The 80,877-nt window shown below is 50.8% G+C and carries 87 protein-coding genes and 1 tRNA gene; 69 read left to right on the top strand and 19 right to left on the bottom strand.

All coding sequences use genetic code 11. From position 1 onward, the window contains the following. Positions 1-292: 292 nt before the first annotated feature. Together ACFPQ4_RS09090 and gyrA are read right to left on the bottom strand one after the other, a co-directional pair. Positions 293-1,369 carry an HD-GYP domain-containing protein gene (locus ACFPQ4_RS09090; RefSeq protein WP_378111489.1) on the bottom strand — a complete coding sequence of 359 codons (1,077 nt, stop codon included), beginning with the start codon at positions 1,367-1,369 and terminating at the stop codon, positions 293-295. 41 nt (positions 1,370-1,410) lie between these two features. Next, positions 1,411-3,891 (bottom strand): DNA gyrase subunit A, encoded by a 2,481-nt coding sequence (gene gyrA, locus ACFPQ4_RS09085; RefSeq protein ID WP_378111487.1) that lies wholly within the window; start codon positions 3,889-3,891, stop codon positions 1,411-1,413. A 140-nt stretch (positions 3,892-4,031) separates the two neighbouring features. Between gyrA and ACFPQ4_RS09080 the strand changes: the two genes are divergently transcribed. Further along, positions 4,032-4,811, top strand: a complete 780-nt coding sequence (locus tag ACFPQ4_RS09080; protein WP_378111486.1) for a YheC/YheD family protein — start codon at positions 4,032-4,034, stop codon at positions 4,809-4,811. Positions 4,812-4,870: 59 nt separating this feature from the next. Here ACFPQ4_RS09080 and gyrB read toward each other — a convergent pair whose 3' ends face one another. The 6 genes from gyrB to dnaA form a co-directional block, all read right to left on the bottom strand. Beyond that, entirely contained in the window at positions 4,871-6,787 is a 1,917-nt protein-coding gene (gene gyrB, locus ACFPQ4_RS09075; protein ID WP_378111484.1) for a DNA topoisomerase (ATP-hydrolyzing) subunit B, read from the bottom strand. Positions 6,788-6,829: 42 nt separating this feature from the next. Continuing rightward, complete coding sequence (gene remB, locus ACFPQ4_RS09070; protein ID WP_378111483.1) at positions 6,830-7,075, bottom strand: extracellular matrix regulator RemB; 246 nt, start codon at positions 7,073-7,075, stop codon at positions 6,830-6,832. An 18-nt stretch (positions 7,076-7,093) separates the two neighbouring features. Continuing rightward, complete coding sequence (gene recF, locus ACFPQ4_RS09065) at positions 7,094-8,212, bottom strand: DNA replication/repair protein RecF (RefSeq protein ID WP_378111482.1); 1,119 nt, start codon at positions 8,210-8,212, stop codon at positions 7,094-7,096. Positions 8,213-8,229: 17 nt separating this feature from the next. Next, positions 8,230-8,445: a S4 domain-containing protein YaaA gene (gene yaaA / locus ACFPQ4_RS09060; RefSeq protein WP_378111497.1), complete on the bottom strand. Its 216-nt coding sequence runs from the start codon at positions 8,443-8,445 to the stop codon at positions 8,230-8,232. Between the two features lie 12 nt (positions 8,446-8,457). After that, entirely contained in the window at positions 8,458-9,597 is a 1,140-nt protein-coding gene (gene dnaN, locus ACFPQ4_RS09055; protein WP_378111481.1) for a DNA polymerase III subunit beta, read from the bottom strand. A 182-nt stretch (positions 9,598-9,779) separates the two neighbouring features. After that, the gene (gene dnaA, locus ACFPQ4_RS09050; protein ID WP_378111480.1) at positions 9,780-11,132 is read right to left on the bottom strand and encodes a chromosomal replication initiator protein DnaA; all 1,353 of its coding nucleotides are present in this window, start codon (positions 11,130-11,132) and stop codon (positions 9,780-9,782) included. A 473-nt stretch (positions 11,133-11,605) separates the two neighbouring features. Here dnaA and rpmH point away from each other — a divergent pair, with 473 nt between their 5' ends. The 12 genes from rpmH (at position 11,606) to ACFPQ4_RS08990 (ending at position 22,657) form a co-directional block, all read left to right on the top strand. After that, positions 11,606-11,740: a 50S ribosomal protein L34 gene (rpmH, locus tag ACFPQ4_RS09045; protein ID WP_378111479.1), complete on the top strand. Its 135-nt coding sequence runs from the start codon at positions 11,606-11,608 to the stop codon at positions 11,738-11,740. Positions 11,741-11,800: 60 nt separating this feature from the next. Continuing rightward, complete coding sequence (gene rnpA, locus ACFPQ4_RS09040; RefSeq protein WP_378111478.1) at positions 11,801-12,226, top strand: ribonuclease P protein component; 426 nt, start codon at positions 11,801-11,803, stop codon at positions 12,224-12,226. A 139-nt stretch (positions 12,227-12,365) separates the two neighbouring features. Continuing rightward, entirely contained in the window at positions 12,366-13,244 is an 879-nt protein-coding gene (locus ACFPQ4_RS09035) for a YidC/Oxa1 family membrane protein insertase (protein ID WP_378111477.1), read from the top strand. Further along, positions 13,241-13,858 carry an RNA-binding cell elongation regulator Jag/EloR gene (jag, locus tag ACFPQ4_RS09030; RefSeq protein WP_378111476.1) on the top strand — a complete coding sequence of 206 codons (618 nt, stop codon included), beginning with the start codon at positions 13,241-13,243 and terminating at the stop codon, positions 13,856-13,858. The genes ACFPQ4_RS09035 and jag overlap by 4 nt, the downstream gene beginning before the upstream one ends. 116 nt (positions 13,859-13,974) lie before the next feature. Then, a complete protein-coding gene (mnmE, locus tag ACFPQ4_RS09025; protein WP_378111496.1) occupies positions 13,975-15,351 on the top strand; it encodes a tRNA uridine-5-carboxymethylaminomethyl(34) synthesis GTPase MnmE in 1,377 nt (458 codons plus the stop codon). Between the two features lie 27 nt (positions 15,352-15,378). Continuing rightward, positions 15,379-17,277 carry a tRNA uridine-5-carboxymethylaminomethyl(34) synthesis enzyme MnmG gene (gene mnmG, locus ACFPQ4_RS09020; RefSeq protein WP_378111475.1) on the top strand — a complete coding sequence of 633 codons (1,899 nt, stop codon included), beginning with the start codon at positions 15,379-15,381 and terminating at the stop codon, positions 17,275-17,277. Positions 17,278-17,280: 3 nt separating this feature from the next. Continuing rightward, positions 17,281-18,042 carry a 16S rRNA (guanine(527)-N(7))-methyltransferase RsmG gene (gene rsmG / locus ACFPQ4_RS09015; protein ID WP_378111474.1) on the top strand — a complete coding sequence of 254 codons (762 nt, stop codon included), beginning with the start codon at positions 17,281-17,283 and terminating at the stop codon, positions 18,040-18,042. Positions 18,043-18,380: 338 nt separating this feature from the next. Further along, positions 18,381-19,202 carry a nucleoid occlusion protein gene (gene noc, locus ACFPQ4_RS09010; protein ID WP_378111473.1) on the top strand — a complete coding sequence of 274 codons (822 nt, stop codon included), beginning with the start codon at positions 18,381-18,383 and terminating at the stop codon, positions 19,200-19,202. A 32-nt stretch (positions 19,203-19,234) separates the two neighbouring features. Beyond that, entirely contained in the window at positions 19,235-20,008 is a 774-nt protein-coding gene (locus ACFPQ4_RS09005; protein WP_378111472.1) for a ParA family protein, read from the top strand. Beyond that, the gene (locus tag ACFPQ4_RS09000; RefSeq protein ID WP_378111470.1) at positions 19,989-20,840 is read left to right on the top strand and encodes a ParB/RepB/Spo0J family partition protein; all 852 of its coding nucleotides are present in this window, start codon (positions 19,989-19,991) and stop codon (positions 20,838-20,840) included. Before ACFPQ4_RS09005 ends, ACFPQ4_RS09000 begins: the two co-directional genes overlap by 20 nt. A gap of 113 nt (positions 20,841-20,953) precedes the next feature. Beyond that, a complete protein-coding gene (locus tag ACFPQ4_RS08995) occupies positions 20,954-22,123 on the top strand; it encodes an aminotransferase class V-fold PLP-dependent enzyme (protein WP_378111469.1) in 1,170 nt (389 codons plus the stop codon). Positions 22,124-22,165: 42 nt separating this feature from the next. Further along, entirely contained in the window at positions 22,166-22,657 is a 492-nt protein-coding gene (locus ACFPQ4_RS08990) for a DUF4446 family protein (protein WP_378111468.1), read from the top strand. Here the strand turns inward: ACFPQ4_RS08990 and yyaC are convergent. After that, positions 22,632-23,249 (bottom strand): spore protease YyaC, encoded by a 618-nt coding sequence (gene yyaC, locus ACFPQ4_RS08985; RefSeq protein WP_378111467.1) that lies wholly within the window; start codon positions 23,247-23,249, stop codon positions 22,632-22,634. The two genes, ACFPQ4_RS08990 and yyaC, sit on opposite strands and share 26 nt — an antisense overlap. A gap of 109 nt (positions 23,250-23,358) precedes the next feature. Between yyaC and ACFPQ4_RS08980 the strand changes: the two genes are divergently transcribed. The 5 genes from ACFPQ4_RS08980 to ACFPQ4_RS08960 all read left to right on the top strand — a co-directional run bounded on the left by ACFPQ4_RS08980 (position 23,359) and on the right by ACFPQ4_RS08960 (position 25,943). Then, a complete protein-coding gene (locus tag ACFPQ4_RS08980; RefSeq protein WP_378111466.1) occupies positions 23,359-23,598 on the top strand; it encodes a putative Se/S carrier protein in 240 nt (79 codons plus the stop codon). Between the two features lie 24 nt (positions 23,599-23,622). After that, on the top strand, positions 23,623-24,540 hold the full coding sequence (locus ACFPQ4_RS08975; RefSeq protein WP_378111465.1) for a mechanosensitive ion channel family protein: 918 nt from the start codon (positions 23,623-23,625) through the stop codon (positions 24,538-24,540). Position 24,541: 1 nt separating this feature from the next. After that, the gene (locus ACFPQ4_RS08970) at positions 24,542-24,778 is read left to right on the top strand and encodes a DUF951 domain-containing protein (protein ID WP_378111464.1); all 237 of its coding nucleotides are present in this window, start codon (positions 24,542-24,544) and stop codon (positions 24,776-24,778) included. Between the two features lie 68 nt (positions 24,779-24,846). Continuing rightward, positions 24,847-24,937, top strand: a tRNA-Ser gene (locus ACFPQ4_RS08965). A gap of 244 nt (positions 24,938-25,181) precedes the next feature. Continuing rightward, the gene (locus ACFPQ4_RS08960; RefSeq protein ID WP_378111463.1) at positions 25,182-25,943 is read left to right on the top strand and encodes an N-acetylmuramoyl-L-alanine amidase family protein; all 762 of its coding nucleotides are present in this window, start codon (positions 25,182-25,184) and stop codon (positions 25,941-25,943) included. 318 nt (positions 25,944-26,261) lie between these two features. Here ACFPQ4_RS08960 and ACFPQ4_RS08955 read toward each other — a convergent pair whose 3' ends face one another. Next, a complete protein-coding gene (locus ACFPQ4_RS08955) occupies positions 26,262-26,447 on the bottom strand; it encodes a YjzC family protein (protein ID WP_378111462.1) in 186 nt (61 codons plus the stop codon). Between the two features lie 184 nt (positions 26,448-26,631). Here ACFPQ4_RS08955 and rpsF point away from each other — a divergent pair, with 184 nt between their 5' ends. From rpsF to ACFPQ4_RS08870, 17 genes are all read left to right on the top strand, one after another. Further along, entirely contained in the window at positions 26,632-26,919 is a 288-nt protein-coding gene (rpsF, locus tag ACFPQ4_RS08950) for a 30S ribosomal protein S6 (protein ID WP_378111461.1), read from the top strand. Positions 26,920-26,982: 63 nt separating this feature from the next. Further along, positions 26,983-27,492, top strand: a complete 510-nt coding sequence (gene ssb, locus ACFPQ4_RS08945; RefSeq protein WP_378111460.1) for a single-stranded DNA-binding protein — start codon at positions 26,983-26,985, stop codon at positions 27,490-27,492. Between the two features lie 20 nt (positions 27,493-27,512). Then, on the top strand, positions 27,513-27,842 hold the full coding sequence (gene rpsR / locus ACFPQ4_RS08940; RefSeq protein WP_378111459.1) for a 30S ribosomal protein S18: 330 nt from the start codon (positions 27,513-27,515) through the stop codon (positions 27,840-27,842). A gap of 169 nt (positions 27,843-28,011) precedes the next feature. Then, entirely contained in the window at positions 28,012-29,049 is a 1,038-nt protein-coding gene (locus tag ACFPQ4_RS08935; protein WP_378111458.1) for an LCP family protein, read from the top strand. 42 nt (positions 29,050-29,091) lie between these two features. Further along, a complete protein-coding gene (locus ACFPQ4_RS08930; protein ID WP_378111457.1) occupies positions 29,092-29,535 on the top strand; it encodes a CBS domain-containing protein in 444 nt (147 codons plus the stop codon). Positions 29,536-29,649: 114 nt separating this feature from the next. After that, positions 29,650-30,633 (top strand): DUF2232 domain-containing protein, encoded by a 984-nt coding sequence (locus ACFPQ4_RS08925; RefSeq protein ID WP_378111456.1) that lies wholly within the window; start codon positions 29,650-29,652, stop codon positions 30,631-30,633. A gap of 53 nt (positions 30,634-30,686) precedes the next feature. Beyond that, positions 30,687-32,651: a DHH family phosphoesterase gene (locus tag ACFPQ4_RS08920; RefSeq protein ID WP_378111455.1), complete on the top strand. Its 1,965-nt coding sequence runs from the start codon at positions 30,687-30,689 to the stop codon at positions 32,649-32,651. Further along, entirely contained in the window at positions 32,648-33,094 is a 447-nt protein-coding gene (gene rplI, locus ACFPQ4_RS08915; protein ID WP_378111454.1) for a 50S ribosomal protein L9, read from the top strand. The genes ACFPQ4_RS08920 and rplI overlap by 4 nt, the downstream gene beginning before the upstream one ends. 3 nt (positions 33,095-33,097) lie before the next feature. After that, on the top strand, positions 33,098-34,471 hold the full coding sequence (dnaB, locus tag ACFPQ4_RS08910) for a replicative DNA helicase (protein ID WP_378111453.1): 1,374 nt from the start codon (positions 33,098-33,100) through the stop codon (positions 34,469-34,471). A gap of 257 nt (positions 34,472-34,728) precedes the next feature. Next, positions 34,729-36,021 carry an adenylosuccinate synthase gene (locus tag ACFPQ4_RS08905; RefSeq protein ID WP_378111452.1) on the top strand — a complete coding sequence of 431 codons (1,293 nt, stop codon included), beginning with the start codon at positions 34,729-34,731 and terminating at the stop codon, positions 36,019-36,021. Between the two features lie 155 nt (positions 36,022-36,176). Beyond that, complete coding sequence (locus tag ACFPQ4_RS08900; RefSeq protein ID WP_378111450.1) at positions 36,177-36,872, top strand: hypothetical protein; 696 nt, start codon at positions 36,177-36,179, stop codon at positions 36,870-36,872. 297 nt (positions 36,873-37,169) lie between these two features. Beyond that, on the top strand, positions 37,170-38,609 hold the full coding sequence (locus ACFPQ4_RS08895; RefSeq protein ID WP_378111449.1) for a peptidoglycan DD-metalloendopeptidase family protein: 1,440 nt from the start codon (positions 37,170-37,172) through the stop codon (positions 38,607-38,609). A gap of 158 nt (positions 38,610-38,767) precedes the next feature. After that, positions 38,768-39,508, top strand: coding sequence for a response regulator YycF (gene yycF / locus ACFPQ4_RS08890; protein WP_378111448.1), 741 nt, complete (start codon positions 38,768-38,770; stop codon positions 39,506-39,508). Continuing rightward, positions 39,505-41,343, top strand: a complete 1,839-nt coding sequence (gene walK, locus ACFPQ4_RS08885) for a cell wall metabolism sensor histidine kinase WalK (RefSeq protein ID WP_378111447.1) — start codon at positions 39,505-39,507, stop codon at positions 41,341-41,343. The genes yycF and walK overlap by 4 nt, the downstream gene beginning before the upstream one ends. After that, positions 41,340-42,653 (top strand): YycH family regulatory protein, encoded by a 1,314-nt coding sequence (locus tag ACFPQ4_RS08880; RefSeq protein ID WP_378111446.1) that lies wholly within the window; start codon positions 41,340-41,342, stop codon positions 42,651-42,653. Before walK ends, ACFPQ4_RS08880 begins: the two co-directional genes overlap by 4 nt. Positions 42,654-42,693: 40 nt before the next feature. After that, positions 42,694-43,458, top strand: coding sequence for a two-component system regulatory protein YycI (yycI, locus tag ACFPQ4_RS08875; protein ID WP_378111445.1), 765 nt, complete (start codon positions 42,694-42,696; stop codon positions 43,456-43,458). A 51-nt stretch (positions 43,459-43,509) separates the two neighbouring features. Then, a complete protein-coding gene (locus ACFPQ4_RS08870; RefSeq protein ID WP_378111444.1) occupies positions 43,510-44,319 on the top strand; it encodes an MBL fold metallo-hydrolase in 810 nt (269 codons plus the stop codon). 13 nt (positions 44,320-44,332) lie between these two features. Here the strand turns inward: ACFPQ4_RS08870 and ACFPQ4_RS08865 are convergent, their stop codons facing one another. Further along, the gene (locus ACFPQ4_RS08865; RefSeq protein WP_378111443.1) at positions 44,333-44,533 is read right to left on the bottom strand and encodes a hypothetical protein; all 201 of its coding nucleotides are present in this window, start codon (positions 44,531-44,533) and stop codon (positions 44,333-44,335) included. 175 nt (positions 44,534-44,708) lie between these two features. On the opposite strand from ACFPQ4_RS08865, the gene ACFPQ4_RS08860 reads away from it, so the two are divergent. From ACFPQ4_RS08860 to ACFPQ4_RS08845, 4 genes are all read left to right on the top strand, one after another. Further along, positions 44,709-46,016, top strand: a complete 1,308-nt coding sequence (locus ACFPQ4_RS08860; protein WP_378111442.1) for a S1C family serine protease — start codon at positions 44,709-44,711, stop codon at positions 46,014-46,016. Positions 46,017-46,067: 51 nt separating this feature from the next. Then, the gene (locus tag ACFPQ4_RS08855) at positions 46,068-46,235 is read left to right on the top strand and encodes a CxxH/CxxC protein (RefSeq protein WP_378111441.1); all 168 of its coding nucleotides are present in this window, start codon (positions 46,068-46,070) and stop codon (positions 46,233-46,235) included. A gap of 465 nt (positions 46,236-46,700) precedes the next feature. Next, positions 46,701-48,452, top strand: coding sequence for an ABC transporter ATP-binding protein (locus ACFPQ4_RS08850; protein WP_378111440.1), 1,752 nt, complete (start codon positions 46,701-46,703; stop codon positions 48,450-48,452). Between the two features lie 25 nt (positions 48,453-48,477). Beyond that, complete coding sequence (locus ACFPQ4_RS08845; protein ID WP_378111495.1) at positions 48,478-50,505, top strand: ABC transporter ATP-binding protein; 2,028 nt, start codon at positions 48,478-48,480, stop codon at positions 50,503-50,505. Positions 50,506-50,598: 93 nt separating this feature from the next. On the opposite strand, the gene ACFPQ4_RS08840 is transcribed toward ACFPQ4_RS08845, so the two are convergent. Next, the gene (locus ACFPQ4_RS08840; RefSeq protein WP_378111439.1) at positions 50,599-50,979 is read right to left on the bottom strand and encodes a DnaJ family domain-containing protein; all 381 of its coding nucleotides are present in this window, start codon (positions 50,977-50,979) and stop codon (positions 50,599-50,601) included. A gap of 75 nt (positions 50,980-51,054) precedes the next feature. Between ACFPQ4_RS08840 and ACFPQ4_RS08835 the strand changes: the two genes are divergently transcribed. After that, positions 51,055-52,617 (top strand): gluconokinase, encoded by a 1,563-nt coding sequence (locus ACFPQ4_RS08835; RefSeq protein WP_378111438.1) that lies wholly within the window; start codon positions 51,055-51,057, stop codon positions 52,615-52,617. A 2-nt stretch (positions 52,618-52,619) separates the two neighbouring features. Here ACFPQ4_RS08835 and ACFPQ4_RS08830 read toward each other — a convergent pair whose 3' ends face one another. Both ACFPQ4_RS08830 and ACFPQ4_RS08825 read right to left on the bottom strand, forming a co-directional pair. Further along, positions 52,620-53,165 (bottom strand): guanylate kinase, encoded by a 546-nt coding sequence (locus ACFPQ4_RS08830; RefSeq protein WP_378111437.1) that lies wholly within the window; start codon positions 53,163-53,165, stop codon positions 52,620-52,622. A gap of 187 nt (positions 53,166-53,352) precedes the next feature. Further along, a complete protein-coding gene (locus ACFPQ4_RS08825) occupies positions 53,353-53,508 on the bottom strand; it encodes a DUF1540 domain-containing protein (RefSeq protein WP_378111436.1) in 156 nt (51 codons plus the stop codon). 198 nt (positions 53,509-53,706) lie between these two features. Between ACFPQ4_RS08825 and ACFPQ4_RS08820 the strand changes: the two genes are divergently transcribed. The 6 genes from ACFPQ4_RS08820 (at position 53,707) to rlmH (ending at position 58,654) form a co-directional block, all read left to right on the top strand. After that, positions 53,707-55,722: a DEAD/DEAH box helicase gene (locus tag ACFPQ4_RS08820; RefSeq protein ID WP_378111435.1), complete on the top strand. Its 2,016-nt coding sequence runs from the start codon at positions 53,707-53,709 to the stop codon at positions 55,720-55,722. Positions 55,723-55,848: 126 nt separating this feature from the next. Next, on the top strand, positions 55,849-56,049 hold the full coding sequence (locus ACFPQ4_RS08815) for a YwbE family protein (protein ID WP_378111434.1): 201 nt from the start codon (positions 55,849-55,851) through the stop codon (positions 56,047-56,049). Positions 56,050-56,109: 60 nt separating this feature from the next. Beyond that, positions 56,110-56,778 carry a YdeI/OmpD-associated family protein gene (locus ACFPQ4_RS08810; protein WP_378111433.1) on the top strand — a complete coding sequence of 223 codons (669 nt, stop codon included), beginning with the start codon at positions 56,110-56,112 and terminating at the stop codon, positions 56,776-56,778. Positions 56,779-56,787: 9 nt separating this feature from the next. Next, on the top strand, positions 56,788-57,174 hold the full coding sequence (locus ACFPQ4_RS08805) for an MmcQ/YjbR family DNA-binding protein (RefSeq protein ID WP_378111432.1): 387 nt from the start codon (positions 56,788-56,790) through the stop codon (positions 57,172-57,174). Between the two features lie 214 nt (positions 57,175-57,388). Further along, the gene (locus ACFPQ4_RS08800) at positions 57,389-58,135 is read left to right on the top strand and encodes an HNH endonuclease (RefSeq protein WP_378111431.1); all 747 of its coding nucleotides are present in this window, start codon (positions 57,389-57,391) and stop codon (positions 58,133-58,135) included. A gap of 39 nt (positions 58,136-58,174) precedes the next feature. After that, positions 58,175-58,654: a 23S rRNA (pseudouridine(1915)-N(3))-methyltransferase RlmH gene (gene rlmH / locus ACFPQ4_RS08795; RefSeq protein WP_378111430.1), complete on the top strand. Its 480-nt coding sequence runs from the start codon at positions 58,175-58,177 to the stop codon at positions 58,652-58,654. Between the two features lie 23 nt (positions 58,655-58,677). Here rlmH and ACFPQ4_RS08790 read toward each other — a convergent pair whose 3' ends face one another. Continuing rightward, the gene (locus ACFPQ4_RS08790) at positions 58,678-59,229 is read right to left on the bottom strand and encodes a LysR family transcriptional regulator substrate-binding protein (protein WP_378111429.1); all 552 of its coding nucleotides are present in this window, start codon (positions 59,227-59,229) and stop codon (positions 58,678-58,680) included. Continuing rightward, positions 59,226-59,540: a LysR family transcriptional regulator gene (locus ACFPQ4_RS08785; protein ID WP_378111428.1), complete on the bottom strand. Its 315-nt coding sequence runs from the start codon at positions 59,538-59,540 to the stop codon at positions 59,226-59,228. The genes ACFPQ4_RS08790 and ACFPQ4_RS08785 overlap by 4 nt, the downstream gene beginning before the upstream one ends. 116 nt (positions 59,541-59,656) lie before the next feature. Between ACFPQ4_RS08785 and ACFPQ4_RS08780 the strand changes: the two genes are divergently transcribed. From ACFPQ4_RS08780 to ACFPQ4_RS08760, 5 genes are all read left to right on the top strand, one after another. Continuing rightward, positions 59,657-60,577, top strand: a complete 921-nt coding sequence (locus ACFPQ4_RS08780; RefSeq protein ID WP_378111427.1) for a PhzF family phenazine biosynthesis protein — start codon at positions 59,657-59,659, stop codon at positions 60,575-60,577. Continuing rightward, a complete protein-coding gene (locus ACFPQ4_RS08775) occupies positions 60,570-61,103 on the top strand; it encodes a DUF1572 family protein (RefSeq protein WP_378111425.1) in 534 nt (177 codons plus the stop codon). The genes ACFPQ4_RS08780 and ACFPQ4_RS08775 overlap by 8 nt, the downstream gene beginning before the upstream one ends. Before the next feature lie 16 nt (positions 61,104-61,119). After that, positions 61,120-61,632: a GNAT family N-acetyltransferase gene (locus ACFPQ4_RS08770; RefSeq protein ID WP_378111494.1), complete on the top strand. Its 513-nt coding sequence runs from the start codon at positions 61,120-61,122 to the stop codon at positions 61,630-61,632. A 173-nt stretch (positions 61,633-61,805) separates the two neighbouring features. Then, positions 61,806-62,129 (top strand): SRPBCC domain-containing protein, encoded by a 324-nt coding sequence (locus ACFPQ4_RS08765; RefSeq protein WP_378111424.1) that lies wholly within the window; start codon positions 61,806-61,808, stop codon positions 62,127-62,129. Then, a complete protein-coding gene (locus ACFPQ4_RS08760; protein ID WP_378111423.1) occupies positions 62,033-62,383 on the top strand; it encodes an SRPBCC family protein in 351 nt (116 codons plus the stop codon). Before ACFPQ4_RS08765 ends, ACFPQ4_RS08760 begins: the two co-directional genes overlap by 97 nt. Positions 62,384-62,553: 170 nt before the next feature. Here the strand turns inward: ACFPQ4_RS08760 and ACFPQ4_RS08755 are convergent, their stop codons facing one another. Both ACFPQ4_RS08755 and ACFPQ4_RS08750 read right to left on the bottom strand, forming a co-directional pair. Further along, positions 62,554-63,222: a response regulator transcription factor gene (locus tag ACFPQ4_RS08755; RefSeq protein WP_378111422.1), complete on the bottom strand. Its 669-nt coding sequence runs from the start codon at positions 63,220-63,222 to the stop codon at positions 62,554-62,556. Positions 63,223-63,225: 3 nt separating this feature from the next. Continuing rightward, complete coding sequence (locus ACFPQ4_RS08750) at positions 63,226-64,392, bottom strand: sensor histidine kinase (protein ID WP_378111421.1); 1,167 nt, start codon at positions 64,390-64,392, stop codon at positions 63,226-63,228. A gap of 195 nt (positions 64,393-64,587) precedes the next feature. On the opposite strand from ACFPQ4_RS08750, the gene ACFPQ4_RS08745 reads away from it, so the two are divergent. The 5 genes from ACFPQ4_RS08745 (at position 64,588) to ACFPQ4_RS08725 (ending at position 67,719) form a co-directional block, all read left to right on the top strand. After that, entirely contained in the window at positions 64,588-65,385 is a 798-nt protein-coding gene (locus ACFPQ4_RS08745; RefSeq protein WP_378111420.1) for a CPBP family intramembrane glutamic endopeptidase, read from the top strand. A 320-nt stretch (positions 65,386-65,705) separates the two neighbouring features. Continuing rightward, entirely contained in the window at positions 65,706-66,023 is a 318-nt protein-coding gene (locus tag ACFPQ4_RS08740; RefSeq protein ID WP_378111419.1) for a RidA family protein, read from the top strand. 328 nt (positions 66,024-66,351) lie between these two features. Beyond that, positions 66,352-66,798 (top strand): hypothetical protein, encoded by a 447-nt coding sequence (locus ACFPQ4_RS08735; protein ID WP_378111418.1) that lies wholly within the window; start codon positions 66,352-66,354, stop codon positions 66,796-66,798. 1 nt (position 66,799) lies between these two features. Further along, positions 66,800-67,027 (top strand): helix-turn-helix transcriptional regulator, encoded by a 228-nt coding sequence (locus ACFPQ4_RS08730; RefSeq protein WP_378111417.1) that lies wholly within the window; start codon positions 66,800-66,802, stop codon positions 67,025-67,027. 5 nt (positions 67,028-67,032) lie between these two features. Beyond that, entirely contained in the window at positions 67,033-67,719 is a 687-nt protein-coding gene (locus tag ACFPQ4_RS08725) for a DUF4386 domain-containing protein (protein ID WP_378111416.1), read from the top strand. A 72-nt stretch (positions 67,720-67,791) separates the two neighbouring features. Here the strand turns inward: ACFPQ4_RS08725 and ACFPQ4_RS08720 are convergent, their stop codons facing one another. Next, positions 67,792-68,898, bottom strand: a complete 1,107-nt coding sequence (locus ACFPQ4_RS08720) for a nucleoside-triphosphatase (RefSeq protein WP_378111492.1) — start codon at positions 68,896-68,898, stop codon at positions 67,792-67,794. A 415-nt stretch (positions 68,899-69,313) separates the two neighbouring features. Here ACFPQ4_RS08720 and ACFPQ4_RS08715 point away from each other — a divergent pair, with 415 nt between their 5' ends. The 13 genes from ACFPQ4_RS08715 to ACFPQ4_RS08655 all read left to right on the top strand — a co-directional run. Further along, positions 69,314-71,086, top strand: coding sequence for an S-layer homology domain-containing protein (locus ACFPQ4_RS08715; protein ID WP_378111415.1), 1,773 nt, complete (start codon positions 69,314-69,316; stop codon positions 71,084-71,086). A 79-nt stretch (positions 71,087-71,165) separates the two neighbouring features. Beyond that, positions 71,166-71,282, top strand: a complete 117-nt coding sequence (locus tag ACFPQ4_RS08710; RefSeq protein WP_378111414.1) for a YciI family protein — start codon at positions 71,166-71,168, stop codon at positions 71,280-71,282. Positions 71,283-71,479: 197 nt separating this feature from the next. Then, positions 71,480-72,361 (top strand): helix-turn-helix domain-containing protein, encoded by an 882-nt coding sequence (locus tag ACFPQ4_RS08705; protein ID WP_378111413.1) that lies wholly within the window; start codon positions 71,480-71,482, stop codon positions 72,359-72,361. A gap of 265 nt (positions 72,362-72,626) precedes the next feature. Then, positions 72,627-74,297 carry an alpha-amylase family glycosyl hydrolase gene (locus ACFPQ4_RS08700; RefSeq protein WP_378111411.1) on the top strand — a complete coding sequence of 557 codons (1,671 nt, stop codon included), beginning with the start codon at positions 72,627-72,629 and terminating at the stop codon, positions 74,295-74,297. Positions 74,298-74,342: 45 nt separating this feature from the next. Then, complete coding sequence (locus tag ACFPQ4_RS08695; RefSeq protein WP_378111410.1) at positions 74,343-74,894, top strand: SDR family NAD(P)-dependent oxidoreductase; 552 nt, start codon at positions 74,343-74,345, stop codon at positions 74,892-74,894. A 270-nt stretch (positions 74,895-75,164) separates the two neighbouring features. After that, positions 75,165-75,905, top strand: a complete 741-nt coding sequence (locus tag ACFPQ4_RS08690; RefSeq protein ID WP_378111409.1) for a hypothetical protein — start codon at positions 75,165-75,167, stop codon at positions 75,903-75,905. Positions 75,906-75,907: 2 nt separating this feature from the next. Continuing rightward, positions 75,908-76,285: a GntR family transcriptional regulator gene (locus tag ACFPQ4_RS08685; RefSeq protein WP_378111408.1), complete on the top strand. Its 378-nt coding sequence runs from the start codon at positions 75,908-75,910 to the stop codon at positions 76,283-76,285. A 10-nt stretch (positions 76,286-76,295) separates the two neighbouring features. After that, positions 76,296-76,976 (top strand): ATP-binding cassette domain-containing protein, encoded by a 681-nt coding sequence (locus ACFPQ4_RS08680; RefSeq protein ID WP_378111491.1) that lies wholly within the window; start codon positions 76,296-76,298, stop codon positions 76,974-76,976. A gap of 175 nt (positions 76,977-77,151) precedes the next feature. Continuing rightward, positions 77,152-77,424 (top strand): hypothetical protein, encoded by a 273-nt coding sequence (locus ACFPQ4_RS08675; protein ID WP_378111406.1) that lies wholly within the window; start codon positions 77,152-77,154, stop codon positions 77,422-77,424. A 265-nt stretch (positions 77,425-77,689) separates the two neighbouring features. Then, on the top strand, positions 77,690-78,346 hold the full coding sequence (locus ACFPQ4_RS08670) for a hypothetical protein (RefSeq protein ID WP_378111404.1): 657 nt from the start codon (positions 77,690-77,692) through the stop codon (positions 78,344-78,346). 150 nt (positions 78,347-78,496) lie between these two features. Then, a complete protein-coding gene (locus tag ACFPQ4_RS08665) occupies positions 78,497-79,282 on the top strand; it encodes an SDR family NAD(P)-dependent oxidoreductase (RefSeq protein WP_378111403.1) in 786 nt (261 codons plus the stop codon). Positions 79,283-79,462: 180 nt separating this feature from the next. Further along, entirely contained in the window at positions 79,463-80,179 is a 717-nt protein-coding gene (locus tag ACFPQ4_RS08660) for an SDR family oxidoreductase (protein WP_378111402.1), read from the top strand. A 275-nt stretch (positions 80,180-80,454) separates the two neighbouring features. Beyond that, positions 80,455-80,877 (top strand): alcohol dehydrogenase catalytic domain-containing protein (locus ACFPQ4_RS08655; RefSeq protein WP_378111490.1); only part of this gene is annotated, 423 nt, incomplete at its 3' end.

Here is an 80,877-nt window from a genome sequence, read left to right as displayed (position 1 = left end):
CTTTTAATGAAAAGCCTTTCGGCTCAATCTGTATTGCTGGTTTGTCTTCCTCGAACCGAAGTTCGTCTCAGACGATTTATTACCGTAAATTACGCTCGATGTTCAGTTTTCAAAGTGCAAGTTTCTTTTGTTTCTCGTTGTCGTCCGCGTTAACGGCGACTCAAATAATATATCACGATGGGCGAATGATTGCAAGCATAATTCTTGAAAAAGTTTGCAACCCTTACGTACCTGTAAAAAAAGACCGGAGATATGGCTCCAAAAGCCCCTCCGGTCTTCTATAGGTCAATGCCTAATTCGTAGCGAATACTTCGCAGATGAACAATTGACGTTGCTGAGCTAGGTTAATGATCTGGCCATTAACCGACACCATCGGTCGCGTCGGATTGTTGCGATCTGTAAACACGATCTCGGCTATGCGGCCATCGTTGAGTCGAATCATGACGCCGTTATGGAACTGCGTCGCTCTTTCAATGAATGTCTGCACATACATAGGCTCAAGCTTGCCGAATGATCCGGAGTAGAGCTCCTCTAACACTAGATAAGGGGATTCCGCTTTACGGTAGTGTCTATTAGAAGTCATTGCATGGTACATGTCGGCGATCATTACGATTTTAGCATACGGATGAATTTTCTCGCCCTTAACCTTCATCGGATAACCGCTGCCATCGATTCGCTCATGATGCTGAAGCACGGATAACCATACGCCTTGGTTAAGCCCGGATACGTTCTCAAGTAACCTGAAACCGTATATCGTATGCTGCCGCATCTCCTGAACCTCTTCATTCGATAGCTTTGACGGCTTACGAAGAATCGCTTCATCGACTTTAACGTTACCGATATCGTGCAACAGTCCCGCCATCGCGATCTGCAGCAGATCCTTTTCGGGGAACTTGCTCCACCTAGCCAGATGATAGGACGTTAATGCACACAGTACGCTATTGCGCACCATGATATCTCCCGCGCCTTCGAACGGAGGGAGCAAAAACGTCAACACGTTATATTCGTCCTTGTATTCCAATAACGCGTTCAGCCCATTGCGTAAATCGAGTACCGGGATCTTCTGTCCGGAAGCGACCATCGACATCGTCCTCTTCAGCAGTCTCTCCATTTCAAGAAATTGCTGCTGAAGCGAAGATAGCTTCACTTCTTGCGTAACCGCTACTTCGTCCGATTCGATATCCGCATCCGCATCGTCAAACCCTGATCTTCTAATATCGATCGACTGAATGAGGAACGCTTGAAGAATTTCAAGGTCTCGTTCCGATAGAGAGCGACCTTTCTCCATCAATACGCTTCCCAATGCGGTTTGAACATCGCCGGCAAGCCGATCACCCGATTGCACTTGCGAAGTTTGTACTATAGGCATGCTGCATCCCTCCCCTGGGAGCGGTAGCTGGCAGAGCAGACTTAGCTTTCGGTCTGCTCGCCTTCACCTTCGCCTTCCGTCTCATCCGAATCGTTATCTTCGCTGCGAGGCGCTCTGGCAACCGTAGCTACGGAATCTTCGTCTCGGATATTGATCAATTTAACGCCTTGCGTAATACGTCCCATCGTATTGATACCCGACATGCTAGTACGAATCAACGTGCCGGACGTCGTCATGATCATCAAATCTTCGTCGTTATTTACGACTTTGAGACCGACGATGACACCATTCTTATCCGTAACGTTGAGCGTCTTAATCCCTTTACCGCCGCGCGTCTGCGAGCGATATTCGGTCATTGGCGTACGTTTGCCGTAGCCTTTCGCCGTTACGATCAGAACTTCTTGCTCCGGATTAACGACATCCATGTCGATGACTTTATCGTCATCGTCAAGCTGAATGCCCTTGACGCCGGTAGCGGAACGTCCCATCGCTCTAACGTCTTCTTCGGAGAAGCGAATCGACATGCCTTGGCTCGTGCCCATGATGATTTCTCGCGCGCCATCCGTCAGCTTCACGCCGATCAGATCGTCGTCTTCACGTAAGGAAATCGCGATCAAACCGACTTTACGGATATTCGAGTAATCGTCGAGCGGCGTCTTCTTCACGATACCGTTACGTGTCGCGAAGAATAGGAACTTATTCGGTTCGAACGCTTCCACCGGTATAACCGCGTTAATCGTCTCGCCCTGTTCGATCTGAATGAGGTTAATGATCGGCGTACCGCGAGCGGTTCTGCTCAGATCTGGAATCTCATAGGCTTTAAGCCGGAAGACGCGTCCTTTGTTCGTAAAGAACAACAGGAAGTGGTGGGTGTTGGAGATGAACAGATTTTCTACGAAATCGTCATCCTTCGTACCCATCCCCATAATGCCGCGCCCGCCCCGCTTCTGACTGCGGTAGGTCGATACCGGAAGACGCTTGATGTATCCCGTATGAGACATCGTAATAACGACGTCGTCGCGCGGAATCAAGTCTTCGTCCAGAATCTCGTCGTCGCTAATCGTAATTTCCGTGCGGCGCTCGTCTCCGAAACGTTGCTTGATCTCTTCAAGCTCGGTATGGATAATGTCGCGTACGAGCGTTTCATCCGCGAGAATTGCTTTATATTCGGCGATTTTGACCATCAGCTCGTTATACTCTTGTTCGATCTTCTCGCGTTCGAGACCGGTCAAACGTTGCAGGCGCATATCGAGAATCGCTTGGGCTTGATCTTGGGAAAGTCCGAATCGCGTCATCAAGCCTTCGCGAGCTTCGTCCGTCGTCCGAGATGCGCGGATCAGCGCGATAACTTCATCGAGGTGATCGAGCGCGATGCGCAAGCCTTCGAGGATGTGTGCGCGCGCTTCCGCTTTCTTCAGATCAAATTCAGTCCGCCGGCGGATAACTTCTACTTGGTGCAAAATATAGTAATGCAGCATATCGCGAAGATTCAATACTTTCGGCTCGTTATTGACGAGCGCGAGCATATTGATCCCGAAGGTCGATTGCATCTGCGTTTGCTTGTACAAGTTATTCAAAACGACCGTCGGCGTAACGTCGCGGCGCAATTCAATTACGACACGCATTCCGTTGCGGTCCGATTCATCGCGTAGATCGGTAATGCCGTCAATCTTCTTCTCGCGAACGAGCTCGGCGATTTTCTCTACCAGTCTAGCCTTAATGACCTGGTAAGGAAGCTCATGCACGATAATGCGCGCTTTGCCGTTCACTTCTTCAATCTCAGCTTTCGCCCGCATCGTAACGGAGCCGCGACCCGTGGCATACGCTTGGCGAATACCGACTGTACCAAGAATATAACCAGCCGTCGGGAAGTCGGGACCTTTGATGAATTCCATCAAGTCATGCGAATTCAACTCCGGATTCCGAAGGAGCGCCTGCGTGCCATCGATTACTTCACGAAGATTGTGCGGCGGAATATTCGTAGCCATCCCGACGGCAATACCCGTATTGCCGTTAACGAGAAGGTTCGGATAACGCGCCGGCAATACGACGGGCTCATGCTCTTCGCCATCGTAGTTCGGCCGGTAGTCGATCGTTTCTTTGTTAATGTCGCGCAGCATTTCCATCGCGATCTTCGAAAGCCTTGCTTCCGTATACCGCATCGCCGCCGCCATATCGCCGTCAATGGAACCGAAGTTACCGTGGCCGTCGACGAGCATGTAGCGTAGCGAGAAGTCTTGCGCCATCCGTACCATCGCCTCGTAAATCGAGGAGTCACCGTGCGGATGATACTTACCGATAACTTCGCCGACGATTCTCGCCGATTTCTTATATGGCTTGTCCGGTGCCATACCTAGCTCGGACATGGCGAATAAAATTCGTCTATGAACCGGTTTGAGACCATCGCGTACGTCTGGCAGTGCCCGGCTGACGATAATACTCATCGCGTAATCCATGAACGATTCCCGCATCTCGACCCCGATATCCCGATCGATAATGTGAGAGCGTTGTTCTTCCGACATGAAGATAGATCCTCCTTAGTCCATGCGACTGATACCGTCATGCATGCGTTATAGATGCACACCGCTAAGCGTGTTTCGTCATAGATTATTAATAACTCCATTATACCATAATGCCGAAGGGAAAGGTTGGATGCACACACATGTCGATCCAGCGCGTCCATAGTAAAAAAGCAAAGACGGACGCCCTTCTTGCCGATCCCTATCTGCAAGAGTTCGTTCCCGATACGCGTAGCTTCAATGAGCAGACCGTTCGAGAAATGCTCGTTAAATACGGAATGATTTACGTGAAGCCGGTCAAAGGTACTTACGGCAAAGGCGTCATCCGCGTCGAGTATCGCGCAGGCGAAGAAGAACCGTACTTCTTCCAATCCGGAGAAAGCAAATATCGATTTGATTCCTTTGAACGTATGTATTCTAAGCTGGTATCCGTTAAGCGAGACAGAGCTTATTTATCCCAACAGGGGATCCATCTTCTCACCTACAAGAAGCGTCGGTTCGATCTACGGGTTATGGTCCAGAAAAATCCGGCCAACCGATGGGAGACGACTGGTATGATCGGACGGCTATCCCATCCGCGCAAAATCGTAACTAACTACCATAGCGGCGGAACTCCGCTTCCCGTCGAAAGCTTGCTATCGCCCTCGCTAGACTCCGAACAGGTCCAAGACTTGATGGAAAAGCTTCGCGAGCACGGCGTTAAGGTCGCCGGCGCGCTCGAACGCAAGTTTCCCCGTATTAAAGAAATCGGCGTCGACGTTGCTTTGGACGATAAGTTTAAACCTTGGATCCTTGAAGTTAATACGCTTCCGGACGTCTACTTGTTTCTCAAGTTGCCTAAGCGGTCGGTCTTTCGCCGCATGTATGCTTACGCGGTTGCTTACGGGCGATACGCCGCGCGTAAACGCAAACACAGAGCTTAATTGCAAGGGGTATCTCCTACAAGAGATACCCCTTTCTTTGTATACGGTATGAACGAAGCTTAAACGTCCAAGTTCTTAACGAACTTCGCGTACTGCTGAATGAATTCCCGCCGCGGCTCGACTTGATCGCCCATCAACGTATCGAACATCATATCCGCTTTAATGGCATCGTCGATTTTCACTTGAAGCATCGTACGGCTGCTAGGATCCATCGTCGTCTCCCACAGCTGCGATGCGTTCATCTCGCCCAATCCTTTGTAACGTTGGATGTTCAGCTTGGCGCCTTCGCCGAACTCCGCAATGATCGCGTCGCGCTGTCTTTCGTTCATCGCATAACGAACGACTTTGTTGCGTTCGATCTTGAAGAGCGGCGGCTGCGCGATATATACATATCCTTCTTCGATAAGCTGGCGCATATAGCGATAGAAGAACGTTAGCAGCAATGTCCGAATGTGCGCGCCGTCGACGTCGGCATCGGTCATGATGACGATCTTATGATAACGCGCTTTGGCGATATCGAAGTCGTCGCTAATGCCCGTGCCAAGCGCCGTAATGATCGCGCGAATTTCCAAGTTGGACAAAATCTTGTCTAAGCGGGATTTCTCTACGTTCAGAATTTTACCCCGAAGCGGCAAGATGGCTTGGAAGTGACGGTCGCGTCCTTGCTTAGCGGATCCGCCCGCGGAGTCGCCTTCGACGATGTAAATCTCGGAGATCGATGCGTCCTTCGAAGAGCAGTCCGCCAGCTTACCCGGCAGAGAGCTTACTTCTAGCGCGCTCTTACGACGCGTAAGTTCGCGTGCTTTGCGCGCGGCCTCGCGCGCTCTAGCAGCTTGAAGCGACTTCTCCATCACCTTGCGAGCAACCGTAGGATTCTCGTCCATGAACTGCAGCAACTTCTCGCTGAAGAGAGATTCCACGATTCCGCGAACCTCGCTATTGCCAAGCTTCGTCTTCGTCTGTCCTTCGAACTGCGGCTCGGGAATTTTCACGGAAATAATCGCCGTCAATCCTTCCCTTACGTCATCCCCGGAGAGATTCGACTCGCTCTCTTTCACGAAGCCCATCTTGCGCGCGTAATCGTTAATGATCCGCGTCAACGCGCTCTTAAAGCCGGACTCGTGCGTACCGCCTTCATGCGTATTGATGTTGTTCGCGAAGGAGTACAAGTTCTCCGAATAGCTGTCGTTGTACTGCATCGCGATCTCGCAATGGATCTGATCTCTGGAGCCTTCTACATAGATCGGCGTCTCGTTGAGCGCCTCGCGATTGCGGTTCAAATACTGGACGAACTCGATGATGCCGCCGTCGTATTTGAACGAATCGCTCATGCCCGTTCTTTCGTCGGTCAAGTTGATCTCGATGCCTTTATTGAGGAACGCCAGCTCGCGGATGCGGCCGACGAGCGTATCGTAATCAAAAACGGTCGTCTCGGTGAAAATCTCCGGATCCGGCTTGAACCGGGTCTGCGTGCCGGTCTCTTCCGTATCGCCGATCACCTTCACGTCATACTGCGGCGTTCCGCGACGATACTCCTGCTGATGAATATGACCGTCTCGCTTGACCGTTACGACGACGAGCTCGGACAGCGCATTCACGACGGATACGCCTACCCCGTGCAAACCGCCGGATACTTTATAACCTTCGCCGCCGAATTTACCGCCCGCGTGAAGCACGGTCAGTACGACTTCAAGCGTCGACTTCTGAAGCTTCGAATTCAAACCGACCGGAATTCCCCGGCCATTATCGATTACGGTAATGCTGTTATCCTCATGTACGAACACATCGATTCGCGTACAATATCCGGCGAGCGCTTCGTCGATACTATTGTCTACGACTTCCCAAACGAGATGATGCAGGCCTTTGCCGCTCGTAGAGCCGATGTACATCCCCGGACGTTTGCGTACCGCTTCTAAACCTTCAAGAACTTGGATCTGACTCTCGTCATACGTATTGTGCTGCGAATTCACGGACAAACCTTCCACCGCCTTCTTTACGTTGCCGATGCTGTTGAATGACTAACTATCCAAATAATGCGCTCTCTTCTTGAGCGTGGACGTTGAAATCGGCGAATAATACACCTTGCCCTGAGTAACGACGATCGATTTCGGATCTTCTTCGCCGATCGTCTCTACTTCCTTGTTCTTCTGAGCCTGGGCAACGAACTGCCGCGATAGCTTGGAGGACTGCTCGATGGAAATATCAAAGATCGCAACGACCTGCGACGTTCGAATGATCTTCTCTCCGCCCAAATGAATGTACATGCGAATCTCTCCTTGGCATTACCGCAGCAATTGTCCGTTTCTCACGTGAAAAACGGATGCATCCTTCAACCGACTCATGTTGACGCTCTCGAGCCCAGTCGTCGTTATAAAAGTTTGTACTTTGCTTTGGAACGTCTCGATCAACTGCGTCTGTCGCGTTTGATCCAGTTCGGATAACACGTCATCAAGCAACAAGAGCGGATACTCCCCCAGCTCCTCGTGCATGAGCTCGAGCTCCGCTAGTTTTAGCGATAACGCAGCCGTGCGCTGCTGTCCCTGGGATCCGAACGATTGAACGTCTTTGCCGTTAATGGCGAACGTCAGATCGTCCCGATGTGGACCGGTTAACGTCAATCCCCGCCTAAATTCTTGTTCCTTGCCTTGTGTTAACTTTAACATAAATTGTTGGAATAAAGAAGGATCAACTTGGCTATCAATCCCAACCGACTCTCCAAAAGAGGGCTTATATTCTACGGTCAGATGTTCCAACCCGCCCGTAATTCCGGCATGAATTTTCTCGGCCCATTTTTGTAGATTTACAATAAAGTTTTTCCTTTTTTGCATCATTTTAACACCGTAGGTTGCTAGCTGCTCATTCCACACTTCGAGCATTTCCGGCGATGCTTTCCGGCTGTCGGTCATCTTCAAGTAGTTGTTTCGTTGCTGCAATATTTTCTGATATTGCTGCATGTCGTACAAATAACCGGGATGCACCTGGCCGATTTCCATGTCCATGAATCGGCGGCGCACGCCCGGTGCTCCTTTGACGATATCCAAATCCTCCGGCGCGAACAACACGACGTTCAGCGTTCCTACGAATCCGCTGAGCTTTCGTTGCTCAAGACCGTTAATCTTCGCTTTCTTCCCTTGTGCCGACACCTGCAGCTCAAGCCGAACGTCGCCGTGGCGTTTTTCCATCTCCGCTCGGATGATGGCCGTTGATTGATTCCATCCGATCAGCTCCTTGTCCTTGGAAGTCCGATGGGACTTCGTAAGCGACAATACGTGAATGGCTTCGATCAGGTTCGTCTTTCCTTGCGCGTTAGGACCGATGAAAATGTTAACTCCGGCTTCAGTGGCCAGCTTCAGCGTATCGTAATTCCGGTAGCCGTGAAGCTCCAAGCTCTTTAACTGCATGAGGTTCCCCTTCCCAGTTACCGGGTGCTTACGGTGAACGTGCCGCAGCCTTCTACTTCGATCTGATCGCCGACGATAAGCTTGCGCCCTCTGCGATTGTCCGGTTCTCCGTTAATGAGCACTTTCGCCTCTTGCAGGAAAAACTTCGCCTCGCCGCCCGTACTGATGCAATCCGCCAGTTTAAGGAACTGACCGAGCGTAATGTATTCGGTGGATATTCCGATCTGTTTCATCATTCTCACCCCTTAGTTCGTTGTGCGATAAGGAAGGATGAGGAACAAGCTATTCTCGTGATCGCGAGGCTTAATGATAATCGGGCTCATGGCGCCGGTAAATCCGATGAACAGTTCCTCGGAGTCGAGTACTTTAAGTACGTCGATCATATATTTGGAGTTGAATGCGATCTTGAGCGGATCTCCGCGCAATTCGGTCACTTCCAACTGCTCGGTTACTTTTCCTAGCTCGGAAGAGCTTGAAGAAATTTCGATACCGCCGTTATCCGTCGTCGACAGGCGAACGATGTTTGTCTTCTCTTCGCGGGACAGCAAATAAGCGCGGTCGATCGCTTCGCTTAGCTGCTTCGTATTCAAAATCAGTTCTGTTTTGAACGTTTGCGGAATAATCTTGGAAGTATCGGGATAAGTCCCGTCCAGCATGCGCGAATAGAACAATACGTTGCCGAGCTTGAACAACACTTGGTTGTCCGCGACGACGATGTCCACATTAACGTTCTGGTCGGGTACGATTTTCGCTAATTCGTTAAGCGTCTTTCCTGAAATGACGATGTTGGAGAACCGTACGTCTTGCGTGTTGACGTTAGCCGTGCGACTTGCCAACCGATGGCGGTCGGTCGCAACGAATTTGTAATTGCCGTCCTGTAGGTACCATAACACGCCGGTCAGAATCGGTGTCGATTCATTAGTCGTAACCGCGAATACCGTCTGCCGGATCATATCCCGCAATAAATCGCCTGGAATCGATACGACCTGATCCTCTTGAATCGACGGCAAAATCGGAAACTCTTCCGGATCTAGTCCCACTAGCTGAATTTCGGTCGCTCCGGAACGGATCAACGTCTGGAATCGCTCCCCGACTTCGATATGAACTTCCTCGTTGGGAAGTTTCTTAACGATCTCGACGAAAAATTTAGCCGGCAATACGACGCTGCCCGTTTTTTCGACGGTTACGATCGTTTTGTCCTGGGTTTCGAGCGGGATAAAGCTTTGAATTGAAATGTCGGTATCGCTTGCCGTCAGCGTAACGCCATTGTATCCCGCATCTAGCTTAATGCCGCTTAGAATAGGGATCGTTGTCCGCGATGCTACAGCTTTCGATACGTGTTGAATTGCTTCGTTCAATTCGCCGCGTAATATCGTCAATTTCATGGGGTCACCTCGTTAATTTCTATCCCTAAAAGGAAGGCGAATGCCGCGTATGCTTGTCTTATTGTAGCATGTTTAATTATTAAAGTCGTAGTAGGGGGCCTGAATATGTGGATAACCTCGAAAAAGCTCGAAAATAACGCCTATCCACATGTGTATGCTTTGTGCATAGGCGCTTCGTAGTTTTAGGTTAAATTTTTGATCTTTTCCGTCAAACTGTTGATAATTTTGTAGAGATCTTGGTCGACCTTCAATTGCTGCGAGATCTTCTCGTGCGCATGAATAACGGTCGTATGGTCTCTTCCTCCGAAAGCTTCCCCGATCTTAGGCAACGAGTAGTCCGTCAGCTCCCTGGACAAGTACATGGCGATTTGCCTTGGGTACGCGACGGCTTTCGTACGTTTGCGCGCTTTGAAATCCTCGAGTTTAAGTCCGTAATACTCTCCGACCCGCTGCTGAATATCTTGCATCGTGATGAGTCGCGTGCGCCCTGTCGGCAAAATATCCTTAAGCGCTTCGGCCGCCAGATGCGACGAAATATCCTGATTGGTAAGCGAAGAGTAGGCAACAATACGGATAAGTGCGCCTTCAAGCTCGCGAATATTGGTATCGATCATATTGGCGATATACATCATTGCTTCGTTAGGGATATCGAGGTTTTCCGCTTTCGCCTTCTTGCGAAGGATGGCGATCCGGGTTTCCAGATCCGGCGGCTGAATATCGGTTATGAGTCCCCATTCGAACCGCGATCGAAGCCGTTCTTCGAGCGTCGGAATTTCCTTCGGCGGACGGTCGCTTGAGATGATGATTTGCTTATTCTCTTCATGCAAGGCGTTGAAAGTATGGAAGAACTCTTCTTGCGTGCCTTCTTTGCCGGCTAGAAACTGAATATCATCGATAAGCAGCACGTCGATGTTGCGATACTTATTCCGGAAGCTTTCGCCGTTATGGTCTCGGATCGAATTGATAAATTCATTCGTGAATTTCTCGGAAGATAAGTATAACACCTTCATATGAGGATTATGTTCCAATATATAGTGACCAATCGCATGCATAAGATGGGTTTTACCTAATCCGACGCCTCCATATAGGAAGAACGGATTATAAGCTTTGGCTGGCGCTTCGGCTACGGCAAGCGACGCAGCATGTGCAAACCGGTTACCCGCACCGATGACGAAAGTGTCGAAGGTGTATTTGGGATTCAGCATATGCATATTGGTTTCTTCGGTCTGCGGTTGGCGAACGTGAGGCGCTTGCGGGAACGGAGCCGGCGGTTCCACGTTACGCGCTTCTTCGATCGCGAATTTAATATCCACAGGTCTTCCGATATATTCGGACAGTGTTGAAGAAACCAGCTTCGTATATCGATTCTCAAGCCATTCCACGGCGAAAGTCGTCGGCGCGGTTACGATAACGGCGTTATCCCCAATGAAATTGGCTTTCGTTGATTTGAACCAGGTGTCGAAGCTTGGCTTGCTGAGCTTGGTTTGGATGACCGACAACACCTGCTGCCAGATCTCGTTGTTGCGGTTGTCCACGCGAATTTCACTCCTTTAACCCATTCCGAGGACAAGTGAAGAGAGTGGAAAGTCGAATGCTCGACGTTCTGAGCAGTTATCCACAGTAATCACTGAATTCTTTAATAGGATGTCCAGATAAAACGGGGTTTGTTCACAATGTTATGCACAGGCTGTTAATAAATCGAGGTTGGAAGGAAGAAATCCACTGGAAAAGTCATGACTAATCATAGCAGACAAACCCTCTAAATTCAACGAAATTCCCCCTGTTATCCACAAATTCAATCACTTGTGGACGATTTCTGTGCACAGCACTACATATTGTGAATAAGATGTGCGGGACTTCGACAAACTCCAACTATTGTCGAAAATCTGCTTTCATTTTATACACATGTGCATAAGTGAAAACTTGGAATGATACGTTTGGTTTGACTTTTGAGCCCATTCGTGGTTTAATATAAAAACGTGAGTTTGCAAGTAAGGGGGTTGAAATCATGGGACCGACATTTAAACCGAATGTTAGCAAGCGGAAAAAGGTTCACGGTTTCCGTAGCCGCATGAGCTCCAAGAACGGTCGTAAAGTTCTTAAAGCTCGTCGCACAAAAGGTCGTAAAGTACTGACGGCATAATCGCAAAGACCACTCGCGTGGTCTTTTTTCTTTATTACCGGTTAGATGGAGCGGTGAGAGATGCATAGGAAGCTGCGCCTTCGAAAAAGAGAAGATTTCAATGTCGTCTATCGATACGGCCGCTCGTTCGCAAACTCGCAATTCGTCGTCTATTGGCGCAAGCGGGGAGAGAAAGGGACTTTCCGCATGGGGGTATCCGCCAGCAGTAAGCTGGGGGGCTCGGTCGTTCGTAATAGGTTGCGTCGAATGGTGAAGGAAATCGTGCGGTTAAACGCGGGAAAATTGTTGAATGATATGGATCTAATCCTCATTGTTCGGAAGCCTGCACTGTCTCTTCCTTATAAAGAGATGGAAGGAAGCATTCTGCACGTGCTTCGCAAAGCGGGGTTGCTGATCGGTTCAAAGCCGCCCGAGAATAATAATTCGCGGGGATCGCAGCCGAATAGAAGGCCCGGTTCGCCGCGTCCGAATAAGCAAGGCAAATAGATGAAAGCGCGGTATTAGTCGTTCTATCCCGAAGAAGAGGGAGGACGAGCCGGCGCTTTCTTTTGTCTTTCTTCTTATGGTATAGTGTACATGTAGAATCCTGCATTTAACAGGAAATGTAGTGTACGACTAATACGGCATGCTGGGTGAGAAGAAGGGAGTTTTAAGCTTGTTGCGAAATCGCAAATGGTGGGTTATCGGCGGAGCTTTAATGCTGATGACTTTGTTGTCTGGATGTTCATCATCGACAACAGCAATAACAACCGATCAGATGGCCAATAGCGGCTCTTGGTGGACAAAGAACGTTGTTTATTACTTCTCCAAGATGCTTGATACGTTCGCCGATTGGTTCGGAGGAAATTATGGGATTTCCATTCTCCTCTTAACGATCATCGTGCGGACCATTATTTTACCGCTTATGATCAAGCAGTATAAGAATACAAAAGCGATGCAGGCGCTTCAGCCTGAGATGAAGAAAGTTCGCGAGAAGTACAAGGAAGATCCGAAGAAGCAGCAAGAAGAGATGATGAAGTTATATCAGACGCACCAAGTCAATCCGCTTGCCGGATGCTTGCCTCTCCTTGTTCAAATGCCGATCTTCATCGCGCTATATACCTCGATTAACAAAAACATTGAAATTAGAGAACATACCTTCCTTGGTATGAAATTGGGTCTCTCGCCTAATGATGGCCATTGGTACTATTTCATCGTACCGATCATTGCCGCAACGACGACATTCATTCAATCGAAAATGATGTCCTCGCAGCAAACGATAGCCGGCCCGATGAAGGGAATTATCTACATTTTCCCGGTATTGATCTTCGTAATGGCGATCAATTTCCCGGTTGCGCTTCCGCTGTACTGGATTTACAGCAACATTTACACGATCACGCAGAACTACTTCATGTACAAGCGTAACCCGAAAACCGATCCAGTGATCGACGTTACGCCTACGCCTTCGAAGAAGTCGAATAATAATTCTCCGAAACCAAAAGGTAAAGGAGCCCGTGCCAAATGAAAAAGCTGCTGGCATCAGGCAAATCGGTAGAAGAAGCTATTCAGAACGGTCTTGCCCAGTTGGGCGTTGATAAAGACCGGGTGAGCGTCACGGTATTGGAACAGCCTAGCAAAGGGTTGTTCGGGCTCATCGGAGCCAGAGATGCGAAAGTAGAGCTTACATTACAGCCGGACGGAATCGAAGAAGCAATCGTTTTTCTTCGCGAAGTCGCGGCAGCGATGGAACTAACCGTCTCCGCCCAGCGGATAGATGAGAGCGAGGCCGTGAGAATAAACCTCACAGGCTCCGATCTCGGTATTCTAATCGGCAGACGGGGACAGACTTTGGATTCTCTGCAATACCTGGCGAACATCGTGGCTAACCGCCACTCTACCCGCCATCTTCGTATCGTGCTTGATGCTGAGCAGTTCCGCGAACGTCGCCGGCAAACGCTGGAGGCGCTCTCGGATCGTATGGCTACGCGAGTCATTCGTTCGCGGAAAGAAGTTATGCTTGAGCCGATGACGTCTCAAGAACGTAAAATCATCCATGCTTGGCTGCAGACGAATCCCGAAGTGAAGACATACAGCCAAGGCGACGAACCTAACAGGCGAATCGTTATAGCGCCGAAGTAACTGAACGAATACGCATGCATCGCAATGGCTTCCGCAAATCCGGGAGGTCATTGCGTTTTTGTCGATTTAGATAGATTAAAGTTTGTTTGATGAGAAGCAATGAATGAGGGATTATGATGGTAGATGATACGATCGCCGCGATAGCTACGGCGCTTGGTGAAGGCAGTATTGCGGTTGTACGCGTGAGCGGACCGGAGGCGGTGGACACCGTCGCGAAGGTGTTCAAGTCGAAAACCGATTTGAATGGTGCGCCAACGCATACGGTACAGTACGGATGGATCGTGGATCCGCGAAGCGGCGCGATGTTGGATGAAGTGCTGGTTACAGTTATGCGCGGGCCGCGTTCTTTTACGGCCGAAGATGTGGTGGAGGTAAGCACGCATGGCGGCATCGTTGCCGTGAAGTCGGTGCTTGAATTAATTCTCCGCAGCGGAGCGAGGATGGCGGAACCGGGTGAATTCACGAAGCGAGCATTCTTGAATGGCCGTATCGATCTAGCGCAAGCCGAGGCGGTAATCGATCTTATTCGTTCTAAATCCGACCGCGCGTTCCAAGTAGCTCAGAAACAAGCCGGCGGCGCGTTATCGAAGCTGATCGTGCCGATGAGGCAGGAGCTGATCGAGCTGATTGCGCATGTAGAGGTTAATATCGATTATCCGGAGCATGATGTTGAAGAAGTTACGGCTAGCGTCATTCGCAGCACATGCGGCAAGTTGCTGGAGCAAGTGGGCGGACTGCTAAAAAGAGCGGATGAAGGCAAAATATTAAGAGAAGGCATCGTAACGGTTATCGTCGGCCGTCCTAATGCCGGAAAGTCTTCGTTGCTTAACGCGTTAGCCCGCGATAATAAAGCGATTGTAACGGATATTCCCGGCACGACTCGCGATATCGTAGAGGAATCGGTGTCGTTATCGGGTATTCCGCTAAGATTACTCGACACGGCCGGCATTCGCGAGACGAGTGATCTCGTAGAGCGAATCGGGGTCGAAAGATCCAAAGGCGCACTAGAAGAAGCGGACCTTATTTTATTGGTACTGAACAATCATGAGCCGTTGCACGATGACGAACGTAAACTGCTGAAGCAGCTTAAGGATCGGCCGACGATCGTGGTGGTGAATAAGATCGATCTGACAGGAAAGCTGGAGCTAGCCGAAGTGGAAGCCGATTACGCGAAAGAGCGGATCGTCCATCTGTCGGCGCGGGAAGGCAGCGGAATCGAAGTGCTTGAGGAAGCTGTATCCCGGTTATTTTTCAGCGGCGAGGTTGAGTCGGGCGATTTGACATACGTAAGCAATGCAAGGCATATCGCGTTGTTGCATCAGACGAGGCAATCGCTTGAAGATGCTATCGCCGCTACGTATGAAGGTGTGCCGATCGATCTTATTCAGATCGACATCTCGTCCTCGTGGGAATCGCTTGGCGGGATTTTGGGCGATGCCGCCGGCGACTCGTTACTTGATCAAATATTCTCCCAGTTCTGTCTGGGCAAATAATAATGAAGATGTAAGGAGGGTTATCGAATGGGATATCGTGCAGGTGATTATGACGTAATTGTAATAGGTGCTGGTCATGCGGGATGTGAAGCTGCGCTAGCCGCAGCACGTATGGGTTGCGAAACGCTGTTGCTCACTATCAACTTGGATATGGTTGCGTTCATGCCATGTAATCCGTCGGTTGGGGGTCCCGCTAAGGGACACGTCGTTCGGGAGATCGACGCGCTTGGCGGCGAGATGGGACGTAACATTGACAAGACGTTCATCCAAATGAGAATGCTCAATACGGGCAAAGGTCCTGCCGTGCACGCGCTTCGCGCGCAAGCGGATAAATTCCTGTATCAGCATACGATGAAGGAAACGATCGAAAAGCAAGAGAAATTGACGCTTCGCCAAGGGATGGCGGAAGAGCTGATCGTTGAGGACGGCGTTTGTAAAGGCATCGTTACGAAGACAGGTGCGGAATACGGTGCGAAATCGGTAGTCATTACGACGGGCACTTATCTTCGCGGAAAAGTTATTCTTGGCGAATTGATGTACGAAAGCGGTCCTAACAATCAACAACCGTCTATCAAGCTTTCAGAATCGCTTAAGCAAAATGGATTCCAACTGGCTCGCTTCAAGACGGGAACTCCGCCACGGGTGCATGAGGATACGATTGATTTTAGCAAGACGGAAATTCAACCGGGCGATTCCAAACCAAAGTACTTCTCCTACGAGACGGAGTATGAGGCGCACTCGGAGACGCAGCTTCCTTGTTGGCTTACTTATACTTCAGAAGAAACGCATAAAATCATCAATGACAACCTACACCGCGCGCCGATGTTCACCGGAGTTATCGAAGGAACGGGTCCGCGTTATTGTCCATCAATCGAAGATAAAATCGTGCGATTCGCCGATAAGCCGAAGCATCAAATTTTCCTAGAGCCGGAAGGGCGCAATACGAAGGAATATTACGTGCAAGGTTTGTCTACGAGTATGCCGGAGGACGTACAGCTTAACATTCTGAGGTCGATTCCCGGTCTCGAAAAAGTCGAAATGATGCGTACTGGCTATGCAATCGAATACGATGCGGTTGTTCCTACGCAACTGTGGCCATCGCTTGAAACGAAGCTTGTCGAAGGTCTATTCACAGCCGGTCAAATTAATGGAACATCGGGTTATGAGGAAGCAGCTGGCCAAGGCGTAATGGCGGGTATTAACGCTGCGCGCAAAGTACAAGGCGCAACGCCGGTTATCATTGATCGCTCTAAAGGGTACATCGGAGTAATGATCGACGATCTTGTAACGAAAGGCACGAATGAGCCTTATCGTCTGCTTACCTCGAGAGCGGAATATCGCTTGCTGCTTCGCCATGACAATGCGGATCTACGTTTGACGCCAATCGGTCATGAGATCGGACTGATCGGCGAAGCGCGATACGAGAAGTTTCTCGATAAGAAAGCGCGCGTTGAAGCGGAAATCGTGAGGTTGAAGGAAACGAAGTTCCGTCCGGATGAAGCGGTGCAAGCGATGCTTGCGGAATGCGGATCGGCTGCTTTACAAAATACGACCGACGGCATTACGTTGCTAAGAAGACCAGAAATCAGCTACGGCCACCTAGAAGCTTTGGCGCCTTCGCCCGTCGATTTGACCGACGACATGAAAGAACAAGTCGAAATTCAAGTGAAATACACAGGTTATATCGAGAAGCAGTTGCTGCAGGTTGAACGGTTAGAGAAGATGGAGAAGAAGCGCATTCCCGACAATATCGATTATGACATCATTCATGGCCTGGCTATGGAAGCAAAGCAGAAGCTTACGAAGGTTCGCCCGTTGTCGATCGGCCAAGCTTCGCGAATTTCCGGAGTTACTCCTGCTGACTTGTCCATTTTGCTCGTTCATCTGGAACATTATAATCGCGTCACTGCGGCTGCGCGGGGGTAGACGATGGATACGACGCAACAGCTTTTTGCGGAACGGCTAGCTCCGCTCGGCATCACCCTATCAGCGAATCAGCTTAAGCAGTTTGAAACTTATTATAAATTGCTTGTCGAGTGGAACGAGAAAATGAACTTAACGGGCATAACGGAACGGGAAGCCGTTTATGAGAAGCATTTTTATGATTCGCTCACTTTAGTGAAAGCGATCAGCTTCAAAGAAGTATCGTCACTCGCGGATATTGGCTCAGGCGCGGGATTCCCATCTATCCCGCTCGCGATTGCATACCCGCATTTGAAAGTCACGATCGTCGACTCTCTTGCTAAGCGGATTAAGTTTCTTGAGGAGGTAACGTCTCAGCTTGGTCTTAGCCTTGTGACTGCGTTGCACGGTCGAGCGGAGGATGTTGCGAGATTGAAGGCGCATCGCGATCAATATGATGTCGTATCCGCAAGAGCGGTCGCTAGACTTGCGGTGTTGAACGAATTTTGTCTACCGTTCGTTCGCGTTGGCGGCACATTCGTCGCGATGAAGGGAACAGACCTGTCCGAGGAGATTACGGAGAGCAAGTATAGTATCGACAAGTTGAACGGAAAGCTCGTTCGAGTCGATCAGATGAAACTCCCTTCCGATGGAGCGGACCGACATCTCGTCATCATCACGAAAATGAGTGCTACGCCAACGATTTATCCTCGCAAGGCAGGTGTGCCTCTGAAAACGCCATTAGTTAAACCGGGCAATAAACCGGGTTCGCAATCTATTACCCTCTAGCATTTGAATACGCTTGATGCAATGTTCCACGTGAAACAATTATGTCTCCCCGACATGTTTCACGTGGAACATTTTTATGCTTTTATACAAGCGATCAGTATGGTATTGTTAAGTTATTCAATAGACTTATTCGACCGTCCAAGAAGACGCCGAGAGCCGTTGGTACTGCTATGAAAGTTTTTTCATAAGCAGGAAATAAGGCCGATTAGGTCGAATAATATAGTTACAAGAATGATGTGCCGCATTCATGCGATTTGTGCGTGAACTGGCGGCGCTTTTTCGTCGCTATGGACGGAATGTTGTGTGCCTAATCTATCGAACGTGGTGATCAGAGAAAGATGAGAGAACCATTCTCGCGTTTGCTCGGTTTGTCCGACCGCACGAATCAAGAGGAAGTAAAACAGATTGCAGTAACCGATATCGTGCCAAGCCCTTATCAACCTCGATCCGTATTCGATGATGATCGTATTGACGAGCTGTGTCAGACGATCAGAACGCACGGCGTCATTCAACCGATTGTCGTCCGGGTCCGGAACGGTAAATACGAGCTTATCGCTGGCGAACGCCGGTGGCGCGCCGTCACGAAGCTTGGACTGGAGCATATCCCTGCGATCGTTCGCGAAATTAACGATTCGCAAGCAGCTTCAATTGCTTTGATCGAGAATTTGCAACGCGAAGGGCTAACTTCGCTCGAAGAAGCGATCGCATATCAAAAGTTGATTGATTTACATCAATTGACGCAAGAGAGCTTGGCGCAACGCTTAGGAAAAAGCCAATCGACGATCGCAAACAAGATTAGATTGCTACAGTTGGGCGACACCGTAAAACAGGCGCTATTGGAGCGGAGCATCACGGAGCGTCATGCGAGAGCGTTGTTGTCATTACCTAACGAAGATATGCAGAACAAGCTGCTCGAGGAAATTATCGAGAAAGAACTGAACGTTAAACAGACGGAAGCGAGAGTAGTTTTCTATACTGCCGTAGCGAAGCCGGATAAGAAGAAGCGGATTTCGTTCAGCAAAGACGTGCGTCTTGCCTTGAATACGATTCGTCAGTCGGTCGACATGGTCAATGGCTCCGGAATCCCGATCAAAGCTAGCGAGAAGGATTGTGAAGACCATTACGAGATCATTATCCAAATTCCGAAACGAAAAGCTTAATATAAGGAAGTTAACATTTGAGGTGAACGAGATTGTCTAAAATCATTGCGGTTGCCAACCAGAAGGGCGGCGTCGGCAAGACGACAACGGCCGTCAATCTAGGTGCTTGCCTAGCTTCTCTCGGACGTAGAGTGTTGATCGTCGATATCGATCCGCAGGGCAACACGACAAGCGGTATTGGCATTAACAAAGCAGACGTCAACTATTGTATTTATGATGTTCTTATTAATGAAGTGCATCCAAAGCAAGCCATTTCGGATACGATGGTGCCGAACCTTAAGATCATTCCGGCTACGATTCAGCTAGCCGGTGCAGAGATCGAATTGGTTCCGACAATGTCGCGTGAAATCCGTCTGAAGAAGGCGCTGGGACTCGTTCGCAGCGAGTTCGACTACGTCCTAATCGATTGTCCGCCATCGCTTGGCATATTGACGATCAACTCGCTTACGGCAGCTGATTCCGTCCTTATTCCGATTCAGTGCGAATTTTATGCGCTCGAAGGGTTGAGCCAATTGCTTAACTCGATTCGCCTCGTACAGAAGCACTTGAATACTTCTTTGCAAATCGAAGGCGTATTGCTGACGATGTTCGACGCAAGAACGAACCTAGGTATTCAAGTCATCGAAGAAGTTAAGAAGTATTTTCAACAAAAGGTATATCAGACCGTTATCCCGCGTAACGTGCGCTTAAGCGAAGCGCCGTCGCATGGTCAGTCGATTATTACGTACGATCCGAAGTCCAAAGGTGCCGAGGTGTACCTCGAGCTGGCGAAGGAAGTGATTACGTATGAGCAAGCGGCTAGGTAAAGGACTTGATGCGTTAATTACGTCGCTGTCGATCAAGGAAGACGATAAAATCGTAGAAATTCCGTTGTCGCAGCTCCGTGCCAATCCCTATCAGCCTCGTAAAACATTCGATGAAGATGCTATCAAAGATTTGGCGGAATCGATTCGCGAGCACGGAGTCATCCAGCCGATCGTTGTCCGCCAAGCTTTAAGAGGTTATGAGATTATTGCGGGTGAACGGCGGTTCCGTGCATCGCAATTACTCGGCAACCCGACGATCCCGGCGGTCGTCAGAGCCTATAACGATCAACAAGTGATGGAAATCGCCTTGATCGAGAACGTTCAGCGCGAAGATTTGAACGCGATTGAAGTAGCGGTTGCTTACCAGGCGATCATGAATCAGTTCACGTTAACGCAAGAAGAGTTGTCTTTGAAGGTGGGCAAGTCGCGGTCGCACATCGCCAACTTCCTTCGATTGCTTTCGTTACCGGAAGAAATCAAAGACAATGTTTCACGTGGAACATTGTCGATGGGACATGCGCGCGCGTTAGTCGGAATTAAAGAAGATGCAAAGCGTCGCGAACTGGCTAAGTTAGCGGTGGCCAATGAGTGGAGCGTACGCGAGCTTGAAGAAGCGGTGCAGAACGTCGATGTTAAAGCCAAGGGTAAACCGGCCAAAACGAAGGCGAAGAAACGCGATCCGTTTTTGGAACAGATTGAGGAATCGCTACGCGAACAGTTCAAGACGACGGTACGCATTAAACCGAACAAAGACAAAGGAAAGATCGAATTGTCCTACTTCGGAAAGAGCGATTTAGAGCGATTGCTCGAGCTGCTGAAGGCAATGGCGTGACCTAATCCCAGATAGCATACTTAAGTTGTTTTCTTCCTAGGGAAGGATTAAACTTAGGTATGCTATCTCTATGTTGTAGGGATGAAGCGCAACAAGTAGGATGGTGTAAAGAGATGGGCGAAGAGAAGCCGCTAATCTACTTAGACAATGCTGCGACGAGTTGGCCGAAGCCGCCAGCCGTATGGGAAGCGATGGAGAAGGTTATGCGCGAGAGCGCGGCGAATCCAGGCCGTGGTGGCCACGCGATGGCCGTCAAAGCAAGCAGGACGTTATTCGAAGCGCGCAAGCGTCTCGCGAAGCTGCTGCGGATTAGTAACCCGAACGACATCGCATTCACGAACAATACGACGCATGCATTGAATTTGGCGATTCAAGGGTTACTGAAGCCGGGAGATCATGTCGTTGCAACGACATTAGAACATAACTCGGTTCGTCGTCCGCTGGAGGCGTTGAAGCGCAAGCTCGGCATTGAGGTCACCTATGTGGCGACGGATTCGAGAGGGTTGCTAGATTTATCGCATGTGGCAGCTGCGGTAAGTGGTCGCACTAAGTTGATTGCGGCGACGCATAGTTCTAACTTACTAGGGTGCATAACGCCGATTGAAGGGCTTGCAGAGATAGCGAAGCAAAGCGGAGCCAAATTACTCATAGACGCAGCTCAAAGCGCCGGCGTCTTGCCTATAGACGTAGGAAGCATGGGGATTGATCTACTGGCTTTTCCAGGTCACAAAGGGTTGTTAGGTCCGCAAGGCACGGGAGGATTGTACATCCATCCCGAAATAGACTTAGAGCCGCTTATGCATGGGGGAACCGGAAGTAAGTCCGAGGCGCCTGAGCAACCTACGGTGCGTCCCGATCGCTATGAGGCGGGAACCCCGAATACAGTCGGTATTGCCGGATTGGCGGAAGGTGTCGGCTTCGTACTGAAGGAAACCGTTCAAAAGATACATGAACGCGAGAAGCAATTAACGTTCATGCTAATGGAAGGCTTGCTCGCTATACCAGGCATCTCGATACTGGGACCGGAGCTCGGCAAAGAACGAACCGCGATCGTATCGTTTTTGTTGGAGGGCGTAGATCCGTCGGAGATGGCGTTCCTGCTCGATCAACAGTTCGGGATAGCGGTAAGAGCAGGCTTTCATTGTACGCCACTGGGGCATGAGACCGCGGGGTCGTACGAGACGGGGGCCGTGCGCGCAAGTCCCGGATATTTTACAACCGAATCGGAAATCGTATCTATGATAGAAGCGGTTAAGCAGATCAAGACGACGCTCAACCGCTAATAGAGAAATTGATAGCGTTACTTAATGGGGGAGACAGAAAGCATGAACGGTTGGACAGATCAGATCGCTATGGCGGTCGCAGCGGGCGAAGGGTTGTTGCTCCTTATCGTATTATTCGTCGTAATAGGTATGGCTGGCAAATTGAGAAAACTTAAAACAGCGCATCAAAAGCTGATGGGGGAAACCGGCGTTAACAATTTCGAAGACGTCATGCATACGATTCATACCCGATTGTCCGCGGTCGACTCCAAACTAGACGAACAACATACCGTGCTCGGAAAGCACGAAAGACGCCTTGCCGCCTTGAAAGGGCGAATCGGCGTCCATCGGTTTAACGCTTTCTCTGATTCCGGAAGCGACCTTAGTTTCTCCGTTGCGTTTGTTAATGAAGCGCAGGACGGCGTCGTAATAACAGGCATTCACGGCAGGGAACAAACGTTCCTGTACGCGAAGCCGATCGACAAAGGTCAATCCGCTTATATGCTCACTCCGGAGGAGAAAACGGCGATCAGTCAGGCAATGCAAAAGGAATAGAGGCGTTGCGCGTATTATGTATGGCCTTCAATATACTTTGAGCGATAATTTCAGACATTTTAACGACGAGATTAAGCCGAGTATTCTGAAGCACGAAGTACTCCATGAACCCGCCGACGTTCACGATGCCAGTCATATGCATATCGCCTACCGGAGGCAGCTCCTTATTAACGCCGGCGCCGGGGCGCACGGGTCCCGTGCCGACTTGGATGCAGCCGACGCTGGACACTTGTCCGAGACAAGCGTCTACGGCGATGACGAACGGCTGGCGCGTGGAACGCAAAATTTTAAGAAGCGTATCGCCCAAGTTCATCGCGTGTACGGGTTCTTCTAATGTGCCGTATAAGTCGAATAAATTGCTGCCTTCCCGCGCGAGAGCGGTGCCGACGAGAGGACCAAGCGAGTCCCCGGTCGAACGGTCCGTACCTACGCATACGATAATGATCCGACGATCGTGCGGCAGAACGCCAAGGTGTTGCTCAACCTTTTGGGATAATCGATGCAATACAGTAGGTTCATTAAAAGGAATTTTCAAAGAGAGCGCTGCCGTCTCGGTCGCAGAGCTCGGACGTTTCTCCCATAAGCCGTTCATCCGTCCGCCTCGCCTCCTCCCATAGATGTTACTAGTATATGGATGGGAGCGATTTTTTATACTTATTGCGGGCAGCCTAAGTTGAAATAACGAGGGGGAATCACGCATTATGCCTCTATTGATAGCTTTTGATTCTACGCAACAAGCGCTGCGCGCCGAGATGCTATTGGAATACGCGGACATCGAGATCGATATTTGTCCGACGCCGAAGGAAATCACGGCAGGATGCGCGTTATCGATCGCATTCCCTCATGAGGAATTAACTCAAGTTAAGCATATCATCGTATCGGAAAACGTGGAGATTAGAGGATTGTTCGAAAAAACGGCCGACGGGTATGCGCAAATTTAATAGGGATTAGGAGGGGCATTGGCTATGGAGGCCCTATTCGCAAGTGAATTCGTAACGCAAAAGAAAAATCTGTGGAATCAATTTACAGATCGACTATTAGATAAAATCGAGGATACGCAGATGTGGACGAACGCAGCGATGGTGCTTGGCCGGATCGTGCTCATCATAATCGTCAGCAGATTGGCGCTAATGCTCCTGGGCCGGTTCATCGACCATGTGACTAGCGAACGCGAGACGAGCCGTCTGAAGCTGCGTACAAGGCGCGTACAGACGCTAGGGAAGCTACTCAAGAACACGGCGGTATACACGGTTAATTTCATCGTGATCTTGCTTGTGCTGGGCGAATTCAATATCCAATTGGCGCCTCTGTTAGCGGGTGCGGGCGTAATCGGGTTAGCGATCGGCTTCGGCGCGCAAAGTCTCGTTAAAGACGTCATTACCGGTTTCTTCATCATTCTGGAGGATCAATTCGCGGTCGGCGACGTTATTCAGACGGGAAACTTCAAAGGCACGGTCGAGTTGATCGGACTTCGCGCGACGAGAATCAAAAATTGGACCGGCGAAATACATATTATACCGAACGGATCGATCGTCGAAGTAACGAACTTCTCGGTTAACAATGCCATCGCGGTCGTGGACGTTAACATTGCCTACGAAGAACAGGTCAGTCAAGCGATGGATATCGTCAGAAGCGTATTGCCGAAGCTAGAGGATTCGAATATCGTGGGCGTACCGGAGCTTCTCGGGATTCAGACGATGAACGCGGCCGGCATTGCGTTGCGAATTACCGTCGAGTGCAGACCGAACAGCCAGGCGGCCGTCACGCGCAAGATTAACGAAGAGATTAAACGCGTATTCGAAGAGAACGGGATAGCGGCGCCATATCAGCGGATGATGACGATTCAGCGGGGAGATCTGGTCGACCGGACGGGGGGAGCCTAAGATGGAGCGTAAGGTGTTCGAGCTTGGGGATATCGTGCAGATGAAGAAGCAACATCCGTGCGGAGCGAACGAGATGGAAATTATCCGCATGGGGATGGATATTCGCATCAAGTGCGTGAAGTGCAAGCACAGCATCCTCCTGCCCCGCGCGAAGTTCGAGAAGGGGTTTAAGAAGGTGCTCAGCTCTTCGGCAGAAGGCAAGGGGAGCGACTCCGCTCACGATGAAGATAGCGAGTAACAAAGTTCGCCATTTGACTGTAATCACTTGCAAGCCCATCCGAAGTGTGATAATATAATTCTTGCTGCGGAGAGGTACCCAAGAGGCCCAAGGGGGTTGACTCGAAATCAACTAGGCGTCGCGAGGCGTGCGTGGGTTCGAATCCCACCCTCTCCGCCATCCAACAAAAATCAACGTGCGACCCCATCAGGGTCGTTTTTTTGTTGGATAGTGGTGGGATCGAACGGGCCGTTAGGCAACCATGCCGGGGGCATGGTTGTAGGCCCAGGGACTCGAATCCCACCCTCTCCGCCATTACTCTTACACCAATAGCAACCTCCTACACGAACGTGTGTAGGAGGTTTTTTGTACATATTAGACGGTTGCCAAGAAGCTCAAATAGACGGATCAAAGAGGAGCGGCAATGAACCGAATGAACAGATTGAACAGACTAATGAAGATGATAACGGTCATGATGATTATCTGTACGATGGGTGCGGTCTTCTCTATAGCGAGCGCGTCAGCGCAGCAGAGTAACAAGTCGCAGGATAGCGGAGATAAGCCTGTGATCTGCATCGAGGCGGGCCATCAAAGCAAGGGCAACGCGGAGAAAGAACCGATCGGGCCTGGCAGCAAGACGTTGAAAGCTAAAGTAAGCGGAGGCACAAGCGGGATCAAGACAAAAAAGCCCGAATACAAGCTAAACCTCGAAGTCGCGCTTAAGCTTGAAAAAGCACTCAAGCCGGATTATAAAGTCGTCATGGTGCGCCGCACCAACGAAGTTGACCTCTCTAACAAGGAACGTGCTGAGCTCTGCAACAAAGTAAAAGCGGATGTCATGATTCGTCTGCATGCAGACGGAAGCACGGACCGCGCCGTTACCGGCATGACTTTCTTCTATCCATCGGCTAACAACACCTACACGAAATCCATTGCCGGATCGAGCCGAGAGATCGCCGAGACAGTCGCTAAGCAGGTACTTAAGTCGACCGGAGCAAAATCCAGAGGCGTTAAGGCGCGGGGAGATTTAACGGGGTTCAACTGGTTGACCGTTCCGTCGGTGCTCATAGAGATGGGATTCATGACGAATATAGCGGAAGACAAGCTGCTTAGCGACGCGGCCTATCAGGATAAGATCGTCGCCGGCATCAAGGCGGGACTGGACGCGTACGATTTCGACGAATGATATTGTCCGGGAAATAACGAAGAGCCCTCTTGCGAGGGCCCCACGGGCGACGGGATAAATGGAGTTTCAAGATCTACGCGATACACATCGTTGCTGGTCTCAACCCAGCGCTTCGGTGACCGGTCCGATTAAAACCGGATTGTTGCGGACTTAGTGTCTTTAGCACAACGCCTCGCTTCCGTTGCCTACTCCGATTTGTACGTTCCTTCTTGCTGTTGTTGCGCCTCGACGTTCAAGGGAACCACACCTCTCTAATTCCGTCGCCGAAATATAGAATGGCACAAAACCAGGTCGGATATACTCGGCAAGCGAAAATTTTTAAGGCGCCTTGTGCTTCCTCCACTTACGGTTATGGTTGGTCGTATTCGGAAACTTCTGTCCCTTCTTCAAATAGACATGCTGCGGATTCGTAATGCCCATGTGGAAGGAATCTTCTCCCACCTCGATGTATTCGCCGTCATTCGGAGCGTTCTGACCCGGTTCGAATTGCGTCTGCTCGCCCATATTCGATCACCTCCTGTTCTGAACGTTAGTGTGACAACAAGGACTACGATTTATGTTGCGATATCCGCACATTTATGTTAAAGTATTCAGGCATGCGATTTGAATGCATGCTCCTTGCTCCTCGGCCGATCAAAGATCGGTATATAAAGCGGGGGGCCATAGACCTTAAGGAGGTGAACGGAAGATGCGCAATTACGAGTTGATGTACATCATCCGTCCGGACGTGGAACAAGAAACCGTTCAAGCTGTCGTGGAAAAATTCCAGGGCATCATCGTGAACGGCGGAGAGATCGTTAAGCACGACATCATGGGCAAACGTCGTCTTGCTTACGAAATCAACAAACACCGCGAAGGGACGTATGTGCTGGTTCATTTCACAGCGACGCCGGCAGTAGTAACGGAGCTGGAACGCGTTCTGAAAATCTCGGACGAAGTTATCAGACATATCGTCGTTAGAGAACAGACTGCGTAAACCGCACAACGAACTTGGCGGAATGACCGCCGCAAGCTTTAATGTCAGGGGAGGGACGACGAGATGTTGAATCGAGTCATTCTTATTGGACGCTTAACCAAAGATCCCGAACTGCGCTATACGCCTCAGGGCGTAGCTGTCGCACAATTCACGTTGGCTGTTGACCGTGGTTTCTCCAGTAACAAGGAGGAGCGCGAAGCGGACTTCATCCCGGTCGTGGTATGGCGGCAACTCGCCGAAACTTGCGCCAACTATCTTCGTAAAGGCCGTTTGGCTGCTGTCGAAGGACGCATTCAAGTGCGTAACTACGACAACAACGAAGGTCGCCGCGTCTATGTGACGGAAGTCATTGCCGATAATGTACGCTTCTTGGAGTCTGCTAACCGCGAGGGCGGCGGACAAGCAAGAGACGAATTTGCCGGCAGCGGAAGCGGTAACGGTAGCGGTGGTGGATATGGTGGCGGCAACGCTAACCGTAACTCTGGTGCCCGCAATAGCGGAAGCAACAATAACGATCCCTTCGCCGATGATGGGCGACCGATAGATATATCGGACGATGATTTGCCATTCTAACTGGAAAGGACGGATAACAAATGAGCGAACAAACAACACAACCACAAGCACGTGAAGAGCGCGGACCACGCGGACCACGCCCTGAAGGCGGAGATCGCGGTGGAGATCGCGAGCCTCGTAAATTCCGTCGCGGCGGACGCAACAAGCGTCGTAAAGTATGCTTCTTCACGGTTAATAAAATTAACCACGTCGACTACAAAGACCTGGACCTTCTTCGCAAATTTATCAGCGAGCGCGGCAAAATCTTGCCACGTCGCGTGACGGGTACGAAAGCGAAGTATCAGCGTATGCTGACGGTAGCGATCAAACGCTCCCGCCAAATGGCTTTGCTGCCATACACGACGGAATAGTCTTAACCCAAACAAAAGAACAGACGCTACCGGACTCCCGGTGGCGTTTTCTTTATTTTGTCACAAAGAGCCATGGGGAACTACGTAACTATTAATAACGTTCAATCGTATATTAGGGGTCTAAACATAGAGATAGAGACAGGAGAGAATACACGAGGAGAGAGGAACCATGCTAAAAGCAAAACAAAACAAACCCAAAAGAAGTCGGTTGAAGATTGCGCTGTTATGTACGTTCGGGCTGCTCGTCATAGCGACAGGACTTATATATTCCAATAGAGGAGCGCTTGCCGCGCTCGGTTACGATTGGTTTTTGGCTGACAAAGTAGAAGAGAGCTTCAAAGATTCGTATAAACCGCTCAATGACCGCCCGGAAGCCGAACCGATGAAAGTAGAAAATCCGTTCAGCATGCTGCTGCTCGGAGTCGATGCTCGCGCTAACGAACGCGGTCGCTCGGACACAATGATCTACACGGTCATTCGGCCGAAGGACGGCAAAGTGCTCATGATGTCGATCCCGCGAGATACGTACGCGGATATCGTAGGCAAAGACAAGAAAGACAAGATTACGCATGCTTACGCTTTCGGCGGGGCCGAGATGGCCGTGAATAGCGTCGAGGAGCTGCTGGACGCGAAAGTCGACCATTACGCGACAATCAACTTCCAAGGCTTCAAGCAAGTGGTCGATACGCTCGGAGGCATCTCGCTTCCGATTACAGAAGATATCGTGAACAAGGGCGCGGATCACGAGAAGTTCACCGTAAAAGCGAATCAACCAAGCTATAGCGGCGTCGAAGCGCTCAATTTCGTCCGTTACCGCGAAGACGCGGGCGGAGATATGTCCCGCACCGAGCGCAATCGCCAATTCCTTGAGGCGCTGATCCAGAAGGCATCTTCGATGAATCAATGGACGAAAATCCCCGAGGTGCTCGATATCGTTGGAGACAACTTCTCGACGGATCTTCATCCGGAGACGATGAGCGACTTGGCTAAGCAATTTTTGCAAACCGGACATTCTATCCGAAGCTATACGCTCAAAGGCGTAGGCAAACGGATGGGCGCGCAAAATTTATGGTATTACGTAGCTGACGAAGCGGATTTGACCGCCGTGAGGGCTACGATCGCCGCTTGGATGAATCCAAACACGCCGCTGGACCAATTGACTACGCCAGCAGATGCCAATGAGCAGAAGAGCGGTCCCGTGTTATAATAGAATCATCATACGAGGAATTTTTGTGTTGATGGAGGTATTATGAACATCGCTTTCTTTCTCCTGCCTAAGCAGGAAGTCATATGTCTGAACGAAGAAGCCACGTTAAGGCAGACGCTCGAACGAATGGAGCATCATCGTTATACCGCCGTGCCGATTCTGGGCGTGAATGGCGAGTATAAGGCTACCGTTACGGAAGGTGATCTGTTATGGCACTTGAAGAATAATCCGGACCTCTCCTTCGATCAGCTGCATCGGGCATCGCTAAAGGACGTGCCGCTTCGCGTGAACATCCGGGCGGTGCGCATCGACGCTAATATGGAGGACTTGATCTCGCTCGCAAAGACGCAGAACTTCGTGCCGGTCGTGGACGACATGAACCGGTTCATCGGCATCGTGCGCAGAAGCGACATAATCGATTATTGCGAGAAGCTGCTGATCCCTTCCGACGCGAATAAGGACGGCGAATGGAAGAGAGAAGCTTAAGCGGAACAAGGTTAAGGAGCGCTTCCCGTTGAAGGGGGGCGTTCTTTTTGCATGTCTTGTGCGCATTTCGCAACCATGTAAGTCTAATGCCAGTCCCCATCGCGATGTGTTATAATGAAGTTTGCAAGTTTTCTGGAAAACGCTACTTACGGTCTAACGTCCGAACATAAATCGCAAGAGGTGAAAGGGTTGAAAGTAAGCGCGAAGTCGCTCACCTGGAGTGTAGCGGCATTACTTTTATTGCTGTCGATACTGACGCCGCTTAACGTGGTGTCTTCATTTTTACTGATGACGCCTTTCGTCGTGCTCTACACGATGCTTAAACCGGGCGCATTCGCGGCCCATGTCGTACCCGTTGCGATCCTCGCCTTCCTGTTAGCGGGGGCATATGGACCAGTTGTCGTTACGCTCGGCTTGTTCTTCCTTATTCCGTCGATCGTGATGGGACATCTGTATAAGAAAGGGACAGCCGCGCGCAAGGTCGTGCTGACCGGATTCGTTGTCATCCTCGCGGAGTTGCTCGTCGAGCTTGCGATATTCTCGGCGCAGTTCAATTTCTCCGACGAGATCACAAGCCTTCTAACGGACAGCTTGAAGCAGTTCGAGACGAACGGCATGTTCTCCGCAGGGTGGGCGGCTAAGACGGCGGCATCGTTCACGGATGCCATAGTAACGGCGCTACCGATGTTGCTGCTGTTATCCGCGTTTCTTTTCACGATCATAACGCACGGGTTGTCCCGCAGAGCCCTTCGAACGGTAGGCGTGCAAGCGCCGGCGCTTCCGCAAGCGAAAACATGGATGATGCCTCGCAGTCTTGTTCTGTATTACCTAATCGCGACGATCGCCAGTTTCCTCTTAACCGAGGATAGCGGCGACTATTGGGAAATCGCGATTACGAACCTAGTGCCGATTTTGCAATTCCTGTTCCTTATTCAGGCGATCGGCTTCGTCTTCTTCTTGGCCGACCATAAGCGTTGGCCGAAATTCGCGCCATTCTTGTTATGCGTACCTTTGCTGCTGTTTCCCCAGCCGCTCTTCTTGGTGGGGTTATTGGACGTAGCGTTCTCGCTGCGACGGTTATTCGTTAAAGAGAAGTAGGCGAACGAGCGTCGTCATTCATTCGGAATTCTAATACGGGGGCGAGAATGGTTATGCCCAAGTTTCTAGTGCAGCGATGGCACGGCATGCATATCGTATGGGCGCTGGTGCTTATTTTCATCCTGACCGTCGTACTGACATGGTACGAATGGACGTTAGGATTGCTCGGTTTAGTGTTGGGCGGCGTCGTGGGCGCATACGGGGTTATGGCGGAGCGTGCGTTCCGCAGGGACCTGAACGATTACGTCTTGACGCTGTCTCATCGAATAAAGAGCGTAGGCAACGAAGTTATCGGCCAGCTTCCTTTCGGCATTATCGTCTTCAATGAAGACAAAGAAATTCAATGGCATAATGCCTTTACGGCTACGGTGGTCGGTAAAAGCTCGATCGTCGGCGAACCGCTGACGGCTTATTTCCCTATCCTTGGGCAACAGGTTAAGGATAAGGAAGCAACGCTCGAAGCAACGATCTCAGGCAAAGTCTATGAGCTATTGGTCAGACCTCACGAGCGATTCATGTATATTCGCGACATAACCGAACGCACGACGATCAAGAAGAAATACGAAGAAGAGAAGCTGGCGCTAGGGATCGTCATGATGGACAACCTCGAGGAAGTAGCCCAAGGGATGGACGAGCAGCAGCGTGCGCTTATGCTATCCAAGGTTACGGGCGAAATTAACGAGTGGGCGCTCAAATACGGACTATTCCTGCGCAGGCTGTCATCCGACCGTTATATGGTCATTACGAACTTAGCCTCGCTTAAGCAATTGGAGCAATCGCGCTTTGATTTGCTCGACGAGGTACGGGAGATCACGATCGATCAGAAGCTTCCGATGACGCTAAGCGTTGGTTTCGCGGCGGGATCGGACAACGTTATCGAATTGGGACATCTCGTGCAAGGCAGCTTGGATATCGCGCTCGGACGCGGCGGCGACCAGGCCGTCGTCAAGGTCGGCCAGCGGCAAAGCTTCTACGGGGGCAAAAGCAACGCGGTCGAGAAACGCACCCGCGTAAGGGCGCGCGTAATCTCCCATGCGTTGCGCGATCTCATTAAAGAGAGCGACAACATCGTTATTATGGGGCATAAAATGCCCGACATGGACGCGATAGGCGCGGCGATCGGGGTAGTGAAGGCGGCGCAGTTATACGGCAAAGAAGCATTCATCGTTCTCGAAGGCGTGAACCCGGCGATTCAGAAAATGATGGAGATGCTGAAAGAAGACGAACGGCTGATGAAGCGGTTCATTACGCCGGAGCATGCGCTGGCGATGACGCATAAGCGCACGCTGGCGGTCGTCGTAGACACGCACCGCGCGACGATGGTCGCTGAGCCGAGAATACTGCAAGCTACCGAGCGGATCGTCATCGTCGACCACCATCGCCGCAGCGAGGAGTTCATCGACGACGCCGTGCTTGTGTATATGGAGCCGTACGCGTCCTCTACCTGCGAGCTCGTAACGGAGTTGCTTCAATATATCCATGATCGCGTCTCGCTCGACGTCAGGGAAGCTACGGCGCTCTTGGCGGGTATTACCGTCGATACGAAGAGCTTCGCGCTCCGCACCGGCTCCCGCACGTTCGAAGCGGCATCGTTCCTACGACGCAACGGCGCTGATTCCGTTCTTATTCAACGGATGCTGAAAGAGGACTTGGAAGAGTTTATTCGCAAGGCGGAGATTATTCGCCATGCCGAGACGTATAAGGAGTGTATCGCGATCGCGGTCGCCGATACCGGCAAAGCCGTTCCGCAGCTGCTCATCGCTCAAGCGGCGGATACGCTGCTCAATATGACGGGCATGAAAGCATCGTTCGTCGTCGGATTAAGACCGGACGGGCAGGTGGGCATAAGCGCCCGGTCGCTTGGACAGATCAACGTGCAAATCGTGATGGAGCATCTAGGCGGCGGCGGACATTTCACGAACGCGGCCGCGCAGGTGCAAGGCACGGTAGCCGAAGTGGCGGGCAAGCTTAAGAAAGTATTGAAAGAACTCGAAGGAAAAGAGGAGTTGTTCATATGAAAGTCATTTTCTTGAAAGACGTTAAAGGCCAAGGCAAAAAAGGCGAAGTCAAAGAAGTATCCGAAGGCTACGCTCGCAATTTCTTAATCCCTCAGGGCGCGGTTCAGATCGCTACCGACGGCGCTAAGAAGACGCTCGACCAGATGGCGGCTTCCGTGCAGAAGAAGAAGGACAAAGAGAAGGAAGACGCGAAGGCGCTAGCTGCGCGCATGTCCGAAATGACGGTCGTTATCAAGGCGAAAGCCGGCGAAGGCGGACGGTTGTTCGGCGCGATTACGAGCAAGCAAATTGCCGAAACGTTGGAATCGGTAAACAAAATTTCGATCGATAAGCGGAAAATCGAGCTGGAAGATCCGATCCGTACGCTCGGTTCGACGAAAGTAACGGTTAAACTATATCCGGACGTCAAAGGCACGCTAACCGTGCAAGTCGTGGAGGAATAAGAGATGAACGGCAGCGGCGATCCGATGTTCGAATCCCGCGTGCCGCCGCAAAACCTAGAGGCGGAGCAAGCGGTCCTGGGCGCTATTCTGCTCGAGTCCGAGGCGCTTATCACTTCAATGGAGCGGTTGCAAGCGGAAGACTTCTACAGCGTCTCTCACCAACGGATATTCGAAGTCATGGTCGCGCTCGGCGAAGACGGCGAGCCGATCGATCTTGTAACGTTAACCGCCAGATTGCAGGATCTCGGTCAATTGGACGAAGTCGGCGGCGTTAGTTACTTAGCAAAACTCGCCGGTGCGGTTCCAACCGCGGCGAATGTGGAATACTATGCGCAGATCGTAGAGGAAAAGTCGATGCTCCGTCGGCTTATTCGAACGGCAACGCAGATCGTATCAAGCGGCTACGCGACGGAAGACGACGTAGGCGTGCTTCTCGGCGATGCCGAGCGCCGCATTATGGAGCTATCGCAAAACCGCTCCTCGTCCGGGTTCATCAGCATTCGCGACGTGCTTATGGAAGTATTCGAGCGCGTCGAGTTTCTATACAACCATAAGGGCGGCACGACGGGCATTCCGTCGGGCTTTACCGATCTCGACAAAATGACGGCAGGATTCCAGCGGAACGACCTGATCATCCTCGCGGCACGTCCATCCGTAGGCAAGACGGCGTTCGCGCTTAACGTTGCACAGAACGTCGCCGTGCGCGCAGGCGAATCGGTCGCGATCTTCAGTCTCGAGATGTCGGCCGCCCAGCTCGTTCAGCGTATGGTCTGCGCGGAATCGAACGTGGACGCGCAAAGAATGCGTACTGGCGAGTTGAAGGGCGATGACTGGGAGAAGCTATCGATGGCGATCGGTTCGTTGTCCGAAGCTCAAATTTATATCGACGATACGCCGGGCATCACGGTCGCAGATATTCGCGCCAAGTGCCGCCGTCTTAAGAAGGAGAAGGGCCTCGGCATGATTCTCATCGACTACTTGCAGCTCATATCAGGGCGAGGTAAAGCCGGCGAGAACCGTCAGCAGGAAGTATCGGAAATTTCCCGTACGCTGAAAATGATCGCCCGTGAGTTAGAAGTGCCGGTTATCGCACTGTCGCAGCTTTCCCGTGGCGTAGAACAACGTCAAGACAAGCGTCCGATGATGTCCGACCTTCGGGAATCCGGCTCGATCGAGCAAGATGCCGATATTGTCGCCTTCCTCTATCGGGACGATTATTATGATAAGGAATCAGAGAAAAAGAACATCATCGAGATCATTATCGCCAAACAGCGTAATGGCCCGGTCGGCACGGTTGAGCTCGTCTTCCTGAAGCAATTCAACAAATTCGTCAACCTCAATCATTCACACCCGGAAGCGTTCGTCGGAAGTGCATAATTCGGATTTGGCTGCCCAAATTCCGAACATTAATATTAAGAGCATGTAAATTGTTCGTTATTCCGTTGACTTCCGAGAGGTCAGTTGCTACACTAATAAAGCTGGATACGAACGTAGACATCGTCAGAAGACGGACGCTTACATCCGTTTATGATCAAATGTTCGTGTTCCGCGACGGGCTGCCTGATCGCGTCCTGCGAACTCGGGCGGTATCATCATGCCGGTGTGAACATCACACCCCGGGTGGAGGGATTGCATTGTCAACAGTCGTTGTCGTGGGTACGCAATGGGGAGACGAAGGCAAAGGGAAAATCACGGATTTTCTAGCGGAGAAGGCCGACGTCGTCGCCCGTTACCAAGGCGGTAATAATGCCGGTCACACGATCCTCATTCAGAACAAAAAGTACAAATTGACGATGATTCCTTCCGGAATATTCAATGAGAATAAGATATGCGTCATCGGGAACGGGATGGTCATCAATCCCGGCGCGCTAGTGGAAGAAATTCAATATATTCACGACAACGGTTTTTCCACGGAAAACCTCAAAATCAGCGATCGCGCGCACGTTATCATGCCTTATCACCTCGTGCTGGATGCGCTTGAAGAGGACCGCAAAGCAGACAACAAAATCGGCACGACCCGCAAAGGGATCGGCCCTTGTTATATGGACAAAGCCGCGCGCAACGGTATCCGGATCGCGGATCTGATGGTAGCCGACGCGTTCGCGGACAAAGCCCGCGCGATCATCGCCGACAAAAACCAAGTGATCACGCAAATGTATGGCGGAGAAGCGCTTGACGCGGAAACCATTATTTCCGAATACTTGGCGCTGGCCGAGAAGCTTCGCAAGTACGTAACGGATACGTCCGTCGTACTGAACGACGCGATCGACGAAGGCAAGAAAATATTGTTCGAAGGCGCGCAAGGCGTTATGCTCGATATCGACCAAGGCACTTATCCGTACGTAACGAGCTCGAATCCATCCGCAGGCGGCGTGTGCATCGGCTCCGGCGTAGGTCCATCGAAGATCCGCGAAGTTATCGGCGTAGCTAAAGCCTATACGACCCGCGTCGGCGACGGTCCGTTCCCGACCGAGCTCAACAACGAGCTTGGCCAATGGATTCGCGACAAAGGCCACGAATACGGCACCGTTACGGGACGCCCTCGCCGCGTCGGCTGGTTCGACACCGTCGTCGTGCGCCATGCGCGCCGCGTCAGCGGAATCACGGGTTTATCCCTTAACTCGCTGGACGTATTGACCGGTCTTGAGACGGTTAAGATTTGCACGGCGTACAAATTGCATGGCCAGATGGTAACGACTTACCCGGCCAATCTCAAGCTGCTCGACGAGTGCGAAGCGGTATACGAAGAGATGCCAGGCTGGAGCGAAGACATCTCGAACGCGAAGACGCTGGACGACTTGCCGGAGAACACGCGCAATTTCGTTAGCCGCGTGTCCGAGCTGACGGGCATTCCGATCGCGATCTTCTCCGTCGGACGCAACCGCGAGCAGACGAACCAAGTCATTCCGATCTACGGCGAACAATAGATTATATAGGAAGAGCCCTTCGGTGAACGATAGCCGAAGGGCTTTTTTCATGCGATCGTAAGGGAATCTACGGCTATTTTTTGAATGGGAGAATGAAGATCGGGAGGTTTGCCCATACTGAAATCTATGAAAACAGCATGGCAGGAGGGCATATCATGTTCAAATGGGTAAGCTGGGCTCTTCGGATCTTGGCGACAGCGTTGTTGCTCAGCTTCTTGTGCATATGGACGACCGGTTATATCGTCAATAGTTACATGGAATCGGTCATTAAGCAGCTAGATTTGCCGATAGATACGCAACCGTTCGCGCTCTCGGGCGTATGGGGAACGTTATGGGGCGTAGACAAGTCCCCACATCAAGCAGCAAGCGAGGACGAGCAATCCTCTACAACGAACGGCGATAGCAACCATGCTGATGAAGCGGGACAACAGCCCGACACGACTCCCGGGGCGACGAATGCAGCGGATGACCCGGCGAGCGCAAGCCCGAGCGAAACGACGGCCGTAACCGACGGCCAAGAGTCGCCTTCGCCTACGGCCTCCGAGGAAGCAGGAGTAGATGGAGTTGCGCCGGGCGATGCGGTACCCGTTATGAATGGGCAGACGGATCAGGCCGATCAGCATACGCTGACCGATGCGGAACGGCAGGCGCTCTACGCAACGGTAGTGGGAAAGCTAGATCCCTCGCAACTACAGCTATTATCGGATGCGCTTGAAGGAAGTTTAACGACGGATAAGCTGAATCAATTGAAAGCGATGCTCGAAACGGCTTTAACCGATAGCGAGTACGCACAAATGATGGAAGTGCTGCAAGGTACGCCGGAAAGCGATCTCACTTCGGCGTCCGAATAAGTAAAGCGTTTACAATATAAGCCGCCGGAGCTAAAAAACCGGCGGCTATTTCCATTTTTCATAATTCTAATGCGGTGATTTTATTGATAGATTTGTCGTACATATGCTAAAGTAAGAGACATACTATTTCCAAAGTACGGGAAAAGAATACCGAATGTAAGCGAAAAGGAGAAGATCATGGCCGTTTTCAGGGGAACAGATCGGATCCGGAGCGCGAAAGCTGCCATGCAGCGAACCTTCCGGCGTGTTCGATCTCTGCACTTGAAAGACCTGACGAAAGTCAGAAGTTGGTTCAGCGTGAAATCGACTATTCGATTCGTGAACCAATATCGCGTACCGATGATCGCAACCGTATTAGGGATCATCGCGGTGGCATCCGTTGCCTTCGGAGCGCATAAATATGTAGAAGCAAATACCGTAACTTACTATAACGTAATGCTTGATGGCGTATCGGTCGGAGAAATCAGCGATCAGCACAAGGTTGAACAACTTATCGCGGATAAGGCAGCCCAGCTGAAGAAGGCGGATACACCGGTACTGGCCGAGCTCGATAAGCAAGTCGTCACCTACAGCGATGAAAGGGCTTACAAGAAATCACCCGACGACGCGGCAACGCTAGATCGTCTCTCAAGCATGCTTACGACCCATTCCGTGGGCGTAACCGTTAAAGTTGACGGCAAAGTCGTCGGCGTCGTTCGCGACCAGAAGACGGCGGATGCGCTGTTGCAACGCGTCAAGGACAAATACGTCACCGTCAATACGAAGAAGGGCGCGGAAGTGCAGACGCTCTCTCTCTCCGCGGATGACAAGGACAATAACGTGGATAAGGAAGTACAACGCACCGTTACTTCCGTCACCTTCGTCGAGAAAGTCGCGACGCAGATGGGCGAGATCGACGGGGCTAAGCTATCCGATCCGAACGAGTTGTTCAAGGTGCTGACGAAAGGCGAACCGGTTCCTCGCACATACACCGTTAAAGAAGGTGATTGCGTAGGCTGTATCGCTTCCAAGTTCAATATCTCGGGCGAGTTCATCTACAAGAATAACCCATGGATCAAGAACGATATGATCAAAGTCGGCGACGTAATCGATCTTTCGACAGAGAAGCCGCCGATCCTGAACGTTAACTCTACGGAGCAAGTCGTTCAGATCGAAACGATCGACCCGCCGATCGAATACAAGAAGAGCGACGACATGAAGGTCGGTCAATCGAAGGTTATCAGCCAAGGCAAAGAGGGCCAGCAGCAAGTAATCTATCGGATTTTGAACCGCAACGGCGAAGAGATTGAAGAGGAGATCGTCGATCGCAAAGTCATTAAGGCGGCGATCCCGACGATTATTATTAAGGGTACGAAGGTAATCCGCGGCGAAGGTACAGGCAAGTTCATCTGGCCGGTGTCCGGACATCGGATTACGAGTTACCTCGGTCAGCGCTGGGGCCGGATGCATGCCGGTATCGACATGGTCGGCAACAGCAACATTAAGGCAGCCGACGATGGCGTCATTATTTTCGCAGGATATAAGGGCGAGCTCGGCAACTGCATTATCATCGACCATCGGAACGGGTTCCAGACCGTCTATGGCCATATGAAGAAGCTGAAGGCGAAGAAAGGCCAAATCGTCGAAAAGGGCGAATCCATCGGCGTCATGGGCAGTACGGGACATTCCACCGGCACTCATCTTCATTTTGAAGTTCATCGGAACGGCAAGCTCAAGAACCCGTTGAGCTATCTATAAGACAACAGACGAGGAAGGCCCCCGACACGTTCGAAGAGAACGCGGGGGCCTTCTTTTATTTCCATAACCTGTCCACAGAACTTCGTTGGGCTAATGCGCGCGTTATGTTAGAATAAACATAGATAAACAGCTTCCGAGAAGCGGGAGGCGGTAACGATATGCCGGGCAAAATTTTAGTCGTGGACGACGAGCGTCCGATTGCGGATATTCTGAAATTCAATCTTGAAAAAGAAGGTTACGAGGTTATTTGCGCTTTCGACGGGGAAGCGGCGGTACGCCTTGCTTTCGAAGAGGATCCGGACCTTATTCTGCTCGATCTGATGCTTCCGATCAAGGACGGCATGGACGTGTGCAGGGAAGTTCGGACGCGTCTATCGACGCCGATCATCATGCTTACGGCAAAAGATAACGAGATTGATAAAGTGCTTGGCCTCGAGCTAGGGGCGGACGACTACGTGACGAAGCCGTTCGGTACGCGCGAGCTGCTCGCCAGGGTAAAGGCGCATTTGCGTCGCCAACGCAAGCTGGATACGCCGCGCGCGGACGAAGAAGCGCAACCGGAAGCCGAGCGCCAAGGATTAAGGCTATTCAATCTGTTCATCGATACGGATATGTACGTCGTCTACAAGAACAATCAACCGCTCGATCTGACGCACCGGGAATTCGAACTCATCCATTACCTCGCCCGCAATAGCGGAAAAGTAATGACGCGCGAGCATCTGCTGCAGGCGGTGTGGGGGTTCGAATATTTCGGCGACGTGCGCACGGTGGACGTAACGATACGGCGGCTTAGGGAGAAGCTCGAAGACGATCCGAGCCGTCCGGAAATTATTATGACGAGGCGCGGCCTCGGCTATTTGGTCCGTAATCCGAAAATGACGGGCGGTCTGTACGGATGAGCTTGTTCCGCATGTTTCGCAGCATCCAATTCAAGCTCATCTTGATGGTGCTGCTCCTCATCTTAATTGCGGTTCAACTCATCGGCGTGTACTTCATCAGCACGATGAAAAACTCGCTGATCGATTCGTTTACGGGCAACTTGAATCAGAACGCGACGCTGCTGACGACGTACTTGTCGGACTCGAACTTATCGACGACGGCGACGACGAAAGAAGGAACGGGAGAAGCGGGCACGAACGAGATGCTTAGCTCGCTCGTCGCCAACTTCTTCACGATCAGCGGCGCAACGGTTCAAATTCTCGATAGCAGCGGCAAAGTATTGGCCACGTCCAAGCCGTCGCAGCAATCGTTCGTCGGGCGGAAGAATACGTCGCTCCTCGTTAGCCGCGCGCTACAAGGCGTCCGGGATAACGAAGAGGAGATTATCGACGAGGATAATACGCGAAGCAAAGTGATCGCCAAACCGGTCATAAGCAACAACAAGATCGTCGGCGCCGTATACATCGTCGCGTCCATGAAGGACGTCTATCAGACGATGGAAGGCATTAACCGGATTTTCGTGTCGGCGACGCTCATCGCGCTCGGGCTGACCGCGGTGCTCGGCGTATTGCTGGCGGGCACGATTACGTCCCCGATCAAGGCGCTTACGAGACAGGCGACCGCCGTGGCGGAAGGGCGGTTCGACGAGCGGGTACCGGTATTCGGCAAAGATGAAATCGGCCAACTCAGCATGGCGTTCAACGACATGACCGATCGGCTCAGCGACGCGCTGACCATTAACGAAGAAGAGAAAGAGAAGCTGGCTTCTATTCTGTCCAACATGAGCGACGGCGTACTCGCGACGGACGAGCTAGGCATCGTCATCGTGACGAACCGTCGCGCCAGAGGCATGCTGGAAATTCCGGAAGTGAAGGAAGGCACTACTCTGTCTTCGGCGCTTGGGATCGAGAAGATGCCGATCGCGGAGACGCTGGAAGGCAAAGAATCGGCGCTCTTGCTACGGAGGGATTCCGAAGCGGAGGACGACCTCGTGTTCCGCGTGACATTAACGCCCATTCGCCGGAGAGATAAAGGCGTCGCGGGCGTTATCGCCGTGCTTCAGGACGTTACGGAGATGGAGAAGCTGGAGCAATCGCGGCGCGAGTTCGTAGCGAACGTGTCCCATGAGCTGCGCACGCCGCTAACGACGATCAAGAGCTACGCGGAAGCGCTCGATGACGGCGCGCTCGAAGAGCCGCCGCTCGCGAATCGGTTCGTCGGCGTTATCCGCAACGAGACGGAGCGGATGATTCGGCTTGTCACCGACTTGCTGCACCTGTCCAGATTCGACTCTCGCCGCAATCAATTGCGGCGCCAGAAGACGGATCTGTCGGAGATGCTGGAGGAAGTCGTCGACCGGTTCTCGTTCCAGCTGCGCCAGAAGGCGATTACGGCTACGGTGAAAGTCGACAGCAAGACGAAGACGGCATGGCTCGATCGGGATGGGATCGACCAAGTGCTCGACAATCTCGTGTCGAACGCGATCAAATATACGCTCGACGGCGGAACGATCGACATATCTAGCAAGATGAACGATACGGGGATGCTGGCGATCGCGATCAAAGATACCGGCATCGGCATTCCGAAGAAGGATTTGGCGCGCATATTCGAGCGGTTCTACCGCGTAGACAAGGCGCGTTCGCGTAATATGGGCGGCACGGGTCTAGGCTTATCGATTGCCCGGGAAATCGTAAGAGCGCATAGCGGCTCCATCGCCATCGAATCCGAAGCGAACGTCGGCACCGTCGTAACGGTGCTGCTGCCAATCGTGCCGGAAGGAAGTGAACCGTCATGATGGAGAAAGGTAAATCGCTGCTGCTTGCGCTGCTCGTCATACTGAGTCTCGTACAGAGCTACTTGCTGGCTTATAGTACGCCGTACTTGGATGCGAAGGTTAAGACGGATCTGAATTACGTCAAGGCCGAGCCGTTAGGCACGGAAGAACAGGTGGAGAACCTGATTTTCCCGGAACAGATGGTCTTGCACATGGGCGGAGATAAGCATACCGTATTTTTCCCCGGAACGAGGCCTTTTTACGACCTCATTCTGAGGAAGCTGCGAGACCGCGCGTTCAAGAGCATTCAGCTCGATTCTGACAATACGATCGATTGGGACCAAGTGCGGCGCGAGGACAAAGGGGTAGAGCTCCGCTTCTCCCGTGCGATTCCGTTCGAGTTGCTGCAACGGGTGTTCAGAATCGACGGGGACTTCTTGTTCTCGGGCGATTCGATCGATAAGATTTGGATCTATGCGAGCAAGGGTCGCGACGAAGTGCGAACGTTCTTCTTCAGCACGGACGGACGGAGCGTCTACGAAGCCCAGCGCGCCGACTTGACGGTCGGCGACGTGGAAGGCTACGTCGGCTTCGGCCAATACTGGGATTCGTATTCGTCGACCGACGGACAGCTTTACGTGCCGGACGCGCCGGTCTCTCGCGTGCTGGCGATGCAGGTCGCCTTCAGTCGCTATTCGACGGAACAAATCCTGGAGAACTTGTTCACCGATCCCGGGACGACACGCACGATTCAAGACAGCTTATCCGGTCCACAGTACTATACGGACACGAAGCGGGGACTCAAGGTCGAGTCGGACAGCGGTTGGATGACCTTTACCGACCCGGTCGCGCCGACGACGAACAACGAGAACGACTATATCGACAACGTTCTCTCGGCGATCAGCTTCATTAACCAGCACGGCGGCTGGAACGGAATGCACGCGCTGACGCAAGAAGTCGAATCGGACAACAATACGGTGCGATTCCAGCAGTATTATAACGAGGTTCCGATCATATCCGGCTCAAAGCTGAACCTTGGCTACATGCAGTTGGTCATGCAGCAAGGCGTCGTATCGTCCTATGACCGCTCCTTGCTCGTACTCGGCGAGGAAGTCACCAACAAAGCCGCGAGGCAATTGCCGGGCGGAGACGCGCTACGCACGCTTATTGGTCAAACGAAGGCGACGGGCAAGAGGATCGAGTCGTTGTTCCCGGCGTATCGTCCGATGCTCAAAGACAATAAGCTGACGTTGTTGCCCGTATGGGCCATTCGGTTCGAGAACGGCGAGGTCGCGGTATTAACCGAATCCGTGGCGGCGCCGATCAAATAGCGTTATACCGCGTACCGACGCGAAGAGAGGAGGGGAAGGCATGGATTGGAGACGGGCGAAGAGCGTGCTTATCTTCTCGTTCTTGATGCTTAATATTTTGCTAGGCTATCAGCTATGGACGGAATGGCGAGAGAGGCTCAATACGACGGTCGACTGGACGTCCTTGCCCCCCGAGACGCAAGAGATCATGCGCGAGAAAAACATTAAGTTCATGGTCGAAGCGAAAATCCCGACGGAGACACCGGTTATGCGAAGCGAATTGACGTACTCGTTCAGGCAACGGGTCGGCTCGGATCCGAGCGATCGGATCGCGATTCCGAATCCGCCGGAAACCCGCGTCGTGTTCAACGAGCAGGAGCTGACGACGGCGCTAGGCAGCGTCATACCGGAGCTTGGCGTGTACCGCTTCGACGATCTGAGCAGCCGGCAAGGCGTCTTCGTGTTCAACCGGCTTGTCGGCGGCTACCCGATGTTCAAAATCCATCTGGAGCTCTTCTATAGCGATCAGCGGATACTCGCCTACGGGCAAGATTTGATCGACATTAAGCCAAGCGAAGGCGCAAGAGAGCAACAGGTGCTGCCCGCCTCGAAGGCGATCGCGAACCTTATCGAGCGTAACTTGCAGGCGGGATCGACGATTAAGGAAATCCGACTGGGCTATTACGGAGAAATATTCCCGGGGGCGGAGAGACAGGTGTCCGCGCCGTCGTGGCGAGTACTGCTGGAGAACGGCGAAGTGTATTACGTGAATGCTATCAATGCTGAAGTCGCAACAGAGAAAGCGGACGCGCCTGTCACGCAATAGGCAAGCGCCTTGGGAGAAATCGGGTACGTTCGCGGGGAGAGGAATTGGACGATGGGACTTCGGTTTACGGTGCTGGCAAGCGGGTCGACGGGTAACGCGACGGTCGTATCCACGGATGCGGCGACGGTGCTTGTCGATGTCGGACTTAGCGGCAAAAAAATAGAGGAGCTCATGAAGGAGCGGGACGTTACTGGACGCGATCTGGATGCGATCTTCGTCACCCATGAGCATTCCGATCACATAAAGGGGCTCGGTGCGTTCGCCCGTAAGTACGAGCTGCCAATCTACGCCAACGAGAAGACGTGGGCTGCGATGCAACGTCATGTCGGCGAACTGCCGGATGCGCAGCGCAAAATTATGCCTGCCGACAGCGCGACGGAAATCGCGGATTTGCGAATCGAGTCGTACGCGATTTCGCACGATGCGGCGGAACCTGTCGGCTACTGCTTCTATGCGGGCGGGACGAAGCTGAGCCTGGCGACCGATCTCGGCTACGTGAGCGACAAGGTTATGCGGCAACTGCAGGAATCCGACGTGATGGTGCTCGAATCGAACCATGACGTTAACATGCTTCGCATGGGAAGATACCCATGGAACATTAAGCGCCGTATCCTCGGCGACGAGGGGCATCTATCCAATGAGGCGGCCGGCGACGCGTTATGCAAGCTGCTGACGGGCAGGTTGAAGCGGGTATACTTGGGCCACCTCAGCCAAGAGCACAACCAGATGGATTTGGCTAAGCTGACGGTGAATACCGTATTAGAAGACAACGGAATTTTTTATCAGAAACACGAGCTTGTCCTATGCGATACTTACTATGACCGGCCTACGTTGTGGGATACGGTTAAACTCGCTAACTAATTGGAATACTAGATTAGAGAAGGAGCTGCCGGTCAAGCTCGGTTTCCATGAGCGAGGCTTTCTCCCGGATTTCTTCCGGCGTAAGAATGCCTTTCTCCACGAGAAGCTCGATCAGCGTGCTAAGCGCCAGCAGTTGCCGGTAGTGGTCATCCTTCATATCGGCCAGCTGGGAAGCAAGATCAAGATAGTGCCAACCGTACGCTGCGTTGTTCATTGGCTATTCTTCCTTTCGTTTCATAGGTTTATGAGAGAGATTTCCCTTGCTTGTGCTCTGCTATTCTATTACTATTCTAGTCAAAACCTGCGCAAACATTCCTAATAGATTTAATCGTTCGTCCGAGCGGTCGGGGGGAGCCGAACTTGCCCCAAGAGAGAGAAGGTGCTTGACCATGAGCTTGTTCAAAGATGACTTTTACAGCACAAGAGTATCGAGGCGGTCCCAATTCGGCGAAAAGCGCGGTTCGCGTTTTTCCGGCGGCATGCGTCAAGGGTCGATGTTCCGCGTCGCTCTCTTTTCTTCGTTAGCAAGCTCCGTGTTCGTGCTCGTCCTGTTCCTGGTATTCAGCGGAGGGAACGACGAGCAACCGGTCAGCAAACCCGCGATTACGGGCACGCAGACGCTGGTTGAAACTTCGGAGAGGATTATATCGGCATCGGAGAAAGTAAGACCGGCCGTCGTCAGTATCATCAACATGACGAATCAAGCGATGGCGCAGCAAGACGACAGCGCCGATTGGACGGATGAAGAGTATATTCCGGAAAACGCGAGTCTCGGCTCGGGCGTTATTTTCAAAAAAGAAGACGATAAAGCCTACATTATCACGAACGCGCACGTCATTCAGGATGCGGCGGAAGTGGAAGCCGTACTCGTGAACGGAGAGCGTAAGGCCGCGACGATTGTCGGCAAAGACGTCGTAACCGATCTCGCGGTACTGTCGGTGGATGCCGAAGGAATCGATACGGTCGTGGAAATCGGCGATTCCGATAAGCTGCGCGTAGGCGAGATGGTAATCGCGATCGGCAACCCGCTCGGGTTCGGCGATTCACTCACGCAAGGCATCGTATCTTCGACACATCGGGTCATTCCGGTATCGCTTAACCAAGACGGCAACTACGACTGGGAGCAAGAAGTCATTCAGACCGACGCGGCGATCAATGCCGGCAACAGCGGCGGCGCGCTGATCGATCTGAACGGCAAGCTGGTCGGGATCAATAGCATGAAGGTCGCGGAATATGGGGTCGAGGGTATAGGCTTCGCGATTCCGATCGATGATGCGATGCCGATCTTGGGCACGCTGCTGGAGTCGGGCAAGATATCTAGACCTTACATCGGCGTCTACTCCATGGACCTCGCTTTGTACTTGGATAATCAAAACGCAGCGTCTCAAGACGAGGAGAATGCCGATCAGACGGACGAGGGAGACCTTGGCGTCGACGAGGCGAATCCGAACGTACCGAAAGACGTGAAAGACGGCATTATCGTGCTGGAAGCAGTCGGACCAGCCAAGGATGCGGGATTAGAGTTCAACGATGTGATCGTTGCGCTCGATGGTCATCCGATCAAGAGCACGATCGATCTTCGCAAATATTTGTATAAGTCCAAGAAGATCGGGGAATCGTTGGAAGTGACGTATTACCGCGATGGCGAGAAGTCGACTTTGACCGTTCAACTGGCGGAAAAAGAGGACGAAGAGTAACGAAACCCAGCGTTGCTACAGCATCGGACGTGGACAGAAAGGAACTAACGCATGTACTGTGTATGCCGCGAGCACGTAGAACTCGCGATCGACAAATTCGTTGACGAATACGAAGACGCGCCGGATCTCGTCAACCTGCAGACGACGGCGTTCACCGCATGGCATCCTCCGGAAAAGTGCCAATGGTGCGGCAATCCGGTGGAAATATTGGTTGTTTGAAATACGAGCGTATCGCAAGCCGCCGTCCTTAGGGATGGCGGTTTTTTTAATAAAATGTTCACATTCCCCGTTGACAGCCGCAGGGAACGGGTGGTAAAGTGACACATATACTTTGATGAACGGAAGGGAGGGTTACGGCATGCGCAACGAAATCGATGTTACGGTAGGGGTGTTCCATCAAGGAGCAGCCACTCGGCATGGACGTAACCTTCTCGCGGATCTGATCTAGACGCGGCGGAAGCGGGCCTTAAACGGCTCGCACGACGACGCGCAAGATTAGGCGCACGGTTACGCTTGTCGTAATCGTGCGCTTTTCTTTTGCCAACCGAAGGCTAGCTCCCGCGGGCGATCGCTAAGATTGTCCACCCGGGGCGGGAGGTCTGCCTTCGTTGCAAAGAGGCGTATCGCTTACGGCGGTAGGCCTTTTTTTCATTGTTTCATCATCGAAAGAGGTGTTATGCATAGATGTTCATCGTACTTAAGAAGTTAAGCTGGTTTTTCCGCATGCATTGGAAAAGATATACGGTCGCCGTTCTGCTATTGACGATCGTAGGCATTCTAGAGGTTATTCCTCCGAAGCTGATCGGTTACACGATCGATGGCATTTACGAGGGATCGTTAACGAACGGCAAGCTAGCGGAGGTGCTCTGGTTCTGGGGCGGATTGACCGCGGTCTGCTACGGTATCACGTATATTTGGCTTTATCAGCTATTCGGCGGTGCCTTCGTGCTGGAGCGTTTGCTGCGTTCGCGCCTTATGCGACACTTACTCAAAATGACTCCGACGTTCTACGAGCGCAACCGTACGGGAGACCTGATGGCCCGCGCGACGAACGATTTGGGCGCGGTATCCACGACGGCGGGCTTCGGCATCCTGACGCTGATCGATTCGACGCTGTTCATGCTTACGATTCTAATCGTGATGGCGGGCTTGATCAGCTGGAAGCTGACGTTAGCGGCGCTGCTGCCGCTGCCGATCATGGCGCTGTGCATGACGTACTTCGGTAAAAAGATTCACGACCGGTTCATGAAGCAGCAAGACGCGTTCGGCAATTTGAACGACCAAGTGCTGGAGTCGGTATCGGGCGTGCGCGTCGTTCGCGCATTCGTGCAAGAGGAAGCGGATAGCAAACGGTTCAGCCAAACGACGGACGAAGTGTACGCGCGGAATATCGCGGTATCCAGAATCGATTCGATCTTCGAGCCGACGGTCAAGTTGCTCGTCGGACTGAGTTACTTGATCGGCCTATGCTACGGTGCGGTGCTCGTCTTCCGCAGCGAAATTACGCTAGGCGAAATGATCTCGTTCAACATGTTCCTCGGTATGCTCATCTGGCCGATGTTCGCGATCGGCGAGCTTATCAACATTATGCAGCGGGGTAACGCTTCGCTCGACCGGATCAACGAAACGCTGGGCGTAAAGCCAGACGTGATGGACGGACAATCGCCGCTTGCGATCGAAGTTCCGGAGTCTATCGTCTTCGAAACGGTATCGTTCCGTTATCCTTCCTCGCCGATCGATAACCTCGTCGATATTTCGCTGACGCTTCGCCGCGGGCAGACGCTCGGTATCGTCGGGCGTACGGGCAGCGGCAAGACGACGCTGCTCAAGCAGCTCCTTCGCGAATATCCGATGGGGCAGGGCAGCGTGAAGGTAGGCAATGTGCAGTTATCCGAAGTCGGGCTGGAGCAAGTGCGCGGTTGGATCGGTTACGTGCCGCAACAACCGATTCTGTTCAGTAAAACAATCCGCGAGAACATATACTTCGGGGTGGAGGACGGCACGCAAGACGAAGCGCGTCTCAACCGCGCGCTCGAGCTGGCATCGTTCCGCAAAGATATTACGTTCCTGTCGGACGGTCTCGAGACGCTCGTCGGCGAGAAGGGCGTCGCGCTCTCCGGCGGACAGAAGCAGCGGGTCAGCATCGCGCGCGCGGTCATCGCCGATCCGGAAATTCTCATGCTGGACGACGCGTTATCCGCCGTCGACGCGAAGACCGAAGCCGAGATTCTAGAAGGCATTCGCAGCGAACGCGCAGGCAAAACGACGCTCATTACGACGCATCGGTTATCCGCGGTTCAACACGCAGACTGGATTATCGTCATGGACGAAGGCCGGATCTCGGAGCAAGGCACGCACGAGCAGCTGCTCGCCGAGGGTGGCTGGTACAAAGAGCAATACGATCGGCAGCAGCTCGCTGCGGTCGTGGAAGGCTAATGAAGAAACGAAGGTGACAACCCCAATGGGCAACAACGGCAAACGATTATTCGCATATGCATGGCATTACAAACGTTCGATTATGCTCGCGCTGCTCCTCCTGGCGTGCGCCGTCATCGTGGAGTTAATCGGTCCTTTTCTAGCGAAGCGTATGATCGACACGAACATTATGGGCATCGAGAAAAGCTGGTACGAAGTCCAGCAACAGCAGCCGTACGCCGTTTCTTACGATGGCGGCTGGTATAAACGTGAGGATCATTTTGAGGTCGGGGAACCGAGAGGCCGCGAAGTTCGCGTGCTGCAAATCAAACGATCCTACTACTTCGTCGAGGCGGCTAACCTGCCGGCTGGGCCGCGCTGGATCGAAGCGGGTCAGCTAAAGGTTACGTTTAACAAGGAAACGAGCTTGGTGCAAACTTATCCGGCGCATCAGTTAACGCGCGGGGAAGTGTATAACTTCTACAAGCCGGAATTCCGCAGCATTATGACGTTGGCGATTAGCTATGTCGGCTTGCTCATCCTAGGCTCCGTGTTCGCATACGGACAGCGCTACTTGCTTCAAGTATCCGCCAACCGAATCGTCCGGAGGATGCGCAACGATGTTTTCCGGCACATTCAACGACTTCCGGTGCAATACTTCGATAACTTGCCTGCGGGCAAAGTCGTCTCGCGGGTTACGAATGACACCGAGGCGATTCGCGAATTGTACGTATCCGTGCTCGCGAACTTCTTCTCCGGCATTATCTATATGACGGCGATACTGGGCGCGTTATTCTTGCTCGACTACCGCCTAGCGCTTATCGCGTTGCCGCTCGTTCCGATGCTGTACGTATGGATCGTCGTCTACCGCAAGTACGCGGCGAAGTACAACCACGTTATCCGCAATCGGCTTAGCGATATAAACGGCATGATCAACGAGTCGATTCAAGGGATGCCGATCATTCAAGCTTTCCGTAAGGAAAAGCAGACGATGACGGACTTCCACGAGATGAACGACGAATACTTCAAATATCAGAACAAGCTGCTGAGCTTGAACTCCATTACGTCCCACAACTTGGTTAACGTAGTCCGGAACGCGATCTTCATTATGGTTCTGTGGAGCTTCGCCGGTGGTTGGTTCGGCACGGCGCTTACGGTCGGAGTGCTTTACGCGTTCATCGACTACATGAACCGGATGATCCAGCCGATCGTCGGGATCGTCAACCAGCTGTCTAACTTGGAAGTGGCGCGGGTGTCGGCGGAACGGGTGTTTACGCTACTCGACGAACCGGGCATCGAAGTGTCCGACAACCGGATGGCGCGCTACAAAGGGGACGTCAGCTTCAAGGAAGTTACGTTCGGTTACAAGCCGGGCGAGGACGTACTGAAGAACATTACGTTCCAAGCGAAGCAGGGGCAGACGGTCGCGCTGGTCGGTCATACCGGTTCGGGCAAAAGCTCGATTCTTAACTTGCTGTTCCGGTTCTACGAGGTGGAGCGGGGCGTCATTGCGGTGGACGGGACGGACGTGCGCGATATGACGAAGCAGGAGCTTCGCGAGCACATGGGCATCGTATTGCAGGATCCGTTCCTATTCACCGGAACGATTGCTTCCAACGTCAGCTTGGACGATCCGTCGATTACGCGGGAACGCGTCGAGCAAGCGCTTCGCGACGTCGGCGCGTACGACATGTTCATGCAATTGCCGGGCGGTCTTGACGAGCCGGTCATCGAAAAGGGAAGCACGCTGTCCGCCGGTCAACGGCAGCTCATCTCGTTCGCGCGGGCATTGGCGTTCGATCCGGCGATCCTTATCCTAGACGAAGCGACGGCGAGCATCGATACCGAGACCGAGGCGATTATTCAGCAAGCGCTCGACGTGCTGAAGCGGGGACGCACGACGTTCGTCATCGCGCACCGGTTGTCGACGATTCGCGCGGCGGATCAAATTCTCGTGCTCGACCGCGGACAAATCGTGGAACGCGGCGACCATGACGCGCTTATGCAGCATGGCGGCAAGTACTTCGCGATGTATCAGCTACAACAGGGTGGCGCGGTAGGCGTCGGGGCGTAGAGTCCTCAACTCATATAGCATTTGAACGAGAAAGCCGCCCGGCAGTCTTAACGACTGAAGGGCGGCTTTGTTGTGTATATGGGGCTGATCGGCTTATTGTTCGGTCATCTTGCGCTGGATTTGCTCTTCGTATTCGGCGAAGGCACCAATACCGCTCCAGCCTCGTTCTTCCATGAGCATGCGGTATCGGAGCTTCTTGGCGTTCAATTGGGTCGTTAAAGTAAGCTTCTCGGGTTCGTCGCGGCAGACGAGCAGCAAGTCTTGCAGCGTAACCATGTCTTTGCGAAGCTGCATCTCCTCGGGAAGCATGCCGGCGTCCTTAAGCAGCTTGAAGCCGGTGCGCAATTCCTCGGGAACGCCGCGCAGCTCATCGTCTTCGGGAAGCGGCTTGCCGGCGCCGGGCAAGTTGTCGAACTCGCCGCGCAGCTGCGCTTCGCGGATTTTCTCTTCGGCAAGGGAGGCAGCCCAGTTCATCGCTATTCCACCTCGTTCGCGTAATGTGATATAACACTTATACACTTATTATAGGGAATCGAGCGTGAAAAAGGTATGGCGGCAGCGTTAGCTATTGTTGGGATCGATATCGGTACAACGAGTACGAAGAGCGTTGTTTTTGGCGCGGATGGGGCGATGCTGGGGAGCTGTAACATTGGCTATCCGCTATTGCACGAGCAGCCGGGATGGGCGGAACAGGATCCGGAGGAGATTTTTCGCGTCGTGCTCGCAAGCGTAAAAGGCGCCATTGCGGATAGCGGGCTGACTGGCCAAGATGTAGCGGGCATCGGATTCAGCACCGCCATGCACTCGCTAATCGCGGTTAGCGCCGGCGGTCTTGCGCTGACGCCTTGCATAACTTGGGCGGACGGGCGAAGCGAGCTGCAAGCACGGCGGATTGCCGCGGACAACGGGACGATCTACCGGCGGACGGGTACGCCGGTTCATCCGATGTCTCCGTTGCCGAAGATCGTCTGGCTACGGGAAAATCAACCGAATATTTTCGCGGCGGCGGCGAAGTTCGTCTCCATCAAGGAATTTGTCGTGTTCCATCTGTTCGGCGAGTGGGTAGTCGACACGTCAATCGCCTCGGCGACGGGCATGCTTGCGCTCGATTCGCTTACTTGGGATGCGGAAGCTTTGCGGGTGGCGGGCATTACGGCGGACCGGCTGTCCGTGGTACGGGAAGGCACGTTCAGGCTGCAGGGAATGAAAACCGCGCATGCGGAGGCGATGGGGATATCGGCGGACACGCCGCTGTTTCTCGGCGGAAGCGACGGCGCGTTGGCGAATATCGGCGTAGGTGCGATCGACCCGGGCGAGCTGGCGGTGACAATCGGTACGAGCGCGGCGGTGCGGATGATGACGGGCCGTCCGATGACGGATCCGAATGCGCGGACGTTCTGCTATAGCGTCATGGGACCGTCGTATGTTATCGGCGGGGCGACGAACAACGGGGGCATCGTGCTGCAGTGGCTAAGGGAATCGCTGTTCGGCGGCATGGGTGGCGGAAGCGGGGCGGGTGCGGCTTCCGTGGATTCGGTAGCTTCGACTTCGGCTTCGGTCGAAGAACTATTTGCGGGTGCCGCGCGCGTCTCCCCGGGAGCGAACGGATTGCTATTCTTGCCGTTCTTGTCCGGCGAACGGGCGCCGATTTGGAATGCGGAGGCTCGCGGCACGTTCTTCGGCGCGAACCTCGGCCATCGCGGCGAGCACTTCGTGCGGGCGGGATTGGAAGGCGTTATGTTGGCGGTGCTGTCGGTGACGGAGGCACTTAAGGAGTTGGCCGGTCCGGCGCGCGAAGTTCGGGCGTCCGGCGGTTTTACGAAGTCGCCGCTGTGGCGGCAGATGCTGGCCGATATGCTCGGTCAGCCGGTCGTCGTCCCGCGGGTGACGGAAGCTTCGGCGCTCGGCGCGGCCGTGCTGGCGATGCAGGGTCTTGGTCATATCGGCAGCTGGCGCGAGGCGAAAGAATGGATCCCGGCAGCGCGGACGCTGGAGCCGGATCTGCGCAGCAACGCGGTGTACCGCGAGGTGCTCGGCGTATATACGCGCTTATGCGAGAAACTGCCGGAATCGTTCGCGGAGATCGCCGATTTGCAGCGCAGGCTGAAGTAAGTTCAGCGTGCTAGCGCTGCTCGGATGAGTTCAGCCGTTCGGGCAACGTTCACGTTCTCGAAGACGTGCTCGCACTTACTGCGGTACGTCACCTCTTCGGAGTAGTGATCTAGATAGTGCTCGACGACCTCGTAAGAGGTGCCTTTGCTTTCGAGCCGCTCGCGCATCGTTGTTTTGTCCACGTAAATGAATATTCGAACCGCGCGATCGCCGTAATGCTTCATAATAGCATCGGCTCCGGCGCGGTTCAGCACGAGATAGACGCTCTGGCCGCGTGCCAGGGCGTCTTCCAATTCGCGGCGCAGCACCCCGTAACGATTGCCGTCTATATCCGCGGTTTGCGCGAACAATCCGTCGTTGTCCCAATGGTCGAACTGCTCGCGGCTCACGTAATGATAGTCTCCGTCCGATTGAGCCGGATTTCTCGGCGCGCGCGTCGTGCAGGAGCGAACGGCCGTCCAGCTAAGCTCGTCCCCGACTTTGCGTGCAATCGTCTTGCGACCCGAACCGCTCGTTCCGGTAAATATAAAGATGGATGGATGTGACATAGTAGACCCTCCTCCGACCGGTTATCCCTTATATATCGGAAGATTGCCCTGTGCATGATTAGGATTGCGGGATGGTGATAATAATTCTCAGTGTGGGTAACACTACGGTTAAGAACGGAAGCAAATCCCTCCAGAGAGCGAACAAAGGCACCCCGAAGGATGCCTTTGCAAGCACAAGCAGAAAACCCTACATTTTCGGCTCGAAAGTTTTGCAGTCCGTCTCCTCCGATTGAGAGGCTTGCTTGTTGCGATTGTTCACCACGTAGATGGATGATGCGTTGCAGGCGTTGCCTGGCGCCCAATGTCGGCAAGAGTTCACTTCGCACAGTACGTCTTTGGCCATCTTCTTCACCTCCTCTCACTTTTTAGGATGGACGAAGGACGAGGGTTTATACGTGCGCGTCGCCCGCTGGGGTCCCGAAACGGGATTCGGCGGGTTTTTTCGGCATGATACGGTCGGAATGTGGTACGATAGAAGATAACTGCAAAAATGAATCGGATAAGTTCGATCAGGTGCGGAATATAGGATGGAGTGGATGAAGTGACGGATTTCGCGCAATTAGGCGTATCTGAGCGTCTTGTCGACCGGTTGAAGGTCATGGGGATCGCCAAGCCGACGCCGGTACAGGCAGAGACGATACCGATCGTGTATCAGAACAAGGACGTAATCAGCCAAGCGCAGACGGGAACGGGAAAGACGTTGGCGTTCGTGCTGCCGATGCTGGATAAAATTCGGGTGGATCAGCCGCACGTGCAAGGCTTGATCTTGACGCCGACGCGGGAGCTCGCGATTCAGATTACGGCGGAAGTGAAAAAGCTGCTCGACCCGAACGGGTCAATCAAGGTGCTCGCGGTGTACGGCGGACAAGACGTCGAAGCGCAGCTGCATAAGCTCAAAGGGCACAACCATATCGTCGTGGCGACGCCGGGACGGTTGCTCGATCATTTGCGCAGGGAGACGATCTCGCTCGCGGATATTCGGATGCTCGTGCTCGACGAGGCCGATCAGATGCTGCACATGGGCTTCCTGACGGAAGTCGACGAGATTTTGCGTCAGACGCCTTATAAGAAGCAAGTCATGCTGTTCTCGGCTACGATGCCGCCGAAAATCCGCGAAATGGCGGGGCGCATTTTGCGTAGTCCGGAGCATGTCACCGTGAAGGCGGAGCGCGTAACGGTCAAAGATATTCGCCAGTGGCTGGTGGAGACGACCGATCGCGGCAAGCAGGACGCACTCGTAAGTTTGCTGGAGGCTACGCAGCCTTATTTGAGCATTATTTTCTGCCGGACGAAACGCCGGGCGAGCACGCTGAACCTAGCGTTGCAGGAGCTGGGCTATGACTCGGACGAGCTGCATGGCGACTTGTCGCAAGCGAAGCGGGAGCAGGTAATGAAACGGTTCCGCGATGCGAAGCTGCAATTGCTCGTCGCGACGGACGTGGCGGCTCGCGGGCTTGACGTCGAAGGCGTGACGCACGTGTTCAACTATGACGTGCCGCAGGACGTCGAGAGCTACATTCACCGGATCGGACGGACGGGACGCGCGGGGGAGAAAGGTCTCGCGATCACGTTGTTCGTGGGTAAAGATAAGCATGAAGTGGCGGCCATCGAGGACGGAATCGAGATGGCGCTGGAGCGCCGAACCGAGGAAGGCGCATCGCTGGGCGGCGGCGGGCTTGAGACTTCACGCGTAGGCGGCGGTTTTGGCCGAGGCGGCGGTGGCCGTAACGCAGGCGGTCGCAGCGCAGGCGGGCAAGCGGGACGCGGTCGCGCGGGCGCGGGCGACCGCGGCGGATTCGCGACGGCCGGACGCGGCGGGCGTGGCGCGGGCGGTAGCGGCGCTGGGCGTAGCGGCGGACGCGGCGAGAGCGCGGGTCGCGGTGGCAGAGGTGAGAGCGCGGGCCAAGCTAAGGGCCGTAACATCGCGGCGTCCAAGGCACGCAGTGCCGGCGGGCGCGATGCGGGGTTCGGCGGCAGCGAAGCGGGCCGTGGAGGCCGCGCGGAGCGCGAGGCTCGCGGCGGAGCCGGCGGCTTCGGCGGCGCGGGCAGCTCGCGCGGTCGCGACGATAGTCGTAGCGGCGGGCGCAGCGAGGGGTTTGACGGCGCGGGCGCTGGCCGTAGCGGCGGTTCGCGTAGCGAGGGCTATGGCGGCGGCGCAGGCGCAGCGGGTCGCGGCAGAAGCGGCGCGGCCGGCAAAGCTGGCGGCAGACCGCCTCGCGGTGGCGGCGATCCGAACTGGAGCGTCGCGTCTCCGCCTAGAGCGCGGACGAGCGAGTCGTTCGGCGGCGGTGCAGAAGCGCGGGAGAGCCGTGCAGGTCGCGGCGCACCCGAGGCTCGTGGCGGCAGCGGACGCGGGGCTAGCGGCGCGAGCATTAAGCAGCGCGCAGCCGAAGGGCGCAAGCCGTCGGACGAGCGCGTAGGCTTCGGCCGCCCATCGAGCGGCGGACCGAAAGGTGGCGGCAGCGGCGGATTCCGCGGCGGCCCTGGCGGATCCGGCGGCGGCAGTCGCGGCGCGGGCGGACGTCCGGCCAACAAGCGGGCGCCTCGCGGTAGATAATACGAATAAAGCGGCTCTGCCTCTGGGTTTCAGGAGGTGCGAGCCGCTTTTTGCATTTTGGCATGGAATGAGGTTATGGTACGATAAAGGCAACTAGACATACATAGAAGCGGAGCGGATAGAGAGATGGCTGGGAACGGAACATTGCGCGCCGACGTTAAGCCGGGGCTTGAGGTCGACATTGTGCTGAAGCAGGATCAACGGACGGGGAAGACGACGCGCGGCATCGTGAAGGATCTGCTGACGAATTCGCCGCAGCATCCGCATGGGATCAAGGTGCGGCTGCAGGACGGACAAGTCGGACGGGTTAAAAATATTATTAGCTAAGGCTGGCATCCGAACGGCAGTGCAGACGAGCGCGGCGACATTTTCCTATTTGGGGGCAGTATGATGACCAAATCCATCGTTGAGAAGCTGAACCTGCATAAGTACAACAGAACAGCCGTATTGTATAAGCCAGATGGCGAAGATTTATTGCCTGGTCTCACGACTTACGATACCGAGCTAGCAGACGGCGGATATGACATGATCTTCGCTTTTGTGTTGGATATGGCGTCCTTGCAAACGCTCGTTAATAAAGTCATCGACAACGGCGCTTTGGTCGAAGGCGGATATTTGTACGCGGCGTATCCCAAGAAGGGAAACAAAGTTTATCCGACCTATATTCATAGAGATCGTTTATTCGAAGGTTTAGGTGCCGATGATGAAGGATATATCGGGACAAGCAGCCTGAATTTCGCGCGCATGGTCGGGCTTGACGACGTCTTTACGGTTGTCGGCTTCAAAGCCGAGCGACGAAAGAGCGGTGCTGCTTCCTCTAAACCTAGTCAATCCGTTGACGACTACGTATCTATGATTCCGAGCGTGGAACAAGACTTGCAGGATGCTCCCGAAGCGCTCGCGTTCTATCAAACGTTGACTCCGGGTTATCGCAAGGATTGGGCTCGTTACGTATATAGTGCCGTGCAAGAGGATACAAGAGCTAAACGGCGGGCTGAGATGAAGGAAATTTTGGGGGCAGGCTATAAAAGCGTGGATCTGTATCGTAGGAGGTAACGGCTGACTATGACCATGGCGGGTGTGCAGATGAAGTCCGAGCAGAGTGTGGATATGCTGGAGCGCGTGCGGAAGATTTGCAGTCCGCTGCTTGAGGTGGAAGAAGTGATCGACGGCTTCGGGCATAATGTCATGAAGGTGCGGGGAAAGACTTTCATTATGATGGGCGAGCACGAGGGTACGCCTAGTCTCTCGCTCAAGTCCGACAAGGAAGCGCAGTCCTTGCTGCTGCAGCAAGGCGGGTATGTGAGAACGCCGTATATTGGTCAGCACGGATGGGTTTCGTTGGACACGGCGGTAGGGCCTAATTGGGACGAGCTGTCCGAGTTAGTTAAGGAAGCGTACTTGAGGGCTGCGCCCAAAAAGCTCGTGAAGCAGGTACTGGGGCAAGAGTGAAAGCTACATTTGGAAAAGACACCCTCGAATGCAGCCCCTGTCCTGACGGATACGAGCTGCATTTTTAATCTCTCCCTTATCCCAATTTTCATTGTAAATTTGAGGCATCCAGATGAACAGGCGTGGTATACTCACAGGAACAACCTTAATTTGATCGGAGTGAAAAGGGACAAGCCTGCGGCTTGTTCTGCCGATAATGATAGAGAGCGACAGCTTGCCGACCAAACCGTGCGCCCATTGCTTACAGATGAGGCCGCTGACGGAATTCAAGAGAAGAAGCGGCAAGCGCCGCGGAGCAACGTCCCGCCGAGGGGCGTGCAAGTCGTGCCGGGAACAACGGGGCTTCAGTCCAATTTCAATAGAGGCTGAGGAGAGTACGGCTCAAGAAATCGTCGCGATAAGCGGCGTATTGGTTGAGGAGTCCGGCGAGGTTGAGGCTGCCCTGAAGCCGAAGCGGAAAAGGCGACGCCGGCGGTCCAAGAAGTCGGTCACGACGGAAGTGGCCGAACCGCCGGTACTGGTTGCGGCCAAACCCGTCGTTGTCGTGAGACCCGTCATGACGCCGATGCTAATGCGATCGCTCAATCAAGTCGGCTTGATGCCGACGCGCCAAGGGTTCATTCGCATGCGCGGAAAAACCGATAACGGCCGACGCTGGTACCAGGAAGTCGATCCCGAGCTAGCGTTGACGCTAGTTAAGGAACAAGCCGCAGTCGTCATGAACCGTAACACGATTCGCCGATTGTACAGTAACAAGGAGTTCCGTCGGCTAATTTTGGAGCGGGATGAATATACGTGTTATTTTTGCAAGCAATACGGGGATACCATTGACCATATGCTCCCTCGCGCCAAGGGCGGCCATACGACGCCGGACAATTGCGTATGCGCCTGCAATCTATGCAATCAATCGAAAGCCGACAAGGATCTAGAGGATTTTATAAGCATTCTTGATCTCGGCTGAACGCATGCAAAGCACTGTTAGGGAAGGATGCACCTATCCATGCACATCCAGATCGTCTCCGTAGGCAAGCTCAAGGAGAAATATCTCGTTCAAGGCATTGCCGAGTACGCTAAGCGTCTCGGCTCTTATATTAAGTTGACGCTCACGGAAGTGTCCGACGAGAAAGCCCCCGAGGTGCTTAGTGCCGCCGAAGAGCGGCAGGTCAAGCAGCGCGAGGGCGAGCGGATTCTAGCTTCTATTAAGGATGACGCGCATGTCATTGCACTCGCCATCGGCGGCGAATTATGGTCATCGGAAGACCTCGCCTCCCATATCGACAAGCTCGGCACCTACGGCAGTAGCAACGTAGCCTTCGTCATCGGCGGCTCGTTAGGCTTGTCCGACGAGGTGCTGAAGCGCGCAGACAAGAAGCTCTCGTTCGGGCGGTTAACGTATCCGCATCAGCTTATGCGACTGATTCTGGTCGAGCAGATTTACCGGGCTATGCGGATTAATCGAGGGGAACCGTATCACAAGTGAGGCGAATTGCTTTGTGCCCAATGTCATGCAAGCAAACTTTGCGTCTCTTTGATAAAGGCAGCTATAGCAGGAGAGATTGTTTCCTGTGAGCGTAATGCCAATCCTATGTCACGGGCAATAGGAGGTTTTAACGGTTTCACCACAATATTTGCTGGCATAGCCGGCAATATCATGGAAGGTACGATGGACACTCCGATGCCTGCCTCAACCATGGAGATAATGGTAGAATTCTCCGCAACCTCAAACAGCTTATTTAGGCTAAGCTCATTCTCTTGAAACGCCCTCATCACAAGCCGTTCACATCCAGATTTAAGCGAAAGAAACGGTTCGTGCGAAAGCTGCTCGATAGAGATCACGTCATGCTTCCGGAGTGGATGAGTCGCTGGCAAGACTGCAACATAGGGATCACTAACAAGTGGAATGATATCCAGTCCATCACATGGATTGGCAAGAAACCCAAGGTCAACGGTCCCTCCCTTGATCCAAGCTTCAACCTCCGCATAGCTTCCTTCGAAGAGTCGTAGTTCTACACTAGGATAACGGCTGCGAAACGCTTGAAAAATACGTGGAATCATGTACCCGAAAAGCTGGGGAAGGCGCCGATCCGCAGAGTCCTGCTCTTAACACCCTTTGCCTCTGCTACAACTTGATTAATCTTGTCTTTCTGGCCCACGATCTCACGAGCATGCGGCAATATTTGTTCACCAGCATCCGTTAGCTTTATGAGGCTGCGATTGCGCGTAAAAAGAACAATGCCTAATTCTTTTTCCAAATCAGCAATACTGTGGCTTACGCCCGATTGGCTTGTATGCAAAAGCTCTCCTGCTCTGGTGAAGCTGCCCGTTTGAATGACAGCCAGAAATACTTCTAATTGATAAAGAGTCATACTCGCACCTCACTTCCATGAACTACTCTTCATGCATGGTATGGTAAATTTTCATTTTACGATTGATTGGAACTTCATTATGATGTATCCAATAGATAAAAGGGGTGAGAGTTGCGATGAACCATATACGAGTATATCATGTTGATGCTTTTACCCAAATTCCGTTCGAAGGTAATCCCGCTGGAGTTGTACCTGATGCTAGTAGATTAACATTAACTCAAATGCAAAAAATCGCCAACCAGCTAAACCTGCCAGAGACAGCATTTTTGTTGCCCGCTAATGACCCGAATGCAGACTATCGAGTCCGTTATTTCACGCCACAAGAAGAAATCAATTTCTGCGGACATGCTACAATCGCATCCGTCTGGTTGCTTGCAAATGAGTACGGATGGGGCAAAAAAGCAGATCAGATCACCTTGGAAACCAATATAGGTCTAATTCCAGTGCATTGGGATAAATCCCAAAATCAAATTGGCAAGGTGACTATGACACAGATTTCCCCAGAAGTAAAAGATGCTCCATATGATAAATTAGAAATTGCTGACTTGATAGGCATAGATATCAATCAATTGGATGAACGCTTTCCTATAAAACTTGCTTATACAGGTAACTGGACGTTGATCGTTCCGATTAAGACACATCAAGCAATCGACGCGGCCAAACCAAAAATGGATCAATTAGCGTTGTTTAATCAGAAATATTCCATCACCAACACGCATCTATTTACCTTCGGCGCAAAGCAAGGGTTTGACCTCTATACACGAGACTTTGCACCTTCAATTGGCATACCCGAAGATCCCGTGACGGGGGCGGCAAATGGCGCATTGACCGGATATCTAGTTTTGGAAAACATAATAAGCAAAGAAAAGAGTCACCTAATTATAGGACAAGGAGATGCAGTGGGTCGTCCAGGCACGCTCTATGTAACCATCATGCCGACGAAGACGGATTTCGCCATCCAAGTTGGAGGATTCGCGCATGTAACCATTGAAGGTAATCTGCGACTACCTGAAAGTTGGAGTGATTCTCTTGATTGAACTGATCAAGCACGTCATGGAAGATATGAATAAGCAGCTTGACCGAGTAGAGAAGAGCTTGAATCAGCTAAACGATGAACTAATTTGGAGAAGAATGAAGGACTCCATGAACAGCATCGGTAATCTCTGCTTGCATTTGGCGGGTAACGAATATCAGAATTTTGTGAGCGCTATCGGAAACAGGCCGTTCATTCGGGAGCGTACTCGCGAATTTACGACGGACGGGGGAATATCAAAAGAAGAGCTGATTATCCTTCTTCGGAAAACCCGATCCGAATCGGAAGATGTTTTATCTGAATTATCAAACGATGATTTGTCTCGGGAGGTCACCATTCACTATGACCGTGAGGATTGGAACCGAATGCACCGAAGTGACGCCCATGCCGAGGAAACTTATGATACAAGATTAATAGGCCGTCTGCTTATACAGGTATCAGCACACTATGGATATCATGCGGGGCAGATTGTGGTGCTTGCGAAGATGCTGCGAGGTACGAATGAACATGTCACTGGTCAATTCCACTGAGGAAGGTAAAATGATTGTGATTAAACTTGAACAGTTCGAACGTACCGACTTTAAGCAGCTAATCGATTGGATTGATTCGTCGAAATTTATGCTTCAATGGGGAGGGCGAACGTTTAGCTACCCTTTAACAGAACAACAATTAGAGAATTATATTCACAGTGATACGCTAATTTATAGGGTGATACATGAAGAACATGATGAGGTTATTGGGCATATCAATCTATCGATTGATCGAATAAACCTTTCGGGAAGAATAGGTAAGGTCTTAGTTGGGGAAAGAAACCTGCAAGGACATGGCATAGGGCAAAAGATGGTACAAGAGGTTCTTAATATCGCGTTCGGACAGTTACAATTACACAGAGTTAGCCTTGGTGTATTTGATTTTAATCTTTCCGCAATTGCATGTTACGAGAAGGCTGGGTTTGTAAAAGAAGGATTACTTCGTGAAGCACGAAAAGTTGACAACGAATTCTGGAATCTGTGGGAAATGAGCATTTTAGAAAAAGAATGGTTGGATAAAAGGAATTAATTAAATAATGCCTGAGGACATCCGCTTCGGATGTCCTATAATCCGTCAAGCGAATCCCGGAATAGATTTCCCCCGCCTGGAAAAATAGAGGTTTTATATCACATACATTCCTTGACGGGAATATTCCATTCCAACTATACCTTAATCAGTGATACACATTGAGAAATGGGGGAATGGAAATGACCGTGAAATCGGAAGGCAAGGAGTTAGTCATAACACGTGTACTCAATGCGCCGCGCGAGCTCGTATTCAAAGCTTGGTCCGAGGCCGAGCATTTGAAGCGATGGTGGGGGCCGAAAGGGTTTGAAATAAATGTCGCGCAATTGGATTTCCGTCCGGGCGGGTTTTTCCATTACAACATGCAATCTCTCTTGATGGTAATCAAATGTGGGGTAAATTTGTGTATCAGGAAATCCAGGCTTTCGAAAAAATTGTCTGGGTCAACAGCTTTTCAGATGAGGCAGGCAATATTGTCCGAGCTCCCTTTAGCGATTTGATCCCGCTGGAAATACGCAATGCGGTAACCTTTAGTGAGAATAACGGTATTACCACAATGACCTTGTGCAGCGGACCGATCAACGCAACTGAGGAAGAGAGAAGCTTTATTGAGGGCATGTTCGTTTCGATCAACTCGAAAAATATATGGCAGACCAATCTTAACCAAGATTCATATGGTGAGCCGTATCGTGAGTTAGGCGAAATTTCGGAGGGCAGTTGCCCGAGGAATTTCGCCTTTTGGACGATACGGTGAACCGTACCATAAGTAGGGCGAAATTTGTAACCGTATAACCCTACAGTGCTTAGGTATTGCTAGAGGACGAGGTGAAATTTCTGCTTGGGCGTAATCCAAGAACCGGGATACTCTGGGCTCTAGAGAGTATTGCTTGGTCACTTGAGTATCATATGAGGGCGGTCCATATATCAAGTAGTCTCGAACAGATTCTCCTCGCGAGCCTTTAAGGCGGCGTGGATGCGATCCGATACTTCCAACTTGGAGTAGATCGCAGAGATATAATTTTTTACGGTCCCCTCGGTCAAATAAAGCCCCTGTGCGATTTCTCGGTTATCCTTTCCGCTAACAAGCAGACGTAACACATCTAACTCCCTTGCGGTCAAACCGAAGTGCGGTCTTCTATCTTTTTCCTTTTTCGTTTTTAATGGTGAAACCACACCGCTTGTCCATTCAGACACCATGATCTTAGCGATTTCCTGTGGGATCAGCATATCACCATTATGAACCACGCGAATACTCGAAGCTAAATCCTCCGGTTGCATGGCCTTGAGCAAGTATCCCTCAGCTCCTTCTGCAAGTGCCTCTCTAACGTAATCCATATCGTGAAATGTCGTAAGCATAATTACACGGGTGTTAGGCAAATACTGCTTAATGTAACGTGTGGCCTCTATACCGTCCATCTCGGGCATATGTATATCCATTAATACAACATGCGGTTGATGCTGTTTACACAACTCAATTGCTTCAATACCGTTGGACGCCACACCAACAACCTCAAAGTCTTTCTCTCCTCGCAATACAATACGCAAACTGCCGCGAATTAAATCCTGATCGTCTGCGATTATCACTTTTATCATGACTTAACCCACCTTTCTGGTGTTGAGCGGCAAATGGCAAAGTACGATTGTGCCGCTGTTCTTATTCGATTTGACCTGTAATTCCCCTTGGTACGCTTCTATTCGCTCCTGCATGACAGATAATCCGAATCCATATTTCACTTTATCCATGCCGCAACCATTATCATGAATGGCCAATGTGAGTCGGTCTGTCTCGACTGCAAAGGAAATATGGATATGCTCCGCTCTTCCATGGCGTTTGGCATTCGTCAAAGATTCCTGCAAGCACCTTACAAGCGTCATGGTTATCGGCAACGGAACCGATACTTCGGGTCCCATGGCTTCAAACTCAATATTAGTTGCGGTATTTACAGCAAATTCGCCAGCTAGTCGCTTAAGCTGCACGGAGAGTGACTCCACTTCCCTTGAAGGTGCAATATGATGAATTTGCTTTCTTACCTCTTCTAGTCCGTTTCTGCTTACCATTCTCAGATGATTGATGTTCTGAATCGCTTCATCAGGCGCTTCAGTGATGAGATAAGAAACAGCATCAAGTCCCATAATGATGGATGTTAACGTATGGCCCACGGTATCATGCAACTCACGGGACAGCCGGTTGCGCTCTTCTAGAAGCGTAATCATTTCCACCTGCTTCGTATGCTGTTCAAGTACTTTCCGCTGCCTTTCATTCTCGTTAAGCAGTTGCTGCATTTTCCATTCAATGTCCATCATCTTCCGCATCCCGCAACCAAGTGTGAAGAAGAAAAACCCTTCAATGATACCTATATGGAATGACGATAACGGCAAAACGACAGTCATCGCTATTGCAGGAATGACTGAGAACCAAATCCACAGTGGAATACGAAGTCTTGCAGTGTGTATGTTGGCAGCGGCGCACATGGCCGGAATGGCAAGATACGAGAAATAATCATCGATTAAATACGAGCAATAAATGAGAAAGACACCACTCATCAAAAGCTCCGTAACAGGATATACCCAAGGACGAGCCGCTTTCAGCCAAACAAGTTGAGGAACCGCACCGACGATCAGACAGGACAACAGAAGAACGTACCAGTTCCAGTCATGAACTTTATACTCGAATCCTAGTAAAAAGAGATGGAGCACAATCCAGACCATTCTAGTGTAAAACAACCCCTTGTATCCCCAATGACTACGCGGGAAAGTTGTCATATGTGTATGCACCCCTCTTCTAGATGGTTTCATAATACTTGAAGTAAATAACAATTCATAGATTTTTCAGTCATAGTTCGGTCATATATGACTTCTGTGAAAATACCTTACTGCAGGTACTGGGACGTATTACCGTTTTCCTTGCATAATAAGGATGTGTTCAAGATGATTATCACTAAGAGGAGCTTGATAAATATGAGAAGAATACTAACCCACTTGCAACCTTTCTTTAAAAACCACCCGTTTCTATTCGCTATCTTTGCTTTGGTCATCAGTCGCATTGCAGGAATCGGTACCATTAAATTGGTTCAGTTGTTAAGGCCAGAATTGAACATACAAAATGATCTAGGCTGGCTGCTTATGGTGATGTATGCAGGGGTCATCGTAAGCCTTGTTTACTGGACGGATACGGCTGATGAGGTCGGCATCAGAAAACCCGCGTCCTCGAAAGAATGGCTCGTGATGGTACCCGTACTGTCTCTTCCCATTTATATTCTATTAATGAATGGCGTGTCTTCTTGGGGATTTGCTCACAATCTCGTCCTAAGTATTGCTGCGATCGGTGTTGCGGTGAATGAGGAGGTATTATTTAGAGGAATTTTGTTACGAGGCTTCATGAAATGGGGATCTTGGGTTGCCATATTTGTTCCTAGTGCGCTGTTTGCCCTTGCCCACGCCACCAACATTTTTCAAGGGGGCGATACGACCTTTGCGATTTATCAAACGATTTGGACATTTGCGTCTGGGATCATGCTTTCCGCAATGAGATTGCGCAACAAGAGTTTGTATCCGGTCATCGTATTTCACATTTTGCTAGACGGGGTCGAATATTTCTCAACAGGTGAGTTTGGTGTTCACTCGCAAACCTATCCAAACGTGTGGCTCCAAATATTTGTCGCCTTGAATGTCATTCTTGCTATCTATGCTGTGATACTCTTCTATAAAAGTTCTAAGCTACAAAATCAGGAGAATACAATCAATCCAGCATTATAGATCTAAACACAAAAACCAGCTAATGTTTATCACAAGAATGCATCTTTAAGCCTACTCCTTGGGCAGAACTGGAATATACGAAAGCACCTGCTGCTCAAGTCCGGTCTCATAGCGCACCCATCTGGGCCCGGTAGGATGGAAACCGTACCTGTCCAGCATCCGAGAATAGCGAATACACGTCAAAGGATCGTCCGTACAGGTTTCCAACTTGGCGAACAGCATCGGACCGAGCTGTTCGTAACGGCAATGCTCCGGCAGATTGGAGATACGGTAGCCTCATGCAATAGGACGAAAACTTCCGCCATAAATCGGATCTTCCATTGGCCTACTCAGATGCAGTAATTAGTAACAATACTATATTTGTAGCAGGGCAAGGTCCTGATTCCTTAGAAGTTCCTGTAGAGGAACAAATAAGACAGACAATAAAGAATCTCGAAAAGGTCTTATCAAAAGCGAACTCAAGCCTCAAAGACATTGTTAAGGTAACAGTAATATTAAATTATGACCAGATTACTCCTCAAACTTTAGAACCCATTTATCGGGAGTTTTTTAAGGAGCCGTATCCAGCTAGAACTGTATTACAGAGCGGCATAGGATTTAACATACAAATAGAAGCAATAGCAGTAAAGGAAGATTGAGAAGCATATTTTTAGCTAACCGGAGTCACTAAGCAGAATTAAGAAATGAATCCACCAAGATCTTCGCTGATCCGATCAACCTATCCTTGGAACACTCATGAAAATCCACCCCTAAGTGTAAGTAATGATTACATTGTAACTAGGGAGGTGTTTACGTACATTGACTTAAGTCAAGATACAAGTAACGGCAAGTTTGTTATGGCCCTAGCCGAATCACAACCTATACAGGTAGTGATTCGGCTTTTTTTGTATAACAAAGTTGACTAAATGTATAGTTTAGTATACATTATGGTTAACAGACTTTACTTTGATAAAGGCGGTGTCGTACATGACGTATCAAGAAAAGAAGAGCATCGTAACGTTAATTAGCTCCACACTCATTTTTGCGGCTTATTGCTCGTACAGGTACCCGCAGTACCCTGAAGGGGCGCTGGATTCAAAGGAAATGCTTCATTACTGGGGATCGTTCGTACTCGTTTTGACGTTGGTTTCCATTGCAGCGCACATCGTGATCAGCATTATTTTCAACATCGTCTTCCGAATGACGACAGGTGAAAAGGAGCCTGCATTCGCGGATGAGCTGGATAAACGCATTGATTTGTTAGCCTTCCGGAATTCATTTGCTGTATTTGTCGTCGGTTTTCTTCTGGCGATGGGATCATTGGTTATAGACCAGCCCTCGAAGGTGATGTTCATCGTCCTAATCGTCTCTGGATTTCTCTCAGACGTAATCGGTTCTTTATCGAGACTGTATCACTACAGGAGAGGAGTCTAAGATGGGTAAAGTTCTTGTTGGCAATCACATTAGAAAATTACGATTCAACCATAATGAAATGACCCAGCAGCAGTTGGCCGACAAGGCGGGTGTAACCAGACAAACGATCGTGGCACTTGAAAAGGGAAACTACTCCCCTTCGCTGGAGTTGGCATTTCGTATTGCTCACGCCTTTAACTTACCGCTGGAAGAGGTATTCTTTTACGGAGAAAATTCAGAGGAGAGATGAGGAAAATGGATTTTTCAACGAAGACAGCATCAAGAATCACAGGTGTTCTGTTTATTATTGCTGCTATTACAGCTATATTAGGTGTTATTTTTTATGAACCGATTCTGAACGATTCGGAATACTTGATTCAAGGTGCTGCACACGCTAATCAGGTGGTTCTGGGAGCGCTTATGGAGTTAGTTCTTGTCGTTTCAGCGGTTGGTACTGCATCCACTATGTTCCCATTCTTGAGAAAATATAATAGGACAATTGCTATTTGGCATGTTTGCTTCCGGTTTATGGAGGCCGTCATCATTATGGTCGGAGTTATCAGCGTATTGTCTCTGCTGACCTTAAGTCAGGACTATATAGCCGCGGGAGCACCGGATATCGCCTCTTACCAGGTTTCGGGTACTTTGCTAAAAGCAGTGCATGACTGGACATTTTTGCTTGGACCTAATTTCTTTCTAGGCATTAATACGATGATGTATAGCTATATCTTTTATAAGTCCAAACTTGTACCCAGGTTCATCCCCTTGTTGGGTATGACAGGGTCTGTACTGATTTTCCTAGCTGCCTTGTTAGAGATGTTCGGAGTCATTGATCAAGTCTCTACATGGGGTGTGATCTTGGCGCTTCCGATCTTCGCTAATGAAATGATCCTAGCGGTCTGGCTCATCATGAGAGGCTTTAATATATCTGCAGTTAAGTAACAGTAACCAAGGGCTCAGCTTTCATTTGACAGCTGAGCCCGGACTGAGACAGAACGCTATTGGATTGTACCTTTATTTTGAAAGCTGCATTGAACCGGTCAGTTCATTCAATTCGGACTGTAATTGCAGTTGGAGTTCCTCTACGATTGAGAAATTTGTGGCCGCAACATAGTAGGCCTTAATTTGAGAATCGATGGCCTCGGCTTCCGCCAAAAGGGCGGTGGCCTCTTTCATTTTTGTCGAATAGCGTTCTTTAATAGCGGCTATTTCGGCTGCATAGGCTTCATCTGTGCCAGGAGTCATAGCAAGCGTATACATATCCAGGGTTTCATCCCCGTCCCGGTCAGGAAAGTATTCATGCGGTGCGGTACTGTCGAAGATAGCTGTTCGGAGCTTCGGGAATATCAACATATCCAGGCTGTTTGGATCAAAGCCGCAATGAAACACTTGAACTTCGATTCCTTTCTTTTCAGCAGCGGCGGCAAGCTTTTTTAGCAGTGTCGATTTTCCGGATCCCGGCCTTCCTTTGATGAAAATCCGTCTTTTCAGCTGAGCGGTCAAGCTTTGAATAAAATCGAATGCTCCCTTCGGAGTCGCGGCTCCGAAAAACAAGTGACGCCCGACGGTTGGTGTATTACTTTCATGGCCAGTGTATAATTCTTGAATCAAATCCTGCGCAATCTGGTCGGCCTTCACGAAATCCATGCTTTCGATAAAATATTTTTCCCATTCGTCATGAATCCGCAATGCGGTTAAGAACGTTTCATATGCTCTTGAATAAGCGCTAATAAGCTTACTTCTAAGATCTTCTATCGTTCTGGAATGTTCCGGTAAAATAAGACTGTTATCAAGCGCTTCCCCGAAATGGATAAAGTCGATGTCACCGGCTTCGTTATCCGAAATCCCCTCGCAGACTCGCCCATCGATAATACCAACCTTCCATTCCGTTAGAATGATGCCATCCAGTTCGTCGGGACGGAGAGGGGAGTGAAAGCATTGTACATGCTGGCTTTTATCCAGCAGGCTATCCGCCAAGCTACGAATAACCGTCGATTTCCCCGTACCCTGGGGACCCGTAAGGACGAATATCTTGTTCAGACCATCAAAGGCGGATTTATACAAGAAATGGGCTCCGTGTGCAGTGTTGCCGCGGGCAAAGTAGTGAGATGACTTTTCCACCAATCCGAAACACTCCTTTGTGCCTATTCAGATTCGCAAAGTGTACAGGATCAAAGGTAACGATCAGAATAAGCATGCGTGGGATAAGTGCCTATGCATTTGTATATTCCGCATTATAAAAAGCGGTGTTTGTTCGCTCCCCTATTTTTCGCCGATAGACCCGTTAAGCTGAGCCTTATCATAAGTGACGGCGAATTGAAGCACTCCATCGGCCTTTTCGTTTTCTGTTTAAACGCTAGAACGGTCGTGCATTCATCGATGATGATCCGTCGAACAAATATAATTCGCCTTGGAAAAAAAATTGACCCAAAGGCCTATTTAATAGATCTAAAACTTTGTACAAAAAAAACCGACTAAATAGAGTGTAAGGGTATCTATGCAAAAGGCACTGAGAGCATTCTAGGGAGGTATCAGTATGCATTCGAAGAAGGCTTTAGAACGGATGACAGCGGTATTCATGATCTTCGTGTTGCTGATCGCCTTTTCAGGCGGAATAGCGGCTGCTGAAACCCGATCGGTATCAGAAATTGGTGGCGATGGCAGTTTGCCGCCGACTGTTGTCAGTCTAACGGCTGATCGATCAATAACGATGTATGTCGGCGATTCAAGAACGGTACATATTACGGCGCATATGAGCGACAACACGACAACGGATGTAACAAGTGCGGTTCAATGGAATTCATCTAATACGAACGTTGTTTCCGTTACGAGTTCCGGGGGACTCACCGCAACGGGCACAGGGACAGCGGCTCTGACGGCGACTTTGAACAGTCAGTCGGTAAGCATCGCTATCACTGTTTCACAGCGGACGGGAGGCGATGGCGGAGGCACGACGCCTAGTCCGACTCCAACACCTCCTCCAACCGGTGACGGCAACTTGCCGCCGACTGTGGTCAGTCTGACGGCTGATCGATCAATAACGATGTATGTTGGCAATTCAAGAGCGCTACATATTACGGCGCACATGAGCAACAACACGACAATGGATGTAACGAGCGCGGTTCAATGGAATTCATCTAATACGAACGTTGTTTCCGTTACAAGTTCCGGGGGACTCACCGCAACAGGTATAGGGACAGCGACTCTGATGGCGACTTTGAACAGTCAGTCGGTAAGCATCGCTATCACTGTTTCGCAACGGACGGGAGGCGATGGCGGAGGCTCGACGCCTAGTCCGACTCCAACACCTCCTCCAACCGGTGACGGCAGCTTACCGCCGACTGTTGTCGGTTTAACGGCTGATCGATCAATAACGATGTATGTCGGCGATTCAAGAACGGTGCATATTACGGCGCACATGAGCAACAACACGACAATGGATGTAACGAGCGCGGTTCAATGGAATTCATCTAATACGAACGTTGTTTCCGTTACAAGTTCCGGGGGACTCACCGCAACAGGTATAGGGACAGCGACTCTGATGGCGACTTTGAACAGTCAGTCGGTAAGCATCGCTATCACTGTTTCGCAGAGGCTTGCGGGCGGCGAAGGTGGAGGCTCCACACTTCAACCGACTCCAGCACCACCATCCTCAGAGCCGAAACCTTCACCTACTCCAGGGACTGCAAAACCTGTTCTTAAAGATAGTATTGTAGACTCTGATTCATTGAAATCGGAAGTAACGAAGGCTATTGAAACAGCGTCAGTCGTTACTTTTCATGACTTGCCAGCAACGGACTGGAGCTCCAAATCGGTGGCCCTGGCTACGCAAATCGGCTTTGTTAAGGGGTATGGCGATGGAACGTTCCATGCCGATGGTTCCGTAACACGAGCAGAATTTGCTGTAATGCTGGTTAAAGCGTTGGGCATCGAGGCGAAAAGCTCCGATACTTTTAAGGACGTTCAAGGTCACTGGGCTGAAGCTGCGATTCAAGCACTTAAGTCCAATGGAATCATAGGAGGTTATGCAGAGGGAACCTTCAAGCCGGACAATGAAATTTCCCGCGCCGAGATCGCGCTGATTCTTGCAAAAGTAATGGACTTGAGTGCCGTGAAGGGTGCATCAAAGTTCTCTGATGTATCGGGCAGCTGGGCGGAACAATCGATCAACCAACTGGCTGATGCGGGCATCATCAGCGGAGAGGGAGTGAATAAATTCCACCCTAGCGATAGCGCATCTCGTGCAGAATCAGTGACGATGATCCTTCGCGTGCTGAATGTGAACCTTGATCTCGGTCTTAAACTTTAAGGATAGGGATCCGAGGTTTAAGTTAGAGTTGTAAGTCACGACGTAGCTCGCCATTTTCTCCGACCCGGGAGGAGAAAATATGGCGCTCTTCCGCAGCCGCGCAGCGGCCGAGGAATACGCTAAGTCAGATCCGTTCTACTTGGAAGGCGTTGTTAAGGAGTACCAGGTCAAGGATTGGGACGATAACATGCTATAGGGCAAAGGCAATCCTTGAAAACCTTTCGTGAAGTGGCGAAATGGGGGGTATTAAATATTGTAGGAACTGGAGAAAGAAGCTGCCGCGGTAGCTTCTTTCTCATTTTTCGCCGATGTGGCCGTTAAGCTGAACCCTACCATAAATAACGGCGAATTTCTTAATCTATGAATGAACTCTGCTCTGGGGGTATCTATCTTATGGAATTATATAAAGAACCAATTGTTTATAACGATCCGCTGCTTCGTATTCAAGTGCGCAGCTTTCACAGTGCGGTGATATGTCAGCATGGATGGCATTCCCATCCGGAGCTAGAGATTATTGCTGTACGATCTGGAACAATGGAAATTCACACAGCAGATAATGTCTATCATTTACGAGCGGGGGAAGTGTTAATTTTGGGTTCTTGCCAACCCCATCTCGATCTGAGAAAGCAAAACCAAGTGGTTGATTACGTTGTGATTCAATTCGAGCTGGAGGCATTCTTAGATTCCAACATGCTTCCTTTTCTTTATTTGTTTCAGGAATCAGTGCTGCCCTTGGTAAGGTTAAACTCATTATCTAGGGATAATTCGGAATTGAGGCAACAATTATACAGCACGGTAATAGAATTGCAGCGGGAACACGAACAGAAGCATAGAGGCTATGAGATGGCCATTAACTATTTAGTAAAGAAATGTCTCTTTTTAATATTACGTCATGACAATGAGGGGTTATTAGAACATAACCGATCGATGAACTATGCCAAACTAAAAATAGTTTTTGATTATGTGAAAGCTCATTTATCCGATAAAATAACGGCCCAGCAGGCTTGTCTTCTCGCCAATTTTAGCTATACCTATTTCCTTAAATATTTTAAACAGACCCTGGGCATTACTTTCACTGACTATGTCATTCATCGCAGAATCAAATATGCAGAACGCCTGCTTCTGACCGAAGATCTCAGTATTGCTCAGATTGCTGAGCAGGTCGGCTTGCCGAACATATCACATTTCTACAAGTTGTTTAAACGAGTCCATCATTGTTCCCCTAAAAGATTTAAGTACACCATCATAGCCAGAGCTAACGAAACCATTGGATGATCGCAACAGAATAGCATCATTATGGAGTAGTATCGGATATTGGAAACCAGTTTCGATACAGATACGATAGAAGAAGAGATGAATTAAAAAACTTCGAAGTGACTTCATATGGTTAATTTCCCTTCCACTTGGATATCCCTGAGGTTCTAGCTGACAAATCTATTGGATTACTACTATCCAATGTAGAATCAAAACCGAATGAAACGTTGGTTGAGGATCGTCTTCAGCCCTATGAGTCAAGAATTTATTTAAAAGAGGTCATACCATGCTGACTAAATTTCCAACAAAGGGATCAAAGGGTGTACGATTTGTTTATTATACGGATAATCCTGTTAATAGTGTTGCCTTAGCAGGGACCTTTAATAATTGGAATGGCGATAGAAATTACATGAACAGAATGGAAGATGCGATAGGTTGGGAGATTGAATTACCTATTCTTAAGGGAAAACATCTCTACAAATTTGTGGTGAATGGGGAAGAGTGGATCGTAGATCCGCTCAATCCGAGTATTTCGGAAGATGCGCAGAATAACTCTGCGATTACGGTAACTGAAGATGGTGATGTGCTAATCCGAACAAATGAGATTTCAAAAAACCATCCAGGCTATATGTATGAGAACTTTACAGCTCTTTCTAGTCCGGAATGGATTAAAAAATCAGTCATTTATGAACTCCATCTCCGTGCGTACACAGAAACCGGTTTCCGAGGACTTTCTGACAAAATAAATTATTTCAAAGAACTGGGAATCAATACGCTTTGGCTGATGCCGTTTAATGAAGTGGGACATGAACGTCGGATTGGGAAATACGGTGATCCCTACGCCGTAAAAGATTTTTATTCGATAGACCCCGAATTCGGAACCAAAGATGATTTATTGTTATTTATGCGCAAAGCCCATGAGAACGGGATCAGAGTTATTTTGGATTGGGTCTTGAACCGTACTAGCAGTGATCATATTTTGACAGGAAGTCATCCGGAATATTTTACGCATAATGAACAAGGTCAGATCTACTATGATGTGCCTTATCGCGACTATTTTGCCGGTCTGGAATTTAGCAGCCGCGACATGAGGAAATATGTCATTGAAGCTATGAAATACTGGATTACCGAGTTTGATTTTGACGGAATTCGATTGGATGATTCGGACATTACTCCCTATGATTTCCTCACTGAGATTAAGCAAGCCCTGCAAGAAGTAAAACCTGATCTTATTCTGATTTCTCAGTCATACGATGAATATCATCATATTGAATCCTGTGATTTGACCTATAGCGGCAATCCTAGAATTCTGATTCGTCAGATGATCGACAGAACGATTACACAGGCTGATTTTATAACGATTTATAACTCTTATAAGTATAGCTTTCCTAAACATGCTCTGAGGATGAATTGGCTTGAGGACAAAGAACAGTCCAGAATCTGCGAGTATTTAGGCGTGGAGCATGCAGGACCTGCTGCTTCGATCTTACTAACGCTCGAAGGCGTTCCCCTCATTATGATGGGACAGGAGTTTAATGAGAATACGATGGAGACATGGACGTCCTTATTTGATGAGTATAAACTGGGCTGGGACTCGTTTGATACAAGGATGTTCGATCACTATAAATTTCTGATCCACCTTCGAACTAATGAGCTGGCATTTTGGGCTGGCGAATTAGAGTTCATACGTAACTCGAAAAACATGGTGTTATCCTACATAAGGCAGCATGAAGACGTCAAGTTTTTGATTATCGTTAATTTGTCAGAGGATCCTGCGCTCGTTCAGTTTAACCAGGAAACCCTAGTGGACGAATTTATCAAAGATAGGCGTAATATGTTCTATCGTACGGGAAGGGACGATCTTCACGCCGAGAAAGATTGTTCAGCATTATGGGTGAATAGCTATGAAACTATCATATATAAAATGGGTGAATGCATTAAAGAGGGGGGCCTCTAGGATGTACCCGCAATTTGATTTGACTGGCAAGGTTGCCATGATCACATGAGCATCGATTCGGTCATACATCAGGTAAACATGCACTTTGGAAGAATAGATATTTTAGTCAACAATGCCGGACTGGGCGATAATCATCCAGCAGTCCATGTTACGGAAGAAGCTTGGGACAACATGATGGATGTGAACCTCAAAGGTTTGTTTTTCTGTTGTCAATCGGCGGGAAAGATTATGCTTGCTCAGGGATATGGCAAGATCATAAATATGAGCTCACAGGCAAGTAGCGTTGGCATAGTAGATCACGCTGTATATTGTGCCTCCAAGGGCGGGGTTAATCAGCTGACGAAAGTTCTAGCATTGGAATGGTCTGCTAAGGGTGTGAATGTGAACGCAGTCGGACCAACCTTTACCTATACTCCAGGAAATTCAGAGCGTCTGGATGATCCCGCTTATCTAAAAGGGGTACTAGCAAGAATACCCAATCGACGTTTAGCTGAGATTAGCGATGTCGCAGGTACTGTCATCTATCTAGCTTCACCAGCAAGCGATATGGTAACGGGTATCACTCTAATGGTTGACGGGGGTTGGACTGTGCAGTAAAGGACTTAAGCCCGCATTACATACCACGAGTTGTGGGAGATAACTATTAAATCTACGAAGGGCATCCAAATGGGTGCCCTTACATTTTGTCGTTAGAGTGATATGGAGAACCGTATCATAAGTAACTGCGAAATTTAGGTGAAGGCAAAGAGTGGATTCCTTGATTGCCCTTTTTTTCCATTACTCCTTTACATGTTATAGTAACTTAGTGTACTATTTCATTAGTACACTGGTTGTTTGATTAAATTACTCAAAAAGGGTGAGGCGGATATGCGGCAATGGTCAGCTTTATTTATTAAGGATTTCAAGTTAACAAGAAGCGTGTTTTTCATAGGACTCGTCATGAATGTATTGATTGCTATGCTGACGATATTCATGGGGAGGGTAGCGAATGATTCATTGCTTGTATTCGTACCTTTAGCGATTGCCGTCGCTATTCATGCGGCCTACATTCCTCTTATCGTAATCATTGGTTTGAAGTCGGAGGGCAACCATCTGCACCTATGGCTGAACAATCCCCAACCGGCTTTTAAATTGTTGCTAAGTAAAATAGCCATCGGTTTGATGACGATGGTAATTTCATTAGCCTTTTTATATGCGTTGTCCAGACTGCTGATCGAATCTAAGTTCAGCTTAATTGAGCCGTATTGGACGGATACTTGGAAAATGGGATGGTTCGTCTTTCCACACATCATCTGGATATCTATTGAGCTTGGCACATGGGTGATGGTACTTTGGGCCATATACCAGTACCTCAAACTGAAAATCGGGCGTTGGAGCTGGGCAGTGGTTGCGGGTGCGGCCGTCTTTTCCGAAGGGCTAAATTCTTTGTTTAAAACTTCTGAACTGTATCGGCTCGTTGCGGAGTGGGGAGGCATCACGTATAAGTTTCCTGCGATATTATCGGAGCCGATACAAACCTACGCTGGAGGTTATATATACGACTTCATTATTATCATTGGATTATTCATACTAACCGCGTGGCTCGTGGACAACAAAGTTGAGGGATAGCGATGGATGAATTTAATGCTTCAAAACCGATCTATTTGCAATTGGCGGAACGTATACACCGACAAATTATAAGCGGGGAATTGAGGGCGGGCGAGAAGCTTCCTTCGATCCGCGATATGGGGATCAAATACAACGTGAATCCCAATACCGTTCAACGCACATACAGCGAGTTGGAGCGTGAAGGGATCTTGGAAACGAAGAGAGGCCAAGGTACGTTCGTTTCGGAACGGCAAGATCGCCTGGTTCAACAACGTGATAAGTTAAAACACGAACAAATTGGGCAATTCGTCCATGTCATGCGAGAAATGGGATTCAGCGCAGCGGAGATTCTATCAGGGCTGGAAGACTATTTGAACAAAGTTGAGAGAGGCGATGAGTGACGTGATCCGGATGACGAACGTTACGAAGAAATATATAAAACAGACTGCGCTTAAGGACATTTCATTGACGATACCTATCGGTAAAATCATTGGCATTGTAGGCGGAAACGGAAGCGGGAAGTCAACGTTATTGAGGCTTATGTCGGGACTTTCGCTGCCTACGAGCGGTAGTGTGACGGTAAACGGAGAAATGGCTAATCGAAGAACTGGCAAAATCGTTTCGTACTCCTCTGAGCTTGGTGCCTTTTATCCTATATTCACGGTAAGAGAAGCCCTGCAGTTTCAGGCTTCGCAATTTGTTGATTTTAACCTTGCGAAAGCGGAAGAAATCATGAAGCTTATGCGGTTGGATCCGCATATGAAAGTCAAAGCGCTCTCGAAGGGAAATCGCGGCCGATTGCAAATCGTGCTTACTCTGGCTAGAGAAGCACCCTACATTCTAATGGATGAACCCTTATCCGGACTTGATCCGATGGTACGCGAGTCTATCGTGAAAGGAATGATATCTTATGTGGATTTGAAATCTCAAACCTTAATCATGACAAGTCATGAGGTTGCGGAAATCGAAACCTTAATAGACAGTCTCATTGCGCTTAAAGAAGGTTCTCTGCTTACAATGGCAGATGTGGAGGAGTTGCATGAAACAGAGGCGCTTCGCATTACGGATTGGATGAAAAGGGCTTATGTTTAAAGGAGAGGGGATAATGGACGTGACTGAGCATGCCAAGATAGGGTCGGCAAACGGGGTTTCGTTAATTCGTCTTCATTTGTTGAGGGGGGGTTACCTTCTAGTTGTCTTAGGCCTTGGTATCACGATATGGCCTGGATTCATCAACCGGTCAGAATCGTGGGAGCTACAAGAAGGGGTGGTGCAATGTATGCTGCTCGCTTTCTGGGCGCTATGCGTCCTCGGGTTACGGTATCCCCTGCAGATGCTGCCTGTGCTTCTGTGGGAAGTGGCGTGGAAGTCGATCTGGCTGATCGTCGTTGCGCTCCCGATTTGGGTATCCGATCAGATGGACAATTCGACTCTGGAAATGGTCTATGAGTGCTTGTTGGTCCTGGTATTTCCCTTTGTCATTCCCTGGCGTTTCGTGTTTGTAAACTATGTGAAGAAGCGCGGAGATCGGTGGGTTTAAACCGGTCAGTCCATCGCTTAGCGTAAAGGTAAGGCTCTCGAGTGGGAGCCTTCAATATTCGGCGTTAGAGTGATACGGGGAACCGTACCACAAGTAACGGCAAGTTTTTTAGTGAAACATGTAGCTGCTTATTGAAACGTGTTGTGGCACCGAGCAAACATGGGAAAATTCCAGCGCATGCGGTTTCCGGCATCGTTAAAGGGAACATTTCCCATCTAATTACGTATTAATGACATGGGTGGAAGGTCGAATGGAGGCGAGCTATATGGCGTGGAAATCGAGCAAACTCTTGCATTTGATTCTTATGTACGTAATGCTGAGCGGAATCACATTCTGGCTGCCGGTAACAAGAGGTTTATTCGACGGATCCAGTTATACTTGGTCAGGATGGATGGGGATCGGTGGTACAGGCATTGATGGGCAGTATTGGCTGTTGTTGATGTTCACCGCGCTGATGACATCAGTCGTTTTTTTGGGATGGCGGGGCGCACGTAAACCGTTTCATTGGTTGCTGATGATATGGTTTATCCTGTTGGTCACCGAATCGGGATCCTGGTTCTTTTCGCCAGAATCCGTTCATTTGCAAGGGGACACGTTGGGAACGGACTTGTCCTTGAGTAAAGTCATTTTTCCGTTCGATGTACTTTTCTTGACCTTGTCTTGCGTATGGATATCTCGTGACATTAGATCAAAACGTGAACCTCAACCGCCTGCTTGGAACAGAGTAAACCGTATGCTCTTGATACTCTTTTTCTCTATTTTACCGATGCAATTTATCTTATTGGGATTTTTTGATAGTAACATCCTGTTTGACCAGATTGGGGTCATTCTTACGATATTGCAATGGATATTGCTAAATTTGTCATTCTATCCTTGGCGAATCCGAGCAAGGGAAATCCCACACATTCATCATAACTCTTAATTATCTAAACTATTGCAAGTTTGTGGCGTGATCTTCGGACAGGGTAAATTTCTGAGCGATAGGTTCAGCTCCATTAGTTATAGTTTAGTAGCCTGATAATACAGCTGCGGCGAATAATTTCCAGATCGCTGGGAAAGGAGGGTGAATAAGATGGCTCAGAAAACATTAAGCGGAGTGTATGCCTTGGTTAGCGGAGCCTCAAGCGGGCTGGGCTATGCCATGTCGGAGGCTTTGCTGGAGGCCGGAGCTTCCGTTGCGTTAGCCTCCCGAAAAGGGCCGTTGCTGGAACAAGCAGTAGCCGGTTTTCAGAAGCGAGGCTTCGACGCACACGCCCTGCCGATGGATGTCCGTTCCGAGGAATCCGTGAATCAGGCCGTTGAATGGGTAGATAGGGTATGGGGCCGGCTCGATGTATTGGTCAACAATGCCGGAATCGGGATGAGGACGGTGAACCCCAAATTTTTGACTGAGCCTCAGCCCTTTTACCAGGTTACGCCGGAAGAATTCCGCGAATTAATAGATACCAATTTAACCGGTTACTTTCTTGTGGCGAGAGGCTTCGCCCCCATGATGGTAGGTCGGGGCAAAGGAAGAATTATTAATATTTCGATGAACCACGAAACGATGAAACGAAAGGGATTCGTTCCGTACGGCCCGTCCCGTGCTGCCACCGAGTCTCTCTCTTACATTATGGCCGAAGACCTGAAAGATCATGGAGTGACCGTGAATATGCTGCTCCCGGGCGGAGCGACCGTGACCGGAATGATTCCCGATGAGTTCAGGGGAAAAATCGAATCAATGGTATCCCTGCTGGACCCGCGGATCATGGCGGAACCGATTGTTTACCTTGCCTCGAAGGAGGCGGAAGGAATTACCGGTCAGCGCATTGTTGCCACCGAATTTCATAAATGGCTTGCCGCCCGTCGCGAATCATAAACGGGTCACTTGTACTTGGACGGGAGCAAGGGCGAAACGGTCGGAATGCGGGTATAGTTCTAGGTCTGCGGACGGAGGCGTTCATCCTCCGTTAGGAAAGGAGAGGCCAGGTTTGTAAACGGCTGTCAGGAAAACTATAATGGGTGGTAAGCAGCATATTCAACTAAGGGGGCTATCCGAATGTCATTGAAAGGAAAGCGCGTCATTGTAGTAGGAGGTACTTCGGGTATCGGTATGTCGACTGCGAAGGCATTTCTGGATGAAGCGGCTCAGGTGGTTATCGCCAGCCGTTCCACCGCCAAGCTCTCGGAAGCTAAACAAACGCTAGGTGGGAATGTCCAAACTTATGAGCTGGATTTTCGGAGCGAGGATAACGCCGCGTCATTTTTCAAAAAGGTCGGCGAGTTCGATCACTTGGTGATCACGGCGGGCGAAGGCGCAATGGGCGATTTCCGCGAATTGCCGGTTGATCAGGCGCAAACCGCTTTTGACAGCAAGTTCTGGGGCCAGTATATGACGGTTAAAGCTGCGTTGCCCTATTTGAACAAAGAAGGGTCGATCTCCTTGACTTCCGGCGTTTACGGCAAACGGCCCGCGAAAGGTGCATCCACTCTAGCCGCGATCAATTCGGCGTTGGAAGGTTTAATGCGCGGATTGGCGGTCGACCTTGCACCGATTCGGGTAAATGTGGTTTCTCCTGGAATCGTAGATACGCCTGTCTACGCTGGTATGCCGGAGGAACATCGGAAATCCATGTTCAACGCGATCGCGAGCCAGTTGCCGGTGGGACGGGTCGCGCAGCCGGAAGATATTGCGGAAGCTTATGTTTATCTTGCGAAAAACGGATTCACCACCGGTACTGTTATCCTAATCGAGGGCGGGGCGCTTCTGTCCTAAACGCCTTATGAAATATCTTAAGAGTTAAACGGTTAAGGCCATGAACTTCTATGTGAATAGAGCTTCAAGGCTTTTTTTTCGTTTTCGCATTAAGTTTCTTGATCCTGCATTACGCCAAGGTAAAGAACATTAAGCCTTTTCAAAACATGGATAAATACATCATTTACTTCGATAGACCCGCAATTGAATTAGAGAAAAAGGTAGGTCTGGGCAGCAGCGATGTGATGGAGGATTTTAATCATTACCTTACAAAAGGGTATACTAGTAAGGAAAGGATGTGGTTTATTATGGCTACAATGAGGGCGGTAGGACTAACCCGATACCTTCCAATTGAAAATCCAGAAAGCTTAGTAGATTTAGTTGTGGAGAAACCAAAAGCGACGGGTCGTGACATTTTGGTCAAAGTTATGGCCATATCGGTCAATCCGGTTGACACTAAGGTACGTGCGCCTAAAGACAGAGTTGAAGAAGTTCCTAAAATTTTAGGTTGGGATGTTGCAGGAATTGTTGAAGAGGCGGGACCGGACTGCTCGTTGTTCCGTCCGGGGGATGAAGTTTTTTATGCGGGCAGCATTGCACGACAAGGCGGAAACAGTGAATACCATCTGGTTGATGAACGGATTGTAGGGCGTAAGCCAACTTCCTTGAATTTCGCGGAAGCGGCAGCTCTTCCTTTAACCTCTATCACAGCTTGGGAA

The sequence above is a fragment of the Cohnella yongneupensis genome (assembly GCF_042655785.1).
Lineage (GTDB): Bacteria > Bacillota > Bacilli > Paenibacillales > Paenibacillaceae > Cohnella > Cohnella yongneupensis.
Note: the sequence above shows the minus strand (reverse complement) of the source record. Positions and strands in the feature narration are given on the sequence as shown.

What these genes read in the sequence shown, in the direction of transcription:
- ACFPQ4_RS09000 (WP_378111470.1), top strand. Translation starts at nt 19,989, where the DNA reads ATGAGCAAGCGGCTAGGTAAAGGACTTGATGCGTTAATTACGTCGCTG.
- ACFPQ4_RS08670 (WP_378111404.1), top strand. Translation starts at nt 77,690, where the DNA reads ATGGCGTGGAAATCGAGCAAACTCTTGCATTTGATTCTTATGTACGTA.
- ACFPQ4_RS08700 (WP_378111411.1), top strand. Translation starts at nt 72,627, where the DNA reads ATGCTGACTAAATTTCCAACAAAGGGATCAAAGGGTGTACGATTTGTT.
- ACFPQ4_RS08935 (WP_378111458.1), top strand. Translation starts at nt 28,012, where the DNA reads ATGCTAAAAGCAAAACAAAACAAACCCAAAAGAAGTCGGTTGAAGATT.
- ACFPQ4_RS08690 (WP_378111409.1), top strand. Translation starts at nt 75,165, where the DNA reads ATGCGGCAATGGTCAGCTTTATTTATTAAGGATTTCAAGTTAACAAGA.
- ACFPQ4_RS08695 (WP_378111410.1), top strand. Translation starts at nt 74,343, where the DNA reads ATGAGCATCGATTCGGTCATACATCAGGTAAACATGCACTTTGGAAGA.
- recF (WP_378111482.1), bottom strand. Translation starts at nt 8,212, where the DNA reads ATGCAGTTAAAGAGCTTGGAGCTTCACGGCTACCGGAATTACGATACG.
- ACFPQ4_RS08930 (WP_378111457.1), top strand. Translation starts at nt 29,092, where the DNA reads ATGAACATCGCTTTCTTTCTCCTGCCTAAGCAGGAAGTCATATGTCTG.
- ACFPQ4_RS09035 (WP_378111477.1), top strand. Translation starts at nt 12,366, where the DNA reads ATGCTGGGTGAGAAGAAGGGAGTTTTAAGCTTGTTGCGAAATCGCAAA.
- yycF (WP_378111448.1), top strand. Translation starts at nt 38,768, where the DNA reads ATGCCGGGCAAAATTTTAGTCGTGGACGACGAGCGTCCGATTGCGGAT.
- yaaA (WP_378111497.1), bottom strand. Translation starts at nt 8,445, where the DNA reads ATGAAACAGATCGGAATATCCACCGAATACATTACGCTCGGTCAGTTC.
- ACFPQ4_RS08850 (WP_378111440.1), top strand. Translation starts at nt 46,701, where the DNA reads ATGTTCATCGTACTTAAGAAGTTAAGCTGGTTTTTCCGCATGCATTGG.
- ACFPQ4_RS09080 (WP_378111486.1), top strand. Translation starts at nt 4,032, where the DNA reads ATGTCGATCCAGCGCGTCCATAGTAAAAAAGCAAAGACGGACGCCCTT.
- ACFPQ4_RS08705 (WP_378111413.1), top strand. Translation starts at nt 71,480, where the DNA reads ATGGAATTATATAAAGAACCAATTGTTTATAACGATCCGCTGCTTCGT.
- ACFPQ4_RS08815 (WP_378111434.1), top strand. Translation starts at nt 55,849, where the DNA reads ATGGCTGGGAACGGAACATTGCGCGCCGACGTTAAGCCGGGGCTTGAG.
- ACFPQ4_RS08660 (WP_378111402.1), top strand. Translation starts at nt 79,463, where the DNA reads ATGTCATTGAAAGGAAAGCGCGTCATTGTAGTAGGAGGTACTTCGGGT.
- ACFPQ4_RS08710 (WP_378111414.1), top strand. Translation starts at nt 71,166, where the DNA reads ATGGCGCTCTTCCGCAGCCGCGCAGCGGCCGAGGAATACGCTAAGTCA.
- ACFPQ4_RS08805 (WP_378111432.1), top strand. Translation starts at nt 56,788, where the DNA reads ATGACCATGGCGGGTGTGCAGATGAAGTCCGAGCAGAGTGTGGATATG.
- rpsF (WP_378111461.1), top strand. Translation starts at nt 26,632, where the DNA reads ATGCGCAATTACGAGTTGATGTACATCATCCGTCCGGACGTGGAACAA.
- ACFPQ4_RS08810 (WP_378111433.1), top strand. Translation starts at nt 56,110, where the DNA reads ATGATGACCAAATCCATCGTTGAGAAGCTGAACCTGCATAAGTACAAC.
- ACFPQ4_RS08725 (WP_378111416.1), top strand. Translation starts at nt 67,033, where the DNA reads ATGGATTTTTCAACGAAGACAGCATCAAGAATCACAGGTGTTCTGTTT.
- ACFPQ4_RS08870 (WP_378111444.1), top strand. Translation starts at nt 43,510, where the DNA reads ATGGGACTTCGGTTTACGGTGCTGGCAAGCGGGTCGACGGGTAACGCG.
- ACFPQ4_RS08835 (WP_378111438.1), top strand. Translation starts at nt 51,055, where the DNA reads ATGGCGGCAGCGTTAGCTATTGTTGGGATCGATATCGGTACAACGAGT.
- ACFPQ4_RS08830 (WP_378111437.1), bottom strand. Translation starts at nt 53,165, where the DNA reads ATGTCACATCCATCCATCTTTATATTTACCGGAACGAGCGGTTCGGGT.
- yycI (WP_378111445.1), top strand. Translation starts at nt 42,694, where the DNA reads ATGGATTGGAGACGGGCGAAGAGCGTGCTTATCTTCTCGTTCTTGATG.
- noc (WP_378111473.1), top strand. Translation starts at nt 18,381, where the DNA reads ATGAGAGAACCATTCTCGCGTTTGCTCGGTTTGTCCGACCGCACGAAT.
- rsmG (WP_378111474.1), top strand. Translation starts at nt 17,281, where the DNA reads ATGGATACGACGCAACAGCTTTTTGCGGAACGGCTAGCTCCGCTCGGC.
- ACFPQ4_RS08920 (WP_378111455.1), top strand. Translation starts at nt 30,687, where the DNA reads ATGCCCAAGTTTCTAGTGCAGCGATGGCACGGCATGCATATCGTATGG.
- ACFPQ4_RS08925 (WP_378111456.1), top strand. Translation starts at nt 29,650, where the DNA reads ATGAAGTTTGCAAGTTTTCTGGAAAACGCTACTTACGGTCTAACGTCC.
- dnaN (WP_378111481.1), bottom strand. Translation starts at nt 9,597, where the DNA reads ATGAAATTGACGATATTACGCGGCGAATTGAACGAAGCAATTCAACAC.
- ACFPQ4_RS08975 (WP_378111465.1), top strand. Translation starts at nt 23,623, where the DNA reads ATGGAGGCCCTATTCGCAAGTGAATTCGTAACGCAAAAGAAAAATCTG.
- ACFPQ4_RS08995 (WP_378111469.1), top strand. Translation starts at nt 20,954, where the DNA reads ATGGGCGAAGAGAAGCCGCTAATCTACTTAGACAATGCTGCGACGAGT.
- rpmH (WP_378111479.1), top strand. Translation starts at nt 11,606, where the DNA reads ATGGGACCGACATTTAAACCGAATGTTAGCAAGCGGAAAAAGGTTCAC.
- ACFPQ4_RS08990 (WP_378111468.1), top strand. Translation starts at nt 22,166, where the DNA reads ATGAACGGTTGGACAGATCAGATCGCTATGGCGGTCGCAGCGGGCGAA.
- ACFPQ4_RS08730 (WP_378111417.1), top strand. Translation starts at nt 66,800, where the DNA reads ATGGGTAAAGTTCTTGTTGGCAATCACATTAGAAAATTACGATTCAAC.
- rnpA (WP_378111478.1), top strand. Translation starts at nt 11,801, where the DNA reads ATGCATAGGAAGCTGCGCCTTCGAAAAAGAGAAGATTTCAATGTCGTC.
- ACFPQ4_RS08680 (WP_378111491.1), top strand. Translation starts at nt 76,296, where the DNA reads ATGACGAACGTTACGAAGAAATATATAAAACAGACTGCGCTTAAGGAC.
- rplI (WP_378111454.1), top strand. Translation starts at nt 32,648, where the DNA reads ATGAAAGTCATTTTCTTGAAAGACGTTAAAGGCCAAGGCAAAAAAGGC.
- ACFPQ4_RS08715 (WP_378111415.1), top strand. Translation starts at nt 69,314, where the DNA reads ATGCATTCGAAGAAGGCTTTAGAACGGATGACAGCGGTATTCATGATC.
- remB (WP_378111483.1), bottom strand. Translation starts at nt 7,075, where the DNA reads ATGTACATTCATTTGGGCGGAGAGAAGATCATTCGAACGTCGCAGGTC.
- ACFPQ4_RS08755 (WP_378111422.1), bottom strand. Translation starts at nt 63,222, where the DNA reads ATGATAAAAGTGATAATCGCAGACGATCAGGATTTAATTCGCGGCAGT.
- ssb (WP_378111460.1), top strand. Translation starts at nt 26,983, where the DNA reads ATGTTGAATCGAGTCATTCTTATTGGACGCTTAACCAAAGATCCCGAA.
- ACFPQ4_RS08785 (WP_378111428.1), bottom strand. Translation starts at nt 59,540, where the DNA reads ATGACTCTTTATCAATTAGAAGTATTTCTGGCTGTCATTCAAACGGGC.
- rlmH (WP_378111430.1), top strand. Translation starts at nt 58,175, where the DNA reads ATGCACATCCAGATCGTCTCCGTAGGCAAGCTCAAGGAGAAATATCTC.
- ACFPQ4_RS08765 (WP_378111424.1), top strand. Translation starts at nt 61,806, where the DNA reads ATGGAAATGACCGTGAAATCGGAAGGCAAGGAGTTAGTCATAACACGT.
- ACFPQ4_RS08825 (WP_378111436.1), bottom strand. Translation starts at nt 53,508, where the DNA reads ATGGCCAAAGACGTACTGTGCGAAGTGAACTCTTGCCGACATTGGGCG.
- ACFPQ4_RS08860 (WP_378111442.1), top strand. Translation starts at nt 44,709, where the DNA reads ATGAGCTTGTTCAAAGATGACTTTTACAGCACAAGAGTATCGAGGCGG.
- ACFPQ4_RS08790 (WP_378111429.1), bottom strand. Translation starts at nt 59,229, where the DNA reads ATGATTCCACGTATTTTTCAAGCGTTTCGCAGCCGTTATCCTAGTGTA.
- jag (WP_378111476.1), top strand. Translation starts at nt 13,241, where the DNA reads ATGAAAAAGCTGCTGGCATCAGGCAAATCGGTAGAAGAAGCTATTCAG.
- ACFPQ4_RS09090 (WP_378111489.1), bottom strand. Translation starts at nt 1,369, where the DNA reads ATGCCTATAGTACAAACTTCGCAAGTGCAATCGGGTGATCGGCTTGCC.
- ACFPQ4_RS08865 (WP_378111443.1), bottom strand. Translation starts at nt 44,533, where the DNA reads ATGAACAACGCAGCGTACGGTTGGCACTATCTTGATCTTGCTTCCCAG.
- ACFPQ4_RS08960 (WP_378111463.1), top strand. Translation starts at nt 25,182, where the DNA reads ATGAACCGAATGAACAGATTGAACAGACTAATGAAGATGATAACGGTC.
- ACFPQ4_RS08735 (WP_378111418.1), top strand. Translation starts at nt 66,352, where the DNA reads ATGACGTATCAAGAAAAGAAGAGCATCGTAACGTTAATTAGCTCCACA.
- mnmG (WP_378111475.1), top strand. Translation starts at nt 15,379, where the DNA reads ATGGGATATCGTGCAGGTGATTATGACGTAATTGTAATAGGTGCTGGT.
- ACFPQ4_RS08845 (WP_378111495.1), top strand. Translation starts at nt 48,478, where the DNA reads ATGGGCAACAACGGCAAACGATTATTCGCATATGCATGGCATTACAAA.
- walK (WP_378111447.1), top strand. Translation starts at nt 39,505, where the DNA reads ATGAGCTTGTTCCGCATGTTTCGCAGCATCCAATTCAAGCTCATCTTG.
- ACFPQ4_RS08855 (WP_378111441.1), top strand. Translation starts at nt 46,068, where the DNA reads ATGTACTGTGTATGCCGCGAGCACGTAGAACTCGCGATCGACAAATTC.
- mnmE (WP_378111496.1), top strand. Translation starts at nt 13,975, where the DNA reads ATGGTAGATGATACGATCGCCGCGATAGCTACGGCGCTTGGTGAAGGC.
- ACFPQ4_RS08750 (WP_378111421.1), bottom strand. Translation starts at nt 64,392, where the DNA reads ATGACAACTTTCCCGCGTAGTCATTGGGGATACAAGGGGTTGTTTTAC.
- ACFPQ4_RS08665 (WP_378111403.1), top strand. Translation starts at nt 78,497, where the DNA reads ATGGCTCAGAAAACATTAAGCGGAGTGTATGCCTTGGTTAGCGGAGCC.
- rpsR (WP_378111459.1), top strand. Translation starts at nt 27,513, where the DNA reads ATGAGCGAACAAACAACACAACCACAAGCACGTGAAGAGCGCGGACCA.
- yyaC (WP_378111467.1), bottom strand. Translation starts at nt 23,249, where the DNA reads ATGAACGGCTTATGGGAGAAACGTCCGAGCTCTGCGACCGAGACGGCA.
- ACFPQ4_RS08745 (WP_378111420.1), top strand. Translation starts at nt 64,588, where the DNA reads ATGAGAAGAATACTAACCCACTTGCAACCTTTCTTTAAAAACCACCCG.
- ACFPQ4_RS08955 (WP_378111462.1), bottom strand. Translation starts at nt 26,447, where the DNA reads ATGGGCGAGCAGACGCAATTCGAACCGGGTCAGAACGCTCCGAATGAC.
- ACFPQ4_RS08840 (WP_378111439.1), bottom strand. Translation starts at nt 50,979, where the DNA reads ATGAACTGGGCTGCCTCCCTTGCCGAAGAGAAAATCCGCGAAGCGCAG.
- ACFPQ4_RS08880 (WP_378111446.1), top strand. Translation starts at nt 41,340, where the DNA reads ATGATGGAGAAAGGTAAATCGCTGCTGCTTGCGCTGCTCGTCATACTG.
- dnaB (WP_378111453.1), top strand. Translation starts at nt 33,098, where the DNA reads ATGAACGGCAGCGGCGATCCGATGTTCGAATCCCGCGTGCCGCCGCAA.
- gyrA (WP_378111487.1), bottom strand. Translation starts at nt 3,891, where the DNA reads ATGTCGGAAGAACAACGCTCTCACATTATCGATCGGGATATCGGGGTC.
- ACFPQ4_RS08970 (WP_378111464.1), top strand. Translation starts at nt 24,542, where the DNA reads ATGGAGCGTAAGGTGTTCGAGCTTGGGGATATCGTGCAGATGAAGAAG.
- ACFPQ4_RS08685 (WP_378111408.1), top strand. Translation starts at nt 75,908, where the DNA reads ATGGATGAATTTAATGCTTCAAAACCGATCTATTTGCAATTGGCGGAA.
- ACFPQ4_RS08900 (WP_378111450.1), top strand. Translation starts at nt 36,177, where the DNA reads ATGTTCAAATGGGTAAGCTGGGCTCTTCGGATCTTGGCGACAGCGTTG.
- ACFPQ4_RS08980 (WP_378111466.1), top strand. Translation starts at nt 23,359, where the DNA reads ATGCCTCTATTGATAGCTTTTGATTCTACGCAACAAGCGCTGCGCGCC.
- ACFPQ4_RS08780 (WP_378111427.1), top strand. Translation starts at nt 59,657, where the DNA reads ATGAACCATATACGAGTATATCATGTTGATGCTTTTACCCAAATTCCG.